Annotated in this window: 96 protein-coding genes, 1 tRNA gene and 5 pseudogenes (1 of these 102 running past the window's edge); 55 read left to right on the top strand and 47 right to left on the bottom strand. The window is 64.5% G+C overall.

The features are described from left to right. Positions 1-4: 4 nt before the first annotated feature. Positions 5-571: a methyltransferase family protein gene (locus tag AC5Y21_RS13895; RefSeq protein WP_499913038.1), complete on the bottom strand. Its 567-nt coding sequence runs from the start codon at positions 569-571 to the stop codon at positions 5-7. A gap of 117 nt (positions 572-688) precedes the next feature. Here AC5Y21_RS13895 and AC5Y21_RS13900 point away from each other — a divergent pair, with 117 nt between their 5' ends. Continuing rightward, complete coding sequence (locus tag AC5Y21_RS13900; protein ID WP_499913039.1) at positions 689-2,626, top strand: acyl-CoA dehydrogenase family protein; 1,938 nt, start codon at positions 689-691, stop codon at positions 2,624-2,626. 70 nt (positions 2,627-2,696) lie between these two features. On the opposite strand, the gene AC5Y21_RS13905 is transcribed toward AC5Y21_RS13900, so the two are convergent. Next, positions 2,697-3,173 (bottom strand): LppP/LprE family lipoprotein, encoded by a 477-nt coding sequence (locus AC5Y21_RS13905; RefSeq protein WP_499913136.1) that lies wholly within the window; start codon positions 3,171-3,173, stop codon positions 2,697-2,699. Positions 3,174-3,509: 336 nt separating this feature from the next. On the opposite strand from AC5Y21_RS13905, the gene AC5Y21_RS13910 reads away from it, so the two are divergent. Both AC5Y21_RS13910 and AC5Y21_RS13915 read left to right on the top strand, forming a co-directional pair. Further along, positions 3,510-7,673, top strand: coding sequence for a bifunctional nitrate reductase/sulfite reductase flavoprotein subunit alpha (locus tag AC5Y21_RS13910; RefSeq protein WP_499913137.1), 4,164 nt, complete (start codon positions 3,510-3,512; stop codon positions 7,671-7,673). A 136-nt stretch (positions 7,674-7,809) separates the two neighbouring features. Beyond that, positions 7,810-8,136, top strand: coding sequence for a hypothetical protein (locus AC5Y21_RS13915; protein ID WP_499913040.1), 327 nt, complete (start codon positions 7,810-7,812; stop codon positions 8,134-8,136). On the opposite strand, the gene AC5Y21_RS13920 is transcribed toward AC5Y21_RS13915, so the two are convergent. The 3 genes and pseudogenes from AC5Y21_RS13920 to AC5Y21_RS13930 all read right to left on the bottom strand — a co-directional run. Then, positions 8,129-9,100, bottom strand: coding sequence for a sulfite oxidase (locus AC5Y21_RS13920; protein WP_499913138.1), 972 nt, complete (start codon positions 9,098-9,100; stop codon positions 8,129-8,131). The two genes, AC5Y21_RS13915 and AC5Y21_RS13920, sit on opposite strands and share 8 nt — an antisense overlap. Before the next feature lie 177 nt (positions 9,101-9,277). Beyond that, a pseudogene (locus tag AC5Y21_RS13925) lies at positions 9,278-10,639 on the bottom strand (rhodanese-like domain-containing protein); the annotation flags it as partial. 24 nt (positions 10,640-10,663) lie between these two features. After that, positions 10,664-10,741: pseudogene (locus AC5Y21_RS13930) on the bottom strand (CAP domain-containing protein); the annotation flags it as partial. Between the two features lie 1,542 nt (positions 10,742-12,283). Between AC5Y21_RS13930 and cysK the strand changes: the two are divergent. The 7 genes from cysK (at position 12,284) to AC5Y21_RS13965 (ending at position 18,137) form a co-directional block, all read left to right on the top strand. Further along, the gene (gene cysK / locus AC5Y21_RS13935; RefSeq protein WP_499913041.1) at positions 12,284-13,216 is read left to right on the top strand and encodes a cysteine synthase A; all 933 of its coding nucleotides are present in this window, start codon (positions 12,284-12,286) and stop codon (positions 13,214-13,216) included. A gap of 2 nt (positions 13,217-13,218) precedes the next feature. After that, positions 13,219-13,899: a serine O-acetyltransferase gene (cysE, locus tag AC5Y21_RS13940; RefSeq protein WP_499913042.1), complete on the top strand. Its 681-nt coding sequence runs from the start codon at positions 13,219-13,221 to the stop codon at positions 13,897-13,899. Positions 13,900-13,909: 10 nt separating this feature from the next. Beyond that, a complete protein-coding gene (locus tag AC5Y21_RS13945; RefSeq protein WP_499913043.1) occupies positions 13,910-14,329 on the top strand; it encodes a thioredoxin family protein in 420 nt (139 codons plus the stop codon). Positions 14,330-14,348: 19 nt separating this feature from the next. Beyond that, positions 14,349-14,822, top strand: a complete 474-nt coding sequence (locus tag AC5Y21_RS13950; RefSeq protein WP_499913044.1) for a DUF4395 domain-containing protein — start codon at positions 14,349-14,351, stop codon at positions 14,820-14,822. A gap of 287 nt (positions 14,823-15,109) precedes the next feature. Further along, positions 15,110-16,756 carry an NAD-dependent malic enzyme gene (locus AC5Y21_RS13955; RefSeq protein ID WP_499913045.1) on the top strand — a complete coding sequence of 549 codons (1,647 nt, stop codon included), beginning with the start codon at positions 15,110-15,112 and terminating at the stop codon, positions 16,754-16,756. Positions 16,757-17,094: 338 nt separating this feature from the next. Then, on the top strand, positions 17,095-17,595 hold the full coding sequence (locus tag AC5Y21_RS13960; protein WP_499913046.1) for a UCP032817 domain-containing protein: 501 nt from the start codon (positions 17,095-17,097) through the stop codon (positions 17,593-17,595). 32 nt (positions 17,596-17,627) lie between these two features. Beyond that, a complete protein-coding gene (locus tag AC5Y21_RS13965; RefSeq protein ID WP_499913139.1) occupies positions 17,628-18,137 on the top strand; it encodes an SgcJ/EcaC family oxidoreductase in 510 nt (169 codons plus the stop codon). Here the strand turns inward: AC5Y21_RS13965 and AC5Y21_RS13970 are convergent. Beyond that, a tRNA-Asn gene (locus AC5Y21_RS13970) sits at positions 18,099-18,171 on the bottom strand. The two genes, AC5Y21_RS13965 and AC5Y21_RS13970, sit on opposite strands and share 39 nt — an antisense overlap. A 159-nt stretch (positions 18,172-18,330) precedes the next feature. On the opposite strand from AC5Y21_RS13970, the gene AC5Y21_RS13975 reads away from it, so the two are divergent. After that, positions 18,331-18,579: a hypothetical protein gene (locus AC5Y21_RS13975; RefSeq protein ID WP_499913140.1), complete on the top strand. Its 249-nt coding sequence runs from the start codon at positions 18,331-18,333 to the stop codon at positions 18,577-18,579. A gap of 11 nt (positions 18,580-18,590) precedes the next feature. On the opposite strand, the gene dnaG is transcribed toward AC5Y21_RS13975, so the two are convergent. The 3 genes from dnaG to AC5Y21_RS13990 all read right to left on the bottom strand — a co-directional run bounded on the left by dnaG (position 18,591) and on the right by AC5Y21_RS13990 (position 22,486). Then, entirely contained in the window at positions 18,591-20,516 is a 1,926-nt protein-coding gene (gene dnaG / locus AC5Y21_RS13980) for a DNA primase (protein ID WP_499913047.1), read from the bottom strand. A 73-nt stretch (positions 20,517-20,589) separates the two neighbouring features. After that, positions 20,590-21,180, bottom strand: a complete 591-nt coding sequence (locus AC5Y21_RS13985) for a superoxide dismutase family protein (RefSeq protein WP_499913048.1) — start codon at positions 21,178-21,180, stop codon at positions 20,590-20,592. A 40-nt stretch (positions 21,181-21,220) separates the two neighbouring features. Continuing rightward, positions 21,221-22,486 (bottom strand): deoxyguanosinetriphosphate triphosphohydrolase, encoded by a 1,266-nt coding sequence (locus AC5Y21_RS13990; protein ID WP_499913049.1) that lies wholly within the window; start codon positions 22,484-22,486, stop codon positions 21,221-21,223. A 79-nt stretch (positions 22,487-22,565) separates the two neighbouring features. Here AC5Y21_RS13990 and AC5Y21_RS13995 point away from each other — a divergent pair, with 79 nt between their 5' ends. The 3 genes from AC5Y21_RS13995 (at position 22,566) to AC5Y21_RS14005 (ending at position 26,998) form a co-directional block, all read left to right on the top strand. Further along, positions 22,566-24,554, top strand: a complete 1,989-nt coding sequence (locus tag AC5Y21_RS13995; RefSeq protein WP_499913141.1) for a TPM domain-containing protein — start codon at positions 22,566-22,568, stop codon at positions 24,552-24,554. 208 nt (positions 24,555-24,762) lie between these two features. Further along, positions 24,763-25,878 (top strand): phosphotransferase, encoded by a 1,116-nt coding sequence (locus AC5Y21_RS14000; RefSeq protein ID WP_499913050.1) that lies wholly within the window; start codon positions 24,763-24,765, stop codon positions 25,876-25,878. 91 nt (positions 25,879-25,969) lie between these two features. Further along, a complete protein-coding gene (locus AC5Y21_RS14005) occupies positions 25,970-26,998 on the top strand; it encodes a DMT family transporter (protein ID WP_499913051.1) in 1,029 nt (342 codons plus the stop codon). 42 nt (positions 26,999-27,040) lie between these two features. Here AC5Y21_RS14005 and AC5Y21_RS14010 read toward each other — a convergent pair whose 3' ends face one another. Then, on the bottom strand, positions 27,041-28,468 hold the full coding sequence (locus tag AC5Y21_RS14010) for a glycine--tRNA ligase (protein ID WP_499913142.1): 1,428 nt from the start codon (positions 28,466-28,468) through the stop codon (positions 27,041-27,043). Between the two features lie 144 nt (positions 28,469-28,612). Between AC5Y21_RS14010 and AC5Y21_RS14015 the strand changes: the two genes are divergently transcribed. Together AC5Y21_RS14015 and AC5Y21_RS14020 are read left to right on the top strand one after the other, a co-directional pair. Further along, the gene (locus AC5Y21_RS14015) at positions 28,613-29,014 is read left to right on the top strand and encodes an ArsR/SmtB family transcription factor (protein WP_499913052.1); all 402 of its coding nucleotides are present in this window, start codon (positions 28,613-28,615) and stop codon (positions 29,012-29,014) included. A 52-nt stretch (positions 29,015-29,066) separates the two neighbouring features. Next, positions 29,067-29,465: a Fur family transcriptional regulator gene (locus tag AC5Y21_RS14020; protein WP_499913053.1), complete on the top strand. Its 399-nt coding sequence runs from the start codon at positions 29,067-29,069 to the stop codon at positions 29,463-29,465. A gap of 17 nt (positions 29,466-29,482) precedes the next feature. Here AC5Y21_RS14020 and AC5Y21_RS14025 read toward each other — a convergent pair whose 3' ends face one another. Further along, on the bottom strand, positions 29,483-29,863 hold the full coding sequence (locus AC5Y21_RS14025; protein WP_499913054.1) for a type II toxin-antitoxin system VapC family toxin: 381 nt from the start codon (positions 29,861-29,863) through the stop codon (positions 29,483-29,485). Then, entirely contained in the window at positions 29,860-30,108 is a 249-nt protein-coding gene (locus AC5Y21_RS14030; RefSeq protein WP_499913055.1) for a type II toxin-antitoxin system Phd/YefM family antitoxin, read from the bottom strand. Before AC5Y21_RS14030 ends, AC5Y21_RS14025 begins: the two co-directional genes overlap by 4 nt. A gap of 259 nt (positions 30,109-30,367) precedes the next feature. Between AC5Y21_RS14030 and AC5Y21_RS14035 the strand changes: the two genes are divergently transcribed. Beyond that, positions 30,368-31,348: an alpha/beta fold hydrolase gene (locus AC5Y21_RS14035; RefSeq protein WP_499913056.1), complete on the top strand. Its 981-nt coding sequence runs from the start codon at positions 30,368-30,370 to the stop codon at positions 31,346-31,348. Here the strand turns inward: AC5Y21_RS14035 and AC5Y21_RS14040 are convergent. Genes AC5Y21_RS14040 through recO form a run of 3 tightly spaced genes read right to left on the bottom strand, consistent with a single transcriptional unit; the run spans position 31,345 to position 33,465 of the window. Further along, a complete protein-coding gene (locus AC5Y21_RS14040) occupies positions 31,345-31,773 on the bottom strand; it encodes a hypothetical protein (protein WP_499913057.1) in 429 nt (142 codons plus the stop codon). The two genes, AC5Y21_RS14035 and AC5Y21_RS14040, sit on opposite strands and share 4 nt — an antisense overlap. Next, entirely contained in the window at positions 31,773-32,663 is an 891-nt protein-coding gene (locus tag AC5Y21_RS14045) for a decaprenyl diphosphate synthase (protein WP_499913058.1), read from the bottom strand. The genes AC5Y21_RS14040 and AC5Y21_RS14045 overlap by 1 nt, the downstream gene beginning before the upstream one ends. Then, positions 32,656-33,465, bottom strand: coding sequence for a DNA repair protein RecO (gene recO / locus AC5Y21_RS14050; protein WP_499913059.1), 810 nt, complete (start codon positions 33,463-33,465; stop codon positions 32,656-32,658). The genes AC5Y21_RS14045 and recO overlap by 8 nt, the downstream gene beginning before the upstream one ends. Before the next feature lie 61 nt (positions 33,466-33,526). Here recO and AC5Y21_RS14055 point away from each other — a divergent pair, with 61 nt between their 5' ends. Further along, positions 33,527-35,029, top strand: a complete 1,503-nt coding sequence (locus AC5Y21_RS14055) for an amidase (RefSeq protein ID WP_499913060.1) — start codon at positions 33,527-33,529, stop codon at positions 35,027-35,029. 10 nt (positions 35,030-35,039) lie between these two features. Here the strand turns inward: AC5Y21_RS14055 and era are convergent, their stop codons facing one another. Genes era through AC5Y21_RS14070 form a run of 3 tightly spaced genes read right to left on the bottom strand, consistent with a single transcriptional unit; the run spans position 35,040 to position 37,573 of the window. Next, on the bottom strand, positions 35,040-35,951 hold the full coding sequence (gene era, locus AC5Y21_RS14060; protein WP_499913061.1) for a GTPase Era: 912 nt from the start codon (positions 35,949-35,951) through the stop codon (positions 35,040-35,042). Positions 35,952-35,967: 16 nt separating this feature from the next. After that, positions 35,968-36,288, bottom strand: a complete 321-nt coding sequence (locus AC5Y21_RS14065; protein ID WP_499913062.1) for a cytidine deaminase-like protein — start codon at positions 36,286-36,288, stop codon at positions 35,968-35,970. After that, positions 36,281-37,573 (bottom strand): hemolysin family protein, encoded by a 1,293-nt coding sequence (locus tag AC5Y21_RS14070; RefSeq protein WP_499913063.1) that lies wholly within the window; start codon positions 37,571-37,573, stop codon positions 36,281-36,283. The genes AC5Y21_RS14065 and AC5Y21_RS14070 overlap by 8 nt, the downstream gene beginning before the upstream one ends. Positions 37,574-37,950: 377 nt before the next feature. On the opposite strand from AC5Y21_RS14070, the gene AC5Y21_RS14075 reads away from it, so the two are divergent. Together AC5Y21_RS14075 and AC5Y21_RS14080 are read left to right on the top strand one after the other, a co-directional pair. After that, positions 37,951-38,343, top strand: coding sequence for a hemophore-related protein (locus AC5Y21_RS14075; protein WP_499913064.1), 393 nt, complete (start codon positions 37,951-37,953; stop codon positions 38,341-38,343). Between the two features lie 132 nt (positions 38,344-38,475). Then, a complete protein-coding gene (locus AC5Y21_RS14080; RefSeq protein ID WP_499913065.1) occupies positions 38,476-38,772 on the top strand; it encodes a hypothetical protein in 297 nt (98 codons plus the stop codon). Positions 38,773-38,797: 25 nt separating this feature from the next. Here the strand turns inward: AC5Y21_RS14080 and ybeY are convergent, their stop codons facing one another. The 7 genes and pseudogenes from ybeY to hrcA form a co-directional block, all read right to left on the bottom strand. Continuing rightward, the gene (ybeY, locus tag AC5Y21_RS14085) at positions 38,798-39,331 is read right to left on the bottom strand and encodes an rRNA maturation RNase YbeY (RefSeq protein ID WP_499913066.1); all 534 of its coding nucleotides are present in this window, start codon (positions 39,329-39,331) and stop codon (positions 38,798-38,800) included. A 19-nt stretch (positions 39,332-39,350) separates the two neighbouring features. Next, positions 39,351-39,689 (bottom strand): annotated as a pseudogene (locus AC5Y21_RS14090) (PhoH family protein); the annotation flags it as partial. A gap of 1,077 nt (positions 39,690-40,766) precedes the next feature. Next, a pseudogene (locus AC5Y21_RS14095) lies at positions 40,767-41,483 on the bottom strand (PhoH family protein); the annotation flags it as partial. 106 nt (positions 41,484-41,589) lie between these two features. Continuing rightward, entirely contained in the window at positions 41,590-42,114 is a 525-nt protein-coding gene (locus AC5Y21_RS14100) for a hypothetical protein (protein WP_499913067.1), read from the bottom strand. Positions 42,115-42,201: 87 nt separating this feature from the next. Continuing rightward, complete coding sequence (locus AC5Y21_RS14105; RefSeq protein ID WP_499913068.1) at positions 42,202-42,960, bottom strand: 16S rRNA (uracil(1498)-N(3))-methyltransferase; 759 nt, start codon at positions 42,958-42,960, stop codon at positions 42,202-42,204. A 23-nt stretch (positions 42,961-42,983) separates the two neighbouring features. Then, positions 42,984-44,132, bottom strand: coding sequence for a molecular chaperone DnaJ (gene dnaJ / locus AC5Y21_RS14110; protein ID WP_499913069.1), 1,149 nt, complete (start codon positions 44,130-44,132; stop codon positions 42,984-42,986). 84 nt (positions 44,133-44,216) lie between these two features. After that, positions 44,217-45,248: a heat-inducible transcriptional repressor HrcA gene (gene hrcA / locus AC5Y21_RS14115; protein ID WP_499913070.1), complete on the bottom strand. Its 1,032-nt coding sequence runs from the start codon at positions 45,246-45,248 to the stop codon at positions 44,217-44,219. A gap of 216 nt (positions 45,249-45,464) precedes the next feature. Here hrcA and AC5Y21_RS14120 point away from each other — a divergent pair, with 216 nt between their 5' ends. From AC5Y21_RS14120 to AC5Y21_RS14130, 3 genes are all read left to right on the top strand, one after another. Further along, positions 45,465-45,779, top strand: a complete 315-nt coding sequence (locus tag AC5Y21_RS14120) for a type II toxin-antitoxin system VapB family antitoxin (protein WP_499913071.1) — start codon at positions 45,465-45,467, stop codon at positions 45,777-45,779. Between the two features lie 79 nt (positions 45,780-45,858). Further along, positions 45,859-46,473, top strand: coding sequence for a carboxymuconolactone decarboxylase family protein (locus AC5Y21_RS14125; protein WP_499913143.1), 615 nt, complete (start codon positions 45,859-45,861; stop codon positions 46,471-46,473). Continuing rightward, the gene (locus tag AC5Y21_RS14130) at positions 46,470-47,387 is read left to right on the top strand and encodes a sigma-70 family RNA polymerase sigma factor (RefSeq protein ID WP_499913072.1); all 918 of its coding nucleotides are present in this window, start codon (positions 46,470-46,472) and stop codon (positions 47,385-47,387) included. The genes AC5Y21_RS14125 and AC5Y21_RS14130 overlap by 4 nt, the downstream gene beginning before the upstream one ends. Here the strand turns inward: AC5Y21_RS14130 and AC5Y21_RS14135 are convergent. Beyond that, positions 47,384-47,887, bottom strand: a complete 504-nt coding sequence (locus tag AC5Y21_RS14135; protein WP_499913073.1) for an MTB12 family secreted protein — start codon at positions 47,885-47,887, stop codon at positions 47,384-47,386. The genes AC5Y21_RS14130 and AC5Y21_RS14135 overlap by 4 nt on opposite strands. A 245-nt stretch (positions 47,888-48,132) precedes the next feature. On the opposite strand from AC5Y21_RS14135, the gene AC5Y21_RS14140 reads away from it, so the two are divergent. Then, positions 48,133-49,512 carry a SagB family peptide dehydrogenase gene (locus tag AC5Y21_RS14140; protein WP_499913074.1) on the top strand — a complete coding sequence of 460 codons (1,380 nt, stop codon included), beginning with the start codon at positions 48,133-48,135 and terminating at the stop codon, positions 49,510-49,512. Here AC5Y21_RS14140 and AC5Y21_RS14145 read toward each other — a convergent pair whose 3' ends face one another. From AC5Y21_RS14145 to AC5Y21_RS14155, 3 genes are read right to left on the bottom strand one after another with little or no spacing between them, the layout of a single operon-like run. Next, complete coding sequence (locus AC5Y21_RS14145; RefSeq protein ID WP_499913075.1) at positions 49,513-53,058, bottom strand: non-ribosomal peptide synthetase; 3,546 nt, start codon at positions 53,056-53,058, stop codon at positions 49,513-49,515. Between the two features lie 11 nt (positions 53,059-53,069). Beyond that, on the bottom strand, positions 53,070-57,614 hold the full coding sequence (locus AC5Y21_RS14150) for an amino acid adenylation domain-containing protein (RefSeq protein ID WP_499913076.1): 4,545 nt from the start codon (positions 57,612-57,614) through the stop codon (positions 53,070-53,072). 19 nt (positions 57,615-57,633) lie between these two features. Beyond that, the gene (locus AC5Y21_RS14155) at positions 57,634-62,760 is read right to left on the bottom strand and encodes an amino acid adenylation domain-containing protein (RefSeq protein WP_499913077.1); all 5,127 of its coding nucleotides are present in this window, start codon (positions 62,758-62,760) and stop codon (positions 57,634-57,636) included. 266 nt (positions 62,761-63,026) lie between these two features. Between AC5Y21_RS14155 and AC5Y21_RS14160 the strand changes: the two genes are divergently transcribed. From AC5Y21_RS14160 to nbtC, 4 genes are all read left to right on the top strand, one after another. Then, positions 63,027-63,632, top strand: a complete 606-nt coding sequence (locus tag AC5Y21_RS14160; RefSeq protein ID WP_499913078.1) for a GNAT family N-acetyltransferase — start codon at positions 63,027-63,029, stop codon at positions 63,630-63,632. Between the two features lie 88 nt (positions 63,633-63,720). Beyond that, positions 63,721-64,479, top strand: coding sequence for a thioesterase II family protein (locus AC5Y21_RS14165; protein ID WP_499913079.1), 759 nt, complete (start codon positions 63,721-63,723; stop codon positions 64,477-64,479). A gap of 14 nt (positions 64,480-64,493) precedes the next feature. Beyond that, positions 64,494-65,816 carry a beta-ketoacyl [acyl carrier protein] synthase domain-containing protein gene (locus tag AC5Y21_RS14170; protein ID WP_499913144.1) on the top strand — a complete coding sequence of 441 codons (1,323 nt, stop codon included), beginning with the start codon at positions 64,494-64,496 and terminating at the stop codon, positions 65,814-65,816. A gap of 73 nt (positions 65,817-65,889) precedes the next feature. Continuing rightward, a complete protein-coding gene (nbtC, locus tag AC5Y21_RS14175) occupies positions 65,890-68,895 on the top strand; it encodes a nocobactin polyketide synthase NbtC (RefSeq protein WP_499913145.1) in 3,006 nt (1,001 codons plus the stop codon). Between the two features lie 80 nt (positions 68,896-68,975). Here the strand turns inward: nbtC and mbtG are convergent, their stop codons facing one another. Next, a complete protein-coding gene (gene mbtG, locus AC5Y21_RS14180; protein ID WP_499913080.1) occupies positions 68,976-70,265 on the bottom strand; it encodes an NADPH-dependent L-lysine N(6)-monooxygenase MbtG in 1,290 nt (429 codons plus the stop codon). 240 nt (positions 70,266-70,505) lie between these two features. On the opposite strand from mbtG, the gene AC5Y21_RS14185 reads away from it, so the two are divergent. Further along, a complete protein-coding gene (locus AC5Y21_RS14185) occupies positions 70,506-72,116 on the top strand; it encodes a (2,3-dihydroxybenzoyl)adenylate synthase (RefSeq protein ID WP_499913081.1) in 1,611 nt (536 codons plus the stop codon). Positions 72,117-72,136: 20 nt separating this feature from the next. On the opposite strand, the gene AC5Y21_RS14190 is transcribed toward AC5Y21_RS14185, so the two are convergent. Next, a complete protein-coding gene (locus AC5Y21_RS14190) occupies positions 72,137-72,925 on the bottom strand; it encodes an SDR family NAD(P)-dependent oxidoreductase (protein ID WP_499913082.1) in 789 nt (262 codons plus the stop codon). A 184-nt stretch (positions 72,926-73,109) separates the two neighbouring features. On the opposite strand from AC5Y21_RS14190, the gene AC5Y21_RS14195 reads away from it, so the two are divergent. The 12 genes from AC5Y21_RS14195 to AC5Y21_RS14250 all read left to right on the top strand — a co-directional run bounded on the left by AC5Y21_RS14195 (position 73,110) and on the right by AC5Y21_RS14250 (position 84,410). Further along, positions 73,110-73,715, top strand: a complete 606-nt coding sequence (locus tag AC5Y21_RS14195) for a TetR/AcrR family transcriptional regulator (RefSeq protein WP_499913083.1) — start codon at positions 73,110-73,112, stop codon at positions 73,713-73,715. 175 nt (positions 73,716-73,890) lie between these two features. Further along, positions 73,891-74,589 carry a hypothetical protein gene (locus AC5Y21_RS14200; RefSeq protein ID WP_499913146.1) on the top strand — a complete coding sequence of 233 codons (699 nt, stop codon included), beginning with the start codon at positions 73,891-73,893 and terminating at the stop codon, positions 74,587-74,589. Between the two features lie 216 nt (positions 74,590-74,805). Then, complete coding sequence (locus tag AC5Y21_RS14205; protein ID WP_499913084.1) at positions 74,806-75,408, top strand: TetR family transcriptional regulator; 603 nt, start codon at positions 74,806-74,808, stop codon at positions 75,406-75,408. A 193-nt stretch (positions 75,409-75,601) separates the two neighbouring features. After that, on the top strand, positions 75,602-77,134 hold the full coding sequence (locus AC5Y21_RS14210) for a nitric oxide reductase activation protein NorD (protein WP_499913085.1): 1,533 nt from the start codon (positions 75,602-75,604) through the stop codon (positions 77,132-77,134). Between the two features lie 36 nt (positions 77,135-77,170). Continuing rightward, positions 77,171-77,974 (top strand): CbbQ/NirQ/NorQ/GpvN family protein, encoded by an 804-nt coding sequence (locus AC5Y21_RS14215; RefSeq protein WP_499913147.1) that lies wholly within the window; start codon positions 77,171-77,173, stop codon positions 77,972-77,974. 14 nt (positions 77,975-77,988) lie between these two features. Beyond that, the gene (locus tag AC5Y21_RS14220) at positions 77,989-78,117 is read left to right on the top strand and encodes a hypothetical protein (protein WP_499913086.1); all 129 of its coding nucleotides are present in this window, start codon (positions 77,989-77,991) and stop codon (positions 78,115-78,117) included. Between the two features lie 2 nt (positions 78,118-78,119). Next, complete coding sequence (locus AC5Y21_RS14225) at positions 78,120-78,836, top strand: hypothetical protein (protein WP_499913087.1); 717 nt, start codon at positions 78,120-78,122, stop codon at positions 78,834-78,836. Between the two features lie 21 nt (positions 78,837-78,857). Further along, on the top strand, positions 78,858-79,286 hold the full coding sequence (locus tag AC5Y21_RS14230; protein ID WP_499913088.1) for a hypothetical protein: 429 nt from the start codon (positions 78,858-78,860) through the stop codon (positions 79,284-79,286). 48 nt (positions 79,287-79,334) lie between these two features. Continuing rightward, positions 79,335-80,411, top strand: a complete 1,077-nt coding sequence (locus AC5Y21_RS14235) for an NAD(P)H-dependent amine dehydrogenase family protein (RefSeq protein WP_499913089.1) — start codon at positions 79,335-79,337, stop codon at positions 80,409-80,411. Positions 80,412-80,573: 162 nt separating this feature from the next. Continuing rightward, complete coding sequence (locus AC5Y21_RS14240; RefSeq protein ID WP_499913148.1) at positions 80,574-80,945, top strand: hypothetical protein; 372 nt, start codon at positions 80,574-80,576, stop codon at positions 80,943-80,945. 202 nt (positions 80,946-81,147) lie between these two features. Then, positions 81,148-81,591, top strand: a complete 444-nt coding sequence (locus AC5Y21_RS14245) for an MmpS family transport accessory protein (RefSeq protein ID WP_499913090.1) — start codon at positions 81,148-81,150, stop codon at positions 81,589-81,591. After that, a complete protein-coding gene (locus tag AC5Y21_RS14250; RefSeq protein ID WP_499913091.1) occupies positions 81,588-84,410 on the top strand; it encodes an MMPL/RND family transporter in 2,823 nt (940 codons plus the stop codon). Before AC5Y21_RS14245 ends, AC5Y21_RS14250 begins: the two co-directional genes overlap by 4 nt. A gap of 15 nt (positions 84,411-84,425) precedes the next feature. Here the strand turns inward: AC5Y21_RS14250 and AC5Y21_RS14255 are convergent, their stop codons facing one another. The 5 genes from AC5Y21_RS14255 to AC5Y21_RS14275 all read right to left on the bottom strand — a co-directional run bounded on the left by AC5Y21_RS14255 (position 84,426) and on the right by AC5Y21_RS14275 (position 89,476). Next, positions 84,426-85,862, bottom strand: a complete 1,437-nt coding sequence (locus AC5Y21_RS14255) for an FAD-dependent oxidoreductase (RefSeq protein ID WP_499913092.1) — start codon at positions 85,860-85,862, stop codon at positions 84,426-84,428. A 122-nt stretch (positions 85,863-85,984) separates the two neighbouring features. Further along, positions 85,985-86,908, bottom strand: a complete 924-nt coding sequence (locus AC5Y21_RS14260) for an alpha/beta hydrolase (RefSeq protein ID WP_499913093.1) — start codon at positions 86,906-86,908, stop codon at positions 85,985-85,987. Between the two features lie 87 nt (positions 86,909-86,995). After that, positions 86,996-87,484, bottom strand: coding sequence for an SRPBCC family protein (locus AC5Y21_RS14265; RefSeq protein ID WP_499913094.1), 489 nt, complete (start codon positions 87,482-87,484; stop codon positions 86,996-86,998). Between the two features lie 248 nt (positions 87,485-87,732). Next, complete coding sequence (locus AC5Y21_RS14270) at positions 87,733-88,674, bottom strand: acetoacetate decarboxylase family protein (RefSeq protein ID WP_499913095.1); 942 nt, start codon at positions 88,672-88,674, stop codon at positions 87,733-87,735. Positions 88,675-88,768: 94 nt separating this feature from the next. After that, the gene (locus tag AC5Y21_RS14275; RefSeq protein ID WP_499913096.1) at positions 88,769-89,476 is read right to left on the bottom strand and encodes a type 1 glutamine amidotransferase domain-containing protein; all 708 of its coding nucleotides are present in this window, start codon (positions 89,474-89,476) and stop codon (positions 88,769-88,771) included. A gap of 273 nt (positions 89,477-89,749) precedes the next feature. Between AC5Y21_RS14275 and AC5Y21_RS14280 the strand changes: the two genes are divergently transcribed. Further along, on the top strand, positions 89,750-90,424 hold the full coding sequence (locus AC5Y21_RS14280) for a TetR/AcrR family transcriptional regulator (RefSeq protein WP_499913097.1): 675 nt from the start codon (positions 89,750-89,752) through the stop codon (positions 90,422-90,424). On the opposite strand, the gene AC5Y21_RS14285 is transcribed toward AC5Y21_RS14280, so the two are convergent. Continuing rightward, the gene (locus AC5Y21_RS14285) at positions 90,421-91,413 is read right to left on the bottom strand and encodes an NAD(P)H-quinone oxidoreductase (RefSeq protein WP_499913149.1); all 993 of its coding nucleotides are present in this window, start codon (positions 91,411-91,413) and stop codon (positions 90,421-90,423) included. The genes AC5Y21_RS14280 and AC5Y21_RS14285 overlap by 4 nt on opposite strands. A 262-nt stretch (positions 91,414-91,675) precedes the next feature. Then, positions 91,676-92,641 (bottom strand): NmrA family NAD(P)-binding protein, encoded by a 966-nt coding sequence (locus tag AC5Y21_RS14290; protein ID WP_499913098.1) that lies wholly within the window; start codon positions 92,639-92,641, stop codon positions 91,676-91,678. 35 nt (positions 92,642-92,676) lie between these two features. On the opposite strand from AC5Y21_RS14290, the gene AC5Y21_RS14295 reads away from it, so the two are divergent. The 5 genes from AC5Y21_RS14295 to AC5Y21_RS14315 are packed head-to-tail and all read left to right on the top strand — an operon-like array spanning position 92,677 to position 97,954. Further along, positions 92,677-93,687, top strand: a complete 1,011-nt coding sequence (locus tag AC5Y21_RS14295; protein WP_499913099.1) for an alpha/beta hydrolase — start codon at positions 92,677-92,679, stop codon at positions 93,685-93,687. Beyond that, the gene (locus AC5Y21_RS14300) at positions 93,687-94,547 is read left to right on the top strand and encodes an SDR family NAD(P)-dependent oxidoreductase (RefSeq protein ID WP_499913100.1); all 861 of its coding nucleotides are present in this window, start codon (positions 93,687-93,689) and stop codon (positions 94,545-94,547) included. The genes AC5Y21_RS14295 and AC5Y21_RS14300 overlap by 1 nt, the downstream gene beginning before the upstream one ends. A gap of 28 nt (positions 94,548-94,575) precedes the next feature. Next, positions 94,576-95,496 carry a ferritin-like domain-containing protein gene (locus AC5Y21_RS14305; RefSeq protein WP_499913101.1) on the top strand — a complete coding sequence of 307 codons (921 nt, stop codon included), beginning with the start codon at positions 94,576-94,578 and terminating at the stop codon, positions 95,494-95,496. Continuing rightward, the gene (locus AC5Y21_RS14310) at positions 95,493-96,995 is read left to right on the top strand and encodes a flavin-containing monooxygenase (RefSeq protein ID WP_499913102.1); all 1,503 of its coding nucleotides are present in this window, start codon (positions 95,493-95,495) and stop codon (positions 96,993-96,995) included. The genes AC5Y21_RS14305 and AC5Y21_RS14310 overlap by 4 nt, the downstream gene beginning before the upstream one ends. 14 nt (positions 96,996-97,009) lie before the next feature. Continuing rightward, entirely contained in the window at positions 97,010-97,954 is a 945-nt protein-coding gene (locus AC5Y21_RS14315; RefSeq protein WP_499913103.1) for a MerR family transcriptional regulator, read from the top strand. Here AC5Y21_RS14315 and AC5Y21_RS14320 read toward each other — a convergent pair. Next, on the bottom strand, positions 97,938-99,290 hold the full coding sequence (locus tag AC5Y21_RS14320) for a salicylate synthase (protein ID WP_499913104.1): 1,353 nt from the start codon (positions 99,288-99,290) through the stop codon (positions 97,938-97,940). The genes AC5Y21_RS14315 and AC5Y21_RS14320 overlap by 17 nt on opposite strands. A gap of 485 nt (positions 99,291-99,775) precedes the next feature. On the opposite strand from AC5Y21_RS14320, the gene AC5Y21_RS14325 reads away from it, so the two are divergent. Further along, entirely contained in the window at positions 99,776-99,988 is a 213-nt protein-coding gene (locus AC5Y21_RS14325) for a hypothetical protein (protein WP_499913105.1), read from the top strand. Positions 99,989-100,190: 202 nt separating this feature from the next. Then, positions 100,191-101,414, top strand: a complete 1,224-nt coding sequence (locus AC5Y21_RS14330; RefSeq protein WP_499913106.1) for a sodium-dependent bicarbonate transport family permease — start codon at positions 100,191-100,193, stop codon at positions 101,412-101,414. A 12-nt stretch (positions 101,415-101,426) separates the two neighbouring features. Here the strand turns inward: AC5Y21_RS14330 and hemW are convergent, their stop codons facing one another. Then, on the bottom strand, positions 101,427-102,599 hold the full coding sequence (gene hemW / locus AC5Y21_RS14335; RefSeq protein WP_499913107.1) for a radical SAM family heme chaperone HemW: 1,173 nt from the start codon (positions 102,597-102,599) through the stop codon (positions 101,427-101,429). A gap of 147 nt (positions 102,600-102,746) precedes the next feature. Here hemW and AC5Y21_RS14340 point away from each other — a divergent pair, with 147 nt between their 5' ends. The 4 genes from AC5Y21_RS14340 (at position 102,747) to AC5Y21_RS14355 (ending at position 106,102) form a co-directional block, all read left to right on the top strand. Then, positions 102,747-102,848: an Ms4527A family Cys-rich leader peptide gene (locus tag AC5Y21_RS14340; RefSeq protein ID WP_499913108.1), complete on the top strand. Its 102-nt coding sequence runs from the start codon at positions 102,747-102,749 to the stop codon at positions 102,846-102,848. A 115-nt stretch (positions 102,849-102,963) separates the two neighbouring features. Continuing rightward, a complete protein-coding gene (locus AC5Y21_RS14345) occupies positions 102,964-104,643 on the top strand; it encodes a nitrite/sulfite reductase (protein WP_499913109.1) in 1,680 nt (559 codons plus the stop codon). Beyond that, complete coding sequence (locus tag AC5Y21_RS14350; protein ID WP_499913110.1) at positions 104,640-105,383, top strand: phosphoadenylyl-sulfate reductase; 744 nt, start codon at positions 104,640-104,642, stop codon at positions 105,381-105,383. The genes AC5Y21_RS14345 and AC5Y21_RS14350 overlap by 4 nt, the downstream gene beginning before the upstream one ends. Further along, positions 105,362-106,102 (top strand): sirohydrochlorin chelatase, encoded by a 741-nt coding sequence (locus AC5Y21_RS14355; protein ID WP_499913111.1) that lies wholly within the window; start codon positions 105,362-105,364, stop codon positions 106,100-106,102. Before AC5Y21_RS14350 ends, AC5Y21_RS14355 begins: the two co-directional genes overlap by 22 nt. Positions 106,103-106,464: 362 nt before the next feature. On the opposite strand, the gene AC5Y21_RS14360 is transcribed toward AC5Y21_RS14355, so the two are convergent. The 5 genes from AC5Y21_RS14360 to AC5Y21_RS14380 all read right to left on the bottom strand — a co-directional run bounded on the left by AC5Y21_RS14360 (position 106,465) and on the right by AC5Y21_RS14380 (position 110,867). Beyond that, positions 106,465-107,559: a sulfate/molybdate ABC transporter ATP-binding protein gene (locus AC5Y21_RS14360; RefSeq protein ID WP_499913112.1), complete on the bottom strand. Its 1,095-nt coding sequence runs from the start codon at positions 107,557-107,559 to the stop codon at positions 106,465-106,467. A gap of 15 nt (positions 107,560-107,574) precedes the next feature. Next, the gene (gene cysW, locus AC5Y21_RS14365; protein ID WP_499913113.1) at positions 107,575-108,393 is read right to left on the bottom strand and encodes a sulfate ABC transporter permease subunit CysW; all 819 of its coding nucleotides are present in this window, start codon (positions 108,391-108,393) and stop codon (positions 107,575-107,577) included. Next, on the bottom strand, positions 108,390-109,274 hold the full coding sequence (gene cysT, locus AC5Y21_RS14370) for a sulfate ABC transporter permease subunit CysT (protein WP_499913114.1): 885 nt from the start codon (positions 109,272-109,274) through the stop codon (positions 108,390-108,392). Before cysT ends, cysW begins: the two co-directional genes overlap by 4 nt. After that, a complete protein-coding gene (locus AC5Y21_RS14375; protein ID WP_499913115.1) occupies positions 109,271-110,320 on the bottom strand; it encodes a sulfate ABC transporter substrate-binding protein in 1,050 nt (349 codons plus the stop codon). The genes cysT and AC5Y21_RS14375 overlap by 4 nt, the downstream gene beginning before the upstream one ends. 343 nt (positions 110,321-110,663) lie before the next feature. After that, the gene (locus AC5Y21_RS14380) at positions 110,664-110,867 is read right to left on the bottom strand and encodes a hypothetical protein (protein ID WP_499913116.1); all 204 of its coding nucleotides are present in this window, start codon (positions 110,865-110,867) and stop codon (positions 110,664-110,666) included. Between the two features lie 106 nt (positions 110,868-110,973). On the opposite strand from AC5Y21_RS14380, the gene AC5Y21_RS14385 reads away from it, so the two are divergent. Then, positions 110,974-112,218 carry an FAD-dependent oxidoreductase gene (locus tag AC5Y21_RS14385; protein ID WP_499913117.1) on the top strand — a complete coding sequence of 415 codons (1,245 nt, stop codon included), beginning with the start codon at positions 110,974-110,976 and terminating at the stop codon, positions 112,216-112,218. A 174-nt stretch (positions 112,219-112,392) separates the two neighbouring features. Next, positions 112,393-114,303 (top strand): annotated as a pseudogene (locus AC5Y21_RS14390) (glycoside hydrolase family 15 protein); the annotation flags it as partial. A 19-nt stretch (positions 114,304-114,322) separates the two neighbouring features. On the opposite strand, the gene AC5Y21_RS14395 reads toward AC5Y21_RS14390, so the two are convergent. Together AC5Y21_RS14395 and AC5Y21_RS14400 are read right to left on the bottom strand one after the other, a co-directional pair. Next, a complete protein-coding gene (locus AC5Y21_RS14395; RefSeq protein WP_499913118.1) occupies positions 114,323-115,105 on the bottom strand; it encodes a sensor domain-containing protein in 783 nt (260 codons plus the stop codon). A gap of 28 nt (positions 115,106-115,133) precedes the next feature. After that, positions 115,134-115,343 carry the final stretch of a sensor domain-containing protein gene (locus AC5Y21_RS14400; protein WP_499913119.1) on the bottom strand. It continues 558 nt past the right edge of the window, so 210 of the gene's 768 nt are visible here — the last part of the coding sequence; its start codon lies beyond the right edge, outside the window; it ends in the stop codon at positions 115,134-115,136.

Below are 115,343 nucleotides of genomic sequence, written 5' to 3' on the forward strand. Positions count from 1 at the left end.
ACCTCTAGACATACCGCCGGACGCGGCTGCAGTACTCGGCGTACTCCTGGCCGTACCGCTGACGCATGAACTCTTCCTCCCGCAACACCTGGCGATGAAACAGCAGAGTGCCGGCGATCAGGTAGCAGAGGGGAACCCAGTTGGGAAACACCAAGAGCTGGCCGACCAGGAACAGAAAGAAGCCGACATAGATCGGATTGCGGCTCACCGCGAAGATGCCCGTGGTGACCAGCCGACCGGGTTTGTCGGCGTCGATGCCGACCCGAAAGCTGTTGCCGAATGACACCAGACTCAGCACCAGGATCAGCACGCCGCCCGCGCACAGCCCCACTCCCAGCCAGGCGACGGCGGTGGATCGAAAGAACCGCTGGCTGCTGACCAGGGGCCAGCCGAAAGCGGCGGCGAACACCGTATAGAAGTAGAACAACGCCACCGGCGGTATCAAAAAGTCCGTTTTGTCGAGCTCACCGAAATGCATTGCCCGAGTGCCGCTGCGGCGCATCAGCATCACCCGGCCCAACACGGTGCACAACAGGAGCACGATCATGACAGCGGCCAGGTATTGCGGCATGCCATTTAGTTTGCGCGAGCAGACGCAAAAGCTCCCCCCAGCACGGCGTGTCGGGGGCTTTTGCGTCTGCTCGCCGGGCCTATTTGCGCGGCGCGCGCGGCACGTTACGGTCTGGATATGGCGCCGAACACGACAAGCACTGCCGAACATCTGCGCAACGCGCTGGACGGGCGTTGGCGCGACGTGAAGAACCAGACCCGTGCCAAGTTCGAACATGAACAATTCCGCCCGCACTACACCCCGAACACCGTGATCGCTCGCTCCAAAGTGTTCGAGCAGATGAAGATCATCGCCGCCGCGGGCATCTCCGACGAAGGATTCCGCAAGGAGCATGGCGGCACCGGGGATGTAGGCGCCGCGATCACGATGATCCAGATGCTGGCGATGTCGGACCTGTCGCTGATGGTCAAGGCCGGCGTGCAATGGGGTCTGTTCGGCGGTGCCGTCGAGAACCTGGGCACCGACCGCCACCACGACTACGTGAAAGACATCATCACGCTCGAGTTGCGCGGTTGTTTTGCGATGACCGAGACCGGACATGGCAGCGACGTTCAGTCGCTGGAGACGACGGCCACCTACGACGCCGAAACCGAAGAGTTCGTCGTCCACTCCGAGACCCCGTCAGCCCGCAAGGACTACATCGGCGGAGCCGCCGAGACCGCCACCATCGCAGCGGTTTTCGCGCAACTGATCACCGAGGAGAACGGCGAGCCGGTCAACCACGGCGTGCACTGCGTCCTGGTGCCGATCCGCGACGACGACGGTAACGACCTACCCGGCGTGACGACATCGGACTGCCACTACAAGGGCGGCCTACCCGGCGTCGACAACGGTCGCATCATGTTCGACCACGTCCGGGTCCCCCGCGTCAACCTGCTCAACAAGTACGGAGACGTCGCACCGGACGGGACCTACACATCGCCTATCGACAACGCCAACCGCCGGTTCTTCACCATGATCGGCACGCTGATCCGCGGCCGCGTCACCGTGGGCGGCAGCGCAGGCGCCGCCACGCAGGTCGCACTCGACATTGCCACCCGATATGCGTTGCAGCGCAAGCAATTCAGCTCACCCGACGACGACAGCGAAGTGCTGATCATGGACTACCTGGTACATCAGCGGCGGCTGTTTCCGTTGATAGCGCGGTCCTATGCACTGCAATTCGCGCAGAACGAACTGGTGTCCAAGACCCACGACCTGCAGACGTCGGACGTGGTGGATGCCGAGGAGCAGCGTGAGCTGGAAGCTCGCGCTGCCGGATTGAAGGCGGCCAACACCTGGCATGCCAGCCGGGCCATTCAAGAAGCCAGAGAGGCATGCGGCGGCGCGGGCTACATGGCCGAGAACCGGCTGATCGCACTGCGGGCCGACACCGACGTGTTCACTACGTTCGAAGGCGACAACCACGTGCTGACCCAATTGGTCGCCAAGGAGCTGTTGACCGCCTACGCCGACGACATCAAAAGCATGAGTCCGGTGGAATGGGTACGTTTCGCGGCTAACACGGTCGGCGACCGGGTGATGAAACGCACCGCGGCCGAAGCGATCATGCAGCGCATCGTGGACGCCCGGCAGGACAGCGAAGAAGAAGGCAGCCTGTTCAACCGCGGCACCCAGGTCACCATGTTCGAGGAGCGCGAGGATTATCTGCTGTCGTCGGTCGCGCGTCGGCTACAGGGCAAATCCAAGGAGATGTCGGCGTTCGACGCGTTCAACACGGTGCAGGATCATGTGCTGCACGCGGCGCAGGCCCACATTGACCGGGTGGTGTTGGAAGCGTTCGTCGCAGGAATCGAGTCGTGCGAAGACACTGAGGCCCGCGAGCTGCTGGAGCTTGTGTGCGACCTGTATGCGCTGTCGGTGATCGAGGAGGACAAGGCCTGGTACGTCGAGCACACCTACCTGTCCACTGAGCGAGCCAAGGCGGTCACCCGGGGCATCAACGATCGGTGCCGCAAACTACGCCCGCATGCCGAGACGCTCGTCGACGGCTTCGGCATCCCTGAGCCGCTGCGCTACGCCGAAATGCTGCACCCGGAGAACCTGCCCGGCTGACTGCGGCGAGCAGACGCAAAAGCCCCCGACACGCCGTGCGTGCGGGGGCTTTTGCGTCTGCTCGCGCCCGCTACTGATTCGGGATCGGGCCGAGGGCTTTCAGCTTGCCGTCGGGTCCGATCTGGAACTTCACCGTTCCCGCGCCACTGGGACAACAGGCCTGATCGCTACCCTTCTGCCACTGGTATCGGACGGTGATCGTGTCATCGGTCGGCGGCAGCACGGTGATGTAGGGCTTGGGGTTCGGAGTGGGTGAACCCAGCGCGGTGTTGTGGTCGAAGAACAACAGCTGCTGGGGCGTCGACTCGCTGGCAATCGTCGGGATGATCTGCACCCAATACAACCGGCATTTCTTGGTATGCCCCCGCCCGATTTCCACCCACATCGAACCGGCAACCTCGATCGGGACCGACGCGATGGCCTGCTTCACCGTGTCGGCGCTCGGCCCGTCGGATGCCTTGCATTTGTCGGGTGGCGCCGCAGCCGGTGGATGCGGTTTCGCGCTGCAACCCGAGAAACCCGACGCCAGCAGCGTCAGCAAAACCATGACCAGCAGGCGACGCACGCACCGAGCTTAACGAAGACTGTGGATGTGCCCCTTGTTTCGTCGGAACCCTGTTTCTGGCGCGCGCGACGGGCAGCATCGCAGGTAGCCTGATTCAGGATCGGTTGGTCGGTGTTGACCTGCGAAAACCCTGGTCGACAGCGGTTTTCCCGACATTGTTCACCAGCTCACCGGATCCGTTGCGAGGAAGCCGTAAAACCGCGGAAACGTCGGATACCCGGTGTCGAAACATCCTTGGCGCACGATCTGCGCAAACGTTCGTTGCGCGCATCCGGGGGGAGGGAGGCAGTAGGCGTGGCTGGGGACACCGTGAACACCATGTGCGCCTACTGCGGTGTGGGCTGCGGCATGGTGTTGCAACTCACAACCGACCCGGAAAGCGGCCGGCGTCACGTGGCGAAGTCGGCCGGAAACAAAAGCCACCCCGCGAATTTCGGGCGGTTATGTACCAAAGGCGCAACCACGGCCGACCTGCTTGCGGCGCCCGGCCGGGCGGAGTCGGCATACGTTCGGGCCGACCGCGGCCAGCCCCTGGAACCAATCGACACCGCCGCCGCTATCACCCGGTCCGCCAAGCGGTTACGCGCGATCGTCGATAAGCACGGCCCGGACGCCGTGGCGTTGTACGTGTCGGGGCAGATGTCGCTGGAGGCCCAGTATCTGGCGAACAAGCTGGCCAAAGGGTTCATCGGCACCAATCAGATCGAGTCGAACTCACGACTGTGCATGGCCGGTGCCAGTTCGGGCTACAAGCTATCCCTCGGCGCCGACGGCCCGCCGGGCTCGTATCAGGACTTCGACCACGCCGATGTTTTCTTCGTCATCGGCGCGAACATGGCCGACTGCCACCCAATCTTGTTCCTGCGCATGATGGATCGGGTCAAAGCCGGCGCGAAACTGATCGTCGTCGACCCGCGCCGCACCGCGACCGCCGCCAAGGCCGACTTGTTCCTGCAGATCGCCCCGGGGTCTGATCTCGCACTGCTGAACGGATTGCTGCACCTGATCGTCGAAAACGGCCATACCGAAGACGAATTCATCTCCGAATTCACCAAAGGGTGGGAGGTGATGCCGAGTTTTCTGCAGCAGTTCACCCCCGACAAGGTCAGCGAAATCACCGGTATTCCAGCCGAAGACATTCGCACGGCCGCGCGCTGGATCGGCGAAGCCGGAAACTGGATGAGTTGCTGGACAATGGGACTCAACCAGAGCACGCACGGCACCTGGAACACCAACGCGATCTGCAACCTGCATCTGGCCACCGGCGCGATCTGCAAACCCGGCAGCGGTCCGTTCTCGCTCACCGGACAACCCAATGCGATGGGCGGACGCGAAATGGGCTACATGGGCCCGGGCCTGCCGGGTCAGCGGACGGTGATCTCCACCGACGACCGAGAATTCGTGGAAGACCGGTGGGGCATTCCGCGCGGGTCACTGCGCACCGACGTCAGCGACGGTGTGATCGAAATGTTCTCCCGCATGGCCGACGGCAAGATCAAAGCGTGCTGGATCATCTGCACCAATCCCGTTGCCACGGTGGCTAATCGGAAGACGGTGCTGGCCGGACTGGAAAGCGCCGAGCTGGTGATCACTCAGGACACGTTCCTGGAGACCGAGACCAACGAATACGCCGACGTGCTGCTGCCCGCCACCTTGTGGACAGAGTCCGAGGGCGTGATGGTCAATTCCGAACGCAACCTGACCCTGTTCCAAAAGGCCGTCGAACCAGTAGGGCAGGCGCTGCCGGACTGGCAGATCATCGCCAGGATCGCTTGCGCGATGGGGTATTCGGACTCCTTCAGCTATACCTCAGCGGAGCAGGTGTTCGATGAGATCAAGCAGTTCTGGAACCCCGCCACCGGCTACGATCTGCGCGGAGCCAGCTACGACAGGTTGCGCAAGACTCCGCTGCAGTGGCCATGCCCGCCGGACAGCGACAACGACCGCAACCCGATCCGCTACCTGAACAACGGTGTCAGCCAGTCTCGATTGGTGCGCGAAGACGGCACTGTACCCAGGTTGGCCTTCCCCACCCCACACGGTCGAGCGGTGTTCTTCGCCCGGCCACACCTGCTGCCCGAAGAGATGCCCGACGCCGAATTCCCGTTCCTGCTCAATACCGGGCGCTTGCCGCACCAATGGCACACGATGACCAAGACCGGCAAAGTCGCCAAACTCAACCAACTCAACCCCGGGCCGTTCGTCGAAATCCATCCCGACGACGCCACCCGGCTGCAGATCGCCGACACCGATCCGGTCGAAATCGCCTCCCGCCGTGGGCGGGCCGTGTTGCCTGCCGTCGTCACCGACCGGGTACTGCCCGGCAGTTGCTTTGCCCCGTTCCACTGGAATGACGCCTTCGGCGAATACTTGTCGATCAACGCCGTCACGAACGACGCCGTCGATCCGGTGTCGCGCCAACCGGAGTACAAGGCGTGCGCTGTCACCCTGACCAAGGTCGCTGTCGCTCCGACGTCTGATCCAGCGATGCCCGACATGCCGGCTGTCGACGATGCGCCCGGATTCAGCATGGCCCAGGTCGATGCCCTCGCCGAAATCCTCGGTATGACAAACGAACCGGCGCCGCAGTTCGGTCCCCTTGGACGCTCTTACCTCGCGGGACTCATCGACGGACTGCGTTCGGAAGCCGGTCGCCGCACGGACGGCGTGCCCACCCTGCCGCTGAGCGCCCCGTTCGATTCCGCCACCCGACTTTGGGTGGATGGTCTGCTCGCCGGAATCTTCGCGCGCGCCGAGACGCCGCCGGCATCGCAGTCAGAAACCGTAGCCAGTGGCCCGGAACCCGCTCCGGCACAAGCGGCTACATCTGAGCGGGCCACGACCGTCCTGCTGTGGGCCTCCCAGACCGGGAACGCCGAAGAGCTCGCCACCGATATCGCCGCACAACTGGGCGCGGCTGGACTGCCGGTCACGCTGCACGCCATGGACGACTTCCCGGCGACCGAACTACCCGCGGCGCGACAGCTGCTGCTGATCACCAGCACCACCGGTGACGGCGAACCGCCGGACAACGGTGCAGCCCTGTGGCGCACGCTAACCGGCAGCGGCGCACCGAAATTCACCGATACACGTTATGCGGTTCTGGCGTTGGGCGACTCCAACTACGGCGACTTCTGCGGTCACGGGCGAAAACTCGACGAACGCCTGTCCGAGCTGGGCGCCACCCGGCTGGTCCCCCGGGTCGACTGCGAACCCGACTATGAAGACGCGGCCGCAGGGTGGCTGCGCGATGTCATCCAAACGCTGACTCGCAAACCCACCGGGGTCGGCCGGGGGACCGTCGCACCGACGCGCGCCCCCGCCGCGTCGCCCCCTATTCAGGCCGCCCGTGCCGGAGCACCCACCTACAACAAAAAACGCCCGCTGGTCACCGGCATGACCCGCAACACCATGCTCAGCGGACCGAGCTCCGCAAAAGACGTGCGGCAGATAGTATTTGACCTTCCCGGTGAGGCCGCAACCTATGAGGCCGGCGACGCGCTCGGGGTGTGGCCGCGCAACAGCGACTGCCTCGTCGACGAATGGCTGGCGGTCACCGGCCTGGACGCGCAGACCCCGGTCGAGGTCGGCGAGCATGGGCTGATGTCGTTGCGCTCCGCGCTCACCGAGCGAATCGAGATCGCCCACATCAGCCGAGACCTGGTGCGGTTCGTGCAGCAACGCACCGGCAACCCTAAGCTCGCGGAGATGCTGAAGCCAGAAAACAAAGCCGCCCTGAGCAATTGGGCGTGGGGGCGCCAGTCTATCGACCTGCTGAGGCAGCTGCCGGTCTCCGCGTCGGCACACGAGTGGCTGAGGGTCCTCAAACGCCTTCAACCGCGGTTGTACTCGATCTCGTCGAGCCCCAAAGAGTGCCCGGGAGAAGTTCACCTGACCGTCTCGCCGGTACGCTACAACTTCCAGGGCGTCCCGCGCCGTGGCGTGTGTTCGACCTACCTTGCCGCTCGTTCCCCCGGCGATCGAGTTGCCGTATATCTGCAGCCATCGAGCAACTTCCGGCCCCCGAGGGAGTCAAACACGCCGATGATCATGATCGGCCCGGGAACCGGGATCGCCCCGTTCCGCGGTTTCCTGCAGGAGCGCCGCGCGCTCGGTCACACCGGACCCAACTGGCTGTTCTTCGGCGAACAGCACGCCGCCACCGACTACTACTACCGCGACGAGATCGAAAAGATGCGCGCCGACGGCTTTCTCACCGAGCTAGACCTGGCATTCTCGCGCGACCAGCGCGAGAAGGTCTACGTGCAGCACCTGATGCGCAAGCGCGGGGCCGAACTGTGGCGATGGTTGCAGGACGGGGCACATCTTTACGTCTGCGGTACCGCCGACCCGATGGCCAAAGACGTCGACCGCGCGATCTGTGAGATCGCGGCCGAACACGGGAATCTCGACCCTGTTGCGGCCGAGGACTACGTGCGGTCGCTGAGTGCCGACAAGCGCTACCACAGAGACGTCTACTGAGACATCTGCCGCAGCCTTCAACTGGCGCGGATGCGGAAACCGTAATGCGGCGGAAACGTCGGGCACCCACGGGTGAAACATCGGCGTCGCACGATTCCCTCAAGGTCGGTTGCGCACTCGAGGGAGGGACGTACTCGTGGCTCGAGAGTGTGAGGGTCCCGTTCGGGACGCCGTGAACACGGTGTGCCCGTTGCAGTGTTGGCTGCGGCGCGGCGTGGCCGGCGACAATCCATCCAGTGACCAGCCGTCGGCGCGTGACCACCACGTCGACTGGGCGGGGTTCCCCGTCAATCTCGACCTGGCGTTCTCCCCACAGCAACGCGACAAGGTTTACATGCAGCACCTGCTGCGCAATCGTGGTTCGCAGCTGCGCCGAGGGTCAAAGGACCTCGCACAGTTGTGTGTCTGCGATATCACCGCCAACCACGGGCACCTCGACTCGGACGCGCCGTCGCTCACCTGACCTCGACCGAGACTGCCTGGATCGCGTTGGCGCCGTAGCCGAGACGATTCCATTCCGGCCGCTCGGGCTGGATTTGCCCGACACGGTCGGTCGCGCGCGCTCGCACAGTCGTGCGACATCCGGTTGCATCGCGCCGGCAATGTGTGAACAGTTCCCACCACTGCCAGCTGTGCCGACGGCGTTCGCCGACGAGTCGCGCGGGCTGCCACGCGCCCTCACCCACGCAGACTTCGACCCGTTCGATCGGCGCCGTCCCCGACCAGGCAACGCCGCGCACCATAAATCCGGCGGCCGGCACCGAGGCGCCGTCGGCAGGCTCGGCGATCAACGCGCGAACGCGCTGCAACCGCACCGGCTCCCGGACAATGCCGTCATCACGTTGCCATTCGTAGCTGTATCGCTGTGTCTGGAAGAAACCCTCGAATGGACGGTCGATCACCTCGATCTCCGTCAGCCACTTGACTGAGGCCACCGAATACCAGCTGGGAACGACCAACCGGATGGGACGACCGTGCTGCAGCGGCAACGGTTCGCCGTTCATCGCGTAGGCGACGAGTGCACCACAGAAATGCGCGTCGTCCACCGACAGGGCCCGCTCGAACCGCACCGGTCCGGTTCCGCCGTCGACCAGCCCGGCGTCAGCACCCCGGAACACGACATCATGGGCGGCCGGCGTCAAACCTGCGCGGTCCAGGATCTCCGCCAGCGGTACACCTGTCCATTCGGCAGTGCTGGCTGCCCCGAATTGCCACTGCTCACCCGCGACCGGCGGGTCGAAACGAGACCGGCCATTGCCCGCGCATTCCAGTGTGGCGACGAGCGACTCTGACGGCATATCGCGCAGATCGCGCAGGCTGAAACGCGACGGCCGCTCCACCATCCCGGTGACCGTCAACTCATACCGCTGCGGATCCAGCACCGGTGTCGTGAAATGGTTGCGGATGTAAAAGTGGTCTGTGGGCATCACGGAACCTCCGATCAGGCTGGCGAGCGAAGTCTCACAGTTCAGCGGCTCTTCTCGGTGCACAACCAGAGCGGGGCTGAGGTCGACCGTCGCCCTGGCCGCAACGCCCGCCTGCGGTGCGTCTTCCGCATCCGGATCGGTGTCGGCAGCTTGGCTGCCACACGACGACGCGAGGCCGGCATCCTGCCAGGCGGCGAATCCTCCGATCAGGTCCGACACATCGTCAAAGCCCGACGCCCGAAGTACGCTTGCGGCCACCATGGACCGATAGCCGGCGGCGCAGTAGACGACCAACGGCGACCCGCGGTCGAGACTTCCGATCGAATCCGTAACGGTCGCGAGTGGGATTTCGATCGCGCCGGGAATGATGCCCGTCGCCGTTTCCTGTGGGCCGCGCACGTCCACGAGTCGCAGTCGGGGCTCAAGCTCTCGCAATTCCGCGAGCTGCTCGACCGTCAGTCGTACACTGGTCTCGACGAGATCTGGCCGCAGCGCCAAAACCTCTGCGAGATCCCGTAATTGACCGACTACCCGGTCGAATCCCACGCGGGACAAGCGGATCTTGGACTCACGCGCCAGCGCAGCATCACCGACCAGCACGATGTCGCGGTCCGGCGACAAGACGTTGCCGGCCCATTCGGCGAAGCGGCCTTTCAGGCCGACGTTGACCGCACCGCGCAGGTGACCGGTCGCGTACTCCGTTGGTTCGCGGCTGTCCAGCAGGACTGCTCCCGTCTGGGCAAGCTTGCACACGTCGTCGATATCCAGTAGCGGCAACGGTTTTGCGTCCAGCAGTGGGCGTAATTCGCGATTGCGGTGTGCGGCGAACTCGAAGTAGTGCGGCCGTACCGGCTGGCCCGCGGTGATCGAGGCAACAAATTCGTCCACGTCGAGCGTCTGCAGCGCATAGTTGGTCTGCCGCTGCTCGCCGATCGTCGAACTGGTTTCACTCGAAAGCTGTTTGCCGCAGCTCGATCCGGCGCCATGGGCAGGAAACACGCGGGTGGTTTCGGGCAGCTTCAGGAGCTTGTGGTGCAACGACCCGTACAGCCGCTGGGCCAGCGCGTCCGCCGACACACCCGATGCCACGAACAGATCTGGGCGCCCTACGTCACCGACGAACAGGGTGTCGCCGGTGAGCACACCGTAGGGAATTGCGTCGTCGGGGTGCTCGTACGCCACGATGCAGATCGACTCGGGAGTGTGACCGGGTGTCGCGAGAACCTCGAGTGTCACTTCTCCCAGCGAGATCCGCTGGCCGTCCCGCAACAGCTCGATCGGGAACTCGACGTCCGCACCTTCCCCGAACGAGATCAGCGCCCCGGTGGCCGCGGCCAGCTCCAAGTGACCGCTCAAGAAATCGGCGTGGATGTGTGTTTCGATGACCCGCTCGATGCGGAGCCCACGCTCAGCCGCTTCACCGAGGTATTCGTCGATATCCCGGCGTGGGTCAACCACGACCGCACGGCCAGTGCCTTCATCTCCGATGAGATACGACGCTTGCGAAAGACAGGCGAGGTAGTGCTGTGTGAAAATCATTTGTCTTTCTCCTCATATCCCGTGTCACCGGCTATGCGGGGCCGGCTGCCCGTAGACGGCCACCACGACCGTTCGGTCCAGGCTGTTCTACGACCACACGCCGGATGCGCGGAACTATCAGGACCTGAACGGGGTTGACGCCGATCTCGACGAGCAAGATGTTGAGGACGAACACGATGAGCACGAAGTGCGGAATCGACAGCGTGATGGTCGGGAAAATCGACACCCGGGCCACGAACCGAAATTTGCTCGAGGCGCTCGTAACACTCCGAAGGCCGGCGCACCATCACCACCAATGGTTCGACGCTGAGCACACAGAACTGGCCCGAGGCGTTCATCGGCTTTATAACGGCCGCGCCGCTCATAAGTTTCGCTCGGCCCACCGGCTGCTCATGCGACTCATCCGGTCCCCAATTTCATGGACATATTCAGCGCACCTTTTATTTGTTGGCGTGCCTATCAATCTGCATCGCTACGCCGTTGCGCCCAATAGAATACGCAGTTTACGGCCATAACTGAGGCTGCCTGTAGATTTGGAATCAGCGAGAACAAATCTAGCCAGACGACATCGACCGTCCAGCTCACACGGCTGACTTCGGTGACGATGCCATCGAGCATGCTATCCGGCAGGGAAAATCAGCTTCTGCGCAAGAGTCTTGTCCTGGGTGTAGAGAATTAGATCGCCTGAATTTCACACAGGTTGCGTTTTCCGGCAATTCGAGACTCAGCGGCTTGCATTCAAGACTCACCCGGATCTAATTGTTCTGCCCGCTTTGCCAACTCCGCGACGATTCTCGGACAAGACCATGCCCCGAATCCGCCAACGGTGAAAGAGAGAGCAGCAGTCATGCTTGATGACGCGCGGACGCAGCGGGCCCCGGATCGGACGCGCCGCTGTGGCGAGGTTGGCTGCAGCAGGTAGCTGACGCCTGTCGGGCGACCCTGCGACGGGCGTAATGCCATCGACTATGAGCGCCACATCCGGCTGCTGGTGGCTGTCGGGGTGTTTCGTAAGTACACGCCTTCCTGGTGGAATTCCCTTGCCCGACACCAACACTGAATCACCCTCGATTTCGACTACGTTCTGTGGACCATCCTGATCGGGTTGCTCGTCACCAATACTGTTGGCCTGCATTGCATGTTTAGGCCCCGCGTACTGACCTGACAAGACCGACATCCCGCACCCTCCGGGGTCCGCTCCTCGTAGCGATCGTCGGACTCGTCCTCGTCGCGCGAGTCATGGTCAGGCACGACGAACGGCAGCACGTCGGCAAATTTCGGGCGCGTTCTGCGGCTGTCCTATAGTGGTGTTATGCAACAGCCGACACAGCCGCGCTTCCGCCTTTCGCGCCGCCCCGTGGTGCACTGTTGTTGTTGTCACTGTTGTTGATTTCCTGACGCCATCTGACGCTGCAGAAATCCTCGCGCCCTACCGACGAACCGGCCACAGCCGGCAAACCGCCGACACGCGCCAGCCAATCCTTCAGGAAGATCGACCACCATGACGGGTTTGTCCACGCCCAGCCTTGCCGATGGTCCCGGTACCCGGGCACCCCGGCTAGTGGATACTGAAGCAACCGCCGAAGCCGAACTCATAGGACCATTTCAAGTGCCGATCCCTTCGACGCCGCCTGAGGATCCCAAATGACCATTGCCGACAACATCACCCAACTGATCGGTGGAACCCCGTTGGTCCGGTTGCGCCGAGTCACCGAGGGCGCCGTGGCCGACGTGGTCGCCAAGCTGGAATCCTTCAATCCGGCTGGCAGCGTTAAGGACCGCATCGGGGTAGCCATGATCGATGCGGCCGAGCGTGCGGGCCTTATCAAGCCGGACACCATCATCCTGGAGCCGACGAGCGGCAACACCGGCATCGCGCTGGCGATGGTTGCCGCCGCGCGCGGCTACAAGTGCGTGCTGACTATGCCGGACACGATGAGCATCGAGCGGCGGATGCTGCTGCGCGCATACGGCGCCGAACTTGTTCTGACGCCCGGCGCGGAAGGCATGGCGGGCGCGATCGCCAAAGCCGAGGAATTGGCTAAGACCGACGAACGGTATTTCATCCCACAGCAATTCGAGAATCCGGCCAATCCAGCGGTACACGCCGTGACCACCGCAGAGGAGGTGTGGCACGACACCGACGGCAAGGTCGACATCTTCGTGTCCGGAGTCGGAACCGGCGGCACCCTCACCGGAGTCGCTCAGATCATCAAGGAGCGCAGGCCGTCTGCGCAGTTCGTCGCCGTAGAACCCACCGGGTCGCCAGTGTTGTCCGGCGGCCAGAAGGGACCGCACCCGATCCAAGGCATCGGCGCCGGATTCGTCCCGCCGGTGTTGGACATGGGGTTGGTCGACGAGGTTCTTACCGTCGAGAACGACGACGCGCTCGATTTGGCCCGGCGGCTGGCCAGGGAAGAGGGACTGCTGGTCGGCATCTCGTCGGGTGCTGCCGTTTCGGCCGCTCTCGAATTGGCCCGCCGGCCGGACAACGCCGGCAAGCTCATCGTGGTCGTGCTCCCCGACTTCGGCGAGCGGTATCTGAGCACCGTGTTGTTCGCCGACCTGAGCGATTGACCATGCTGGCAGCGATACGGCGCGACATACGGGTGGCCAGGGAGCGCGATCCGGCGAAACCAACCACGCTGGAAGTCATCCTCAGCTACCCCGGAGTGCACGCGGTGTGGGGCCACCGGATCAGCCACTGGCTGTGGAGTCGTGGCCGCCGGCTGGCTGCGCGCGTGATCGCGGCGTTCACCCGCATCCTGACCGGCGTCGACATCCATCCGGGTGCGCTGCTGGGCGGCGGCCTGTTCATCGATCACGCGACGGGCGTGGTGATCGGAGAAACCGCGGAGGTGGGCGACGACGTGACGCTCTTCCACGGCGTCACCCTCGGCGGCACGGGTTCGGAGACCGGTAAGCGCCACCCCACCGTCGGCGACCGCGTGATCATCGGCGCCGGAGCAAAGGTGCTGGGCCCGGTCAAGATCGGCGACGATAGCCGCATCGGCGCCAACTCCGTCGTCGTCAAGGAGGTTCCGGCAAGCGCGGTGGTGGTTGGGGTCCCCGGCCAGGTCATCAGCCGCCCCGGCAAAGCCGAAGACGACTCGGTGCTGCCCGATCTGGTGGGTGTCAGCCTGCAATCCCTGCTCACCCGGGTGGCCAGGCTGGAAGGCAACGGCGCCGGCCAGCAAACGGACGGCGTCATCCGGCCACCCGAAGGCGGAGTGTGGCATGGCGAAGACTTCTCGATCTGAAGCGGCCTAAGTGAGTCTCATTCCTATCGCCGTGACCGGCATCGTCGCAGCGCTGGGGGGCGCCACCGTGATAGGTGTGGCGGTCACCCGGCGGTCCGGCGTATTGCGGGAAACCGACGCTCAGCTGCAGCAGGCCACGCCGGAACTCGGCTTGTCCGATGCAGTGCCGACCGTCGTGCACTTCAGCGCGGAGTGGTGCGGTCCGTGCGCCTCGGTGCGTCGCGTGGTCGACCAGGTGTGCGCGGATTTGCCCTCGGTGGCGCACATGGAGATCGATATAGACGCGAATCCAGTTGCCGCTAAACAATTTTCGGTGCTCTCACTACCGACCACGTTCATCTTCGACGCCGGCGGACGGCAACGATATCGCAGCGCAGGCGTGCCAAAGGCGGCTGACCTGCGCACGGCACTAGAGCCTCTCTTGGCTTGACCGGCAACTAGGAGCGACAGTGAGCAACACTCCGTCTACGAAGTCGACCGACACCAGCCAAGTGGATGTGCGGGGTCCGCGATTCGCCGCCTGGGTCAGCACCATCGTGTTGGTGCTCACGCTGGTCGTCTCGGCGTTCAGCGCCCCGGCCGCCGCGATGATTTTGGGCGCCCAGACCATCGTCTTCGCGATCAGCGCGTGGCGCGGCCCGGGCAACAGCCCGTACGGAGTGCTATTCCGAAAGCTCGTCGCACCGCGGCTCGGACCGGTCACCGAGCGCGAGCCGGTGGCGCCGCTGAAGTTCGCCCAGTTGGTCGGGTTCATATTCGCGGTCATCGGGGTCGTCGGCTTCGCCGCCGCCATTCCGCTGCTCGGCGTGGTCGCGACCGCGTTCGCGCTGTTCGCCGCTTTCCTCAACGCCGCCTTCGGCATCTGCCTCGGCTGCCAGCTATACCCACTCGTCGCACGACTGCGCCGCGCGCCCGCGGCATAAGCGTTCAAGGCGAGTTTCGGCACTGTGGGGGAACTCGTCACCTGCCACTTCGCACAGAAGTTCCGAGAAACGAATGCGGCCGTGGGCACTTTGACATAAGCCAATACGAGTCATCAAAGCGATATCGCGGGTGATACCACGTTGCAAAATCGCTGGCCAAGCATCGTAGGGGCTGACGTGGCTGATGTGACTGGCGTGCTTCCACCGGTTACACACTGAACGGGGCCTTCGTTACCTCGATCGGCGTTACCGTGACCTAACGCGCCAAGTCACAAACGGAGGTTGCGATGAGCGACGCCTGTGTGCCCCGGATCCCGCTTCCGTTGTCCGCGCCGAGCCTCAACCGTGGCGTCGGCTTCACGCATGAGCAACGGCGGCGGCTGGGACTGACCGGCCGGCTGCCGTCGGCAGTGCTCACGCTCGAACAGCAGGCCGACCGTGTCTGGCGCCAGTTGCAAGGCATGGCAACCGATCTGGGCCGCAACCTGCTTCTGGAGCAACTGCACTACCGCCACGAAGTCCTGTACTTCAAGGTGCTGGCCGAGCATCTGCCCGAGCTGATGCCGGTGGTGTACACGCCCACCGTCGGCGAGGCCATTCAACGCTTTTCGGACGAATACCGGGGGCAGCGCGGACTGTTTCTGAGCATCGACGAACCCGACGAGATCGCCGAAGCGTTTGAAACGTTCGGGCTCGGACCCGACGACGTCGACCTGATTGTGTGCACCGACGCCGAGGCGATCCTGGGTATCGGTGACTGGGGTGTGGGCGGCATCCAGATCGCCGTGGGCAAGCTGGCGCTCTACACCGCCGGCGGTGGTATCGATCCGCGCCGCTGCCTCGCGGTCTCGCTTGACGTCGGCACCGACAATGAACAGCTGCTGCAAGACCCGTTCTATCTGGGTAATCGGCATGCCCGTCGCCACGGCCCCGAATACGACGAGTTCATCAAGCGCTACATCGACACCGCTCACCGGCTGTTTCCCCGCGCGATGCTGCATTTCGAGGACTTCGGGCCGGCGAACGCACGGATGATCCTGGAAACCTACGGCGAGGATTGCTGCGTGTTCAACGACGACGTGCAGGGAACTGGCGCAGTCGTCGTGGCGGCCATGTACGGCGGATCGGACGTCACCGGTGTCCCGATGCGCGACCAGATAGCGGTCGTCTTCGGAGCCGGAACCGCCGGGATGGGCGTCGCCGACCAGATCCGCGACGCGATGGTCGCCGACGGCGCCACCGCCGAGCAGGCCACCGCACAGATCTGGCCGATCGACAAGCAGGGCCTGCTGTTCGACGACATGGACGACCTGCGCGACTTCCAGGCGCCCTACGCGAAGAACCGCGACCAGTTGGGGGTGGCAGCCGGAGACCGGGTCGCACTGGTCGACGCGATCAAGCTGGCGTCACCCACCATCCTGTTCGGCTGCTCAACGATGTCGGGCGCCTTCACCCAGGAGGTGGTCGAGGCGATGACGGCGTGCTGCGAACGCCCGATGATCTTCCCGCTCTCCAACCCGACCTCCCGCATGGAAGCCATGCCGGCCGACCTACTGGACTGGTCGAATGGCAAGGCGCTGGTCGCCACCGGCAGTCCGGTCGCGCCCGTCGAATACGACGGCATCACCTACACCATCGGCCAGGCCAACAACATGCTGGTGTTTCCCGGAATCGGGCTGGGCGTCATCGTATCCGGAGCCAGACTGCTAACCCAGGGCATGCTGCATGCGGCAGCGAAATCGATTGCACAACAAGCCGATCCGACCATCATCGGTGCCGCGCTATTGCCGGACGTGCAGAACCTGTGCGCCATCTCGGCGGCGGTCGCCGAGGCCGTCTACCATGCCGCTGTCGCCGAGGGGGTGGCGACCAGCACCCACGACGACGTCGCCCAAGCCGTCCTCGACACGATCTGGATCCCGGCCTACGACTAACTCCCGCCGCCGCAGCCACCTCCGCCGCAACCGCTTCCGCCGCCGCAGCCACTGTGCCCGCCGCCGCAGCCACTGTGGTGACCACCACCACAACCGCTATGTCCACCGTGGCCGCTATGTCCACCGTGGCCGTAGCTACCGAAATCACCGCCGCCTTCCCATCCCCCGGCGCCGGTCATCCAGATGCCATCGCGCCCTGAGCCCCGTCTGGCGCGCGCGGCACGCCTCATCGTCACGACCATTAAGGCAAGAACACCGAGAACCACCACGGTGGTCAAGATCCCAAGCAGGAGAGGGCCAAGGTTACGCGCGCTTCTCGCGCCGCATACAGTTATCGCGTGCGGCGCCGAGCCGAGGACCGATACAGCCGAGCCGGTATTGCGGCGGCTGAACTCGAGCTTCCTGCTGCGGTGTTCAAGACCTGTCCGTGGCAGCCCCGGGCGCTCGTCGAGACCGGATTGCGACAGTGGCTTCGCTGCTGCGCACCCGCGCTGCGGGACAAGCAGGTGATCGGGATGCCGTCCCGCGCGGTCGATGAGGCCTGGCACGGCCTGATCCTTTGCACGACGCGGTATTCGGCGTTCTGCGACAAGGCATACGGCGAGTTTTTGCATCACTATCCGGAGGGCAGCGCCACTGCAGATACCCCGGGCGCCGGTGATTCAGCCGACGAACAGCTGCGCAGGACGGTCATCGCGTGGTCATTGGTCGCGCAGCCGGGCGAGCGGTGCGTGCTGTGGGATCTGGACAAACGCGTTGGGGTGGACGGCCCCTGGGGCATCGATCCGGCCCGCGTCGCGGAGATTGAAGCCGCTGTTGCGGATCTCGCCACGCGATAACCGTTCTGCGGCAATGGGATAGGAGTGACGTGGTGAGCAGTGACCGGCGCGCCGATGAGGATGCTATCCGCGACCTGCTTGATCGACAGACAAGGGCCTGGGCCGCAGGGGATCCTGAGGCCTACGCCGGCGTGTTCACGCCCGACGCGGACTACGTCACGTTCCTGGGCAGTCACCACAAAGGTCGCGAAGCAATCGCGGCCTCGTATGTATGGCTGTTCAAGAGACTCAAGGGGTCGCGCTTGGATACCGAGATCACCCAACTTCGGTTTCTGACGCCCGACGTGGCGCTGATCAACGCAAAAGGCGCGGTGATGAAGGGGGCGCGCCGGCGGAATCGAGGCAGTACCAGGGTGAACACCACCATCGCTGTACGGATTGATGGCCGGTGGCTCCTTGCCGCCTCGCAGAACACCACGCATCGTCGGCTGGTCGAAAAGCTCATGGGCAAGTTCGATGCGCGAATGGTGCCATCACAGGGCGTGCCTCACCAGGAGCTACAGCTCCCCCGCCTGGACTCGAACCAGGAACCCTTCGGTTAACAGCCGAACGCTCTGCCAATTGAGCTACAGGGGACTGCTCAGTCCACGCGGCGCTGGCGCGGATCGCGGGACGACTCTAGCGTACTGGGATAGCTTGACCAACTGGCAAGCCCAACTACCGGCACGGCAGGCGCGCACCCAGCTGTGTGAGGCAGGATGGAGCCATTCGCACCATAATCCGGGAGGGGCCGCTTTGATCGGGTATGTCTTCGTGCTCGGGGTGGGTTACGTGCTGGGTACCAAGGCCGGGCGGCGCCGATACGAGCAGATCGTCGGCACCTATCGGGCCGTTACCGGCAGTCCCGCGGCTCGGTCGGTGATCGAAGGGGGCCGCCGCAAGATTGCGAATCGGATCTCACCCGATGCGGGGTTTGTGACCCTGGCCGAGATCGACAACGCAACCACCGTCGTCGACCGGGTCGACGAGCGGCAGGCCAACTAGCGGCTAGCGCGTCACGCGGTGAGATCGTCTCCGCTGGCCTGCTCAAGCAGGCTGCGCCGGTAGGCCTCCATCGCGACCAGGTCGCCGAACAGCGCGTGATACTCGTCGCCCTGCTCGATCGGTGACATGCGTTGCAGCTTCGACTTGACGTCGGCAATCTGGCGGCCCATCCAAACCTCCTGCAGACGGGCCAGCACGCCGGCAATGTAGCGCGGTAGCTTCTCGTCGTCGACCTGGATCGCTTCCACCCCCAGTTCGCTGGTCAGGCCCGCGGTCAACGGCGACGTAGTGTGCCGGCGTACCGCATCGATCCACTCCGCACCGGTGATACCCGCCGAGGTGCCGCCCGCCGCTTCGATCGCCGCGCGCACGGCCGCGTAACCGGGGTGGGTGAAGCTCTCCACCGTCAGCGTGTCGAATACCGGGCCGGCCAGCGCCGGGTACTGCAACGCCGATTTGAGCGCCTCGCGCTGTGGCCACAGTGTCGGCTCACGCGGGTCCGGACGGGCGGCTGTGGATTCTGGGGATGCGGGCACGTCGCGCGGTTCCTGGGCGGCCCGACGCGGGGCTTTGGATCCGGAGCCGGCGCGGCCGGGGCGGGTGGATTTCTTGGCCTCGTCGCGCACCCGGCCGATGACCTGTGCGACGTCGGCCCAGCCGACCCAGCCGGCGAGCTGCCGGGCGTACTCGTCGCGCAAAGTGGGGTCTTTGATTTGGCCCACCATGGGTACACAGCGGCGCAGCGCGGCGACCCTGCCTTCGGCGCTGTCGAGGTCCATCTCGGCAAGGGCGGTGCGAATTGCGAACTCGAACAACGGGGTTCGTCGGGCAACCAGGTCGCGCAGTGCGCCGTCGCCCGACTTCAGCCGTAGATCGCAGGGGTCCATACCGTCGGGGGCCACCGCGACGAAGGACTGACCCGCCAAGTTCTGCTCGCCCTCGAGCGCCTTGAGTGCGGCGGCGCGACCCGCCTCGTCACCGTCGAAAACGTAGATCAACTCACCCCGAAAGAAGCTGTCGTCCATCATCAGCCGGCGCAACATCGACAGGTGCTCGTCGCCGAACGCGGTGCCGCACGACGCAACGGCCGTGGTGACACCGGCCAGATGCATCGCCATTACGTCCGTATAGCCCTCGACGACCACCGCCTGGTGCCCTTTGGCGATATCACGTTTGGCCAAATCGATGCCAAACATCACCGAGGACTTCTTGTACAGCAGCGTCTCGGGCGTATTGACGTACTTGGCCTCCATCGGGTCGTCGTCGAACAACCGCCGGGCGCCGAACCCGATCACTTCGCCGGCCGCGGTGCGGATGGGCCACAGCAGCCGGCGGTGAAAACGGTCCATCGGACCGCGGCGGCCCTGACGAGACAGGCCCGCGGCTTCCAGCTCTTTGAACTCAAAGCCCTTGCGCTGCAGATGCTTTGTCAATGACTCCCAGCCAGAGGGCGCGAACCCGCAGCCGAAGCGGCGCGCGGCTTCGGCATCGAAGTTCCGCTCCTTCAGGTACTGACGGGCCGGCGCTGCCTCCTCGGATTCCAGCGCCGCCGCATAAAACTCCGCCGCGGCAGCATTGGCCGCGATCAGCCGGCTGCGGCTGCCGCGGTCGCGCTGCACGCTGGTGGCCGGGCCGGTGTAGCTGATCGTGTGGCCGACGCGGTCGGCGAGCAGTTCAACCGCCTCGACGAAGCTGACGTGTTCGATCTTCTGGACGAAGGCATATACGTCGCCGCCCTCACCGCAGCCGAAGCAATGGAAGTGACCATGGTTGGGGCGGACGTGAAACGACGGAGACTTCTCGTTGTGGAATGGGCACAGGCCTTTGAGGGAGTCGGCCCCGGCTCTCCGAAGCTGCACATAGTCGGCGACGACGTCCTCAATGCGAATCCGCTCGCGGATGGCGGCGATGTCGCGATCGGAGATCCGGCCAGCCATCGGCTCAGTCTAAAGCGCCGGGCCGGCTAGTTGAGACGGTGGCGACCCCGCTTCGCACGACGTGACCGCCGCGCTACCCGGTACCGATGACACCGCATGCGATCCGGTCCATCGCCATGTGGTCGACGCCGTGGATCATCAACGCGGTCCCCTTCCCAGCCAGTAGCTCCTCCCGGGTGAAGGCATCGGTGGTGGTCTGCAGGGAACCGGAGCCGTCCGCGTTCACCTCGAGCGGTGGCAGGTCGCCGCTTTCCGGCTTACCGGTATGCCCGGGCGCCTGGTAATGGCCGCCGGCGGACAAGAAGTTGCCCGACGGCCCGCCGTTCGGGGCAACGGAGTTGGGCTCACATTTTCCGATTTCGTGGATGTGCACGCCGTGGCTACCGGGTGCCAGGATGCCCGGGCAGACCGTTTCCACGTGGACCGTGGCATGGCCCCCGCTGAAATCGAACGTCGCGTTGGCGACCAATGTGCCCTCCGGATTTTTCAGGTGTGCTGTCAGCGTGCCGGCGGTAGGCGCCGCACTGGTTGTGGAGGGGGAACTGCTCTGGACTGCGGGGATGCTGCTGGTCTGGCTGCCCGAATGTTGAGCAGAACTGCAGGCACTCATCGCCACGACAGGCAACGACAGCAGAATGGTGGCGACCGCGGTGTTCCTGATCATGCTTGGCAGCCTAACCGCTGCGATTTCGCCGAGCGATTCGCTAGAGGTCAGCGCGGCGGGCGTCGATACGCTCCAGCCTGCCTTCGGTATACGAGGCGATCTGGTCGACGATCACCCGCCGCCGGGCGTCGTCGTCGGGCGCGACGGTGAACGCCGCGGCATAGATCGGGTCGAGTGTTCGGGGCGCCCCAGCGTACAGCCAGTGGGCTACCCGGTGGATCCGATCACGCTGACGCGCCTGAGTGTCCAGATGCCGCGGGTCAGACATAATGAATTGCAGCGCAAGGGTTTTCAGAACGGCAACCTCGGCGCGCACCAGGTCGGGCACTTGCAGGTCGGCCTGGTAGCGCACCAACGGACCTGGCCCGGCCGCCGCACGCGTGCTCGCAATCGCGGCCGACACGAACCGGCCCACCAGCTCACTGGTCAACCGCTTGAGCGCGACGGCCGCCGCCAGCGTGGCGTCGTACTTGCCGACAGCGGCCACCACGGGCAGCTTCGACAGCCGCCGGGCGGCGGCCATCAACTCGTCAGAACCCACCCGGGAGTACTGACGCTCGCCCAGCTTGGCCAATACCGCCGCCTCGTCGTCGTCGGCGAGCACGCGCAAGTCGATGCGTTCGGAGACGACGCCGTCCTCGACATCGTGCACCGAATAGGCGACATCGTCGGCCCAATCCATCACCTGTGCTTCCAGGCAAGCCCGATCCGCCGGCGCCTCCTGACGCATCCACGCCGCCGCATCGCGGTCGTCGTCGTAGAACCCGAACTTGTCATGCCCCTGACCACGCAGCCACGGGTATTTGGTGACCGCGTCCAGGGCTGCCCGAGTCAGGTTCAGCCCTGCGCTATCCCCTTGCCCGTCAAACACTTTCGGTTCAAGGCTGGTGAGAATCCGGAAGTTCTGCGCATTGCCTTCGAAGCCGCCGCACTCGGCGGCAACCTCATTGAGCGCCGCCTCGCCGTTGTGCCCATACGGAGGGTGGCCGATGTCGTGCGCCAGGCCGGCCAGTTCGACGAGGTCGAGGTCGCAACCCAGCGCGACCGCCATGCCCCGCCCGATCTGGGCCACCTCCAGCGAATGGGTCAGCCGGGTACGCGGAGTGTCACCTTCCCGGGGACCGACCACCTGGGTTTTGTCGGCCAGCCGACGCAGCGCGGCGCTGTGCAGGACGCGGGCCCGGTCGCGGGCGAAGTCGGTGCGGTGCTGGCCTTCCGTCCCCGGCAGACCCGCAGTCTTCGGCGCTTCGGTTACCCGCCGCTGACGGTCGAAGTCGTCGTAGGGGTCGTCCCGATTCGTGGTCACCGACGTACAGTCTGCCAGGGCGGTCGTCGAACGCGCCGACAAAGAGTTGGCGCGCATCGGTGCAGAGCTACATTGGCGTATGCGCATTGCTCGCCTGCTCGGCGTGGTCCTGGCGATGCTGGCTGTGAGTCTTACCGGGACCGTGCTGCTCACACCGCCCGCCGGCGCGCAACCACCGTTCCGGCTTCCGGGCTACATCACCGACAACGCCGGCGTGCTGTCCGAATCGGGCCGCGCCGAGGTGAAATCCGCCGTCGACAAGCTCTATGCCGAGCGCCACGTCAGGCTATGGGTGGTCTACGTCGACAACTTCTCCGAGCTGCCCGCGGAGGCCTGGGCCAAGCGCACGTACAGCGCCAGCGACTTGCACGGATACGACGCACTGCTGGCCGTGGCCACCACCAGCAGGGCGTATGCATTTCTGGTGTCGACCGAGGTGCACAGCGTCAACGCCGGTCAGGTCGAAGCCCTGCGGCACACGCAAATCGAACCCGCCCTGCGCGACGGCAATTGGAGCGGCGCGGCAGTTGCCGCCGCCAACGGGCTCAACCAGGCACCGAGTTCCTCAGGCCGGGTGTTGCTGCTGATCGTGTTGGGCGTGATCGTCGTCGTGGTAGTGGTCTTGCTGATCGTTATGCGCTATCGGAACCGGCGCCGCCGCGCCGCTGCGCTGGCAGCCGCCCGGCGAGTCGACCCCACCGACGCGACCGCGCTGGCCGCCGTCCCCCTCGAGGCGTTGGACGACCTGTCCCGGTTGATGGTGGTGGACGTCGACAATGCGGTACGCACCAGCTCTAATGAGCTCACGCTGGCGATCGAGGAGTTCGGCCAAGAGCGCACCGAACCCTTCACCAACGCGGTCAACAACGCCAAAGCCGCTCTGTCGCAAGCGTTCACCGTGCGCCAACAACTCGACGACGCCATTCCTGAGACGTCGGCGCAGCGACGCGAGTTGCTCACCCGGGTGATCGTGTCCGCGGCAACGGCTGATCGCGAACTGGAGTCGCAGACCGAATCCTTCGAGCAGCTACGGGATTTGGTGATCAACGCCCCGTCGCGGCTCGACGGGCTGACTCAGCAGTATGTCGAACTGACCTCCCGCATCACCCCGACGGAACAGCGGCTGGCCGATCTGCACAACGAATTCGACACCGCCGCTTTGACTTCGGTCTCGGGCAATATCTCGACCGGCAAGGAGCGTCTGGCGTTCGCCGACAAGAACATCGGTGCGGCCCGCGCTCTGACCGCGCACGTGGAGAGCGGGCGACAGAGCGATTTGGTCGATGCGGTTCGTGCTGCCGAGTCGGCGCTCGGGCAAGCGCGTTCGCTGTTCGATGCGGTGGACAGTGCGGCCAGCGACATCCGGCACGCCGTCGCTTCGCTGCCGTCGGTCATGAGCGATATCCAGACGGCTATCACGCACGCCAACGAGCATCTGCAGCAGAGCCCGAAATCCAAGTCGGCGCATACCGGAGAACTGGTCGCGGCCCGCGATGTCGCAACCAGAGCCGTCGACACCGCTCGTGGCACCGGTTCCGCCGATCCGTTGGGCACCTTTGTGCGGTTGACCAAGGCCGATGCGGAACTCAACCGGGTGCTGACCACCCTGGCCGAAGAGCAGGCGGCCGCCGACCGTCTCAACCGTTCGCTCGAACAGGCGTTGTTCACCGCGGAATCGCGGGCGCGTGGAGTGTCGGAGTACATCGACACCCGTCGCGGCAGCATCGGGTCCGAGGCGCGCACCCGGCTGTCGGAGGCGAAACGGCACCTCCAAGCCGCGCATGACCTGAGAACGACTAATGCGACCGAGGCGATTGCCCACGCTAACGCGGCGTCGACGCTGGCCGCTCACGTGCAGGCGCTGGCCAATGCGGACGTGGAATCGGCTGAGCGCGCCTATAGCCGCCGCAGCGGAGACGACACCGGCGCGCTGATCGGCGGGATCATCATCAGTGACCTGCTGAGCGGAGGCATGCGGGGCGGCTTTGGCTGGAGCCCCACATCATTCGGTGGCTCGTCACGCAACTCATCCGGAGGCGGTTTCATGGGCGGTGGCGGCCGATTTTAAGCATCGCGCGCAGTCGCGAAAGCTGCCGAAACCTAGGTATTTCGGACTCTGCCCGGTTGCGCCGGCCGCGGGGGTCCGTGCGTCGTTCCAAGAATCCTTCAAGACGGCTATGGGATCCTCCTCGACGGCTTGTTGCAGCCGGGGGGTGCGGGCCAGCAGAGGAGAAATAGTGAATCTGATCAGGTCAGGTCGGGCGATCGCAGAATCCGTGCTCGCGTTGTCGCCGTGGGTGCCGGCGCCGAAGCCCGAGTGGGCGGCGGGCGTCGACGCGACGTGGATAACGGCCGTATTCGGTCAGCGCGTGCCGGACGCCGTCGCGCTTCGCGTCGAGACCATGGAGGGCACGTCAGGGCTGACTGACCGGCGACGTCTGGCCGTCGAGTGGAACGCGGCCGGCCAGGATGCCGGGCTGCCCGCGAGCGTGTTCGTCAAGTCGACGCCGTTGTCAGCGAAGAACCGTGCGATGGTGGCCGCCCTCGATATGGCGATGAACGAAGTCCGGTTCTACGACGCGATCCGCCCAGGACTCGGGGACGACGTCGCGCCGCAGGTGTACGCGTGCCACGCGGGCCATGGTGCCCGTTATCTGCTCCTGTTGGAGGACCTCGTCGGCGCCGGGGCAACCTTTCTCGAGAGCCCTGCCGCGCTCGACCTGCCCTACGCGGAGGGCATCGTGCGCGCTTTGGGCCACCTGCACGCAGCGTTCTGGGACAGCCCGCGTCTGGACAATGACCTCAGCTGGATCGCGTCGGAGAGGCAGCGGCCTGGATTTGCCGTCATGCTCTGGCAGTTTCGCCGCATGCGCAAGAAACTACTCGCTTCCGAGGAGTACGAACTGCCGCCGTCGGTGCGACGCATGGCCGAATTCGTCAACCGCAACGATCATGCGCTGCACGCGAAGTGGAAGATTGGTCCGCAGACCGTGCTGCACGGCGACGGGCATGCGGGCAACACCTACGGCCTTCCGGACGGGCGAAGCGGGCTCCTCGACTGGCAGCTGATCCAGCGTGGACCCGGAATCCGCGAAATCAGCTACTTCTTCACGCATTCGCTGCCGATCGAGCTGCGCAGGCAGCATCAGGAAGACCTGATCAGGCTTTACCTGTCGACCCTGCGGGAATACGGCTTGACCGACCCTCCGACGTTTGACGAGGCGTGGCAGGCCTACCGATTCTTCGTTTTCGACGCGTGGGACTTTATCGGCCTGTGCGCCGTGTGGCCCGGGCTCCAGCCCCCCGATTACGTCGAGGAAGGGTTTCGCCGCGCGAATGCAACGGTCTCCGATCTGGAGGTAGACAAAGCGGTGATGGCCGCGCTGTCATGATCCCGGGCCTAACTGTGAACTTGGACTGGCGGAGTCCGCAAGACTGGATGTTGGACAAGGCCTTTGAGCCGGTGCGGCAAGGAGGGCAACCATGTTGAAGACGGAGATCATCCCCGCAATCTTGGCCCTGCTCGGCGCGCTGTCGGCCGCGATCGGAAATGTGATCCGTCAGCGGTCCGCTCATACGGTCACCGAGGGTGAAGTTGGGCACCTGACGCTGTTCAGCATGCTGGTGCGCAACCGCAACTGGTGGCTGGGCGGTCTCGGGGACGTCGCCAGCAACATATTCATTGCTATAGCGCTGGACCACGGTTCGGTCATGCTGGTCACCTGCCTGCAGGTGACATTGTTGCTGTTCGCATTGCCCATCTATGCACGGGTGAGCGGCCATCCCATCACCCGCTCGGAGTGGGTGTGGGCGGTCGTGCTGGCCGCGGCGTTGGCGCTGCTCATCAAGGTCGGGGATCCGACCGTCGGCGTGCCCCGGGGCGCGGTGAGTGACTGGCTCATCGCGGCCGTGGTGTTGGGTCCGACACTGGTGCTGTGCGTGCTGGGGGCCCGCCTTTTGAAAGGCCGTCCGGCGTCGGCGGTGCTGCTGGCGGCAGTGAACGGAGCGTCGATGGCGGTGTTCGTCGTGCTGACCAAGGGCATTGTACAAGTGATTCATCACGGCGGCCACCACTTGCTCCATACCTGGGAGTTCTACGTCTGGATCCTCGCCGGGGTGTCCGGGACGATCTTTCAGCAGTCAGCGTTCCGCGCCGGCTCGCTGACCGCCTCCCTGCCGACGATGATCGTCCTAAGACCCATCGTGGCCGTGATACTGGGTGTCGCTGTGCTCAAGGAGACGCTGCGACTGGAAAGTGGCCCGGAATGGGCTTTGCTGGCAGCGATAACGGCGCTGGTGATCGTCTCCACGGTGATGCTGGCGCGAGGTGAGGCCGCCGTCATAGAGGAGGACGAAGAACACAACGTGCATAACGTGACAGCCGGCGACGAACCGAGCAAGGCGCCATCGGAACGAATGGGCGACGGACGCTTAACCGGCAGCCATGCTCCCCCCGGTGGTCACCCGCCCACTCTTCCAGGAGGAGCCTCAGGCCCACGGAACGGTCAGTAGGACCGGATGCGGGAGCTTTTGCGTCCGCTCGCAGGTGCGGTACTAGCTGCCCTTGAGGCGCACCGCCAGGTAGTCGGCGACGTCGCTCATCGGGATGCGCTCCTGCGTCATCGCGTCACGCTCGCGCACCGTGGCCGCATGATCCTCGAGTGATTCGAAATCCACCGTCACGCAGTACGGCGTACCGATCTCGTCCTGGCGCCGATAGCGCCGCCCGATCGCGCCGGCGTCGTCGAAATCGATGTTCCAGCATTTCCGCAATTCAGCGGCCAGGTCGCGGGCCTTGGGGCTCAAGTCGGCATGCCGCGACAGTGGCAACACGGCGGCCTTGACCGGTGCCAGTCGCGGGTCCAGCCGAAGCACCGACCGCTTGTCCATCCCGCCTTTGGCGTTCGGCGCTTCGTCCTCGGTGTAGGCGTCGATCAAGAACGCCATGAACGACCGGGTCAGACCGGCTGCGGGTTCGATGACGTACGGCGTGTAACGAGTGTCAGCGACCTGGTCGTAAAATGACAGGTCGACGCCGGAATGCTCGCTGTGCGTTGACAAATCGAAATCGGTCCGATTGGCGACGCCTTCCAGCTCGCCCCACGGGTTGCCCACGAAGCCGAATTTGTACTCGATGTCGACGGTGCGGTCGGAGTAGTGCGACAACTTGTCCTTCGGGTGTTCGAACAGCCGCAGGTTCTCCGGATCGATCCCGAGATCGACATACCACTGCAGTCGGTTGTCGATCCAATACTGATGCCATTCTTTGGCCGTCGCCGGGTCGACGAAGAACTCCATTTCCATTTGCTCGAACTCGCGCGTGCGGAAAATGAAGTTGCCCGGCGTGATCTCGTTGCGGAAGCTTTTGCCGATCTGCCCGATACCGAACGGCGGCTTCTTGCGAGCGGTCGTGACCACGTTGGCGAAGTTGACGAAGATGCCCTGGGCGGTCTCGGGTCGCAGATAATGCAGCCCCTCCTCGGTTTCGATGGGCCCGAGATAGGTCTTGAGCATCATGTTGAACTCGCGCGGTTCGGTCCACTGGCCGGGTTCGCCGGTGTCCGGGTCGCGAATATCGGCCAGCCCGTTGGGCGGCGGCTGCCCGTGTTTGGCTTCATAGGCCTCGATGAGGTGGTCGGCCCGATAGCGCTTGTGCGTGATCAACGACTCGACCAGCGGGTCGTGAAACACCTCGACATGGCCGGAGGCCACCCAGACCTGCCGCGGCAGGATGATCGACGAATCGATTCCCACCACGTCGTCGCGGCCGGTGACCACCGAGCGCCACCACTGCCGTTTGATGTTCTCCTTGAGCTCCACGCCCAGCGGACCGTAGTCCCACGCCGACTTTGTGCCGCCGTAGATTTCACCCGAAGGAAAGACGAAGCCGCGCCGTTTGGCCAGGTTGACTACGGTGTCGATGACGGACGCCACGGGGTAGTCACTCCTTTCTGGTCCCTTCTGGGATTTGGGCAGGCACATGCCGCAGCGAACCGCGCCGCGCAAAGCATGAGTCATGGTAGCGATAGGCGGTGTCGTCTTTGACATGCGTGGTCATGCATGTGACAGTGGAAGTCAGCCGCAGACTCGTATCAATCTGGCACTTCTCGAGGTGATGACTCCGATATGGTGACGTCCTCCTCAACGCCGACCGCTGAAGACGCCTCGAGTGAGGCCTCCGATCTGGTGGGCGCCCACGAGCACACGGACGGCGGATTCACCGAGTACCCCGCGCCGCCGCCGAGGGAGATTCTCGACGCCGCCGGCGAGTTGCTGCGCGCGCTGGCCGCACCCGTGCGGATCGCCATCGTGCTGCAATTGCGCGAATCCCAACGCTGCGTGCACGAGCTGGTCGACGCGCTTGGCGTGCCACAGCCGCTGGTCAGCCAGCATCTGAAGATCCTCAAGGCGGCGGGCGTGGTCGCCGGCGAGCGCTCCGGCCGCGAAGTGCTCTATCGGCTGGCCGACCATCACCTTGCGCACATCGTCGTCGACGCGGTCGCCCATGCCGGCGAGGACGCCCCATGACCCGCGCCGTGCAGCGGCGAGGGGGACGCAGCGATGAGGAGGAGCGGCGTCAATGACCCGCACTAGCGAGGGCGCCCGCTCCACCCGTCAGCGAGCAGCGGTTTCGACACTGCTGGAGACCCTCGACGACTTCCGCTCGGCCCAGGAAATACACGACGAGTTGCGTCGTCGCGGTGAGAACATCGGGCTGACCACCGTCTATCGGACGCTGCAATCGATGGCGGCGGCCGGAATGGTCGATACGCTGCGCACCGATACGGGCGAATCCGTCTATCGCAGGTGCTCGGAACACCATCACCACCATCTGGTGTGTCGCAACTGCGGTTCCACCATCGAGGTGGGTGACCACGAGGTCGAGACATGGGCCGCCGAAGTGGCCACCAAACACGGATTCTCTGACGTCAGCCACACCATCGAGATCTTCGGTACCTGCTCGGAATGCGTATCCTGACGCGCTGACGGCCTAGCTCAGACTGTTACGACGTCGACCAAGCCCTCGAGGCCGCCGAAGTCGACGGAGTTGCGGGTATAGAGCAGGGCTGAGTCGGCGTGCGCGGTGGCCGCTATCAACAGGTCCGTCGAGCGTGCTTGCGGCTGGCGTCCGGCGTCGACTACCGCTGCCGCCAGCTGGCCATAGCTAACCGCCACAACGTCATCCAACGGCAACGCGTCGAACTTGCGCTGGACAATCAGCAGACGTCGCAGCCGCTCGGAGCGCACCTTCTGCTGTTTGGCCGCGAGGGCTCCAAAGTGGAGTTCCGCCAAGGTGATTGCGCTGATGGCCAGTTCACCTTCAAGCGGCTCGAGGTCCGTCGCGATGACCACGCTGGTGTCGAGGATCGCCCTCATTCCGTTGCCCAGGGGTGGCGTACATCGTCAGCGATTGCCTCGCGGTCGGCCTCCCAGGCAAGGTCTGCCGGCCCGGCGAACAGTTCGGCCACATCGTCCCATCGCCTCCAGGTCCGAGGGGCCGCCGGAACGAGGCGGGCTCCCGGGCGGCCGGCCACGGTGATGGTGATCTCCTCGCCCTCTTCGGCGCGTCGCACGAGTTCGGAAGCATTCTGCCGGAGTTCGCGTAATCCAACCCTCTGCATCGTTCCCCGGTTGTAGCACAAGTGCTACTTGTGCTACCACGACGAGGATGGATGACCCGACTCGGCGTTGCACCCTTCTGCACAGGGCCGACCGACTCTTGCGGAGACCGATTAGATCGCCGCGGCAGTTTCCGACACCTTCTGTGTCAAGAATCCTTCAAGAACTCGCCAAGCCCATGCTGCGACTCTTCCGATGACGCTCCTGGAAAAGCGTTCCAGAAGCTTTAACGAGAGCCCACTTGAGCGAAGTGAGAACACGATGCGGAACCATCCATCGCCGCACCTGCGGCCGGTCCGCGACGTGGAACCTCCGTCGCTGCAATTCCGCACGATCCACGGTTACCGCCGCGCCTTTCGGGTGGCCGGGTCCGGGCCGGCTCTGCTGCTGATCCACGGCGTCGGCGCCAACTCCGCGTCATGGGAGCCAGTGCACGCCAAACTTGCGCAACGCTTTACCGTCATCGCGCCGGATCTGCTGGGCCACGGCGAATCTGACAAACCGCGCGCCGACTATTCCTTGCCGGCCTTCGCAAACGGCATGCGCGACCTGCTCGGCGCGCTTGGTATCGACCGCGTCACCGTCGTCGGACATTCATTTGGTGGCGGAGTTGCGATGCAATTCGCCTATCAGTACCCGCATCTGGTCGAGCGCACCGTGCTGGTAAGTGCCGGCGGCGTCGCCAAGGACGTCAGCGTCGCACTGCGGTTGGCGGCACTGCCTGTGGCCAGCGACGCGCTGCTGCGCCTGCCCGGCGCTTTGCCCGCGATGCGACTCTTTGGCCGCTTTGTCGGAAATGTACTGCGTTCCACCAGGTTCGGGCGCGATGCGGCGAACATCGTGGGGGTGCTGGAGAATTTGCAGGAACCCCGCGCGTTGTCGGCGTTCGCGCGCACCCTGCGGTCGGTGGTCGATGCACGCGGCCAGTTCGTCACCATGCTGGATCGAAGCTATCTGGTGCAATCTATTCCGGTGCAAGTGATTTGGGGCGCAGAGGACTCCGTGATTCCGGTCGACCACGCCCACATCGCGCACGCGGCAATGCCTGGCTCGCGCCTGGAGATCTTCGAGAAGTCCGGGCACATGCCGTTCAGTGACCACCCGGATCGGTTCGTCGCGGTCATCGAACGATTCATCGACTCGACCCGACCGGCCGACTACGATCACGACCTGCTGCGCTCGCTGCTGCAGACCGGCGGGCAGGACACCGCTCATCCGGCCGCTGAAGCGGCGGTGTCTTAGCCAGTCAGCGTCCGACGCACCTGAGCGCCGGTGTCCAGCACCAGCAGGATCATGGTACGCAGCGCTTCGTCGGTCAAGCCGGCGCCGGGAAAGTTGTATCGCAGCATCACGTCGGCGATCTTGGCCGCACTCTTGCCGGAGTTGCGCTGCACGGCCTTCTCGTTGATCTTCTCTACCAGCGTCACCGTGCCGAGGTTGGATTCGCGCGCCTGGTGGGCCACTTGTTCGCTGAGCTTCTTGGTCAGCGGCAAGTCCCACGCCAATATCTGGGTCAATGACACCAAGTCGAGGTCCTCGGCAATGTTGACCACCCGCAGCGACGCGAATGTACCGTCATGTCGCACCGTCAACGCGCCGTCGGATTCCTCCTCGACGGGCAGAACGTCGCGAAGGACCGAGGCCAGACGCTCCTGCAGGGACGGCATTAGGCGCTCCCGAACCGTCGGTTGCGAGACGCGTACTCCTCGCAGGCCGCCCACAGATCGCGGCGGTCATAGTCGGGCCACAACTTGTCCTGGAATATGTATTCAGCGTATGCCGCCTGCCACAACATGAAATTGCTCGACCGCTGCTCCCCCGAGGTTCGCAGCAAAAGATCCACATCCGGGATGTCGGGCCACTGCAGATGACGGGCGATCGTCGACTCCGTGATCCGGTCCGGGTTGAACTTGCCTGCCTCTACCAAACGAGCGATATCCCGCGCGGCTTCCGCGATTTCGGTGCGGCCACCGTAGTTCACGCAGTAGTTGACCGTGATGACATCGTTGTTTCGCGTCATCTCCTGCGCGATCGCCAATTCATTGATGACACTGCGCCACAGCCGTGGCCGCGCCCCCACCCACCGGATCCGGACCCCAATCGTGTTGAGGTTCTTGCGGCGCAGCCGCACGACGTCGCGGTTGAAGCCCATCAGAAAACGGACCTCCTCGGGCGAACGCTTCCAGTTTTCGGTGGAGAAGGCGTACAGGCTGAGCCACTTGATCCCGAGTTCGATTGCGCCGCAAACAATGTCGATCACTACCGCCTCGCCTGCCTGGTGACCCTCGGTGCGGGCCATGCCACGCTGGGTGGCCCAGCGGCCGTTGCCGTCCATCACGATGGCCACATGAGCCGGTAGCCGCTCGCGCGGAATTCGCGGCGCGGCGGCTTTCGACGGATGTTGCGGCGGTCGGCTTGGACCGCCGTCGGGAGAGGGCGGCAGTGCAGGGAACACGACTGGCCAGGTCGACTTGTCGGGAAAGGTCGGGTAGTTGTCGGGAGCCGGAGGCAGCTGCGGAAAGTCGCTGGAAGTCAGCTTGCGTCCGGTCCTAGCCACAGGCCATATCCTGTCTGACGTCCAGCTCGTTCCGGGCTGCGCGCCGGTCGGCGATGGTGCGATCCGCCTGATACGTCCGCTCCACCAGTGGCAATGTTTTGAGCTGCCGTTCCAGATGCCATTGCAGGTGCGCGGCCACCAACCCGCTGACCTGGCTGCGGTGGGATTGCGGTGTCTGTCGGGCGGCCTCCCAATCACCGTCGTACAGCGCTGACATCAGCTCCAGCACGCCCGGCGGCGGTGTCGTCGAACCTGCTGGACGGCAGTGCGCGCAGACGCTGCCGCCGGCGGCGATGTGAAACGCCCGATGTGGGCCGGGTGTGGCACAGCGGGCGCATTCGGTCAGCGCCGGCGCCCATCCGGCGATGCCCATCGCACGCAGTAGGTAGGCGTCCAACAACAGCTCGCGGGGCCGGCTTCCGTCAGCCACCGCCCGCAATGCGCTCACCGTGAGCCGGTGTAGAGCCGGGGCAGGCGCCCGCTCCTCGCCGGCGAGGCGTTCGGCGGTTTCCAGCATCGCGCAGCCGCAGGTGTACCGGGCATAGTCGCTGACGATGTCGGTGGCGAACGCGTCGATGGAGACGACCTGGGTGACAATGTCGAGGTTGCGGCCGGGATGCAGTTGCGCGTCGATATGCGCAAACGGCTCCAGCCGTGCACCGAATTTGCTGCGGGTGCGACGAACGCCTTTGGCCACCGCCCGCACCAGCCCGTGATCGCGGGTCAACAAGGTGACGATCCGGTCGGCTTCGCCAAGCTTGTGCTGACGCAGCACAACAGCCCGGTCTCGATACAGCCGCATCACAATATTTTTGCACCCCACCGCGACATTGCGGGTATCCGCGCCGATAGTCTCGTACCCCGTGATTGGCGCTTCTGGCTCCGTTTCTGGGTCCGCTTCCGGATCCGGTTACCAGCGGCTGCCCACCCTGACTGACCTGCTCTACCAGCTGGCCACTCGCGCCGTCACCTCCCAACAGCTGGTGCAGCGTTCCCTGCATGCCATCAGGATGAGCCAGCCCACATTGAACGCTTTTCGCGTGGTTCTGACCGAGTCCGCGCTGGCCGACGCGCTGGAGGCGGACCGGCGCCGGGCCGCCGGTGTGACGGCGCCGCTGCTGGGCATCCCGATCGCGGTCAAGGACGACGTGGACGTTGCTGGAGTCCCCACCGCCTTCGGCACCGAAGGCTATGTCGAGCCCGCCACCCAGGACGCCGAGGTGGTTCGTCGCCTGCGCGCCGCCGGTGCGGTGATCGTCGGCAAGACCAACACCTGTGAACTGGGCCAATGGCCGTTCACCAGCGGTCCCGCCTTCGGACACACCCGCAACCCGTGGTCGCGTCGCCATACGCCGGGCGGATCGTCGGGCGGCAGCGCCGCCGCGGTGGCCGCGGGCCTGGTCACGGCAGCTATCGGCTCCGATGGTGCAGGCAGCGTCCGCATCCCTGCCGCGTGGACGCACCTGGTTGGTATCAAGCCGCAGCGTGGCCGGATCTCGACCTGGCCGTTGCCGGAAGCATTCAACGGGATCACCGTCAACGGTGTGCTGGCCCGCACGGTGGCAGATGCGGCGCTGGTGCTCGACGCGGCTTCCGGCAACGTGGAAGGCGATCGGCACAAGCCGCCCCCGCTGACCGCGTCCGACTACGTAGGCATCGCGCCCGGTCCCTTGACTATCGCGCTGTCAACCCGGTTCCCTTACACCGCTTTTCGGGCCAAGCTGCATCCGGAGATTCTGGCGGCAACCGAACAGATGGGCAAACAGCTCGAGTTGCTCGGCCACAATGTGGTGTCGGGCAACCCGGACTATGGCCTGCGCTTGTCGTGGGACTTTCTCACCCGGTCCACCGCGGGGTTGGTGGAGTGGGAAGAGCGACTGGGCGACGAAGTCATATGGGACCGCCGCACCCTGTCGAATCTGCGTACCGGTCGACTACTGGGGCAGGCGATCCTGCGGAGCGCGCGCCGGCACGAATCCGCCGAACAGCGCCGGGTGGGCTCGATCTTCGACATCGTCGACGTGGTGCTGGCACCGACGACCGCACAGCCGCCGCCGTTGGCGCGCTCCTTCGACCGGCTGAGTGGCTTTGGCACCGATCGCGCCATGATCGCCGCGTGCCCGCTGACGTGGCCGTGGAACGTACTGGGCTGGCCATCGATCAGTGTGCCGGCGGGGTTCACCTCCGACGGCCTGCCGATCGGCGTGCAGCTGATGGGTCCCGCCAACAGCGAGGGCCTGCTGATCTCGCTGGCCGCCGAGCTGGAGGCGGTTTGCGGCTGGGCGACCAAACAGCCAAAAGTGTGGTGGGAGAACAATACCGGCACATCGCGGGTGAATGGCGCGCCGCTACCGAGGGATGTCTAAAGCGGTAGGGCTAAAACCCTAGCCTGCCAAGCTGTTTGGGGTCTTGCTGCCAATTCTTTGCGACTTTGACACGCAAGTCGAGATAGATCTTGGTCCCGAGCAGCTTCTCGATCTGACCACGGGCGGCGGTCCCCACTTCACGCAGCCGGGCCCCACCCTTGCCGATGACGATTCCCTTCTGGCTGGGCCGTTCCACGTACAGCACGGCGTGCACGTCGGTCAGATCGTCACGCCCCTCCCGCGGACTGACCTCGTCGATCACCACCGCCAGCGAATGCGGCAGCTCGTCCCGCACTCCCTCCAGCGCGGCCTCACGGATGAACTCGGCCATCAGGACCTCCTCGGGTTCGTCGGTCAGCTCACCGTCGGGGTAGTACGCCGGCCCGGGGGGCAGGGCCGCCGCCAGCACGTCGACCAGCACGTCGACCTGTTCACCGGTTGCCGCCGACACCGGGACGATCTCGCCGGAGTTGGCGGTGTTTTCCAGGAGTTCGCCAACCGCAACCAGCTGCGCGGCCAACTTCTGCCTGGGTACTTTGTCGATCTTGGTGACGACGACGACCAGGGTCGTCTTCGGGGCGACGGACCGGATCTGGTCGAGGATCCAGCGGTCGCCGGGACCGATCGCTTCGTCGGCCGGGATGCACAGCCCAATGACGTCAACTTCGGAGTAGGTATCGCGGACCAAGTCGTTGAGCCGCTTGCCCAGCAGCGTGCGAGGCCGGTGCAGGCCGGGGGTATCGACCAGAATGATCTGAAATTCCCCGCTTTTGTGCAGGATCCCGCGAATGGTGTGCCGCGTTGTCTGCGGTCTCGTCGAGGTGATGGCGACTTTCGCGCCGACCAGCGCGTTGGTCAGCGTCGACTTGCCGGTGTTCGGCCTGCCGACCAAACATACGAAGCCCGAACGGAATTCACTCACGTCGAGCAGTCACCATTCATAGCGGGTTTCCGGCGCGGTCGGTGATGATCATCGACGCCGTCGGCGATAGCTCGCGTACCGCGGCAATGCCGGGGTCGTCCGCGGACCCGGCGACCAGCACCACGGTTTCAAGCTGCCGCGCGCCGCTGGATGCGGCGGCGGCCACCGCTACCTGCAGGGCCGTCAGCTGCAGCGTCGACAAATTCACCGGCGCTGCCGCATACGTGCGGCCATCGGCATCACGGACGGCGGCGCCGCTGCCCGCTTCGGCGCGCGCCATTGCCGTCCGCGCCAGGACCACCAGCTTGGCGTCCTCGGCATCCAGCGGCTCAACCATCGTGTTCGTCCCCCTCCGAATCGGCCCGGCTCAGCAGAACGGTGCCGATACGCACCCGCCCCCGATGATCGGGGCCGCCTTCGGCGTGCAGCCGCAGGCCGTGGAACACAACTTCGGCGCCGGGCAGCGGGACGCGGCCCAATTCCAGAGCAAGCAGACCGCCCACCGTATCGACGTCGAGATCCTCATCGAATTCCACGCCGTACAACTCGCCGACGTCTTCGATGGGAAGCCGTGCCGAAACCCGGAAACGCTTGTCGCCCAAGTCCTCGACCGGCGCCGTCTCGGCCTCATCGTACTCGTCGGCGATCTCACCGACGATTTCCTCCAGCACATCTTCGATGCTCACCAGACCGGCTATTGCCCCATATTCGTCGACCAGCAGCGCCATATGGTTGCGATCGCGCTGCATTTCACGCAGCAGCGCGTCGAGTGGCTTGGAGTCCGGCACGAACACCGCTGGGCGCATCACCTGGGCCACCGTGGTGTCCCGGCCACCGTCGGCCGCCAAGAACGTATGCTGGACAAGGTCTTTCAGATAAACGACACCGACGATGTCGTCGACGTTCTCGCCGATCACCGGAATGCGGGAGTGTCCGCTGCGCACCGCCACAGTCGTGGCTTGGGCGGCCGGCTTGTCACTTTCGATCCAGACCATCTCGGTGCGTGGCACCATTACCTCGCGGGCCGGGGTGTCGCCGAGTTCGAAGACCGACTCGATCATGCGGCGTTCGTCGGCGGCGACCACGCCACGCTGCTGGGCCAGGTCGACGACTTCGCGCAACTCGATTTCGGACGCGAATGGCCCGTTTCGCAGGCCTGGGCCCGGGGTGAGCGCGTTGCCCACCACCACCAGCAGACGGCTCAGCGGCATCAATAGCCACGAAATCACCTGTAGCGGAAGGGCAGTCGCCAACGAGATGGAATACGCGTTCTGACGGCCGAGAGTCCGCGGGCCCACGCCGATGACGACGAAGTTGACTAGCACCATGGTGACGGAGGCGCCGAACAACCCCCAGTCCAGGCCGAAGTTGTCGTAGAGGAATACCACCAGCAATACCGTCGCGTTGATCTCGCAGGTGATGCGTAGCAGCACCACTAGGTTGATGTAGCGCGGCCGTTCAGCCATCACCTCGGCGAGCGCATCCGCGCCGGGCCGCCTGTCGCGCACCAACTCCTGCACACGGGCCAGCGAGACGGTGCTCACGGCGGCGTCGATCGCCGCGAAAAGCCCACTCAGACAGATCAACGCGATCGCACCGAGCAGCTGGTAGAGACCGGTCAACTTTCGAAATACCTCGGCTTGATGGTTAGCACTGTCACGCGCTTATAAGCCTACGTTGACATGAACCCGCAGGGGTACGGGCGGTCGTAAATCGAACGAATTGACCGCTCTGGGCCACTTCCACACCGCGCCGGTTCACACGTTCCATCCTCGTTGAGGCTCGACTGCTCGGCGCTCACCATCTCCAAACCCGAGAAGCGTTGCAGCACAGCAATGCTGCAACCGATGCTCGGAGTTGGCAGTCTCGCCCTTGCGCATTCACCCGAAGGCCAATTTGGCGTATCCCAGACGAGCAGTTGTCTATATCTGCTAGCTTGAGCCCGTCGACGGCCGCCATCGGTTGCGGCCGGTTTCATTGCCAAATGAAGGGGCCGGTTATGTTCCTCTCAGAATTCATTTTGCGCCGCGTGGTAATCGGTGCAATCGGCGCCGGCGCGGTCACCGGCACGCTGTTATGTGCGACCGCGGGGAACGCCACCGCCGATCCGGCCTCTCGCCCGCCCAACTGCACAGCTGCGGACGTAGCCGGTGTGGCAGCTGGTGTCGCGACGGCGCTCTCCACCTATCTGTTCACCCACCCGGACCTGAACGAGTTCTACTCCGGCCTCCAGGACCGGCCCAAAGAACAGATCCGCGATGACGTGCAGAACTACTTCGACGCCCATCCCCAAGAGCAAGCCGACCTCGAGGGCATCCGTCAGCCGCTGGCTGACATCCGAGAGCGTTGCCAGTGGACTCCATTGCTTGGGCAGGAAGGCGCCATTCCCTAGCGATTACGTCGGCCGAAATGACCGTGTTCAATTTCGTCGACACTTACCCAGCGCAATGTGCACGCTTTCACACAACAATCAACTGAAGTCCAGAACCAAAAGAAGTCCAGCCTGTGACGGAAGGAAGTCGCGATGAACCTGTGGGTGCGGTCATGGACTGCCGCGGGGGTAGCGGTATTGGCACTTACCTCGATTCCTGAGATCTATGCCGCGGTGCAGCCCTCCGGTGTGGCCAACGCCGACGTCTGCGCGAGCGTCGGTAGGCGTGTTTCAGTCAGCGGATGCACCAACGTTGCCGATACGGTCAACGCCTATGTTCCGCCGCCGGCCGCCTATGCGCCTCTGCCGCAGGACTTTCCGCCGCCACCGCCACCGGTGAGTGTCTGCGTTGGAGCCGGACGACGCGTCCACGTGAGCGGATGCACCTAATCGCGCCTCAGCTGTCGCCGCTTTCTCAGCTGTCGAAATACCTTGACTTGTCTAGCAACCGGCGATCCCGCTCTTCTTGACGGTCATGGCGGTAAGCCTCGACCTGGTCGGCGACCCACTCTTCGAGTAGCCGGTCCTGCAGGGCGAACATCTCCTTTTCCTCGTCCTGCTCGCCGTGATCATAGCCGAGGAGATGGAGCACACCGTGAATTGTCAGCAGCGCCAACTCATGTCCGAGACTATGACCCGCCGCGAGCGCCTGCTCGGCGGCGAATTCCGGGCATAGCACGATATCGCCAAGCATGGCCGGCCCCGGCTCGGGGGCGTCGGGGCGGCCACCTGGTTCGAGCTCATCCATCGGGAAGCTCATCACGTCAGTCGGCCCGGGCAGGTCCATCCAGCGCATGTGCAGGTCGGCCATCGCTGCGGTATCCAGTAGCACCATCGATAATTCGGCGGCCGGGTTGACGTCCATCTTGGCGATGACGAACCGCGCGACGCTGACGAGTTCCGCCTCGGAGACGTCGAGGCCCGACTCGTTGGATACTTCGATGCTCATAAGCTGCTCACGGCACTCATCATCGGCGACTACGGCCGCCTGACGCCCGCCGGGCCGCCCGATTCATGCCCGAACCGGGTTCCTCGTACTTCGCGTACGCGTCGACGATCTCCGAAACCAATCGGTGACGGACCACATCCACGCTGGTCAGCTCGGCGATGTGGATGTCGTCGATGTCCTCGAGAATGTCGATCGCCGCCCGCAGGCCGGATCTTGCTCCACCTGGCAGGTCAACCTGGGTCACATCGCCGGTGACGACGACCTTGGATCCGAAACCCAGCCGGGTGAGGAACATCTTCATCTGCTCGGCGGTGGTGTTCTGCGCCTCGTCGAGGACGATGAACGCATCATTAAGAGTGTTGTGCGTGACCAAGAAATCCTCGGTGACGTACAGCGAGTCCGCGGCCGCGACCTGGATACACACAGCCTCCTCGGTGCCCACGGGCTCGATTCGATCGATAAAGCGCATCACCCGCCCTCTGCGCGTCGCGTCGTACTTCGCGGCCTTACGAGCCAGCCGGAACGGGACGACTCCGTCGGGCAGACGGATGTCGAGCATATGCGCGTCCGATCGGTGGTGCACCGCTCGACCACGCGCCAGTCCCGGCTTGCGATCGGCAGCCACCCTGGTGCTCTGATAAGCGACGCCACCCAACGACTGAACCAAGAACGTCATGTCGTCACGCAGCCGGTCAGAGACCGTTACGAACTGAATCCGGCATGTCCGCCCCTGTTGAGCGACCGGTCCGCCGTCGGAGTCGAGCAGACCCTGCAAAAGGGCCAACCGCACATCCGGCGAATTGAAAAGGTAGTCCTCAGGGATGAACTTGGTGGACGACCGCGTACCCGCAAGCCCTAGCTTACGAAGGGTACTCGTGACCGGGTTCGCAATCGTGATGACTTCCCCCGGCCTAGTGACCCGGTTAAGTATGTAGTCCACCGCGGACTTCTGCCGCAATTCGATCCCTGGAATGAGACGTCCCAGGGCTCCAGCCAGCTCGGGATCGTTCGTCGCGAAACTCGGCGTCGTCGTGCACGTCAAACAACCGTCCCCCAACAGCAACCCAAGGGCATACGGGTCGAGCGGCACTGGGCGCGATTCGAAACGTACTGGCGCACTAAGTATTGGCAGTTCGTAACGGTGATAGTGGGCGGCGCGGAGGTTCCCGATCATCTCCTTCGTCTGCAACACCCGAGGCGGCCTGTTATGCCTCCGATCAGCACGCGTATAGACGGACCAGAGGTGATCACCAGACGCAAGTGTCGATGAACCGTCCTGCGCTGATACCCGATAGATCTGCTGGAAGCCCTGCGGATAAACACCCAAGACTTGCGTCGGACATCCGTCGGCGCCGATCACAAAATCACCGACCTGAAGCTCGCCGATCGGTCGAAACCCGTTGGGAGTCAGAACTTTTGTCGATAATGGTTGCGCCCTTCCGCGCATGTACCCCAGCGGCGCCACCTCAATGACACCGGCGGACATCAGCTTTGGGATCAACTCGGGGTCCATCATGTCGTACAGGGCGTCGTAGAGCGGCCGCAGATACGGGTCGATCTTCTCGCTCAGTGTGCCCGGCAGAAAGCCAAGGCGCTCACCGGCTTCCACCGCCGGCCGAGTCAGGATGATGCGGGTCACTTGCTTGGTTTGCAGCGCGTTGACCGCCTTGGCCATAGCCAGATACGTCTTTCCGGTGCCCGCCGGGCCCACTCCGAACACGATGGTGTTGGCATCGATCGCGTCGACATAACGCTTCTGGTTGAGCGTCTTGGGCCGGATCGTCTTACCGCGGCGCGACAGGATGTCCAGTGTCAGGACTTCGGCCGGCGACTCGTTGCCGGTTCCGACCAGCATGGCGACACTGTGCCGGACTACCTCCGGTGTCAGCGGCTGACCGGCGGCCACGATGGCGACCAGCTCGGTGATCGCCCGCTCGGCAAGTGCGACATCGGCCGGTTCTCCAGAGAGGGTGACGGTGTTGCCCCGCACATGCAGATCGGCGCTCAGCGTGCGTTCGAGGGCGCGCAGATTCTCGTCTGACGAACCCAGCAAGCCCACGACGAGATCGGGTGGAACATCGATGCTGCTGCGAACTTGAGCGTCGGCCTGCCGGGCTCCAGCTGCGTCAGCACTGGTCTCGCGGGGCGTCACGTGGTTTCCGATGCCTGCTTTCCGGAGTTTCTTGCGGGGACTCTTGAGCCGTCAGTCTACCGCCGGTCGGGGACGGCGTCCCACCGATTCGACGCTCGCGAGCATCTCAGCGCCCTAGCAGCGTATTGGCCGGCAGGTCCTTGTCCAGCACCTTGTGGGCCTGGGCAACACCGGTGACGGGCAACCGCGTCTCATCCAGCAATCCCACCTGCGCCAGCAGCGAGGCCTGGTCCCAGTAGATGCGTTCGTAGGCGACCTTGTCTCCGTCAAAACCCATCACCACGACCACCGGCAGCATGACCGCGCGACCGGAGGGTGCCACGCCGGGAAGGAAGGTCGGCATCGGGACGTCGTGCGTGAAGGACATGATCATCTCGTCGACGACGCGGTCGGTGCCGATGGTGCGACAGACGGGGATGATCGCAGTGTCAGCGGGCCAGTGCCCGACGAAGTAGTTGGCGTAAAAGTCGGCCACTTCGGCGGCGCCGACCCCGCCCATCATGGTGGGTACGTGATTGACGAACGGGTCGGTGGTCATCGTCGCCATGGTGGCGGCGACATCTCTGCCGACGAACTCGTGGGCGACATGCTCGTCGAAGATCGCACTCAGGTCATGGACGCTCCGGCTCATCAGGCACGCTCCCTTCTTGCCGTCGATTGTGAACCTGACGACGCGTCACCAGCGTGTCGCGTCGTCAGATTCACACTCGGCGCCTGCCTAATCCCATCGCCGCGTAAGCACACCCAGCGCGCCCAACGCCACCGCGGCCGCGGACGACGTGCGCAGCACGGTCGGACCAAGCCGGACCGCGACGGCGCCCGCGCCTTTCAGCGCGGCGATCTCGTCCGGTGCGATGCCACCCTCCGGGCCGACCACAAGCATCAGTGAACTTGCTTGCGCCACAGATACATTCGCAAAGGCATCGGTGAGCCGATCGGTCGCCGATTCGTGCAGGGCGAGCACGGCGGCACCGGCGGCCACCTCGTTATGGATTCGCTCGATCAGCGCCGCGGTGGATAGCACGCCGTCGACGGGCGGTATGTGAGCCCGGCGGGATTGCCGGGCCGCCGCGCGGGCGACGGCGCGCCACCGGCGCAGACCCTTGACGACCCGGGCACCGTCCCAGTTAGCCACACAGCGGGCCGCGTGCCAGGCCACGAACGCGTCGGCGCCGGCCTCGGTGGCCAATTCGATCGCCAACTCCGAACGCTCGGACTTGGGCAGCGCCTGCACCACCGTCACCGGCGGATGCCCGGGCGCCACACTCCAGCGCTCCAGCACCCGGGCGGCCAACCCATCGCGTCCGGCCCGCTCCACTTCGCAGCGCGCCAGGCCGCCCGCGCCGTCGCCGAGCACCAGCTGCTCACCCGGACGGATTCGGCGCACGGCGGCTGCGTGGAACCCTTCGTCGCCGGCTACGACCGCCAGGGCGCCGGTTTCGGGCAGTGCATCGACGTAGAACAGCGTCGCCACCATGAGCGCGCCTCCGAAAGCCAGAACTAGCGGCCGGTGAAGGTCTCGCGCAGCCGGCTGAACAGTCCGCCGCTGCCGTTGTGTGTAGAACGGACCTCGGCCACATCGCGGCTGCGGCGACCCTTCAGCTGGCGCAGCAATTCGGCGTCATGGTGGTCCAGCCGGGTGGGAACCACCACCTCGACGTGCACGTGCAAATCGCCCCGTGTGCTGGAACGCAGCAATGGCATGCCGTGACCACGCTGCGTGATAACCGAACCCGGTTGCGTACCAGGCGGAATGGTGATCTCACTCGGTCCGTCCAGGATGGCGTCCACGGTGATCGTGACGCCCAGCGCAGCGTCGACCATCGGTACCGACACCGTGCAGTGCAGGTCGTCGCCGTCGCGCACAAAGATGTCATGGGCTTGCTCGTGGACCTCGACGTACAGGTCGCCCGCCGGTCCGCCGCCGGGTCCGACCTCCCCCTGTGCGGCGAGCCGGACCCGCATCCCGTCACCGACACCGGCGGGGATCTTGACGCTGATCTCCCGGCGGGCCCGCACCCGGCCGTCACCGACGCACTGGTGGCACGGATCGGGAATCACCACTCCGACACCGCGACAGGTGGGGCATGGCCGTGACGTCATCACCTGACCCAGCAGCGACCGTTGCACGGTCTGCACCTCACCGCGCCCACCGCAGGTGTCGCAGGGTATTGGCGCGGAGTCGCCGTTGGTGCCCTTGCCCTGACACCGGTCGCACAACACCGCGGTGTCCACGGTGACCTGCTTGGTGACACCGGTCGCGCACTCCTCGAGATCGAGCCGCATCCGCAGCAGCGAGTCCGAACCCGGCCGGACGCGGCCGATGGGACCCCGTGATGCCGAACTCCCGCCGAAGCCGCCACCGAAGAACGCCTCGAAGACATCGCCGAGGCCGCCGAAGCCGCCGAACCCTCCGGCCGACGCGCCGGCGCTTGCCAACGGGTCACCGCCCAGATCGACAACCCGGCGTTTCTCCGGGTCGCTCAGCACCTCGTAGGCGGCGCTGATTTCCTTGAATTTCGCCTGCGCGGCCTCGTCGGGGTTGATATCGGGATGCAGTTCGCGCGCCAGCTTGCGATAGGCGCGCTTGATCTCGGCGTCGCTGGCGTTTCTGCTCACGCCGAGCAGCCCGTAGTAGTCGCGTGCCACGCCTGTTTCTCCTATGCCGGGGGTCCTGTGCCGCGCTTTACGCGGCCGTCCACAAATCTGTAGATGGTGCCAAAGGGTGCGCAGTCATCGGGCACCCAGAACTTCGCCAATATAGAGAGCAACCGCAGCCACGCTGGCAATAGTTCCCGGATAGTCCATCCGAGTGGGCCCCAGCACGCCCATGCCGCCGTACACGATGTCCGAGCTACCGTAGGCGGTGGTCACCATCGACGTGCCCGCCATCTGCTCAGCCGCCGTCTCATGACCGATGCGGACCGTGACCTTGCCGGCCTCCTGCTGGGCCGCCAGCAGCCGCAGCACCACGACCTGTTCCTCGAGCGCTTCCAGGATGGACCGCAAGGAGCCACCGAAGTCGGCGGCGTTGCGGGTCAAATTGGCGGCGCCGCCCATCAGCAAGCGTTCTTCGGTGTGCTCCACCAGCGACTCCAGCAAAACCGTCGCCGCGCGGCCGACGGCGTCGCCCAGCGCGCCGGCCCCGTGCAGCTGCCCCGCGAGGTCGGCAACGGCGACGGATGCGGCCGCGAGCTTCTTGCCGTCCAGGGCCTGGCCGAGCATTTCACGCAGCTGCGATAGCTGGTGATCGTCGATGACATCGCCGAGCTCGACGATGCGCTGGTCCACCCGCCCCGAATCGGTGATGACCACCATCAGCAGCCGGGCAGGCGTCAGCGCGATCACTTCCAGGTGACGAACGGTCGACGTCGACAACGTCGGGTACTGAACGACAGCCACCTGGCGGGTCAACTGGGCCAGCAGCCGTACCGCACGGCGCAGCACGTCGTCGAGGTCGACGCCGGATTCCAGGAAGCCCTGGATCGCGCGCCGTTCGGCCGACGACAGCGGCTTGACGTCTTCCAGCCGGTCGACGAATTCGCGGTAGCCCTTCTCGGTGGGGACCCGTCCCGAGCTGGTGTGCGGCTGGGCGATATACCCCTCGGCCTCCAGCACGGCCATGTCGTTGCGGATGGTGGCGCTGGACACGCCCAGGTTGTGCCGTTCCACCAGCGATTTAGACCCGATCGGTTCCTTGGTGGCGACGAAGTCGGCGACGATGGCGCGCAGCACTTCAAAGCGACGCTCGTCGGCGCTTCCCATCGGCTCCTCCCCTCCTCGGCACGGCTTAGATCGGATCCATTTTACGGTCCCGAAAGGCTTCGACCTCACCAGTGGGAGGGCGAGCAGACGCAAAAGCTCCCTTTTCGTCGGCGTGTTGGGGACTTTTGTGTCTGCTCGCCGGGACCGCGGGTGACCGGCTAGCCTGTCCACCATGGTTTCGCCGGGTCGCGGCAACGCGTCGGAAACGATCCACGAATGATCTTCAAGGGCGTGCGGGAGGGCAAGCCGTACCCCGAGCATGGGTTGTCCTACCGAGACTGGGCGCAGATACCGCCACAGCAGATCCGGCTCGACGAGTTGGTGACCACGACGACGGTCCTTGCCCTGGACCGTCTGCTCTCCGAGGACTCCACCTTCTACGGCGACCTGTTTCCGCACGCGGTGCGGTGGCGGGGCATCACCTATCTCGAGGACGGATTGCACCGGGCCGTACGCGCGGCGCTGCGCAATCGCACCGTGCTGCATGCCCGCGTGTTCGACATGGACCTTCCGCTCGGCGAGCAGACCTGAATCGAGGGCCGGTCACGTTTGAGCGCCGCCGGGTGTCGACTTAGTGAGAAGCACTGAACTCGACCTTGCGGAGGACGTCATGCCCCGTCTCAACGGAGTCTCGGACCGCGACGCCGGCCTGAGCGCCAAGATCGCCTTCTTCTTCACCAAGCGGAAGCTGGCGAAGATGGCCGGACTCAAGGACCTGAATGACCTGAATAACGACGAGATGCTCGAACCGCTGCGCATGTACGCACACATTCCCAGGCTGCTCAACGCCTACGGCCGGCTGGAACAGGCCGAGTCGAAGCTGGATGTGCTCAGTCCCCGCCACCGCGCACTGGCCGAGCTGAAATCGGCGACGACGGTGCGCTGCGAATACTGCATCGACCTCGGTTCGCAGATCGCCCGCTCTTGGGGTATCACCGACGACGAGCTCATCGCGATGGCCGAATACCGCAACGCTTCGTGTTTCTCCGAGGTCGACAAGCTGATCCTGGAGTACGCGACGGCGGTCAGCCGCACGCCGGTCGAGGTGAGCGACCAGCTTTTCGAGGCGCTGCGCAGCCACTTCGATACCGCTGCCCTGGTGGCACTCACCCACGTGATCACGCTGGGCAATCTTCGTGGCCGCTTCAACGTGGCGCTCGGCATCGGATCGTCCGGCTTTTCCGGCGGCAGAGTGTGCGCCCTGCCCGACGCGGGCCGCGGATGACCGCCCGCGAGACCGCTGGACAGACCGCCGCAGCGGCGCTGACGGCCCGTTTCCAGGCCGCTCGACCGCAGCTGGGCGCCATCGCCTACCGGATGCTGGGCTCGATCGACGACGCCGAGGACGCCCTGCAGGAAGCGTGGCTGCGGCTGAGCTCTCGCGCCTCCGAGGACGAGGCGGTCGACGAGATTGAGAACCTGGACGCGTGGCTGACCACCGTGGTCGCGCGGGTCTGCCTGAACACGTTGCGGCAGCGCCGCACCCGCACCCGCGAGCAGCTGGTCGCACATCTGCCGGATCCGATTGTCGAAGCCGAAGGCGAATTCGACCCCGAACACCGCGCGATGCTGGCGGACGCGGTGGGCATGGCGCTATTCGTGGTGTTGGACACCTTGTCGCCGACCCAACGGCTGGCGTTCGTACTGCACGACGTTTTCGCGGTCCCGTTTGACCAGATCGCACCCATCGTCGACCGATCGCCGGAGGCCACCCGCAAGCTGGCCAGTCGCGCCCGGCGGCGCATCGAGCAGACGGATCCGATCCCCGACGGCGATATCGCCAGCCAGCGCGAGGTTGTCGACGCCTTTTTCGCGGCTGGGCGCGCGGGCGACTTCGACCGGCTGGTGTCGGTGCTGGACCCCGACGTGGTGTTGCGGGGTGACTTCGGGGCGCATGCCGACGGCTTCCGCGCCGACGGTGCATCCGCGGTGGCCAAGCTGGCCCGCAGTTACGCCGGACCCGACCGCGAGGTGCACGCCGCGACGATCAACGGCACCGCCGGTGCGGTCATCGTTGTCGCCGGCCGGGCGACCGCGATCACGGGATTCGTGGTGCGCGACGGCCGGATCACGGCGATCGACGTGCTGGCCGACCCGGAGCGCATCGCGCGGATCGACTTGGGTGCGCTAGCCGGTTAGCTGGTCGATGCCTGTATCAGTGCGATCGCCGAGTCGTGCTGCATGATCCAGTTGCCACCTTGATCGATGAACAGCAGGTGCTTGCTGACCGGCCCGACGAACTTTGGACCCGAGATCGCAACGTCGGCCTGGGCCGTGTTGGGACCGGCCGGCGCGATGTTCGTCACGGCGAACGTCTCAGGAAACTTCCCGTCCCGGTACGCCTTTCTCAGGTCGTGATCGGCCGTGTGGCCCTCACCCGAACTGATGCCGTTTTCGACCAGATTCTGCTTCGTCGTGTAGGACACACCGGGATCGGTGACCTGGGTGCAAAGGTTGGACAGCTGATCGGGGGTCGGCAGGTTCTGCGCGGGGTCAAGCGGTAGTGGCGCGCCGAAGGCCGCCAGCTGCACCGGAGCCGAAGCAGCCGGAACGAACGCTATGGGTGTCACGCCGACAGCTGCGGCTCCAATAGCGCCCACCGCCGCCGCGCTGGTCGCGATCGATTTAATGGTCTTCACGGGCTAGTGCCCCCTTCGGTTAGCACGGAACGTCTGTGGTTGATGTGTCCCACGTCGCGATTGTGCACTTTGTCACCAGGGTTTCGATAGTGCCGCCGGGTTACGGTAGAAAAACGTAGGCATAGGATTCACGGCGTGTCTGTGGAATAGCTGTGCAAGAGGTCCGGATTTGCTGGGTATATGGCGAACCTGCGTCGAGGGCCTGGCAACAGTGAACGCGAATCGATGACGGAGGGGGTCGCGGGTTGCCCGCCATCAGATACCCCGATCAAACGAGGTATGCGTTTCGTCCCGGCGTCACCTGTGTCACCACCCCCGCCGGAGCCGTACTTCTGAATCCTCCGCGCAACGAGAAGTTGACCCGATTGAGGCCGGGTCAGCTGCGCGCGCTCAAGACCCTGAACCTGGGGCCGGCGACGGTTTCCGAGCTGGCGGGGAGCTCGCTGCCGGCGACGGACGATGTCGGCGGTTTCATCGATCAACTCGCCGCGGCCGGCTGGCTGACGGTCACCGTACGCGATGACGACAAGGACCGGTACACCATTCTGCCGTTCGGGCGGCCCCCGCCACGGCCGGTCCGGGCGCCGGACTCCGCTGTGTTATCGAAATTTGCTGTGCTGCACCGTGATTCAGAGGGCTTTCTGCTTGAGCATCCGCTGGCGTGGTGCGACGTTCGCATCCATGACCCACGCCTGCTCGTGCTGCTCGACCGGCCCGAAACCAACGACTCCGAACTGTCCGCCGCCGTCGCTTCGCAGTTCATCGAGGACCTGCGATGGAGCGGCATTTTCGTTATGGCCGGCGACGAAGACCGCGGCTTCGACGCGCTCAGCTGGAGCGCACCAGATCTGTGGTTTCACCGGCGAAGCACGCTCGGTGAACGCACCGTCACCTGGGAGCATTTCGGTCCGACCAAGTGGGCCAAAGGCCGATTTCCGCAGCCACCCGCGCGCCGGCCGGACTATCCCGGTGAGCCCATCACCCTGCCCGCCCCGGATCTGACGGCCAAACGCACGCAAGATCCGACGCTGACCACCGTTCTCGAAGATCGGGTCTCCACAAGGACATTCGACGACACGAACCCGATCACCATCGAACAGCTCGCCGAGTTGCTGTACCGCACCTCGCGGACCCGCAGAACACAGCCGGTCGGGGCGGACGAGGAACTCCTGTCCCGCCCATACCCCTCCGGCGGCGGCATCTATGAGCTCGAGCTCTATCCAGTGGTGCGCAACGTCGCCGGCCTCGAACCCGGCATGTACCACTACGACTCGTTCGATCACGTGCTGCGGCCGGTAGCGGCAGCGGATTCACGCGCTGTATCGCAGCTGATCAAGCCGGCTGCGGCGACGCTCACCGGCGGTGCGGAACCGCAGGTGCTCGTCGTCATGGCCGCGCGGTGTGGCCGCATCATGTGGACGTACGAACAGATCGGCTACGCCGCCATTCTCAAGGATGTCGGTGTGCTGATGCAGACCATCTACTTGGCCGCCACCGCGATGGGACTTGGTGCCTGCGCTCAGGGATTCGGCGACACCGCGGCGTTTGTCGCGGCCACCGGAGTCGACGAGCGGCAAGAGTGCAGCGTCGGCAGCATGATCATCGGCTCCCCCGCCGCCGGCTGATTATCCTTCGGCGAGAACCTCTTCGTCGGTCAGCGCGGCAACGTCAAGGTAGTGGCGTGCAATGACGGCGAGTCGTTCTGGTGTGCCGCGCTGGGTTTCCCGGTCTTGGAGACGCTCGGCAAATCCGGCCACGGTCCGGGTCGCAAACAAGTCCGCGACCAGCGCATGGTCGATTTGCAGCCAGTCGCGTACCCGCGCGACGACAGTGGTAGCCAACACCGAATCGCCGCCCATTGCGAAGAAATCCTCGTGCACGCCAAGCGAAGCCTGGCCGGTTCGGCCCAGCACCTCGGCGACGATTTCCGCCAGCGCTGCCTCCACGTCGTTGCGTGGGGCACCGTCAAGCTCCTGCATGCCTTCGGCGTCCGGTTCCAGCAGCGCCGCCACGGCGCGGCGGTCCAGTTTGCCGTTCGAGGTCAACGGAATCTGCTGGAAGAAGACGGTTCGCGTGGGAACCATGTAGCTGGGCAACAGATCTGCGACCGCCGCCGTGACATCGCCGACCTCTTGTGGATCGCCGGCGATGGCGGCCACCAGCTTTGGTGCACTTTCGCCGACGACGGCCGAGACGGCATGGCGCACCCCGGGCACCGTGCGAAGCGCACTCTCCACTTCGCCCAGTTCGACGCGGTAGCCACGAATCTGGACCTGATCGTCTGTGCGGCCGAGGAATTCGATGGTGCCGTCAGGCCAATATCTGGCCATATCACCCGTTTTGTACCAGCGAATACCATCATGCTCGACGAAGCGCTGCGCGGTCCGTTCCGGGTCATTGCGATAGCCCGCAGCGACATTCGCGCCACCGACCCAGAATTCACCCGGCACCCAGTCGAGGCAGTCGCGGCCCGACGGAGAAACCACGCGGCACCGAACGTTGCGTAACGGAATGCCGAACGGCACTGTCGCCCAGTGCGCCGGCGGTTCGCCGACCACTTCGCAGATCGTGTTGTGGATGGCCGTCTCCGTCGCACCGCCCAGACCGGAGAAGCGGCAGCCCGGCACCTGCCTGGCCAGCCTGCGGGCCAAGTCGGCTCCTACCCAGTCGCCACCCAGAGTGACGGCCCGCAACGAATCGCCCAGCCGATCGCCGCCGAGCTCCAAGATCATGTCCAGCATGCTCGGCACGCAGTTGAGGATCGAAACCCGATGGCGGCGCAGTAATTCCACCCAGGTGGTGGGATTGGCCTTCTGCTCGGCATCCACAGTCACCACAGAGCCACCGGCGGAGAACATGCCGAAGATGTCGTACACCGAGGCGTCGAACTCGAGGGCGGACAGGGCGAGCACTCGATCGGTGCTGCCGACCTCGAACCACTGGTTCACCGCATCGATCGTGTTCATCGCCGCGCTGTGCGGCACGTCTACTCCCTTGGGCAGTCCGGTCGAGCCGGACGTAAAGATCACGTAGGCGATCTCATCGGTGTCGGGGAAGACCGGCTGCTGCAGCGGCTCGGGATATTCGCGGGCCAGCTCGATGGACACGCACGAAATATCCGGTCCCATGTCTGATGGTGGCGACCCGCTGCGCCCGGCTGCGCCGTCGAGCGTCAGCGCCGCAACGATGTCGGCGGTCTGAAGAATCTTTGCGCGCCGCCCATCGGGCTGATCGAAGCCGATCGGCACATACGTCGCGCCGGCGGCAAGTACCCCGAGTACCGCAAGGACTTGATCCCGACCCTTGGGTAGCTGAACGGCAACCGCATCACCGGGGCGTACACCGTTGGCGCGCAACGTTCCTGCGACTGCCAGCGAGCGCTGCGCGAGATCCCGGTAGCTCCAGACCTCGGCATCGCCGGTGTCCGATATCACCGCCGGCGCGTCCGGGTAGGCCGCGGCATACTCGAAAAACCCCTGGTGTAGGCAGCGTCCGCTGACCGGGCCGTCGGTGGCGTTGATCGCCGCGCGTACCGTCGCCTGGCTACTCGGCAACCGCACCACCGCCTCGGCGTCCCAGCCCGCATCGCCCTGGGCGAGCCGATCCACCGCCTCGGTGTATCTGGCGAACATGGCATCGATCACGCCCGGCGGGAATGCCGACTCGCGGACGTCCCAGTTGACGAGCAGGCCACCGCGAAGCTCCGTGACCTGGGCATCCAGCAACACCTGCGGCCCTTGCGAGATGATCCACCCCGGCTCACCAAAGGTGTCGATCACGTTTTCGGCGAACAGCTCGCCGAGATCCAGCGCACTGGTGAAGACCACCGGCGCCAGCACCGGCTCATTGCGGTACCTTCCCAGATCGCGAAGCACCTCGAGTCCGGAATATGCTGCGTGGGAGCCGCTTTCATACATGGTGTGCTGGATCGCACGGGCCCGGTCGATGACCGAGACGTTTTCGGTGACGTCGACCTCGAGCATTATCGACGAGGTGAAGTCTCCGATCACCCGTTCGATGTCGGGGTGCGCCGACTCGCGGTGAAACAACGGAACATTGATCAGGAACCTGCTCTGGGCCGACCAGCCGCCGATGGTGTCGGCGAACAGCGCCGCCAGGGCCGTGGCGGGCGTGACCCCGCGCTGGTGTGCCCCGGCAACCAGACTCAGCTTTGCTTCCGGCGTAAGCCAGTGGTGGTAGCGGACCGTGCGATGTGGCGCTGTGCGATCGCCCACCGGAACCGTCGGAAGCTCTGGTGCGCCGGGCATCTCGGGCAGTCGCTGCTGCCACCAGTCCCGGTCCCGCTCGCGTGCTGCGTTGTCTTCGGCGCGCTCGGTTCGGTAACGCCGGTAGCTGTAACCGGGCGTGGGCACCGTCGCGCCGCGATACAGCTCCGCCAGATCCGAGACCAGCACCCGGTAGCTCATGGCATCGCCGGCCAACATGTCAATGTCGAGGTGCAACCGGCTGCGACCTTCGTCGCACAGCGTCAGCGTGATGTCGATGACCTGTCCGTCTTCGATCGCCAGGCGCTGGTGTGTTTTACGGTCGCGCAGCTCCGCCAGCTCGGATTCGACGCTGCCGGAGTTCTGCCCGCGCAGATCGACGACGGCGAACACCGATCTACCTGGCTGCGGCATTGTTTGTTGCGTCCCGTTGGGGAGAAAACGGGTGCGCAGCATCGGATGCGCCGCGACCAGCTTTGACACCGCTCGCTCCATTCGGCCGGGATCCATCGCACCGCAATCGAATTCGACATACAGGTGGGCTGCGACACCGCCCAGCTCCTGTTCATCGGAGCGACCTATCCAGTACGCGTGCTGCATGGCGGCCAATGGGAACGGGGCGTCTTCGGCCACCGGCTCGCGATCCGGCTGCTCCGCTCCGGTCGGGTCTGACGCGTTCGCCGTCGCATCCACCTTGCCGGCGTCCAGCAAGCCATGCCAGGAGTGAACCGTCGGACTCGCAGCGAGTTCGGCGAACGTGACCGTGGCCCCGCATTTGCGCCAACCTCCTGCCAGCGCCATCATGCGGATCGAGTTCAGACCCATCTGGATGAGGTCGTCGTGGTCGGCTACGTCAGTGGCAGCACAACCGAGTTCAGCCGCGACCGTCGCCCTGATCTCATCCCTGCTGATCAGTCGTTCGCCATCGCGCTGCAGCCGGTCCATGCAGATCCTTTCTAGGCCAATGCAGCTGCGAGTGCTGCGATCCCGCGCTGCCAGTAATGCGTCAGACGCTCGATGTCGGAGCTTGAGAACAGTGCATCGCTCCACAGCCAATTGGTCGTCAGTTCCAAGCCATCCGGGGTGGCACGTACCAGCGCGCCGATGTAGAGGGCAACCCGGAGTGGCAGTTCGGGCTCGGTAGCGACTGGCAGTGCGTCGAGTTGGGGTCCAGCAATCGGTGCCCATGGTTGATCTTCGGCACCGCTGAGATCCAGCCGCCCCATGTAGTTGAACATGATCTGCGGCTCGGGCGCGTCCCGCAATTCGGTAACACCTTCGATATACCGAAGCAGACCGTAGTCCAGGCCGTCGTTCGGCATCGCGGCGAGATACGCTGTCAGCGAATCGAGCAGCTTCCGGACCGCGCCCGGATCCGCTTCGGCTCGCTCCACATCGACTGCCGCCGCACCCATCCCGAGTCGCACCGGATATGCCGCGGTAAACCAGCCGACCGTGTTGGTCGTGTCGGTGTCGAGGACCGCATCGGCACGTCCATGGCCCTCCAGAGCTAGCAGCGAGCCCGATGCCGGATCTTGCCCGCGAGTACCACGCCAACTCGCAATCGTCATTACTATTGCGGCCAAGAGGAATTCGCGCACGCCCTCGTCTCTGGTGAGCGTCGTCAATACCTGCTCGGTGACCTCCACCGGTGTGACGATCGGGGTGGCTCTGACACTGGCCCACGTGTCACGAGTCGGATCAGGAAGCCGTTCACCCAACGCCGGATCCGGGTCACGAACTTGCGCTATCCAGTAGTCGCGTTGGGCCTGCACTTCTTGTGCGCCGGCCCGCTGCCACATCAGCTCTGACCACCGCCGGTAGGAGCTGAACTCCGGCAACGGCTTGGGCGCCGTGCCCGATTTGAGCGAACGCCACGCCTCCGCGACATCCCCCAGCATGATGTGCCAAGACACCACATCCACTGCCAAGTGATGCGCCGCGATCAGCAGCACGTCGCCGCGCTGAGGACCGGAGAGCCAGGCGGCTCGCACCATCGCGCCTACCTGTGGATCAATCTCATCGATCACCCGGCGCGCAACGTGACTTATAGCTAATGACAGTTCAGCGTCAGTCGAATCCGGTAACTCGACGCGGGTAATCAAATCAGCGGCACGGACCGCACCGGGCTCGCGGGTGACCAGGCGCGGTCCAGCTGAAGTCTCAGTCAGGATCGATCGCAGCGTGTCATGTCCGTCGAGCAACAGCTGCAACACCAATTCTATTGTCGGCCGGTCGATCTCGACGGGCAGTTGTAGCAGCATGACTTGGCTGAGGCGGCGATAGTTGCCGTATTCATAGAGCCACGAAACAATCGGCAGCGGTGGAATTTCACCGTATTCGACGCATTCTGCAGCCGCATCGGAGCCCATACCAGCGTCGATAGCGGCCGCAAGCTGACGGATCGTCGGGGCAGTCAACACCATGCGTGGGTTCACCGGGATGCCTCGCCGGCGTGACTTGTGCACCAATGAGATCGCCAGAATGCTATCCAACCCGAGCGAGAAGAAGTCGTCGTCGATGTGCGGCGCCACGCCGTTGAACTGCTCGGCGAAAACTTCGCACAACAGTCGCTCGGTCTCGGTGGATGCCGACGCCGCACCATCCCCGGTGACCTGCGCGAGCGCCTGGTCGGCCAGCAGGTCCAGCGCATGCCCGTCCAGCTTGCCGTTGGCGTTTACCGGCAGCCGGGGCAATGCCACGATCCGGGCCGGAACCATGTACAACGGCAAACGTTCGGTGAGCTCGGTGCGCAGCCCGGCGATGTCACCATCCATATCCTGTTGCCAGACAACAAATCCCACCAGAGTAGTCCCGCTACCGCGACGCAGCGTTGAGACCGCCGCGTCGTGCACCTCGGGCCATTCGCGCATGACCGTCTCGATCTCGCCGATCTCGACGCGGTAGCCGCGAATTTTGACCTGCGTATCGCTGCGTCCCAGGTACGCGTACCCGCCATGGGGCAGGCGACGCACCAGATCACCGGTGCGGTACATGCGCTGGCCCGGGCGCAGCGGGTCGGCCACGAAGCGGGCCGCGGTCATCGCAGACCTGCCGGCATAGCCGCGGGCCAGCTGTTCGCCGGACAGATAGAGCTCACCCACCACCCCGTGTGGCACCATCCGTAGCGCGGTATCCAGGACGTAACCAAAAGTTCCCGCGTTCGGTGTGCCGATCGTCGGTGCCTGATACTCCTTGACCGGTGCCACCACCGCCTCGACTGTCATCTCGGTGGGCCCGTAGCAGTTGTAGACCTCGGTTTCGGGTAGAGCTCGCAACCGGTCCCACAGTGGGGTACCGATCGCCTCGCCGCCAAGCGCCAGCACCGGCAGAGCTTGATCCAGAAGTCCAGCGGCGCCGAGTTGCACCAACATCGATGGGGTGGTGTCGATCATGTCAATCCCCTGCGAGACAATGCCTTTCACCAGCAGATCCGCGTCGCGCATCTCCTCGGCGTCGAACAAGTGCAAGGCATGACCGTCGAGCAGGCCCACCATGGGCTGCCACGAGGCGTCGAAGCTCAGCGGCCAGGCGTGCGCGATACGCAACGGCCTTCCTAGCCGCGCCGACGCCGCGGAGTAGACGCGCTCGCGATGGTCAGCGAAATAGCTCAGCAGCGCGGCGTTGGTGCCGATGACGCCCTTGGGCTCACCGGTCGAGCCGGAGGTGAAGATGACATACGCACTCTGCTCGGGATGACGTGAAATCGTCGGTGCGATGCCAGAACTTCGCGAAATACGCTCGGCCACAGCGGAGTCGTCGAGGTCCAATATGGGAGTGTCTGCATCGACAAGCTCGGCGCAGCCGGCGTCGGTAATGGCCAGCGCCGGATCGGCTTGGCGGAACATAGATTCGATGCGGGCTCTCGGGAGCGTGACATCGACCGGCAGATAGGCACCACCGGCGGCCAGCACGGCAAGAATGGCGACAATCGATCGTGTCGAACGTGGCAGCACCAGTGCCACGATTGTTTCCGGACCTATCCCCCGCTCGGCCAACACGCCCGCCAAGCATGTTGCCTCAGCGTGCAATTCGGCATAGCTGTAATGCTCACCGCCACCGGCGCTGAGTGCGTCGGCGTCCGGCATGGCGTGAACCTGCCGCTCGAACATTTCCCACACCGTGGCGCTCTTCAGCGTGGGCGCCGCGCACGTCGCGATATCGCGGAACTCGGCACGCTCGGCCAAAGTGAGAATATCCAACGCGTCGGGCGGGTCGTCCCCGATATCCGGTAGCTGGCGCAGCACGGCAAGCAATCGCTCGCCTATCGCTGCTGGCGGAAGATGCGGCAGTGCGTCGCGAATCGCCTCGACGAGCACCACCAGCGCGTCGTCTCGCAGGTGTGAGACCACGGTCAGCGGATAGTGCGTCAGGCTTTCCATCTCCACCGGACAGAAGCGCGCGCCGTCGGGTGTGCTGACCGGACGAATTGCGTCCTCGATCGGTGCGTTCTCGAAGACAAACATGGAATCGAACAGCGTGCCGCGGCCGTGTTCGCGCTGGATCTCCGACAGGCTCAGATAGCCGATGTCGCGCATCGCCGACGATTCACGCTGCAGCCGGGCGCACTGGTCGACCACCGGCAGGGTGTTGCTCAACCGGTACACGACCGGCACGGCGTTGATGAACAGCCCGACCATGCTCTCCACGCCAGGCAGGTTCTCCGGACGGCCGGAGACGATGGTGCCGAATACCACATCGCGGCGGTCGGTAAGCCGGCTGAGGACGACGGCCCAGGCGAAGAGCACTGCGGTATTGAGCGTGAGGCCATTGCGACTTGCCCACTGTCGCAGCCGAGTCGTAGCGGCCGCGGGCAACAGCAGTTCCGTCTTTTCCGGTACTACGTTACCGGCTGCGAGGGTACCGTCGGCCACCATGAGCGGTCCCGACGCGCCTCGCAGATACTCGTCCCACCGGGCGATCGCGGCCTGCCGATCCTGCCCGGCCAACCAGACGATGTACTCGCGGTAGGGACGTGGCTCCGAGAGCCCATCGATCGATCCGCCCGCCCGGTACACGGCGAGCATCTCGGTGAAGAACACCGCAAGGGCCCAGCCGTCCAACAGAATGTGGTGCGCGGTGAAAATCAGCCGCCGCCGAGTCTCGCCGGGCACCGTGAGCAGCACCACCCGTAATGCGGGGCCGCGGTTCAAGTCGAACGGACGACGACGCTCCGAGCGTGCGATGGCCTCGAATTCGGTTGGCGTCGCAATCCGTTCGGACCACGGCAACTCGGTATGGGTGGGCACAATCTGCACCGGCTTCGGCACATTGCGATCCCAGAACGCGGCGCGCAGGTTCGGGTGCCGGACCAGCATCGCTTGAGCGCTGCGGCGAAGCAGCCCGACGTCAACCGGGCCGTCGACGTCGATAACGAATTGCATGTTGTACAGGTCGATGCCGTCGTCGGCCAGGCGGTATAACGCGAACAGCCCTTCCTGCAACGGACTCAGCGCAAGAACGTCCTCGATCTCTGCCGGCGGCAGCCTCACTTCAGTCATCGGCGCCTCAGCGATGCGTTCACGACTGCTCGTGCCACGATGCGGTCAGGTCGGCCAGCGCTTCGGCGCTCAGACCGGACGCACTCATCGGCGTGTATTCCTGTGCCGGCGCCGAATCCGGCTCGGCTGCAGCCTGATCCGCGGCGGCATCGACAGCGACGGCCAGCTCGGTGATGGTCGCGTGCTCGAACACCATCGGCGGGGTCAGGGCCAGTCCCTGCGCGTTGGCCTGGGCAGACCATTTGATCGAAATGATGCTGTCGCCACCAAGCGCGAAGAAATTGTCCTCTGGATCCACATCGTTGATTTCCAGCAACTCCTCCAGCAACTCGATCAGGATCCGCTGGGTTTCCAGAGTTTTCGGGCTGCTCGGGGAATCGCCGAGGGTCCCTCGCGGCTGCCCCGCTCTCGGGGTGGGCGGAGCAAGCAGCTTCTCCATGTCCGCCGCGGTCAACAAACTCAGTGTGGACACCCTGGCGTCCGGTGTCGTCACGAACGCATCGAGCGCGCTGTCGAGGGCGCGTGCGATGAGCGTAACCGTCTCAGCTTCGTAGAGATCGGCATTCGCGACCACCCGCACGTCGAGCTCTCCGTCCGGCGTCACCGTCATGCCCAGGTCCAGATCCAGCAACGAGACCTCGAAGTCCATCCGTAGCGGGACCACCGTGGTATCCCCTGCCGCGGTGAGATCGCGTGGTATCAGCGCCCAATCCTCGCCGCGGAAGTGAAGCATGTTCTGAAAGAGCGGGTTTCGTGATCGCGAGCGCGGCGGATTCAGCGTCTCAACCACGCGTTCGATGGGTAGTTCCTGGTGTGCGAACGCGTCGAGCACCGCATCGCGGCTACGCGCGATCATGCTGCGCAGACTCGGATCGCCGGATACGTCGTTACGCAGTACCACTACGTTGGCGAACAGACCGATCAGTTTCTGGGTGGTCGATTCAATCCGGGACGCGACGGGGCTGCCGATGGGGATGTCCGTACCGCCGCCGAGCTTGTGCAGCAGCACCGCGAGGACCGCCTGATAAACCATGAACTCGGTGACGCCGCTTTGCTCAGCGAGTTGGGTAAGGGCCCCGCGGCGAGCCGCGGACACGGTGAAAGTCACCACCGTCCCTTGCTTCCCGAGCACCGCGGGCCGGGTGTGGTCCGGAACCACCGAGATCTCGTCGGGCAAGCCAGCCAACGCGTCACGCCAGTAGCCCAACTCCGCCCGTCCCCATTCGGTGTCAAGCGCATTTCGTTGCCACAGTGCGTAATCCGCAAACCCGACGGGCAGGGTAGGCCAGACGGGCGCCGTCCGTCCCATGCGGGCGCGGTAGGCGGTGATGAGGTCTTCGAGGAAGATGCTGTGCGAGGCGTGGTCGCTGACGATGTGGTGAACCAGTATCACCAGCACATGGGTGTCCGGGCCGAGCTCTAGCAGGTTGGCTTTGATCAGCGGCCCGTACTCAGGAATGAACACATGCCTGCGCAGCTCGGTCACCCGCTCGTCGAAGTGGCCCGCAGCGACCTTGGTGACGGGTAGCTCCACCCGCAGTTCCGGATGCACGAACTGGTACGGAACACCTTCGTACTCAGCGAAATTCGTGCGCAACGCCTCGTGACGGTCCACCACGTCGTTGAGCGCCTCGGTCAGCGCGTCGGTATCCAATGGCCCCGCGAAGCGCAGCGCAAACGGCAGGTTGAAACCGTCGCGCGCGCCTTCCATCCGGTACTGGAACCACATCGCGAGCTGGGAGTAGGACAACGGGAGCCGTTCCGGGCGAGCGGCACCGGTGAGTTCTGGGCGACCCGACGGCGATCCGGACGCGAGGTCGGCGAAAGCCTCTTCCTCGTCACCAAATTCGTCCAGCTCATCCATCTCGTCGAGGTCGATGTCGAATTCGACACGGAACTGCTCGACCAGCCGAGCCGCCAATCCGGCGGGAGTCGGCGTGTCGAACACAGCGCGGACGGTCAGCTCCACACCGAACTCCGCGCGGATCTGGGCGACCAGCCGCGCCGCCAGGAGTGAATGTCCGCCCAGCCCGAAGAACGAGTCCTCCACACCGATTCGCTCCCACCCGAACATGCGGGCGAAGATTGAGCACATGCGGCGCTCGGTGGGCGTCGCCGGCTCGCGGTAACGACGAACCGCAACCGGAGTTGGCGCGGGCAGCGCCCGCTTGTCCAGTTTCCCGCTGACGGTCAGCGGGATCTCGGGGATCACCGCAAACGCGGTGGGCACCATGTATTCGGGCAGCACCGACGCGGCGTGTGCGCGTATTTCATCGAGATCCAGCTCACCGAACGAACCTGAAAGGCTTGACTCTGCACTGGAAACCGGCACCAGGTACGCGGCGAGCATGGGCCCGGCTTCGGTGTCTTCGGTGACGACGAGACAATGCCGCACGGCCGGATGCGTCGCGACAACGGACTCGACTTCGCCGAGCTCGATGCGGTAGCCGCGGACCTTGACCTGTTCGTCGGCCCGTCCCACGAATTCCAGGTCCCCAGAGATGTTGCGGCGAACCAGATCTCCCGTCCGATACAGACGCATGCCAGGGTTGAACGGGTCGGCGACAAATCGCTGCGCGGTCAATCCGGGACGCCCAAGATACCCGCGCGCCAACTGCACGCCCCCCAGATAGAGCTCACCGATCACCTCCGCCGGCACCGGTTGCAACTCCTCGTCGAGGACGTAGGTGTAAACGTTGCGGTTCGGCACGCCGATGGGAACCACGCGCGCCCCATGTGATCCCTCAACGTCCATGTGTGTAGAGCAGACGACGGCCTCGGTCGGGCCGTAGTGATTACGCAACTGCGCGTCGAAGTAGCCGGTGAATTTGTCGGCTACCTCGCCCGCCAGCGCTTCGCCTCCCACCGGCACGTGACGCAACTGCCGCCACACTTCAACGTCAAGGGCCTCCGGCAGCAGCAAGACGGTGCTCAGCATGGAGGGCACCATGTGCAGCACGGTGGCGCGGTGGCGGCGGATCAGCTCAGCGACATAAGCGATGTCGCCGAAGGCCGCGCCCTCGGGGGGACTGGGCACGATGAGCGTTGCGCCGAGCGTCAACGGGATGAGGATGTCCGAGAGCGAGGCGTCGAAGCTCACCGACGACGACTGCAGCAACCGGTCTTCGGCGGTGATGCTCCACTCGGCGACGAAGCCCTCCACGTGTTCGGCGATCGCGCGGTGCGAGACGGCCACGCCTTTGGGCGTGCCGGTGGAGCCGGAGGTGTAGATGACGTAGGCCAGGTTCTCGGGACGCAAAGGACGAACACGGTCGTCGTCTGTGACCGAGGCATCCGACAGCTGCGCGGCGGCGGCGCATGCGGTACTGAATTCGTGCGGCCCGATCACCGTCTGTGGGCGCGCGTCCGTGACAAGGTATTCGATGCGGTCGTCCGGATAGGCCGGATCAATCGGCAGGTACGCCGCACCGGCTTTCAGCACAGCAAGCATCGCGACGATGAACTCGATCGACGTGGTCATGCGCACACCGATGATGTCCTCGGTGCCGAAACCCTCCCCGATAAGCCAGCGCGCCAAGCGATTGGTGCGACTATGCAATTCGGCATAGGTCAGTTCGGTCTCGTCGGAAACCAGTGCGGTCGCGTCCGGCGTCTGAGCCGCCGCGGCTTCGAGCACCGCGACCATCGTGGTGGCAGGCATGGCGACAAGTTCGCCATGCGACTGCGCCAGAACGGTTTCCCGCTCGCCGTTGCCAAGCATGTCCAGACTGGTGAGACGATGTTCGGGCGCAGCCAGCGCGTTGTCCAACAGCTGCGCGTAGTGCGCCAGCATCTGTTCGACCAGCGCTGAACCCAAAACATCGGTCTGGTACTCGAACTCGACGAGTACGCCCTCAGGGTCGAGCACAACCGAAAGCGTGAGCGGTAGATGCGCGGTTACCGCGCCCAGTTCGAGTTGACGCACAGTGACGCCGTCCAGTGCGAACCCACCGGCGCTCTTGCGCATGGAAAAGCCCAGCCGGACAAGCTGATCCATGCCGTCGTGGCCCATCCGCTCCGGGTTGGCTTCGCGTACCACCCGATCGATGCCGACGGACTGATGCGCGAAGCCGTTGAGGCAGGTTTCGCGTACCGTGCCGACCAACGAGGTGAACGTGTCGTGTGATCGCGCAGCAATCCGCAACAGCAGCGTGTTACCGAAATACCCGATGGCGCCGTCGGCAGCCGCCCTGCGATCGGTCACCGGCACTGAGATCAGGAAATCTGATGATCCGGTATACCGGCGCACCAGCACCGCGTAGACCGCCAGCAGCACCATGAACGGCGAGACGGAGTGCTCGCGGGCAAAGTCCTCGACCCGGCCGAACAACTGGGCGGGCAGCGCCTGAGTGCGACGTTCCGCCTGCCTCGACGGGTGCGCGGCGGCCACGCCGGGAAGCTGCAGCGGTTCGGGTAACGGACGCAGTGTGTCAGCCCAGTAGCCGACATCGCCGATGCTGGGTTCGGCAGGGGTGTTGTGGGAATCGAGCACCTCGACGGCGACATACTGCGGTGCGTCAACGTCCAGGCCGCTCGGTGCCTGGCCGTTGTAAGCCGCGCTCAGGTCATGGGCGAGAACAGCCCACGAGTCGTCGTCCCAACTGATGTGATGCACGACGAGCAGCAGCACTAATTCGCCTGCACCGGCGCGGATCAGTGTTATCCGCAGCGGTAGCTCGTCGACGAGATCGAATGGCCGGCCAAACTCGTTCCGTGCCAAGGTATCGATCTGCTGATCCCGGTCCTGATCAGTGACATTGTCTGGCAGGTCGGTGAGATCATGTACCTGCCAGGTGATCCCGACTTCGTCGGAAACTACTTGGTACGGCTCGCCTTCGGTGTCCACCCCGTAGCTGGTACGCAAAATGGCATGACGCGCAGCGACATTCTGGAAAGCTGCCTGCAGACGGGCCTCGTCCAAAGCACCGGTCAGTCGATAGGCGACACAGATGTTCAACGTGGAGTCGGTAGGGTCCATCGTCTGCAGGAACCACATCCGGCGCTGGCCGGCCGACAGGGCGTAGCGCTCACCGGCACACACGCGGGGCTGGTCAACGGATCCCCCGGCCGCCAGACCGCTTTCGGCGATGCGTCTACGCAGCAACTCGCGACGACGTTCCTGCAAGGTCTTGGCATCATCTGCCATCACACGTCTCACTCCTGATATTCGCTTCGCCGGGGTTGTGCTGGTTGTTCAGATCGCCGCGAAACCCTTCAACTCGTCACTGCCGACCAGGGCCGGGCTGGTGTTTCGGTCCGCTGTCCTCCCGACCGATTACAAGTTCAGCAGATTATGTTAGCCTTCGCTAAGTTGCATAGCTTTTGCGGCCGTCGTGACGACGAGATGGGGGAGGCAGCACCCGTCGCGCATCATCCTCGCGACGCAACCCAGCCGGTGCGGGAGGTACGGGAGTGAGCACGCCGGCCTCGCGGCGCCGCGGCGTCGCACTGGACCATGAGGTGTTCGCAGGGAACTTTTCGCTGCGTCGAGTCGACCCGGACCGAGACTTGGAACTCGTGCACTCCTGGATGAACGACCCCGAGGTGGCCCGCTTCTGGAAGATGCCGTGGCCTCAGGCTGAAATAGCATCCTACCTGCGCCGACAAGACTGCAGTCTGCACTCGACGCCGTACCTGGGCGTGCTGGACGGCGTCCCGGGCAGCTACTGGGAGCTCTACCACGCCGACCTTGACCCGCTCGCCCAGTACTACGCCGCCCGCGAACACGACGTGGGTTTGCATATGCTGCTGGGCCCGGCGGAATACCGCGGCCGGAGACTGGCCGCTGACCTGGTCGGCGCTGTCTCGACCCGGCTGCTGAACCGAGACCCACGCACCCGGGTAGTCGCCGAGCCCGATGTGGAAAACACGCGGGCAATCCGAACTCTTGAGGCCATCGGGTTCGTGCGCGCCGCGGATCTCGACCTGCCGAACAAACGGGCCGCCCTCATGGTCCTTGACCGCGAGCGGACCCATTGGCCCGGCATCGACGGGGCGATCACTGCGACTCGGCGGTGAAGCTCCGCTGAACCTCGTGGTCAACGTGGTCGAAGTGGTCAAAGGGCCGCTCACCGCTTACTAACCCAGAGACGAAAGGTAGCAGCGCATGCCGCGCACACTGGGGTGGATTAGGCAGTTCCACGCACCGGATTCACCCGATGGCCTCCCGCTGCTTGTTTTTCCGCATGCCGGGGCAGGCGCATCGGCTTATCGCGAATTCTCGAAGCTGCTCAGCAGGAAGTTTCAGGTGATCGTTTTCCAGTACCCGGGTCGCCAGGACCGGGCGGCGGAAGCGTCGTTGCCGTCGCTTCCTGAGATTGCCGCGGGAGCATTCAGCGAGTTCTCCGCGTCGGATCACAACCGTGGTCTGCCGATCGTCACCTTCGGTCACAGCATGGGGGCATTGGTCGCGTTCGAGTTCGTCCGGCTCGCTGAAAACAGCGGCGTCGATGTGCGGCAGCTCAATGTCTCCGCGGCGGTCGCGCCGAGCAACGCCGCCGGCAAACCACCACATCCCAAAGGCGACGAAGAAATCCTCAACCATCTCGCAGCGCTCGAGGGTACCGACACGGATGTGATGGCGAACCGTGCGCTCATGAGATTGGCTCTTCCGGTGATCAAGGCGGATTACGAGGCCTTCGATGCGTACTCGTGCGCTGAAGACGTCAAGGTCGCGGCTCCGATCCACGCGATGGGCGGTGATCAGGACCCGTACATCACGCTGGGCGATCTGTACGGATGGGGTAAGCATTCCGACACCGTCAAAGTCACGATGTTCGACGGCGGACACTTCTACCTGAAGTCCCATATTGACGCCGTCGCGGAGCTGTTGGCGTCGAGCGCGCACTGCGAGCAGACCGCTTGAGCGACTTGAGCGACTTGAGCGACAAGGGATCTGCCGTGCCAGCAACCGACCCGATCGTCATTAGCGGAATGGCGGTCGAGGCGCCAGGCGGAATCGACAGCCCCGGCGCCCTGTGGTCGGCACTGGCCGAATCCAGCGAGCTGCTCGGCCCGTTCCCACGGGATCGGGGCTGGACCGTCGACGATCTTCTGTCGGCGTCCCGGGTGGCAGATGGTTGGCGGCAGGTCTGCGATTCCGGCGGATTCTTGGACGGCGCAGCGGCATTCGATCCTTCCTTTTTCGGCCTCACGGATCACGAGGCGGTGGTGATGCACCCCCAGCAGCGGGTCGCCATGCGAGTGGCGTGGCAGGCGCTGGAAAATACCGGGATCAATCCAGGCACGCTGGAGGGTTCGGAGGGCGGCTGTTTCATCGGAATGTCGATGACCGAATACGGTCTACGCACGTCCGTGGCTGACGACTACACCGGTTTCCGGACCGTCGGAATGGGACAGTTGGGGGGCGCCGGCAGGATCTCGCACTGCCTTGGCCTGGTCGGGCCGTCGATGACCGTGGATTCGGCGTGCGCGTCGTCGTTGACGGCAGTGCAGTTGGCGGCCAACGCGATTCACATGGACGAATGCGATTGGGCCCTTGCCGGCGCCGCATGCGTTCTGGGAGAGCCGACGGCGTTCTACGAGTTCTCGCGGCTCAATGCCATATCAGCGGACGGGCATTGCCGCGCCTATTCCGACGACGCCACCGGCACCGTCTGGGGTGAAGGCGCGGGAATGGTTGTCGTTGAACGTGAATCGCGAGCGCGAGAGCTGAGTCACCGCATTTACGGCCGCATTTTGGCCATCCGCACCAACCACAACGGCAAGGGCAAGCCGATCCTGGTGCCCCGGACGCGGGCGCAGGAGCAGCTGGTGCGCAAGACGATCAACGCGTCGGGAATAGACCCGGCCGACATCGGCATGATCGAAGGGCACGGGACCGCAACTCCCGCGGGTGACCCGCAGGAATTGACCGCGCTACTCAACACCTACGGCGCGGCGGGGTCCGAGGCGCTGCTGGGTTCGATCAAGTCGAACGTCGGCCACGCCCAAGCCGCGTCCGGGATGCTCGGGCTGATCAAGTTGCTTCTTGCCGGACAGCACGGCCATATTCCGCCAACCCTCTTCTCCGACAACCCGACCAAGACGGTCGACTGGGATACGACGAGCCTGCGCCTCGCCACCAAGCTGCACCCCTGGGAGCCGAAAGACGGCATCCGTTACGGCGCCGCCTCGTCGTTCGGCGCGGGGGGCTCCAATGCACACGCAATCATCGCCATGCACGCGAGTTCCGGGGAGTGAGGAAGTGAAGCCTCTTACCTACCGGCTCCCGGACGGCACCGTTCCCGTTCTGGTGTCAGCAGATACCCCCGAGCTGCTGCACGGCGAGGCGGCGGCCCTACTTTCTTATGCCACAAGCCATCCCGAGGTGGCGCCCCAGGCGATCGCCGACATGCTGTTCCGGACCCGCATTGCCCGTCGGCACCGGGCCCTGGCCATGGTGGCCGACCGTGCCGAAATGCTCGGCGCCTTGCGCGCGATCCTCGATGGCCGCGAGCATTCCACGCTGATTCGCACGAACACGGCCGCCATGGCGCGCCGGTTCGCCTATGTGTTTCCCGGGCAAGGCGCCCAGCGGCCGGGAATGGGCCGCCTCTTCTACGATTCGATCCCCGCTTTCAGGGCCGAAGTAGATCGTTGCGCCGAAGCCTTCGCGAGTCGGCTCGGCGAATCGCCGCTAAATTACCTTCTCGACGAACATCTTACGGCTGAAGACACCGCTTGTACCGTCCAGCCTGCGCTGTTCACGCAGATGGCCGGGCTGGCGGCCATGTGGCGGTCATTCGGGATCGCGCCGAACGCAGCCATCGGGCACAGCCAGGGAGAGATCGCCGCTGCCTATGTGTCCGGCAGGATCACCCTGGCCGATGCGGTCAGCATCGTCGCGATACGCGCGCGTGCCGCCGACGAATTCGAATCCGGTGACTACGCAATGGCGGTCATCGCCGCCGACCGCGACGCGTGCGAGGACCTGCTGGCGCGTTGCTCGGGCTGGGCACAGGTGTCGGTGATCAATTCGCCCAGCATGGTGGGAATCTCCGGCGACCGGGAAACCGTGCAAGACATCGTCGACACGCTGACCGAGCGCGGCACGTTCGCGCGGATCATTCGCGTGCAATATCCCGCACACACCAGCTTGATCAACGCACTCGCCGAAAAGGTACGCGCGGCCACGCTGCTCGAACTGCAGAATCCGAAGTTCCTCGACACCGGCATCGACTGTCTGGGCGCCACCCTCGGTGGTCCCATCACGCAGGACCTGACACTCGAAGAATATTGGTTCCTGAACCTGCGCAACATAGTTCGCTTCGACAAGGCGATCGCCGACGCCCTACCGCTCGGCATCGACACCTTCGTCGAACTGGCCGAGCATCCCACGCTGCAGCTGGCAATTCAGGAGAATCTCGCCGCGCTGCACGACGAAGACGGCCCCGATCCCATCGTGGTGGGCACCTCCAACCGCACAGCCACCGATTTGAGCGAGTTCACCCGCAATCTCGTGCAGGTGGCCGCGCACGAGCTGAGCTACCCGTGGGAGTGTCTGGGCGTCGAGCCCGACGGTCCTGTCCCGTTGCCGTTAACCGATTTTCCCAACACCCGGATGAACGAGACCCGGCTGTGGCAGGTGTACCGCCCCCTACTGTCCCAGACGGCCAGCGCCATTGCGGAGCCCGCCATGGAACCCGTCGCCGAACCCCCACCGGCGCGACTCTTCGTCGAGGAATGGGTGCGACCATCGCAACGCTCGCTGGTACCGCCGCGTGTCATCGGCATCATCGATGACACCGGAGTCTGCGCGGAACTGGTCACCGCGCTGCGCCGCGCCGCCGAAGACATCGGCGCTACGGCTCGCCGGATCGACATCGAAAGCGTCCCAGCCGATCTCAATACTTTGGTCATACTCGTTCCGCAATCGCCCAAAATAGATGATTATGCCGCCCCGGCCGCGGTCACGACGTTCTTTTCCGACCGCACTTGGTGGCCCGGACTGAACGACGCGATTACCGACTGCTGGCTGGTGACCGTTGGCGGCGAGACGGTGATTTCCGCCGATGCGCCGCCGGATCCGGTGCACGCGGCGGCGAGTGCGGGCTTCCGCAGCATCGGCGCGGACCATCCGGGCACCGCATTCAAACACCTCGATCTGCCGGCCGAAGCTTCAACAATGGCGACGTCCGAATTGGCGAACGGGATCCTCGCCGCGCTACACACAGGGGAAGAACCGGAGCTGGCGCTGCGCGATGGCGGTCTCTATGCGAAGCGGATCATCGAGCGCGATGCAGTCCCCGAGCCCGACGACACCCCACCCGAACATGTGCTCATCATCGGCGGCACCGGAAATCTCGGGCTGGAGTTCTGCGATCACTTCGCGCGGCGCGGCGCGCGCCGAATCACGTTGGTAAGCCGGTCGGGCGAGACCGCCGCCGGCGTCGCGGACCGGGCGCGCGAGATCCGCGCGGCCACAGCCACCGATATCCGCATCGCCCGATGTGACGTGGGCGACCCGGCGGCGGTGGCACGATTGGCCGCCGAATACCACGAGGCCCCAGCGGATCTGATAATCCATGCGGCCGTGGACTATTCGGCCGTCGACCTGAACGAGATCACCGCCGAGACGGTCGACCGGGCGTTGCGTGCCAAAGTCGTCGGCATCGCGCGGGTGCTCGAGACGTACCCCCGCACCGAAGATTGTCGCGTCTTGCTCTGCTCCTCGGCGAGGGCGACTATCGGCGGCCGTGGCCAAGTCGTCTATGCCGCGGCTAATCGCATGCTCGACGCCATGGCACACCGCCTCCGCGCTGAGGGCCTGGACTGCGTTTCCGTGCAGTGGGGCCAGTGGACAGTCCACTTCGATCTCGATGCGACCAGCATGGCGCAGCTCTCCGCGATCGGTGTCATTCCAATGAAGCCCGCCGATGCTCTCGCGGTGGGCACCAGGCCGTTTCACGAGAACGCCATCGTCTTGGCGTACGACTTCGATCTCGCCCGCCCGATGCTGGAGGCTTACGGCTACGGACCCCTTATATCCCAGCTGTCCCAGCCCGGATCGCGACCACTTTCAGCGCCCGTCGAGATCGAATCCCCAGCCTCTAAATCGGATATCTCACGCCGGCTGCTGGGACTGCTTGCCACCGCCATCGGTGCAGACCGCGCCGAAAACATAGACACCACGGTTCCCATGGTCGCGATCGGCCTGGATTCGCTGCAGGCCCTCGAACTGCGGCGGCGCGTCAAGATCGAGTTCAATCACGATCTGGACGTGTCGGATCTGTTGGGCGGGGCGACGATTGCGGATGTCCTGACCAAGCTCGGCGGGTAAGCTCGGCCAATTGTGGGCGAGCAGACGCAAAATCGCCTAAAACGTAACGGTTTTAGGCGATTTTGCGTCTGCTCGCCCACTCAAACAGATTGGTATTCACCGCTTCTCCCCATCGAGGATGGGTCGGCAACCCCGATATGGGCAGCCAGAACCCGATCCGAGAGCAACCCCAGGCAGCTGAGATTCGGAAACCCTGGGCCCTCGTTGAGGCCAGAGAGGTTGGGCAGGATCAGTTTCGGCGTGATGCCGCCAACGGCCAAGTCGTGGCCGATGGACTCCTCCAGCCGTTCACCCGTCAGCGGCCCACCCAAACCCAGCTCCAGCACATCCAGCGCCGCCGGACTCAACAGCGGCACGAACCACAGTGCGTCAGCGCCGGATCCGTCGATGACGAGATCGAAGCGATGCAGGGTTTCCAGAGATTCGTCCGAGCGGTCGGCGCGCAGTGTGATCCAGATTGTGCTGTCCCGATCGGCGACGCGAACGACGCGCCCGCGCAGGTGCTTGATCCTCTCGTCGGCCAGCAGTGACTCCTGGACCCGCGCCGAGAAAACCCCTCGGTCGGTACGGGCAATGCAGTCGCGTCGCTCGGCTAGCGACAGCCTGCGCCAGCCCTCGGGATCGGAGAACAGCGAGTTCTCGAAGAAACCCTCGCCGCGGGTGAACAGCGTTGCTTGCGGCGAGATAGCCGTGATCGATGAAACCCGGTGATGGAACAGCTCATTGAGCATCGACGCCGCGGTCTCCCCGCCGCCGATGACCGCGACATTGTCGGCGACAATTCGGTCGTGACGCGCGGCGCGCTCCCAGAACTGCGCGATCGACAACACTCGTGGGTCGCCGGATCGGATACACCGCTCGGCTTGACCCGGCCCGGTAATCATCACCGTATCGGCGGACACGTTCGACTCGCCCGTTTGCAGTTCCCATTGCGATCCGTCGACCGAAATCTGAACGACCTCGCCGCGAACCACTTTCAGGTCCGCCACCTCGGCAGCCCAGCGCAGGTACCGAGCCCACGTGTCGTGAGTGGGCGACGGCCTACCGCGGTCGATCCAGCCGACGAACTGGTCCGTCGCAACCAGATACGACTGCCAGCTGAACCGCATCATCTGCTCGTCGACTTCGGCATTGCGGCCGGGCACGAGTGACGATCGGTACGGGAACCCCACGTCCTTTTCGGGGCTGGTACCCAATCGCTGCCGACCGTCGGTCCAGCCTCCTCCGGCCCGCCAATTGGCCGCCACGCCGGTGCGCTCGATCGCGACAACATCGGCGACCTCGACACCCATTTCGCGCAGCACCGCAGCTTTCGCGGCGACTGCCACCGCCTTGGCGCCGGCCCCGACGATCGCGAGTGTGCCGCTCATGCCACACCAACCAACGGCATACGGCTATGCGGAGCGGGGCGGCATGCCCATTTCGCCGGCACGCCGACGAATGATCCGCCACCCACAACCCCACCTCCGTCGGCTAGCTTAGCTCAGGCTGCCCTAACTTCGTGTACGCTACCCTATAGCCCGGAGGCAGGACACGCCTGCCCCGAGGGAGCCGCCGAGTTGCCTTTGACCTCTCCCCAACCACTCGAAACCGCAGCACAATGCGTGTCGATGGACGGGTTCGTTCCCTTCTCCCCCGAACGCGCCGCCGCGTACCGGGCAGCTGGATACTGGACCGGCCGATCCGTCGACTCCGTCCTGCGACGCGCTGCCACGGAATGGCCCGATCGCGTCGCCGTAATCGATGACCTCGGCAGCTACACGTACGCGGAGCTGGACAAACTCGTCGACCGAGCGGCCGGGGGGTTCGCGGCCCTGGGGATCGCGCCCGCCGACCGGGTGCTCCTGCAACTGCCCAACTCGTGCCGATTCGCCGTCGCGCTGTTCGGTCTACTGCGCGCCGGGGCCATCCCGGTGATGTGCCTGGCCGGGCATCGTCTGGCCGAGCTGAGTCACTTCGCGCAGGTCAGCGAGGCGGTGGGGCTCGTCATCGCGGAAACGGCAGCCCAGACTGCGGGCGGTTTCGACTACCGGTCGATGGCCGAGCAGCTGGTCGCGACTCATCCGCAGCTGCGACACGTCATCGTCGACGGAGACCCCGGCCCATTCGTGTCCTGGTCGGAGCTGCCCGACGGCGAAGCGCCGCAGATCGCGGCTGACACCGCCCTTCCGGCACTGCTGCTCGTGTCGGGTGGCACCACCGGCGCTCCCAAGCTGATCCCCCGCACGCACGACGACTATGTCTACAACGCCACCGCGAGCGCAGAGTTGTGCCGACTGACGAGTGACGACGTGTATCTGGTGACGCTGCCGGCGGCGCACAACTTCCCGCTGGCGTGCCCAGGCATGCTCGGCGCGATGACCGTCGGCGCCACCATCGTTTTCAGCACTGATCCCAGCCCGGAGGCCGCATTCGCCACGATCGCGCGGCACGGCGTCACGGTCACCGCGCTGGTGCCGGCGCTGGCCAAACTGTGGGCGCAAGCCTGTGATTGGGAACCGGTGACCCCAAAGTCGCTGCGGCTCGTGCAAGTAGGCGGCTCCAAGCTGGAGCCCGAGGATGCTCGCCGGGTACGCACCGCGTTGACCCCCGGCGTGCAACAGGTATTCGGGATGGCCGAAGGACTGCTGAACTACACCCGGCTCGACGATCCGCCGGAATTGGTCGAGCACACTCAGGGCCGGCCACTGTGCGCGGCCGACGAACTGCGCATCGTGGACGCGGCGGGCGAGCCGGTCGCCCCGGGGCAGGAAGGCGAACTGCTGGTACGTGGGCCATACACCTTCAACGGCTACTTCCGTGCCGGGCAGGACAATGCACGCTACTTCGATCCCGATGGGTTCTACCGCAGCGGCGACCTGGTACGGCTACGCGACGACGGCTACCTGGTGGTCACCGGCCGGGTCAAGGACATCATCTGCCGGTCCGGTGAAACCATCTCCGCGCAAGACCTCGAAGAACAGCTGCTGAGCCATTCGGCGATCTGGTCGGCGGCCGCGGTTCCGCTGCCCGACCCGTATGTCGGAGAAAAGATCTGCGCCGCGGTTGTTTTCGCCGGACCGCCGCTGACACTCGCGGCGTTGAACGCCTACTTGGACGAGCGCGGTGTGGCGGCACACGCCCGGCCCGACATGCTGGTCGCCATGCGCGCGTTGCCCACGACGGCTGTCGGCAAGATCGACAAGCGGGCGATCGCCCGCCAGCTCGCGGCCGGAGCGTAACGGCGCCGCGCGCCATCCGATCAGAGATCTGGTATCGGGATGGGAGAGTTATTCGCGTCGATGCCGCCGTCCACCCGGAAGACCGAATTCGTTGCGTAGCAATCCTTCGTGCACAGATAGACCGTGAGCCGCCCCAGGTCGGCGACGTCGCCGAACCGATGCAGCGGCGTCAACTCCATCATCTTTTCCGCAGAGCCCGGCATGAGATCCAGGCTGCCTTGCAGCCCGTCGGTCATAAACGATCCCAGCGAGATCGCGTTGACCCGAATCTTCGGCGAAAGCTCGTGTGCCATGGCTCTGGTCAGGGCCTCGAGGGCGCCCTTCGCGGTGCAGTAGGCGGCCAGCGCCCGGATGCCGAATCGGCCCGACCCTGACGAAATGTTGACAATTGACCCGGCGCCGGCCTTTAGCATGTGCGGTACACAGAGCTGGCTCATGATGAATGCTGATGTGACACACCAATCGAACGTGTGCCGGAAGTCTTCGTCGGTGATGTTCAGAAACGGCGCATAGGTGGATCCGCCGACGTTGTTGACCAAGAAGTCGATTCTGCCGAATGCTTCGATGGTCTCCCGCACGACCCGTTCGCCGTCGTCGCGAACCATCGCGTCGGCTTGTAGGGCCAGGCCGTTGCCACCGGCGTCTTCGATCTGCTGGAAAGTTTTGGCGATTTCATCGGTGGTGCGGGCCGTCCCGACAACCGTCGCTCCCGCCTCCGCGAGGACTTTGGCGATCCCCGCCCCCACACCGCGGCCGGCGCCGGTGACGATGGCCACCCGGCCCGAGAGGTTGAATTGCTCGAGTGCCATACGAACTCCTCATATCGGATGCGAGGGTGCGTCAGGCAGGTTAGCTCCGCTAGCTGACTCAAGTCAATCGGCTACTTAGCGTCGCCGTGCGGGGCGGCACTTTAGTCAGTGCGCCGTCTTAACGCGATACTCTCTGCTAAAGCGTGTTTGGCGTTAGATGACTCAGAGCTACGAAGGACAAGGCATGGCTGTGGCGGATCGGATGTCGGCGCGTGAGGCGAAGCGGCTGCAAACCCGAGAGCGACTGATGGGTGCGGCGATCGCCGAGTTCAAACGAGCCGGAATGGCCGATGCCGACGTCGGTGCCATCGTGACCGCGGCCGGGGTTGCGCATGGCACGTTCTTCTTCCACTTCCCCACCAAGGAACACGTGCTGCTGGAGCTGGAGCGGCGCGAAGAAGAGCGCATCGTCAAGCAGTTCAACCAGTTTCTCAAGGTGCCACAGGATCTTTCAGCGGTACTGGCAGAAGGCGCCCGCCTGATCATGAGCCTCGAGCGCCGTCTCGGCGACGAGCTGTTCCACGATTTCCTGGCGTTGCATTTTTCACAGACCCGTCCGGCCAACGAGGAGGGCAGAGACCACCCATTGATCGTCCTGGTCGCTGAGCAGATCGAAATCGCACGAGACAGCGCGCATATTGATCCCCATGTCACTCCGATGAACAGTGCGATCTTCTTTTTGTTGGGACTTTATGCGCTGTTGATTTCCACGCGCGATTGGCCGACACGCGGCGCGCTCGTCGACGACTATCTGACGAGGACCATGCGTAGCCTCGAGCCCCCTATCTGACTCTGACGCCTCCGCCCCTACGCCGGGGCGATCTCTTGTTGACTTCGGTCAGTTTTGATACGTTGTTCGTCACGGGTCGGGACTTCGCGTGTTAAAGCGCGTCCCGTGGAGAAGCGAGGACATCGTGCATCTGCCGACTACCAAGCGACGCACCAAGCCAGGTTCTGCCGCGGCAATCGCATCGCCAGTCAGCGGCGCACGCAACGGGCTCGGGCTCGACGAGCACCTGGAGGAATCGCGGCTGGCGCAGCGCCGCGCCGACAAGTGGCTGATCAGTGGCAGCATTCTCATCGGTACGGCAGCACTGGGAATCTTTGGGCTTCCGCTCTTCCTGCGCGGGGTGCAACTCCAACGGCGCGCACAACGTGGCGGAATGTCGGTGCGCCCCATGCTGGTTACTCTGCTCGGTTATCTGGTCATCATTGACGCCGCTATCAACACCGTGGGATGGGCGCTGGACACCGTGGCAAACCACACCCTGTTGGCCCGCGTGCTCTTGAACGGTTGGGGCAACATGTTCGATGCCGGATATTTTTGGCACTACAACGAACTGTGGGTCGGTGGCGCCGCGGGACCGGGTGAGAAGGCTTGGGAATTCGGTCTGATCGCCACCGTCTTCACCATGCGCATCGCCGCGGCAATCGGGTTCCTGCAGATGAAACGCTGGGGGCACCAGTGGATGATCATCACCTGCTGGATGGGCGTGGTGATTTGGTGCGGCTACGTGTTCAACATGACCATGTTCGCCGATGTCCGCTACGCCGGCGTCGTACTTCCGGTGGTCGGCTGGTGGCTCTACGACATCTTTTACATCAGCCCGTTTCTCGCGATCCCGTATCTGCATACGGTGAACCGCGAACTCTTCACCGACTGAAAAAGCGCTTTAGATCGCTGCCGGCGTCTCCTCACTCGCATCGCGACCCTCTATCCGTTGACCTATATCAATGACCTGAATCGGCGTGGGCAACCGTTCAACCGAAGTAAGCCGCTGCAAAACCGGTGCTTTTGCTGGTCAATAGCCGTTACTTCAAACGTTCGTCCCAGCCGAGTTGGTTGACTTTGATCAGTAAAACGACTACAAAGACGAGCTATGGCATCGCATGCCACCCTCTCGACGCGCAAGGTGCGCCGGCTGCAGACGCGGGAACGCATCCTCGGCGCGGCGATCGCGGAGTTCAAACTCGCCGGAATGGCAGAGGCCGAGGTCAGTTCGATCGTGGCCGCCGCGGGTGTCGCGCACGGCACCTTCTACTTTCACTTCCCCACCAAGGAACATGTGCTGCTCGAGTTGGAGCACCGTGAAGAGGCTCGCATCGCTGCCGAATTCGCCCGGTTTCTCGCACGAGACCACGACCTGACTTCGGCGCTGACGGAGGTCGTCAGGCTGGTGATGGGCCTGGAAGCGGTGTTCGGCAAAAAGCTCTTCAAAGAGTTGTTGGCGCTGCACTTTTCGCCGTCGCGGCCGGAGGCCGACGATTGGACCGATCACCCGGTGATTGCGCAGCTGGTCGGTGAGATCGAACGGGCCCGCGGACACGGCACCGTGCACCCAGAGGTAGACGCGTTCTACAGTGCGACGTTTTTTCTGCTCGGCATCTACGGCGTGGTCACCACGACCGACCGCCTCGACGGCCGCGACTCGATGCTGGAGAAATTGGTGGCAACTGCCGTACACGGTCTGGAGATCCGGTGACCCCGTCAGCAACACCAGCCGTTCATTGGTCGACAAGGAGGTCAGGTCATGGATTATCTGTGGGAAATCCTTCGCTACGTGGCAGCGTGGGGCGGCACCATTCTGATCATCGCGTTCTGGTACTGGATGTTTTCCAATATCGGCACGTTCTGATCGAGCGCATGCTCGCCCACAAGTACGTCGGTGATCGGCAATGAACGATTTGTCTGACGCCCACGCGATGCTGTTCGAACGCAGCTGCGCCGTGGCCGCGGTCGCGTTGAGCGATCGGCGCCGCGACGGTGTACGGCTGGTCAGCGGGGATCGGCGTGGTTTCGGGCTGAACGCGGCATTGACACACGTGTACGTCCCGTACCCGTTCAGCACGGGCGAGTGGACGCGACGCACGGCCACATGCGGTGTCGCACTGCAGTGTTCGCCCTCCAAGGAGCGACTTACCGAGTACCGGCTAGGTGAACTGACCGTTCGAGAGCTCAGCGCCCTGACCCTGGTCGAAGCCGGCGTTGCGCTGGGCTGGGTCGGTTCGCGGTGGCCCGGCCTAGTCGGCGAGATGACCCGCGTACTGCCCGATCTGCAGGCGCGACCCGCCGACATGGACGCTCCGAGCATGCTTAACTGCGCCATCGAAATGGCCGCTACCAACCAATCGTTGGCCATCCATCCGCTGATCGGCCTGCTGCCGTTGGCCTACACGATGCCCCGAGGACTGTCCGACAGACTGCGACGCACATTCGGCAGGATGCCGTGGACCACAAACCAGAAGCGGCTCCCGCGGCCCTACTCCGTTCCCGTCGGCGGTGACGGCGGCGTACGCAATTCGAACCTGCCACCGCCAAATCGCCCACAGGACAACGATCTCGACATAGCGCCGGATCATCGCCCCGGCATCCCGTATCCCGAATGGAACGCATGGACCGAAAGCTTCCTGCGCGACCACGTCGCCGTTCTGGAGCGTGCCGGAGCCCGACGGACCCCGAAGCCCGTCGCGGTATCGGCCGACGTGCGCAGCTGGTTCGAAAAGCACACTCATCGCTCGATGAAGAGCCGACTCGAAGACGGCTCTGATATCGACGTCGACCAGTACGTCAGTCATTTCACCGACATGACGACGGGCGAGGCGACGGAGCCGCGCATCTTTCGCGAACTCCTGCCCAGCAGCCGCGACGTCACCACGGCGCTGCTGCTCGACGGCAGTTCATCGCTCGGTGTGCACGGCGGCCGGATCTTCCGGCTGGAATTGGCCTGCGCCGACGCACTGTCGCGCGCGATGAAACTCGCCCGGGAGCGTCACGGCGTCTTCGTGTTCACCGGCGACACCCGTCACCGGGTATTGGTTCAGTGCCTCAAGGACTTCCCCGAATCACGTCTGGTCGCCCCCAGCGGCCTCGGCCTGGCGACCGGCGGCTACACGCGACTCGGCGCCCCGCTGCGGCATCTGACCAGCCGGCTACTCGCTCAGCCGTCCGAGCGCCGCCTGTTGATCGTCATCGGCGACGGCCTGATCTCCGACGAGGGTTACGAGGGACGCTATGCGTGGGCCGACACAGCGCATGCCGTCGAGGAGGCCAACGATGCCGGCGTCTCCGTCTACTACGTCGGCGTAGGGCCGGTCCGCGTCGACCCCCTTCCGGAGGTGTTCGGACCGCGCCGGTCCCAACGCATCCGGCGAGTGGAGGAACTTCCCCGGGTGCTTGCCCACGTCCATCGTGAGCTCGTCGCCGCCTGAACCAGACCTTGAAAGAAAGACGTCGTGAAGGAAAAGATGACCACCGACACCTATCTCGCCCTCGGCAACGAAGTGCGGCTGTTCGAGCAGGCGTACCGCCGCCGCATCCCAGTCATGCTGACGGGTCCCACCGGGTGCGGGAAGACACGGCTGGTCGAGCATATGGGGCTGCTGCTGGGCCGGCCGGTCGTCACCATCAGTTGCCACGACGACTTGACCAGTTCTGATCTCGTCGGGCGCTTCATGGTGACCGGCGGCGACGTGGTTTGGACAGACGGCCCGCTCACCCGGGCGGTCAAGGCGGGCGCGATCTGCTACCTGGACGAAGTGGTCGAGGCCCGCCACGACTCGCTGGCGATCCTGCACTCGCTGACCGATCACCGCCGGGCGCTTTACTTGGACCGCGCCGGTGAAGTCGTCGCCGCGCCCGACACGTTCATGCTGGTCTGCTCGTACAATCCCGCCTACCGCAGCTCACTCAAGGAGCTCAAACCTTCGTTCCGGCAACGGTTCGTCACGCTCGCGATGGCCTACCTGCCCGCCGACCGAGAGGCTGAGGTGGTCGTCGCCGAGACGGGTATTTCGCTGTCGACCGCGCGGCGACTCGTCGCGTGCGCAGTCGCGATCCGCACCGCTGACGACGCGTTCCACTTCGAGCCGCCGTCGACCAGGGTCTTGGTGACCGCCGGGCAGCTGATTGCCTCGGGTGCAACAGAATTGGAAGCCGCCGACGCCTGCATCCTCGCCCCGCTCAGCGGCGATGGGGCAATCACCGAGGGGTTGCGTGAAGTCGCGGCCGCCTGTCTGGCCGATATCGAAACGTCGAGTTCACCACGTTAGAGAAAGGCTGCAGCATGGATCAGAAGGAACAGAAGCGCAAGAGGGCGCTGATCGTCCTCCAGATCGTCATCTATGGCTATCTGCTGACGATGTTTCTCATCCAGCTCTACATGTCGTTCGTACGGGGCTGGTGGAACCTGTGAGTATGACATCGCTCAGCCGACTTGGGTTGAAGGGCAAGAGATCCGACGAGCCGATCGGCCTCGAGGATCACCACGAGGAGTCGCGGCGGGCACAACGGCATGCCGACAAGTGGATGATCGTGGGCGCTGCCCTGATGGGCATGTGGGCGCCCGGGCTGATCGGCTTCCCGATTTTCATGCGCGGAGTCTGGCTGCAACGCCAGGCGCTGCGGGCCGGGCTGTCGGTCCGGCCGATGATCGTCACCCTGATCGGCTACCTGGTGCTGATCGACGGCATGCTCAACAGCCTGGGCTGGGCGCTGGACCTGGTAGCCAACCACACGCTGATCAACCGGGTGCTGATGGTGGGCTGGGGCAACATGTTCGACGCAGGCTATTTCTGGCACTACAACGAACTGTGGATCGGCGGGGCCTCCGGGCCGGGCGAGAAGGCGTACGTGGCGGGCTTGATCCTGACCGTCTTCTCGATGCGCGTCGCCGCTGCGATCGGATTCCTGCAGATGAAGCGGTGGGGCCACCAGTGGATGGTTATCACCTGCTGGATGGGCGTCGTGATCTGGTGCGCCTACGTCTTCAACATGACCATGTACGCCGACGTCCGTTACGCCGGAGTCGTGTTCCCTGTCATCGGGTGGTGGCTGTACGACATCTTCTACATCACCCCCTTCCTGGCCATTCCCTACCTACACACCGTCAACCGCGAAATCTTCTCCGACTGAACAGTTTTAAGGAGCCCCACGATGACAACAACATCGCCTGAGGAAAAAGCCAACCCGACCGAGGACCTGCCTCCGGGCACCACTCCGTACTACGCGCGCATGCACAAGTGGATCAAGCGCGCCACGCTGGTGTGTCTGGTCGCCCTCGTCATCGAAGGAGCCTTCACCCTTCCCTTCATGGCGGTCTACTACGGCTACCCGACACTGAGCCTCACCGAAATCTGCAGCGAACTGCTGAAGATCCGCTACTCCAACGACACGCTGGAGTGCAAGTACCCCTACCCGCCACTGGGACCGCCGGAGGGCGCCGAAAGCAAAGCCACCGCACGGGACAAATGGGGCATCCAACCAACCCCGCAATACCATCGGCTCGGATTTCGCGAGTTGGTGCGCATCCACGACGAACGCATCGCTCGCCAACACGTCGCGCAGCAGCACGCTCACCCGTGATCGCGAACCGCTCAACACCGCGTCGGTGACGCTCGAGAACGGACGAAAATGCGTAGAGTGATTCAGTTTTCGACCGGAAACGTCGGACGCCATTCGCTGCGCGCCCTGATCGGGCGCCCCGATCTCGAGTTGGTGGGCGTACATGCCGCCAGTCCGGACAAAATCGGCCGGGATGCCGCAGAGCTCTGCGGACTCGACACCCGCACCGGTGTCATTGCAACCGACGACATTGAAGCGCTCATCGCCCTTGGCGCCGACTGTGTTGTCTACACCGCGCAGGGCGAGACAAGGCCCAACGAGGCCGTCGAACAGTTGAGCAAGTTCCTGGCCGCGGGCGTCAACGTGGTGTCCACGTCAATGGTGTGGCTGGTCACGCCGCATCTTGCCGACGACTGGCTGCGCACACCGCTGGACCGGGCGTGCAAAGCCGGCACTACCTCCCTGTACGTCAACGGCATCGATCCCGGATACTCGGGTGACTCGGAAGTGCACGCCGCGCTGAGCCTCGTCACCCGGGCCCGCTCGATCACGGTGCAGGAGATTTTCGACTACGCCAACTACGACGACTTCGAGTTCACCGGCAAGGCAATGGGTTTTGGCCTGCCGGCCGATACCGATGAGAAGCCGATGCTGTTTCTCCCCGGCGTCATCACCTCGATGTGGGGCGGTCCCGTGCGCAACCTCGCCGACCAGCTCGGCATCGAACTCGACGAGCTGCGAGAGCGAGTCGAAACCTGGTACACACCGCAACGGATCGAATGCGCAATGGCCACAATCGAACCGGGCCAGATGGCGGCGGCTCGCTTCGCCGTCGAAGGCGTGCGCGACGGCGTTCCAGTCATCACCATGGAGCACGTCAACAGACTCACGTCGGCATCGGCGCCGGACTGGGATTACCCACCCGACAACCGAATCGGCGTTCACCGCGTCGTCGTCGAAGGTGAGCCCCGCGTCGAGCTGAATACCCACGTGTCCCACCCGCTGTTCGATCCGACCGAAGCCGGGTGCATCTCGACCGCGGCTCGAGTCGTCAACGCCATCGAGTGGGTGTGCGACGCACCGGCCGGTTTGGTGGCGGTAGAAGACATTCCACCGGCAAAGACCATCCGCGGATTGATGTGGTGACGGCAACCCGACCGAGGTCAGCGCACCAAGAAGTTTGGGGTACCGTCTGCAGGAGTCTTCGGCGACTGCGAGGATGCTCCGACTGCGGAGCGAAGGAGCGGAATATTGAACTATGATCTGGCTCGGATTCTCGCCATACTCGCCTTCGCGCTGCTATTGGTGATGGTTACGTTTGCTTTTGTCTACGTAAAACGGCTGGAGAATCGGAAACCTACTGCCCCGATAAGCGACGAAATAGGTAGCAGTAAAACGGTTCTGATAAAACTACGCAAACGAGAGCCGATGTCGAAGGACGAGTTGGATTTCGCGAGGCAAGTCATTGCCGATCGTTCTTCCCCGATGGCGTTCTGCATCCCCGGTGCTCTATTTACGCTGGGGTGCTTTTATGTGCTCGGCAGTCTTGAACACTTGCATGGAGCGAGGCCGTCCGAGCGGACATTCCTCGGCGTGTTCCCCATGTTGGCCGCTACAAACTTCACGATTCGGATGCTTCTCAGCGCAAGGTTGAAACGGCGTCTGCCGAAGGCATCCTGACGGCCCACCAGTCCGCCGTGCCATCGGCACCGGCAGGTGATAGCGTCCGCACACCTGGTGTTCGCGGTCAGACCCAGTGCTGGTAATCTCTGCACGTTCGCATATCAACCTAGTTGATATACGACACCCGGTCTCCTTGCACGAAGATTGGGGACGGAGCGAGAACACGAGGTCTAAGGCCAGATTCTTCAGAGGTGATCGAGTGAGCCCTCGTTCGGTTGGCAGAACTGTATTGGCGCGAACCTGGATGCCTCTGGTGGCCGTCGTTGCGCTCACTTGCGGTGCGGTGGGCATGTGGAAGGTGCACCAGTTTTCCGCGCCCGGGCCCGTCATCACTGTCAATGGTCCGGCAGCACCTGAGCAGTCCACCCCCAAAGAGCTCAGGTATGAGTTGTTCGGCTCGGTCGGCGACGGTGGCATGCTCGTCTACCTGGACATCGACGGGCATCCGCATCGGGTTGATCTCACCAGCTTGCCGTGGTCGCACACGGAGACGACCACGCTCACTGTGGTGTCCGGCAGCGTCTCGGCGCAGGTTCATGGTGGTCAACTCGGCTGCCGGATGCTGGTGAATGGGGTTGTCCGCGACGAACAGTCCGATAACCACGGGGATGCGCATGTCATGTGCAGGGTGAAATCAGCATGAGCGACTTGAGCGAGCATCGGGTGAAACGACCCTTCGTCCCCAGGACGGTTCGCGCCCTCGCGATACCGATCATCGCCTTCTGGGCCCTTCTCGCCGTGTCGACGAACACCTTCATGCCGCAGGTAGAGAGGGTCGCAGAAGAACTCGCGGGGCCGATGGTCCCGCACTATGCGCCGTCTCAGCGGGCGTTGCTGAGCATCGGCGCAAAGTTCCACGAGTCCAATTCGACCAATTTGACCATGCTCGTGTTGGAAGCCGACCGGCCGCTGAACGATGACGACCATACGTATTACGACAAATTGGTGCGCCGCCTGAAGGACGACCCCAAGCATGTGCAGTACGTCATGGATCTGTGGGGGAAGCCGCTCACCGCGGCTGGTGCGCAGAGCGTCGACGGCAAAGCCGCGTACGTGCTGTTGCGTCTCGCGGGCGATATCGGACAAATGCAGGCGAATGAGTCCGTTAACGCCGTTCGGCATATCGTCGAGGCGAAAAAGCCGCCGAAAGGGCTCAAGGTCTATGTCAGCGGCGCGGCTCCGCTCGCCTCGGACACCGTGGCTATTGCCAACTCGAGCTTGAACAACATCACGATCGTCACGATCTTGCTCATCGTCGCGATGTTGCTGCTGGTGTATCGCTCCATCAGCAACCTGCTGGTGCCCTTGCTGGGGGTTCTGATCGAGATGCTTGTCGCGAAGGGGGTTATCGCCACCCTCGGCCATCTCGGGTACATCGAGCTCTCCTCGTTTGCCGTGAACATCGTCGTCGCGCTGACCTTGGGAGCGGGGACGGATTACGGCATATTTTTGATGGGCCGCTATCACGAGGCGCGACAGGCCGGCGAAAGCCGGGAGGACGCCTTTTACACCGCCTACAAGGGTGTCACTCCCATCATCATCGGCTCGGGGCTCACGATCGCATTGGCGTGTGCCTGCTTGACTTTCGCGCGACTCAACTATTTCCACACGATGGGGCCGGCCGTCGGAATCGCCATGCTGTTCAACATCGCGGCGGCTATGACGCTCGGGCCGGCCATATTGACCGTGGGCAGCCTCTTCGGGCTGTTCGACCCGAGACGGTCGGTCAAGGCGCACCTTTATCGGCGGATCGGGACGAGCGTGGTGCGGTGGCCGGTCCCGATCCTTGCGGCCAGTACCGCTGCCGTCCTACTCGGGGCGATTTTCGTGCCGTCGTACCGGCAGAATTACGACGACCGTCAATACCAGCCACACGATGCCCCCGCCAATCAAGGTTTCGCGGCGGCCGATCGACACTTCCCGAAGAGCAAGCTGTTCTCGGAAATGCTCATGGTCGAGACGGATCACGATATGCGGAATTCAGCTGACTTCATCTCTCTAGACCGGGTGGCCAAGAGTCTCATTCGGCTTCCCGGTGTCGCGATGGTGCAAAGCATCACCAGACCCCTGGGTCGACCCCTGGAACACGCCACCCTCCCCTACTTGTTCACCACGCAGGGCAGCGGCAACGGTCAACAGCTCCCGTTTAACAGGCAGCAAAACGCCAATACCAGCCAGCAGGCACAGATCACGGCGCACACCGTCGCGGTCTTGCGGAAAGAGATCGGCTTCTTCCAAAACATGTCGGATGAGCTGCACAAGACGGTAGTCACCGTCGAGGATCTGGAACGCGTCACCCAGGAGATGAATTCGGAAATCTCAAATGTGGACGATTTCTTCCGGCCGATCAAGAGCTATTTCTATTGGGAGCGCCACTGTTTCGACATCCCCATCTGCTGGACGTTCAGATCGCTATTCGACGCGCTCGACAACATCGACAAGTTGGCCGCCGACATCACAAACGCCAAAACCTCACTCGAGGCCGTCGACCGGATCTTGCCGCAGATAATAACTCAGCTGAAACTCACGGCCGACGATTCGGAAGCGTTAGCCGCTCTTTTAGTCAGCACCTACGGCCAGGCGGATCTACAGTCCACCCAGACCGACCAGACATTCGACGACCTGGTCAATGTGGGGCTCGACTTCGACCGCTCCCGCAGCGATGACTTCTTCTACATTCCCCACGAGGGCTTCGACAACGAGGACGTCAAGACCGGTATAGCGCTCCTGATGTCACCGGACGGCAAGGCTGCCCGGTTCATCGTCACCCACGAGGGGGACGCGATGGGCCCCGAAGGCGTGGAACACGTCGAACAGTTCCCCACGGCGATAACCACGGCGCTGAAAGAGACGTCGTTGGCCGGGGCGAGGGTTTATATCGGCGGTTCCGGATCGAACGACAAGGACATCAAGGAATACGCCGCATCGGATCTGCTCATCGTGGCGATCGCCGGCTTCGTGCTGATCTTCTTGATCATGTTGTTCCTCACGCGAAGTCTGATGGCCGCCTTGGTCATCCCCGGTACTGTGGCCTTCTCGTACGCCGGGGCGTTCGGGCTCTCCGTGCTGGTCTGGCAGCACCTCATCGGCCTGCCGCTGCACTGGCTGGTATTGCCGCTTACGTTCATCATCCTGGTGGCGGTGGGTTCGGACTACAACTTGCTGTTGATTGTCCGGGTCAAGGAGGAGATCCACGCCGGGCTGAACACAGGCCTCATCCGCGCCCTCGGCAGCACTGGCGCTGTGGTGACGTCCGCGGGTTTGGTGTTCGCCTTCACCATGCTGGCGATGCTCACCAGCGATCTCAGAACTATTGGCCAAGTGGGTTCGACCGTGTGCATCGGCTTGCTGCTCGACACCCTGATCGTGCGCTCGTTCGTCGTGCCGTGCATCCTGCGACTCTTCGGGCCGTGGTTCTGGTGGCCAACACTGGTGCGCTCCCGTCCGCTTCCGCAGCGATAAGAGGACACTCGGCGGCTAGAAGTTCAGCCCGGAGAACATCACCCGGCCGGGATCGTACTTCTGTCGTACGGCGCTCAGCCGGGACATATTCGGGCCGAAGTATCGCGCCGGCGGCTGGTTTGGCTCGATGTAGTTCACATAGCCGCCAACCGAATACGGTTTGACCGCTTGGTGTGCGGTGTTGAGCCAATTGCTCGCTGCCGTCGGGTCACCCGATGTTTCGACGTACCACTGCACCAGCGCGGACTGCTGACGCCACGGAAAGGCGGTAGCCGCCGGTGGCACACTCGCGAGGGCCCCGTCGAGCGCGTGCATGATTGCCAACATGCGGCCCGCGCCGCGGGGAAAAGTGTCCACCGCCGAGGCGATTCCCTGCGCGGCTGCGGGGGTGATCGTCGAGAAAACGTCGGATCCGCCGACATATCCGAGTGGCGACGGGTTGAGGTTCCCGACCGCGAGATACCGCACCAGGTCCATGTAGTTGAACGTGTGGTTCTCGGTACCCGTCGGTTGCATTCCGACGGCTGACGTGATGGCGGCCGCCGCGCTGTTACCCGACCCGGCGGGGCAGGTGGCCAGGATACGACAGTGCGATCCCGTGGCGTCGACGGTGGCGTCCGCCAGCGCCCAGCTGTTTCGGTCCGCGGTGCGCAGCCAATTCTGCCAACCGACGAGCACCTGAGCGAACGACTGCGGCGGGAAATTGAGGTTCACGACGTCGACGTCCTTGGTGGGGAACGTCGCGAAGGTCAATGAGGTTGTCACGCCGAAGTTGCCGCCACCGCCGCCACGCAACGCCCAGAACAGGTCGGGGTTGCTGGCGGCAGACGCGTTGACCGCCTGGCCGCTGGGCAGCACTACGGATGCGGATGTCAACTGGTCACAGAGCAGGCCCGCGTGCCGGGAGTTAGGGCCCATCCCGCCGCCCAGGGCGTGCCCCGCGGAGCCGACCGACGGGCAGGTACCTGTCGGGATGCCCCGCCCGGCAGCGGCCAAAGCTTCATGCATCGCGTACAAACTGGTAGCGGGCGTCACCGTAACGTGCCCGCTGGCGGCGTCGTAATTGACGCCGCCGGGTAACTGGCGCAGATCGATCACCATGGCGCCGTTCGCCGTGGACGCCCCCACATAGGAGTGCCCACCACTGCGCGGAGCGACCTTGAGGTTGTGGGCGGTAGCGAATGCCATTGCCTTCTGCACGTCCGCCGGCGAGGTCGGGGTCACGATCGCTGCCGGCGTGAACCCGTTGTAGTTGGTGTTGAAAACCTGTTTTCCCGTCGCGAATTGGGGACTATCCGGTAGCGACACCTTCCCGCCGAGGGCGGCGGAAAGACCGTCCCAGCCGGAGGCATTCGGCGCGGCGGTAGCCCGCACCGAGCCGAAAACCGCGCCGGCGGCTAACGCTCCTGCGGCACCACGCAGGAACGTCTGGCGGGAGATCTCACGCGCCAACGCCGGGCTCCCGCGATTGCCTCATGCCCCGCATTGTCGATCGCGAGGCGACCAAGACCGCGGTGCCATGTCGCGTGACACCGAAACGTGGCCGAACCTTTACCCAACCTGGATCGGGTCTCTCAATGCGATTGCGGGCCCGGAGCGGTGGCACGTGCCACGTGCGCGGCGATGCGAGCGTACGCCTGGCGGGTCACCTCGGTAGCCTCGCTCATGATGTTGTAGCCGTGGTCGACGCCGGGCACTTCGTAGTACTCGACCAACGCCCCGACGGCAGCGAGCTTGTCGGCATAGCTGCGGGCTTCGTTGCGAAGTCGGTCTTTCGCGGCGGTCACCACCAAAGCCGGTGCGATGCCGGCGATTTCGTCGGCGTTAGATCCCCAGGCCGGGGAAGCCAACCGGTCGCGTCGTTGCGCTGGGTCGGGAATATAGGCGGTGTCGAATACCTCGCCCATCCATGGTTTCAACACCGCCTTGGCGCCTGCCGTCGATGGCTTGTCGCGGGTGGAAGTCACCAGGTCGAGCGGCGCATAGTGCAGTACCTGCAGGGCGATTGCCGGACCGCGGTTCTCCAATGCCAGCCGGGCCGCCGCCGCGCTCAGGTTGCCTCCTGCGCTTTGTCCGCCGACGCACAAGCGGGTGCCGTCCCAGTCATCCTGCTCGGCGGTGGCGGCCCAGCACACGATGTCGTAGATCTGTTGCGGCGCTGCCGGGAAGCGATGGCGTGGTGCCAGCACGTACTCCGGATTGAGCACCACTACGTCAGCCTCCGCAGCCAAGTACCGGCACCACGGATCGTCCTGTTCTGGGTGACCGATTACGAACCCTCCGCCGTGGACGTTCACATACACCGGCGCGGACGCGGTCGCCGCCTCCGGATGGTAGACAGTCGCGGAAACCGGGCCGTACCGAGTGGGAACCGTGATCTTCGACGTGCGGCCACCGATGGCCGGGAAACTAACGGCAGCCTTGGCGGCCGGATTGACCGTCGCGGCGAACAGCCGGGCGACGTTGTCGGCGACCGCGGGTATGGAAAGTACTGACATTTGTCAGGAAACCCTACGACATCCAAGAAACAGCGCCGGATCAACTGGTCATGCGATGCCTCTTCCTGAGTGCTGAGGCTCTCACCGCTACTGGTTGTCGGCATCGGCGGCGAGCTCGCCGAGGTGGCGCAGTGAGTTCTTCAAGTGATCATCGGCGAACGGCGGAAACTGGATGTGCTCACGTAGCGTGGGCGACACCGCCGACCAGTCGTAGGACAACGTGACCTGAGTTTCGGACGGACTCACCTGTGTCAGGTCATACCGCCAAATCCACCCACCGAATTCAACGTTGCCGTTGCCGGCGATGTCTTGTCCCGGTTTCCACGCGATGGTGCGCGGCGGGTCGAACACCACCACCTGGTTCGCCATCTCGTAGGCTCGTCCGCCGTAGTTGTCGTGATACATCGCCATCCGGAACATCTGTCCCACGTCGGTCAAATGCTGACCGTCGAGCGATTGCCGGACCCAGCCCGTGCCGTCGATAGCGGCGTGGGTTGCCGGGTCGGCGAGGATGCGAAACACGGTGGCGGCCGGCGCTTCGATGGTGGCAACCTCGCTGATTGCGTCGTCGGTCATGATGTCTCCTGGTGCTGTTGGTTTACCGATGTCGTCGATACAGACTCGGGTCAGCAGGAAAACTCATCGCGGTGATGAGGTACGACATACGTACTTGTGCTCGAGGGCACGCGATGCACACAGCTGCGGCCGATTCTCAGGCCGCGGGATTCAGCCCCCGCCGTTGCCGGTATCGATGACGCGCCAACACAATCGACCGGCTGATATCGACCATTCTGGAAAACCCTGCCAGCGAACAAGGTTGATGATCAGTTGGGCGCGATCCGGGAGCGCGACGACGTGTTCGGTACCGAGATGGGCACCGGCATATGCAGGGCGAGTTGGCCTTCGGTGGTGACGTCGAGCTGAATCGTCGTTATCGGCTTGAGCGATCGCAAGTCATCAGACATTCGCCCGGTCCCGATCTGCAGATCGATGTGGCGTGGGAAGCGCGCCGTCCCAGCGGACAGCACATTGGTCTGGTTGAACGTGGAATGCCAGGCACCGTCGATCGAGGTGTAAGAGGTCAGCGAGGAAACCCGTTGTCCGGTCGGGTATCTGGTTTGCGCGGGGGTAACTGCCGACAGCGCCAGGTCGGTGCCGCCGGTGTCGTTGGCCACCCGGGCGGTGGTGCGGTCGACATCGATGTCCACGTCGATCTCGGTGACCCACTTCGGGAATCCATAACCGTCATGCCCTCGGACCTGGGCGATCTCGGTGTTCACCGGTAAAGACAGCACATAGGAATGCAGATGGTCATCGACGAGGCCGGTGACCAGATCGAACAAGCCCGGCCCGCTGTGGCGGGCCGGTCGCACCGCTACGCCAACAGCGGCTTCGGTGTAGAAGTCGATGTCGCAGACGTCATAGCGGAAGAAGATCACCGAGATCAGCCCCAACCCCGGCGCGACCTCCAGGGGTGCGAACTCCTTGGGCAGACGGGTGCGGATCGCGCCCGAGCGGGCCAGCATGGTCAGCCGTGCCGTGGAGATGCGGTAGTAGAAGTTCGGGGTGAACGTGGGGCCGATCCGCGAATCAACCTTGGTCTTGGGCAGCTTGCGGAAGAAGTCCACGCTGGACACTCGTGGATCGCGGGCAACCTCATCGAGATCGGTCTCCATCCGGTACCGGTCGTACAGACCGCCTTTCGGAACCGTGACCGCGTGCCCACCCAAGTCGACCTCGACGATGTCCTGCTGGGTCGGTGACATCACAGCAGCCCCCTCACTGATTATGTATGCACTGCTCACATCAGGCTAATCCGGTGATGTGAGCACTGTCAACACCGCGGCCGGGTGTCGGAGCTCACGCTGCGGCGGCGTCGATATCGGCCACGAGGCGCTGCGCGAGCTTTTCCGAAGATTGTGGATTCTGCCCGGTGTAGAGGTTGCCGTCGACGACCAAGTGAGGGCGCAACGGAAAACCTTTGGAGTAATCCACACCGGCTTCCTTCAACTTGTCTTCCAGCAGCCACGGCGCCTTCTTGGCGAAGCGGTTGAGCAGCTCCTCGCGGTTGGACAGCCCGGTCATCTTGCGGCCGGCGAAGGGCGATCGGCCATCGGCTTCGGCCGCCGCCAGGATCGCCGCAGGTGCGTGACACAGCAGAGCCAGTGGGCGCCCCGAGGCCAGTCGGTGGGTCAGCAACGCGCCGGAAGTCTTGTCGTAGGCAAGGTCCTCCATCGGGCCATGCCCGCCGGGATAGAAAATCAGATCGAAGTCGTCCGGATCGACGGTGTCCAGAGAAACGGGATGGTGGAGCACACTCTGGATACGGTCCAGGTTGCGTTCGACTTTGCGGCGCGTCCACGGCATCCCACCGGAGATTCCGAGGCTGAGCTGATCCAACGTCGGAGGCTTGCCACCCGGCGTCGAGACGGTGATGTCCCAACCTGCCTCGGCGAAGATGCGGTAGGGCATCGCCACCTCTTCGGCCCAAAAACCCGAGGGATGTGCCGTCCCGTCATTGAGTGTCCAACGGTCGGCTGCCGAAATCACCATCAAAACCTTTGCCATGACTCAATTCCTCCCGATGTACAGTCCGCCAGACCCGTCGTCCGACGGGGTCGGTCTCCCCGCAACATGCCGTGAGGCCGGTCGGGTCAAACACTCCTGCCCCCTGATGTATACAGCGCTCACATTAGCGATCGATGGTCGCGGCGTCAACGGGGCGGTCCTTGAAGCCAAGGTCCTAATATTGCGAACCCCGTGTTGTCCTCGCGCACAGTTAATGAGCAGTGCTAACATCATCCGGAATGTAAACAGTGTCAACACCCGGTAGGTTCAGATATGCCAATGTCGTCCACGCGCTATCACCACGGCGATCTTCCCGCTGCGCTGGTGCGTGCCGCCATCGACCTTCTCGAGGAAGGTGGGGCGGCCGACCTGTCGCTCCGCGCGGTGGCACGACGCGCCGGAGTATCACCCTCCGCTCCGTACCGCCATTTCGCCGTTCGCGACGAGCTATTGTCCGCCGTGGCCGCCGTGGGCTACCGCGAACTGGGCGAAGCATTGGCCAAGGCGTGTCCCGCGCCGAATTCGGCCGACGACCTCGCCGACATCGCGGTGGCCTACGTGCAGTTCGCACTCACGCGACCCGGGCTGTTCCGGGTGATGTTCGGTGAGCCGTGCGATCCCAACGCCCCCGACCGGGTAGCGGCAGTGGAAGCAATCCACGAATATCTCAACTCCATTGTGCAGCAAGTGCTTCCCGCTGCTGATCCGGACGCGATGCCGACAGCCATGTGGGCCCTGGTCCACGGTCTGGCTTTTCTACACCTCGACGGCAAGTTGGACGCCTCCTCCACGCGGGCCGTCTCCAAAAGGGTCCGGGCAGCGGTGCGCGCAGCGCTCCAGATTCCCGTTAATGCCACCCCAACACCTATGGCCGGCCAGCGCCGTCCCGGCCGAAGCGGTTCAAAATCCGCCGCAACGGCCCGAACAAGCCGAGTGAGCCGCGGCTAGGGTTGACCCACCGTCAGCACCACCTTGCCGACGGACTTCGCCGAATCCAGCAACGCGTGCGCCTCGCCGGCATCGGTGATCGGCACTTCAGCGGAAACCACCGGCGCGACGGCGCCATCGGCGATCAGTGGCCACAAACGTTGCCGCAGTGCGGAAATGACCTCAGCCTTGGACCCAGGGCCGTTCTGGGGACGGCGCCGCAGATTGCTCACGTGCACCGATCCCCGCTTGAACAACAGCAGCCCCAGATTGAGCTCCGCGCTGGCCCCGCCCTGCAGCGCGATGATCGTCAGGTGCCCATCCTCCGCCAGGGCTTCGACATTGCGTTGCAGGTAGCTGCCGCCCATGATGTCGAGAATGACGTTCGCACCACCGAGCTCTTCGGTCACGACCTTCGCGAAATCCTGGTCGCGGTAATTGATCAACGTCTGCGCCCCGAGCTCCCGGCAGCGGTCCAACTTGAATTGCGATCCGGCCGTGCCCGCTACGTGAGCGCCCAGAGCCCGACCCACCTGGATGGCATGCGTACCGATGCCACTGCCGCCACCGTGAATGAGGACCACCTGCCCACTGCGCAGACCCGCAGTCATCACCACATTCGACCAGACGGTGGCCGCGGCCTCGGGCAGCGCCGCCGCCGCGGTCACACTTACACCGTCGGGCACCGGCAGCACCTGAGTGGCCGCCACGTTCACCCGCTCGGCGTAACCGCCACCGGATAACAACGCGCACACCTCATCACCCGAGCGCCAATCTCCAACGTCGGAACCGACTTCGGCGATGACACCAGAGATCTCAAGACCGAGGGTGTCGCTGGCGCCGGGCGGAGGGGGATAAAACCCTTGCCGTTGCATCACATCGGCACGGTTGACTCCGGCGGCCACCACATCAATGGCAACCTCGCCGGGACCCGGGGCGGGTAGGTCGTCGACCTGTGCCCACGCCATCACGTCGGGGCCACCGAATCCGTTGAGCGTGATCGCGTACATGCCTGCTTCTTCCCTCGCTTGAATGTATACGCTGCTCACATTAGTGAATTTGTGAGCATTGTCAACATCGACGGAATTCGGGCGCATGGACACACGGAGAGGGAAACGATTGCCCCAAGCTGGTAGCAGCAAACCGCCGTACTTGAATACCTAATTGCGCAAGGCCATTTGGCGGTTGGCGTCTTCAGGATCGTCGCGCCCGTGTTGACGTACCTGAGGACAGGCCGCTCGAACCCGCATGGTGTGCAGACCCAGCGGCGGCTCAGGTCCAGGCGCGTTCGTGCCAACGCCAAGCGCTGTCATGCAGGAACTGCTCGAGGCTGCGTGGTGGGCGACCCAACAGTTGGGCCACCTGGTTGGTCAGAGGTTGGTTTTGGCCGAACCGGGTCAGCGTGTAGACCGCCGCCATGAAACCTATGCTGTCCCAGCCGACCCCGCGGCCGTGCAGTCGGGCGGCGAAATGCAGCAGACCGGGGTGGGTGTAGGTAACCTGAAATCCCATTGCTTGGGTGAGGCGTTCTGCGACCTGAGACATGTTCAACGCCACCGCACCGGTGAGGTGGTAGGTCTTGTCGCGGTGGGACGCCGGGTCAGTCAACTCCAGCGCGGCCACCTCCGCGGCGGCGCGGGCATCGATGAAACTGGTAAACCCTTTGCCGGCCGGAATGAACAACTCGCCGCGTTCGACGATGTCGGTGCCGTGGGAGGAGATCATCCGGTGCAGGTTCTGCATGAAGAAACTGCACCGCAGGATCGTCGAGGTCATCGAACTCGCGCGCAGTGCGGCTTCGACCTTGTAATGCGGAATGAAACGGGCCCGGTCGGCGCCGAACACCGACACATACACGACGTGGCGACACCCGGCCCGCTGGGCTGCCTGGACAACCGGCAGCACCGAGGTGCGTGCCGCCCGATTGCTCGGCAGCGTGAACAGCAAGAACATCGTCTCAACGCCGTCCAGCGTGCCCGCCCAGGTGGCGCGGTCGAACAAATCGAACCCGCAGACCTGAGCCTGCCCTGCCAGTCGCTCGGCGAGCTGGTCGGGATGCCGACCGGCCACTCGCCACTCCGTTTGGGGAGGATTTGCGCGCGACACTTCGACCAGCTCGTGTCCCACATTTCCCGATGGTCCGGTGATTAGCAGCACCGCCGCTGTATAGCACCACCTCAAGCAGCCGGCACCCCACTTTGCCGATAGGTTCTCGTCAGAAACGGCCAAACCTGCCATTGACTAATGTCACCATTTGCGATTGACTGCGTCGCATGGACGACGTCGTCCCGGCCCGGGGGTCACTGCGCTCCCGTGGCGCGGCAGCGGTCAGTACGTACACATTGCGGCCACTGAGCGGGCTGATCCCACCGGAGCGGGCGTGGGGGATCTGGCTGTCGCGGCAGCTCATCGCCAGGGTCATGAGCACATTCGGTCCTTCGCTGGCGGGTGCCCGCGTCGAACACGTCGACACAACGCTGCCCGACGGACGACGGGTCAAGGGCGAATGGGTGTACGGTCCGCGCACCCCAACGAGCGAAGCCTCGCGCTCGTCGACGGGCGGGGAAACTATCTACTACGTACACGGCAGCGGTTACGCCGTGTGTTCGCCGAAAACCCATCGACGGCTGACGTCATGGCTGTCGTCGCTGACCGGCCTGCCGGTCTTCAGCATCGATTACCGGCTGGCACCACGCTATCGCTTCCCCACCGCGTCCGACGACGTCCGAGCGGGCTGGGACTGGCTGGTGGAAACGCGTGGTGTGCCGCCGAAACAGATTGTTATTGCCGGTGATTCGGCGGGTGGCCATCTTGCGGTAGACATGCTGCTGCAGCCCGAGGTCGCCGCGAATCCCCCTGCCGCGCTGGCGTTGTTTTCGCCGCTCATCGACTTGACCTTCGCGCTCTCGCTCGCGCGCGAACAGATCCGGCGCGATCCGGCCATTCGGGCCGCGACGGCCGCCCGTCTGGTGGGCCTGTACCACTCCGGCATCGATCCCATCCACCGCCGCCTGACGCTCGACGTGGCCGGCGGGCCGCCGCTTCCGCCGACCCTGATCCAAGCGGGCGGCGCCGAAATGCTGCAAGAGGATGCGCGCCGGCTCGCCGCGGACATCCAGACCGCAGGCGGAAGGTGCGAACTGCAAGTGTGGCCTCATCAGGTGCACGTCTTCCAGGCATTACCCAAGATGACCCCCGAGGCCGCAAAGGCGATGGCTTACGTCGCCCGGTTCATCACCCACGCGCTGCAGGATGCGCGCACACTCTCCACCGAGGCGGGCTGATGGTGCTCGGGCCGCTGGACAAGCTGCTGAACAAGGCCAAAACCAGTCGCGGCGCCTCGGCAGTGGTGACTGGCGCCGGCAGCGGGATCGGCGCTGCGTTCGCCATCGAACTGGGCCGCCGCGATGGCGCGGTGGTTTGCAGTGACATCGACGAAGCCGCAGCACAAAACACAGCCGACGCGATCGTCGAACAGGGTGCGAAAGCGGTGGCGATCCGCTGCGACGTATCCCGATTCGACGACGTGTGCGACCTGGCCGAGCAGTCGCAGGCCTGGTTCGGCGCACCGCCCACCCTGGTGATCAACAACGCCGGCGTCGGTGCCGGTGGCGCCGCCATCGGCGATGTGCCGTTGGACGATTGGTTGTGGACCCTGGGCATCAACCTGTGGGGACCCATTCACGGGTGCCACGTATTCACCCCGATTCTGCGTGAAGCCGGCACGTCTCATGCCCCGCGCGGCATCATCAACGTCGCCTCGGCGGCGGCGTTCGGCGCAGCTCCGGGAATGGCCGCCTACAACGTCAGCAAAGCCGGCGTGCTATCGCTGTCGGAGACCCTGGCGGCCGAATTATCCGGCACCGCAGTCAGAGTCACGGTGCTGTGCCCGACCTTCGTGAAAACCAATATCGTCGGATCGGGCCGGATCACCGAGGAGTCCAGCGAACTGGCTACGAGATTGATGCGCTGGACCGGGTTCTCGGCAGCCAAAGTGGCGCGGATATGCCTGGACGCACATGACCGCGGTGAACTCTATTGCATGCCGCAACTCGACGCCAAGGTCGGCTGGAACGTCAAACGTCTTGCTCCACAGTCATTCACGCGCGTAGTTGGCCTGGTATCCCGGGTGAACAGGCACTGATCACCCGTCGAAACGGAAGGAGCTGCAGGTGGCCATCGAGATGGAAGCCATGCTCGCCAAGATCAAGGATCGCCAGTGGGCGCTCGCCGATATCGATTGGGAGGCACCCGGCGCCGATACCATCCGGCCCGAGTTCCGTCCGAAGCTCAAGGCGTTCATGGCCGACCTCTGCTGGATCGAGAATATCGGCGCTCGCGGCTTCGCGGCGCTGGCCAAGAAGGCACCCAATCCGACCATCGCCGAGATCTACCGGTACTTCCACGCCGAGGAACAACGCCACGCCAATGCGGAGCTGGCGTTGATGAAGCGCTGGGGAATGCTGAAGGACGGCGAGATCCCGGAACCCAACGTCAACATCCGGTTGGCCATCGAGTGGTTGGACACCTTCGCCGACGACATGCCGCTGTCCGTCCTGGGCACCGTGATCCCGATGCTGGAGGTGGCACTGGATGGTGCGCTGCTGAAGTTCCTGCTGGAATCCGTGGAGGATCCGGTCTGCCACCAGGTATTCGAAAAGATCAATAACGACGAATCGCGGCATATCGCAGTTGATTTCGAGGTGCTGGAGATGATCGGCCACGCTACCGCGCGTCGGCTGGCGATCGAATTCGTCGGCCGCTTCGCCTCGCCGGCCCTGATTCTGGGAGTGGTGATGTACGTGCCGCTGCTCAACCGCGTGCGCAACGAAATGGCCGGCATGGGCATGGAACCCGAACGACTGTTCAACGCGGTCAACCGTTTCAAGCAACTCGGCGAGCGCGGCGAACGCACCCGCCGGGTCCCCACCTACAAGTTGCTCAAGCGACACGGTATGTGGGTGGTCAACCCGCGGCACCCCTACCAACTGCTGGCCAATTCCATGGTCTGGCTGTCGGACTTCTATCCCAAACCGCTGCTGCGGCCGATGCCCAGCTGGTCGCGGGAACTGACTCACAAGCCGGCGGCGTGACGATGGCACGCGAACGCGTCTACGCCACACTGATCGTCGGTGCCGGTTTCAGCGGGCTCGGGGCGGCGATTCGATTGGCCGAAACCGGGATCGACGATGCCGTCATCCTGGAACGCTCGGACCGGGTAGGCGGGACCTGGCGCGACACCCGGTATCCGGGCGCCAGCTGCGACGTACCGTCGCTGCTGTACTCGTATTCGTTCGTCAAAAACCCGACGTGGTCGCGAACGTACTCCCCCGCCCCAGAGATCTACCGGCACATCGAGGAAATGGCGACCAGATTCGACATTCGTCGTCACATCCGGTTCGGTCACGAGGTCACCGGGCTGACCTTCGACGAGGGCGCCGGTGTGTGGACCGCAACGACGAAGACCCGCAAACGCTTTCGTGCTCGCACCGTCGTGCTGGCGTCTGGACCGTTGTCGGACGCCAACTTCCCGGACATTCGCGGATTGGACAGTTACGAGGGGCACAAGATTCACAGCGCCCGTTGGGATTCGGACTACGACTTCACTGGCAAGCGCGTCGCCGTCATCGGTACCGGCGCCAGCGCGATCCAGATCATTCCCGAACTCGTCAAGCGGGCCGGCTTCGTCAAGGTCTTTCAGCGCACGCCCGGCTGGGTGCTGCCCCGCCTGGACGTCGCCACGCCACCCGCGGTGCAGGCGCTGTTCGCCAAAGTCCCCGCTACCCAACAACTTGCCCGGCAAATACTGTTCTGGGGACACGAAGTCACCGCTGCCGCGATGGTATGGAACACCCCGCTCACTTCGCTGGTCGCCCGGCTTGGCCAAGCGCACATCCGCGCGCAGGTCAAAGACCCGTGGCTGCGCCGTCAATTGACGCCGGACTTCGCGCCGGGCTGCAAGCGCATGCTGGTCTCCAGCGACTACTACCCCGCGCTGCAGCGCGCCAACTGCAAACTCATCGACTGGCCGATCGCGACGCTGAGTCCCGCCGGCATCCGCACCAGCGACGGCATCGAACACCACCTCGACTGCATCGTGTTCGCCACCGGTTACGACGTCCACCTGACCGGGCCTCCGTTCCCCGTGACCGGACTCGGCGGCCGGTCGCTGGCCACCGAATGGGCCGACGGCGCACAGGCTTACAAGAGCATCAACGCGCACGGGTACCCGAACCTGTTCTTCATGACCGGACCGAACTCCGGTCCCGGCCACAACTCGCTGCTGGTCTACATAGAAGGTCAACTCGACTACGTGGCGCGCGGAATCAGCACAATCCTGGACAACAATCTGCGCTATCTCGATGTGCGCGCAGAGACCCAACGACGCCACAACGAGCGCATCCAGCGACGGCTCACCAAGACGACCTGGATGTCGGGATGCCGAAGTTGGTATTTGACCAAAGACGGATTCAACGCCTCCATGTATCCCGGAACCGCGACCCAGTATCTTCGGCAGATGCGCGATTTCCGCTATTCGGACTACGACGCGGTCGCCAACGACGCCTCCGTCTTGGTCACCTCGTCCGCTTGACGCCGCATAATCCCATGGCCCCCGACCGACCAGCACGACCCGAGCCCGGCACGATCGGCAGCGTGTTGCACAACGTGCGACGCGCGCCCAACCGGCTGCGGCGCCAATCGCGCGAGTTCCGCGAGTTCGTCGAGACCGCGGTGGCACAGCTATTCGACGCGGCGGCCAGCCATCCGCAAGACATCGCGGCGTCCGGCGAGTATCGGATCGACGACCTGGCCCGGCTGGCCGGCACCACCACCCGTAACATCCGGGTCTACCGCGATCGCGGATTGCTGCCTCCCCCATTGCGTGTCGGCCGCATCGCATTATTCAACGACACTCATCTGACCCGGCTGCGCCTGATCACCTCGATGCTGGACCGCGGATACAACATCGCGCATGTCCGGGAAATGCTCAGCGCGTGGGAGGAGGGAAGAAACCTCGGCGACGTCCTGGGCCTGGAGACGGCCATCGTAGGCACCTGGACCACCGAGAAGCCGCAGACGATGCCGCTCTTCGAAGCCAAGCGACTCGTCAACGACGCGCGCGCGTTCGAGCGGCTGCTGGCGCTGCAGGTGATCCGGGTCGAAGGTGAACAAGCCACCATCACCAGGCCCAAACTCATTGAGGCGTTCAACGAGATCCGCGGCTACGGCATCAGCACGGACAAGCTGATCGATCTGCACGAGCAGATCCTGCCCAAGATCGACGAGATCAGCGACATGCTGGTGCGCGCCGGCGCCGAACATGTCCAGGACCGCATCAAGCCGGGTGAGCCGTTGCCCGCAGACGCCGAGATCGCCGAGTTGATCACCATGCTGGTCCGGTTCCGCACCCAAGCCGTGGCGACCGTCACCGCCACCCTTGCGTCATCGATCGAATCGACCATCGAGTCGTTGGTCAGCCGGGTACTTGCCGACTACCTGGTGCAATCCTCGGAACCGGCGCTGCGAACTGCGGCTAGCGACGCGCAATGAGATACGGCGCGAGGGTGGACAACTTCTCGCAGGTCTCCTCGAATTCCCGCTCCGTTTGCGATGCTTCGATGATGCCGGCCCCCGCTCGCAGCCAGGTTTTCCCGTCGCATTCGTAGGCAGCCCGCAGCGTCAGCGCCGCGTCCAGGCCACCGTCGGCCGAAACGGTAAGGATCGCACCGGAATACATACCGCGCGGGCCTTCGTCGAGGCGCAAGATCGCTTCGACACCTGCCGCTTTCGGGATGCCCGAGGCGGTGACCGCTGGAAAGAGCGCCTCCAGCGCATCCATTCGGTCGCTCGACGGGTCCAGCTTCGCACTGATCGTGGAGCCGAGGTGCTGCACACTCCCCCGCTCGCGCACCGTCATGAAATCGGTGACGGCCGCGGTGCCCGGCTCAGCGATCTCGCTGATGTCCTGAAGCGAGCTACGCACCGAAATAGCATGCTCGACAATCTCTTTGGAGTTCGACTCCAGCTCGTCACGAGCCTGACGGTCGCGCACCCGGCCACGACCGAGCGGACGAGTCCCCGCCAACGGCTGGGTGATCACCTCGCCGTCGTGGTGAATGGAGGCAACAAGCTCCGGGCTGTATCCCAGGGCGCGAATACCACCCAGCCGCAACAAGAATGACCGCACCGGCGTGTTGTGGTGACGGCCCAGCCGGTATGTCGACGGGAAGTCGAGCGCGAAAGGCACTTCGATACAACGGGATAGGATCACCTTGTGGTAGTCGCCGCGTCCAATCTCACGGACTGCGGCCGCCACGCGATCGCGATAGCCGGACGAGTCGGCCGTCACGTCAACCGCGCGCGCGCTCGACAGATTGCGCACACCGTCGCCGATAAGCCGGCGAACGGTCTCACAGACGTCATCGTCAGCCCCGACAAGGTGAACCGCCTCCCGGGTCACCACGATTCGGGTGCGCGGCCAAAAGACGCGTGCCAGCGGGGTTTTTGGCGCCAGCCGCTCCTGCAACCCGTAGCGGTAGACGCCGAATTCAAAGGCGACCCAGCCAAAGACCTGATCGGTCTCCAGCAGCAACCGGTCCACGGCTTCGGCCAACACCTGCCCCGGCCGCCCCGACCACTGTTGGCACTGGGTTACGCCGTCGCGAACCACCCGCAATTCGTCGCTGTCCAACTCGACCATCGCCACTACACCGGTGGCCAGAACCCATTCGCCGCCGTTCTCGTAGAGCAGGTATTCCTCGCCCCCCCGCTCAGGCAGCAGCGCGGCCAGCTCGGCTGCCAGGTCGGCAGGGTCGATGTGGGCGGGCAGTGGAATCGACGGTGTCGCGGTGCCCACAGCACCCGTCTTGACGCTGACCTCGGTCACAGCTAGTAAATGTAGCCTAACCTATGAAACTTTGCGCAGCCTGTTCCGCTTGAGGGCCCCGACCTGGACAGATCCGGATAAATCTCGCGTGGAATTAAAGGGCGGACCCCGTCCGGCGGTCGGGCGCGTCCTGCTTCGTCCGGCCGCTTCCGCGCCCAGCGGCTCCCCGTTTCGGCAGGCAGCAGCGGCGGGCGGGTGGACCAATCCGGTCATCGCGGCGACTACCGGAGGACAAACGTTTCCTGACCGTTTACCTAACCGCTAGGCGACGCCCGACCGCAGTCTCCGGAGTTCTTCTAACATCACGCGTGACGCACATTCGTCGGACGAGTGTGCGGCGCGCCCGTCCGGCTGGCTCGGGGAAGGAGTGGCTCGGGGGACAGGATTAACGCACTCTTAACGGTCGCCGGTCCGGCCCGATTCCAGGCCCGCCAGCTACCACCGGATTGAAGACCTAGCAACGTACTCGATCGAGAGGACAAACCATGTTCGTAATCCGGCTCTCGAGCGGCGAAGAAATCGCGGCGGCCGACGGGGACGAGCTCAACATCAACCAAGAGACTGGCGTGCTTACGGTTTCGAGGGTCGACGGCTTCGAGGAAACGACGGTGCACTACTCGCCGTCGGCATGGCAGTCGGTGACACATCGCAGGCGTGGAGCCGGGGTCCGGCCGTCGCTGGTTTCGACGGCCAAGTAAGCGGCCTAGCGTCGGCAAACTGTTCGGTCGTCGCGCTAACAGCGCCGGGGGTTGCGCCTGGCCGCCCGAGCAAGTCCTGGGCGGTTTCTCGAGTGGCGGGTTGGAGTAAGCAGGGCTAAGTTTCGGAGATCCGTCTGGATATTCATGGTCGCCCCGCCTGTTCGGTGCTTCCTTGGCGGCCGCACCGAGGAGGGAAGGCTATATGCTGCAAGAGTTTTGGCACAACCTTACCCACAATTTGTTCAAGCCACTCTTGCTCTTCTTCTACTTCGGCTTTCTGATCCCCATCCTCAAGGTTCGGTTCGAATTCCCCTATGTGATCTATCAGGGGCTGACCATGTACCTGCTTTTGGCCATCGGCTGGCACGGAGGTGAAGAGCTCGCCAGGGTCAAGCCTGCGGACATCGACAACATCGCCGGCTTCGTGATCCTCGGCTTCGTCTTGAACTTCCTGATCGGGGGTTTGGCCTACGTGCTACTGAGCCGCTTAAGTAGCATGCGGCGCATCGATAAGGCGACGGTCGCAGGGTATTACGGGTCAGACTCGGCGGGGACCTTTGCCACCTGTGTCGCCGTGCTGACCAGCGTCGGCATCGCATTCAACGCCTACATGCCAGTCATGTTGGCGGTCATGGAGATTCCCGGTTGCCTCGTGGCCTTGTACCTGGTTGCGCGGCTACGCCATCGAGGTCTGGACGAGACGGGGTTCATGCCGGACGAGCCCGGTTATATGCGGCCGGTCAAGGCAGGGGTCGGACCGGGGGCAGCCACCCGACCTGCCGAGGGCGAGAGCCTCGACAGCCAGAACGAGAGTGCGCTGGAGCTGGACCTTTCGCTGGAAGAGGTGGAGCTTTCGGAGTGGCAGCAAGTCGAGACCGGCAAGAAACCACGTGTCTTCTCCCGTGAGCTGTTTGAGGAAGTCTTCCTCAACCCCGGGCTTGTCCTCCTCCTCGGCGGCATCATCATCGGCCTGGTCAGTGGCCTGCAGGGCGAGAAGGTCATTCACGACGACGACAACTTCTTCGTGTTGGCATTCCAGGGCGTGCTTTGTCTCTTCCTGCTCGAGATGGGCATGACGGCTGCGCGGAAGTTGAAGGACTTGCGTTCGGCGGGCTGGGGTTTCATCGCCTTCGGTCTGCTGGCGCCCAATCTCTTTGCGACGATTGGCATTATCGTCGCCCATAGCTACGCCTACGTCACCAACACGGGATTCAAGCCCGGAACCTACGTGTTGTTCGCCGTGCTGTGCGGCGCGGCGTCCTACATCGCCGTGCCCGCGGTCCAGCGCCTAGCCATCCCGGAGGCCAGCCCCACCCTGCCGCTGGCCGCATCGCTGGGTTTGACGTTTTCCTACAACGTTACGATCGGAATCCCGCTGTATATCGAAATCTCTCGCCTGGTCGGGCATTGGTTCCCGATCAGCTGAAACCAGGCGCGGTTACCCCAGCAGGGTGCGCACCACGGCGTCGGCCAGTAGCCGACCACGGGGCGTGAGGACGAGTCGGTCGTCCTCGGTCACCAGCAACCCGTCAGCGCACAGAGCCGCCGCGCGTTCGCGTTCGTCCGCCCCCAGCGGCGCCACTGGCAGCCCGCGGCGCAGCCGGGTTTTCAACATCACCTCCTCGGTGTGCAGCGCTTCCGCCCCGAGCTGCTCGAAGCCGGCGACGGGCAGCATCGCGTCGGCCAGTAGCTCCGCATAGCCGTTGGGGTGCTTGACGTTCCACCACCGCGTCGCGCCGATGAAACCATGCGCGCCCGGCCCCGCCCCCCACCACTGCCCGCCGTCCCAGTAGCCGAGGTTGTGGCGGCACTGTCCGCCCGGCCGGGACCAGTTGGAGACTTCGTACCAGCTGAATCCGGCGGCGGACAGCCGGTCCTCGACCAATTCGTAGCGATGCGCAAGGACGTCGTCGTCGGGAGCGGCCAGCTCGCCGCTGCGGACCCGGCGGGCCAGGGCGGTGCCCTGCTCGACGAGCAGGGAATACGCCGACACGTGGTCGGCCCCTGCCTCGACAGCCGCGTCGACAGAGCGGATCAGGTCGTCGTCGGACTCCCCTGGGGTGCCATAGATCAAGTCGAGGTTGACATGTTCGAAGCCCGCGGCCATCGCCTCGCGGGCCGCCGCGACCGCCCGGCCGGGCGAGTGCACCCGGTCGAGGGTGGCCAGCACGCGCGGGGCCACCGACTGCATGCCGAGCGACACCCGCGTGTAGCCGGCCGCACGGATGGCCGCGAAGAACTCCGGCCCGGTCGACTCGGGGTTGGCCTCCGTGGTGACCTCGGCGCTCGGGGCCAAGTCGAAGTGATCCCGCACCATGTCGAGCAGCCTGCTCAGACGCTCACCACCCAGCAGCGATGGCGTCCCCCCGCCGACGAACACGGTGTCCACGGCCGGCACGTCCAGCCGCGCGGCGGCCAGCCCGAGCTCGGTTCGGAGTGCCTCCAGCCAGGCGTCCGGGTTGACCCCGCCCAGCTCAGCCGGGGTGTAGGTGTTGAAGTCGCAGTAGCCGCAACGGGTGATGCAGAACGGCACGTGCACGTACACGCCAAACGGAGCCCCAGGGGTCGGCTGCGCGCCGGGCAGATCAACCGGTGCCGCGCGAAGGGTCATGCCAAATCATCCTATGACGGGAAGTCGCCATAGTTCCCAGCAGATTCCCGGCTTTGTTTACCTAACCACCCAGAGTTAGCCGGTAATTTTAATCACTATGAGCAGAAATTTGACCTGGTTGCAACGTTGGCCGTCATCCATGGCAGAATGGCATCCGTGACCGCCGCAAATCCCAACTTGCGTATCGCCTTGGTGGCGCGGCGGCATATCGATCTCAAGCGCGTTTGTAGCTGTTGCTGTCTCCCTTGATGTCGTAGATCAGCCCACCTGTACGACCAGCTGGCCGCCGGATCTGCGCCGCCGACATCAGAACCGGTGAGGTGCGCCGTCACGCCTGCGAATGTTCGCGAAGGAGAACACCCGTATGACCACAGCTCGTCCCGCTGGGGCACGAAGTAAAACCCGTGATGAGGGCCAGTGGGCGCTGGGAAGTCGCGATCCACTCAACGCCAACGAGGAGATGAAGCAGGCTGGCGCGCCGCTCGAGGTGCGGGACCGCATCCTGAACACCTACGCCAAAAACGGATTCGACAGCATCGAGAAATCCGATCTGCGCGGCCGCTTTCGCTGGTGGGGCCTGTACACCCAGCGCCAGGAGGGCTACGACGGCTCGTTTACCGGCGACGAGAACGCCGACCTGCTCGAAGCCAAGTACTTCATGATGCGGGTGCGCTGCGACGGCGGCGCGCTGTCCACCGCGGCGCTGCGCACGGTGGGCCAGATCTCGACCGAGTTCGGACGCGACACCGCCGACATCTCCGATCGGCAGAACCTGCAGATGCACTGGATCGAGGTGGAAAACGTCCCTGAAATCTGGCGGCGGCTGGCCGAGGTCGGCCTGCAGACCGCCGAGGCGTGCGGCGACTGCCCGCGCGTGGTCCTGGGCTCGCCGCTGGCCGGTGAGTCGCTCGACGAGGTGCTCGACCCAACCTGGGCCCTCGAGGAGATCGTCCGCCGCTACATCGGACAGCCCGATTTCGCCGACCTGCCGCGCAAGTACAAGACCGCAATCTCCGGTCTGCAGGACGTGGCGCACGAGATCAACGACATCGCGTTCATCGGCGTCAACCATCCCGAACATGGGCCCGGCCTGGACCTGTGGGTCGGCGGCGGGCTGTCGACCAACCCGATGCTGGCCCAACGGGTCGGCGCTTGGGTGCCGCTGGACGAGGTGCCTGAGGTGTGGGCGGCGGTGACCTCGGTGTTCCGCGACTACGGCTACCGGCGGCTGCGGTCCAAGGCGCGACTGAAGTTCCTGGTCAAGGACTGGGGTATAGAAAAATTCCGTGAAGTTCTGGAAACCGAGTACCTCAAGCGTCCGCTGATCGACGGCCCGGCCCCCAAACCGCTCAAGCATCCGATCGATCACGTCGGGGTGCAGCGGCTGAAGAACGGGCTCAACGCCATCGGGGTGGCCCCGATCGCCGGACGAGTCTCCGGCACTATTCTCTCGGCGGTGGCCGACCTGGCCGAGCGAGCCGGGTCGGACCGGATCCGGTTCACGCCCTATCAGAAGCTTGTCATCCTGGACATACCCGACGACAAGCTGGACGAGACAGTCGCCGGCCTGGAAAGTCTTGGGCTGCAGTCGCGGCCGTCGCAGTGGCGCCGGAATCTCATGGCATGCACAGGGATCGAGTTCTGCAAGTTGTCGTTCGCCGAAACTCGGGGCCGGGCACAGGTTTTGGCGCCTGAGCTGGAGCGCCGGCTGGAGGACATCAACGCGACGCTCGACGTGCCGATCACCATCAACATCAATGGCTGCCCGAACTCGTGTGCCCGAATTCAAGTGGCCGACATCGGGCTCAAAGGCCAGATGGTCGACGACGGTGATGGCGCCTCGGTCGAGGGCTTCCAGGTGCATCTGGGCGGCAGCCTCGGCCTGGATAGCGGTTTCGGCAGAAAGCTGCGCCAACACAAGGTCACCAGCGACGAGTTGGGCGACTACATCGATCGCGTGGTACGCAACTTTCTCAAGCATCGCGATGAAGGTGAGCGCTTCGCGCAGTGGGCAATTCGCGCTGACGAGGACGACCTGCGATGAGCGGCGAGACGACTGGGCCCACCGAGACGCAGCTGCGCGAGCTGGCGAAGCGCGGCGCTGCGGAACTCGAGGGTGCCAACGCCACCGAACTGCTGCGCTGGACCGAGGAGAACTTCGGCGGTGTCAACGGCCCCCGCGGGTGGGCCACGTGCAACTACGTGGTGGCGTCGAACATGCAGGATGCCGTGCTGGTGGATATGGCCGCCAGGGTGCGGCCCGGCGTACCGGTGTTGTTCCTGGACACCGGTTATCACTTCGTGGAAACCATTGGCACCCGCGATGCGATCGAATCCGTCTACGACATTCGGGTGCTGAATATCGCCCCCGAGCACACCGTCGCCCAGCAGGACGAGCTGTTGGGCAAGAACTTGTTCGCCCGCGACCCGGGCGAGTGCTGCCGCCTGCGTAAGGTGGTCCCCTTGACGAGGGCGCTGCGCGGCTACTCGGCTTGGGTGACCGGCCTGCGCCGCGTCGAGGCGCCGACCCGCGCCAACGCACCGCTGATCAGCTTCGACGAGGCGTTCAAGTTGGTGAAGGTGAACCCGCTGGCCGCCTGGACCGATGAGGACATGCAGGACTACATCGACGAGAACGATGTGCTGGTCAATCCGCTTGTCTACGAAGGTTATCCGTCGATCGGCTGCGCTCCGTGCACGGCCAAGCCCGCCGAAGGCGCCGACCCGCGCAGCGGACGCTGGCAGGGTCTGGCCAAGACCGAATGTGGGTTGCACGCCTCGTGACCGCCCTGGTGTTAACCGCGCACGGAAGTGCGGATCCACGGTCGGCGGCCAACGCACACGCTGTGGCCGGCCGGCTGACACGGATGCGTCCCGGCCTCGACGTGCGGCTCGCGTTCTTGGAGCACAGTTCGCCCAGTCTGGCCGAGGTGCTTACTTCGGTTAGTGGTCCAACAGTGGTCACTCCACTGCTGTTGGCGAGTGCTTACCACGCCCGCATTGACATACCCCGCCAGATCGCGGGCTGCAGTCCGCGGTTCGAGGTCCGGCAGGCCGATGTGCTGGGTGAAGACCAGCGGTTGGTATCGGTGCTGCGTGAGCGAGTGGCGGAGTTGGGGGTTTCGCCGTTCGACGAGACGTTGGGTGTGATCGTGGTGGCGATCGGAACATCCGATCCCGCGGTAAATGCCCGCACTGCGCGGGTGGCTCCGAAACTGTTGGCAGGCACCGGTTGGGCCGGCGTGACGACCGCGTTCGCCGCGCGCCCGGAGCGTTCGCTGGCGGAGGGGTTGGGCAGGTTGCGCCGCCAGGGCGCTCGCCGGGTGGTCATAGCGCCGTGGTTCCTGGCGCCTGGACTATTGCCCGACCGGGTGCAGCGCTTCGCTGACAACACCGGCATCGCCATGGCCGCACCGCTGGGCGCACATCGGCTGGTGGCCGAGACGGTGCTGAACCGCTTCGATCAGGCCCTCGAAGCTCAAGGGGAGCGCGTCGCGGCCTGAGCGGGTTGGCCGGATAGCACGCCAGTCACATCAGCGAGTCAGTCCCTAGGGGACTTGTCCAGTTGTTTTGCAAAGCGATATCACCCGCGGTATCCCATTGCGGACCTTGTCTCGGGCTTCCGAGTGAATTCTGGGCTTTGCGAGTGAATCCTGGGCTTTGCGGGTGAATCCTGGGCGCAAATCCGCGGGCGGATTCCCGCCCCACATTCACACCGAACGCCGCCAGTTCACAATGAACAGGGAATATGCACCAGGACCCGCTTGTCTGATACATAAGTGACAGGTGTGACGACATGGCCCGGCGCACCGCGACGGAACCTATTTTCCACGCCTCTTCGACGACGCCGACGACGGATAGGTCGTCACGCGGTAGTCAAACTCGTCTCGTCCTCGTCTGCGCCGTCGTCACGGGCCACGCTGCTCTCGCCGACTATCGGCGGCACCCGGGTGGCCCGCACGTAGACGGTGTCGCCTTCCCGCAGTGCGAGTGCCTCGGCGTCTCCCCGGGTTATCTGAGCAATAAAGGGGCTTCCCGTTGGCACACTGGTCAACTCGACGCGCACCTCGAAACCCAGCATCGCCACGCGATCGACGGTGGCACGCACCACCCCGATGGAATCCGCGGTGCCGTCACCTCCCGCGATCGCCATGTCGGGCCGCCGGCCCACCCGAATGTCGTGCGGGCGCACCAGAGAACCGTTAAGCGCTGACACGGCACCCAAAAACGACATCACAAACGCGTTCGCCGGCGCGTCGTAGACCTCGGTCGGACTGCCGACCTGCTCGATGTGGCCCTTGTTCAAAACGGCAATCCGGTCCGCGACATCCAGCGCCTCAGCCTGATCGTGGGTGACCAGCACGGTGGTGACGTGCACGTCGTCATGCAGCCGGCGCAGCCAACTGCGCAGGTCCTCACGGACTTTGGCGTCCAGCGCCCCGAACGGCTCATCGAGCAACAGGACTTCCGGGTCGACCGCCAGCGCCCGGGCCAGCGCCATCCGCTGGCGCTGACCACCGGAAAGCTGATTGGGATAGCGGGCATGAAAGCCGCTCAGCCCCACCACTTCCAGCAGGTGGTCGACCTTCTGCTTGATCTCGGCCTTGGGCCGCTTGCGGATCTTCAACCCGTACGCCACGTTGTCGCGCACCGTCAAATGCTTGAACGCCGCATAGTGCTGGAACACAAACCCGATCCCACGCCGTTGCGGTGGCACCCGGGTCACATCGCGACCGTTGATCGTGATGCTGCCGCTGTCAGGCCGATCCAGTCCCGCGATCGCGCGCAACAACGTCGACTTGCCCGAACCACTTGGACCCAGCAACGCCGTCAGCGAACCCGCGGGCACCACAAAATCCACATGGTCCAGGGCGATGAAATCGCCGTAGTGCTTGTAGGCGTCACGCACGATGATGGCGTGCCCAGCCCCGGCGTCGTGGCGGGTGCCGATTTCGGTCATCTGCGAATCTCCTTGTCAGGCCTGTCTGGTCGCTCGCGCCCGGCGTGCGTCGAGAACCACTTGGACGATCAGGACGATCACCGAAACACCCATCAGCAGCGTAGACAGCGCGTACGCACCGTACTCCGCTCCCCGGTTGTAACGGTCCGACACCAGCAGCGTCAGCGTCTGCGAAGTCCCGGGAAGGTTCGACGAGACCATGATGACCGCGCCGTATTCGCCGAGGGTTCGCGCAACGGTCAGCACGATGCCGTAGGTCAGGCCCCAGCGGATCGACGGCAGGGTGATTCGCCAAAACGTCTGCCACCAGCCGGAACCCAGCGTCGCCGCGGCCTCCTCCTGGTCTGTTCCCAATTCGTGCAGGACCGGTTCGACCTCGCGCACCACGAACGGCAGAGTGACGAAGATGCTGGCCAGAACGATGCCGGGCAGGCCGAAGATGATCTTGAACCCCAGGTCTTTCTCCACGAAGCCCAGCGCACCAGCGGATCCCCACAGCACGATCAACGCGACACCCACGATGACGGGCGAGACCGCGAACGGCAGATCGATGATCGCCTGCAGTACACCCTTGCCCCGAAACCTGTTGCGCGCGAGCACCAATGCCGTCGGAATACCGAAGATCACGTTCAGCGGCACCACTATCGCCACCACAAGTAGCGACAGGTTAAGCGCAGATACGGCGGCCGGCGTGCTGACCCAGTCGTAGAACTGGTAAAACCCCGGCTTGAAGGTACGCCATAGGATCACCGCGACCGGAACGAGCAGCAGCACAAAGATATAGGCCAACGCGATCGATCGGATGAGGTAGCGGACCCGCGGCGAGACGTTCACCCGGCCACCTCCTCGCGCCGGGCGGTACGCGCGCCGATGACGCGCAGGACAAACAGCACCAGGAACGAAATCGAAAGCAGAACAATCGATATCGCAGCGGCACCGGTGCGGTCGTCGTTTTCGATCAGGGTGCGGATCCACTGCGACGACACCTCGGTCTTGCCCGGCACCGCGCCACCGATCAGCACCACCGAGCCGAACTCGCCGATCGCGCGCGAGAACGCCAGCCCCGCACCCGATAACAACGCCGGCGTCAGCGCCGGCAGCACGACGGAGGTAAAGATCTTGGGATTGTTGGCGCCCAGCGAGGCCGCCGCCTCCTCGGTCTCCCGATCGATCTCCAGCAGCACCGGCTGAACGGCGCGGACCACGAACGGCAACGTGACGAACGCCAGCGCCAAGCCCACGCCCCACGCGGTGTGTTGCAGGTGCAGACCCACCGGGCTGTTGCTCCCGTACAGGGCCAGCATCACCAGGCTGGCGACGATGGTGGGCAGCGCGAACGGCAGGTCGATGATCACGTCGACCAGCCGTTTGCCGAAGAAGTCGTCGCGCACCAGCACCCACGCAATCAACAAGCCGAAGAACGTGTTGAGCAGCGTTACCGCCGCCGAAATGGTCAGCGTCACCTCGAACGACTCGACCGCGGCATGCGAAGTGACCGCCAGCCAGAAGGCCTGCCAGCCGCCGCCCGCGGCCTGCCAAACGATGGCGGCCATCGGCAGCAGCACAATCACCGAAAGCCACACCGTCGCCACACCGACCCGAAGTGACGTGGTGCGGGGTGGACCGGAGTGGGGGGCCTCCGAGGGCCCGGCAGGAGTGCCGGCGCCGAGCTCGGGCCGGACCGCCTCGGGGTCCGGGATTACCGCGGCCGTCATCCGGTGGCCTGCATATAGATCTTCGTGATGCTGCCGCTGGATTTGTCGAACAGCTGAGGATCGACCGTGTCCCAGCCGCCCAGGTCGGCGATGGTCCACAGTTTCACCGGCACCGGAAACTGGTCCCGGAATTCGACGGCGACCGCCGGGTCGACCGGCCGGAACCCGGCCTGAGCCCACACCTTCTGCGCTGCGGCCGTGTACTGGAAGTTCTTGAACGCGATCGCGGCCTTCAGGTGCGGGCTGGTGGTCACGACCGCCAGCGGATTTTCGATCTTGAAGGTCTGCGACGGGTTGACGTGTTCGATCCGTTTACCTTGCCGCTCGGTGGCGATCGCCTCGTTCTCATAGCTGATCAACACGTCTCCGCTGCCCTGGACGAAAACGTCGGTGGCTTCGCGCCCCGATCCGGGCCGCAATTTGACGTGTTCGCGCACCAATTTGTTCACAAAGTCAATCCCCGCCTGGCTATTCCTGCCGCCTCCGCTTTTCACCGCGTACGGAGCAAGCAGATTCCATTTCGCCGAGCCCGAACTCAGCGGACTCGGCGTAATAACCTCTACACCGGGCCGAAGCAGATCATCCCAATCTTTGATGTTTTTCGGATTACCCGCGCGTACCACTAATGTCACCACCGAACCGAATGGGATGCCCCCGGTGACGTCGGTATTCCAGTCTTTGGCGACCTTGCCGGCCTTGATCAACCGGGTGACATCCGGTTCGACGGAAAAGTTCACCAGATCGGCGGGCTTACCGTCGACGACCCCTCGGGACTGGTCGCCTGATGCCCCGTACGAGGCAATCACCTGCACGCCTTTGCCCTCTTCGGAGGCGTTGAAGGCGGGTATCACCTTGCTCCACCCGGGTTCCGGGGCCGAATAGGCGACCAACGTGATGCTGGTGTCCGCGCCTGCCGGTCCGCCGCCGCCGACCACGTCGCTGGCACCGCCGCCGCACGCTGCGACGAGGCTGACGATCAGCGCGAGCACGACCGCGAAATGGCAGCGTCGGCGCGGTGCGCTCCCGATGTTGAACGTCAGCGGCATTGACGACCTTCCGGTGCGGGACTTGTGAACAGCTGTCCGTTGCTTTCCGTTGCTGCGAAAAGGCGCGTGGAACTTTGGAAGAGAATTCGCGAAGTCCATGCCGTACCGCGCACGGGTTATTCGGTCAGCGACAACAGTGCAGATCAGACATAGCGCGAACCCTCTCGGCCCCACTTCGGTAGCCGAGCGCGTAAGCATGGCAGCGCACAGCGCCGGGTGCTACGTGCATGGCGGGAAGCCTAACAGAATGCGCTGGTGGCTTAGTGCGTTAGCAACCACGCGATGATTACCAGCACGACCAGCGTGACGAGAACCAACGTCACGTGTGACCGAGGCATCCCGGTTACCCAAGCGCCTCGTCGGCGTGGCGGGCCCGGCGCATCAATTGGATGCCCTTGCCGAGTAGGCGGTCGAGCATTACCGCCACGACGTAGGCGAGCAGCAGCACCACGGGCATCACCAAGAGGGCCTGCAGCACGAAGGCGAGGCCGGAAAGCCACAGCTCGATGCCGTCCCACCAACTCAGGAACCCGTTCACCGGCCTCACCCTAATCCTGCTGGTCGCCCCGGCACCAGCAAGCTGCGCCGACGACGATGCAGAGCGTAGCGATGAGGAGGAGCGGCGCCATTGAGCAATGTGCCAAGATCGGCGAATGCCGTCCGCCGACCACACGACCTGCCTGATCGTCGGCGGCGGACCGGCGGGCATGATGCTTGGCCTGCTGCTGGCCCGCGCCGGAGTAAAAGTCACGGTGATGGAAAAGCACGCGGATTTTCTGCGCGATTTCCGCGGAGACACCGTGCACGCCAGTACCCTGCGCCTGCTCGACGAACTCGGTTTGGGAGCGCAATTCGCCCAGACTCCACGTCGCCTGATCGACACCGTCCGGATGCGGCTGCAGGGCGAACCCGTCGAGCTCGACCTGACCCGACTTCCGGGCGCGCATCAGCACATCGCCCTGGTGCCGCAGTGGGACTTCCTGGAGCTGCTGGCCGCTGCCGCCGACGCCGAGCCCAGTTTCCGGTTGATGCGCAGCACCGAGGTGACCGGCGTGATTCGCGACGGCAACCGGATCGTCGGCGTCACCTACCGTGACAACGCGGGCAAGGGCCCCGAGCAGGCCACCGTCAACGAGATGCGCGCCGAGCTGACGGTGGCGTGCGACGGCCGCGCGTCGACCGTGCGTTCGGCGGTCGGACTGAGGCCGCGAGCATTCGGCGCTCCGATGGACGTGTGGTGGTTCCGGATACCTCGCCGCCCGGACGACCCGAGCGGACTGGCCGGCACGTTCAACGCCGGGCACGGGGTCGTCACGATCGACCGGGGCGATTACTACCAGATCGCCTACATCATTCCCAAGGGCACCGACTCCGAGCTGAGGTCGCAGGGCATCGGGGCCTTGCGCAGCGTGCTGGTGAGCATGGTGCCCTGGCTGGCCGACCGCGTCGATGCTTTGAAGTCGTTCGACGACGTGAAACTGCTTGACGTACAACTCAACCGGCTTCGTCGTTGGTACTGCGACGGGTTGCTCTGCATCGGCGACGCAGCCCATGCGATGTCCCCGGTCGGCGGAGTCGGCATCAACCTGGCGGTCGCCGACGCCGTCGCCGCCGCGCGAATACTGGCCGGCCCGCTGCGGGCGGAGCGGGTATCGACCCGGCAGTTGGCCCGGGTGCAGGTGCGCCGCTGGGTACCGACGGCGATCCTGCAGGGGGCGCAACGGCTGATCCACGCGAAGGTGGTCGCGGTCGCGGTGGACGACCATGACGCCGACCGGGAACCGCCACAAGCCGTGCGGACGGTGGCTAAATCGCTGGCGCTGCGGCGATTCATCGGCTACATGGTGGCGATCGGCCCGCTGTCCGAGCACGCGCCCAGGTACGCCAGGCGCAAATAATGGACGACGGGCACATCGACAGATGATGATGTCGGGATGGTCCTGCACGCCCAACCCGCCGACCAGCCTGCCGACCCTGCCCCGTCAGTCGACGAGGTCGATGCCGCTGAGGCGCTCGATGCGGCGCCAGGGCCGGCCGTCGACTTCAGCTTGCCCACGCCCTACACGTCGAGTTCGGCGCTGCGCAACCCGTTTCCGCCGATCGCCGACTACGCCTTCCTATCGGACTGGGAGACCACCTGCCTGATATCGCCGGCCGGTTCGGTGGAGTGGCTGTGCGTGCCCCGTCCGGATTCGCCGAGTGTGTTCGGCGCGATCCTGGACCGCAGCGCCGGTCATTTCCGGTTGGGCCCCTACGGGGTCTCGGTGCCGTCGGCGCGACGCTACCTCCCCGGCAGCCTGATCATGGAGACCACTTGGCAGACCCACACCGGGTGGCTGATCGTGCGCGACGCGCTGGTGATGGGCAAGTGGCACGACATCGACCGACGATCCCGGACACACCGCCGCACCCCGATGGACTGGGATGCCGAACACATCCTGCTGCGCACGGTGCGCTGCGTCAGCGGCACCGTCGAGTTGATGATGAGCTGCGAACCGGCGTTCGACTACCACCGCATCGGCGCCACCTGGGAATACTCGGCCAACGCCTACGGTGAGGCTGTCGCGCGCGCCGGCAAGCAACCCGACGCTCACCCGACGCTGCGGCTGACCACCAACCTGCGAATCGGCCTGGAAGGGCGGGAAGCACGCGCACGCACCCGGATGAAGGAGGGCGACGACATCTTCGTCGCGCTGAGCTGGACCAAGCATCCGGCACCGCAGACCTACGAAGAGGCCGCCGACAAGATGTGGCAGACCACCGAGTGCTGGCGGCAGTGGATCAACATCGGCAACTTCCCCGATCACCCGTGGCGGGCCTACCTGCAGCGCAGCGCGCTCACCCTGAAGGGGCTGACGTACTCTCCCACCGGCGCGCTGCTGGCCGCCAGCACTACCTCGCTTCCCGAAACGCCGCGCGGCGTACGCAACTGGGACTACCGCTATGCGTGGATCCGCGATTCGACCTTCGCGCTGTGGGGGCTCTATACGCTGGGTCTGGACCGTGAGGCCGACGACTTCTTCGCGTTCATCGCCGACGTGTCCGGCGCCAACAGCAACGAACGCCATCCGCTGCAGGTGATGTACGGCGTCGGTGGGGAACGCAGCCTGATCGAAGAGGAACTCAATCACCTGTCCGGCTACGACCACGCCCGCCCGGTGCGGATCGGCAACGGCGCCTATAACCAGGACCAGCACGACATCTGGGGCTCGGTGCTGGATTCCTTCTACCTGCACGCCAAGTCCCGCGAACAAGTCCCGGAGACGCTGTGGCCGGTGCTGAAGAAGCAGGTCGAAGAGGCGATCAAGCATTGGCGTGAGCCCGACCGCGGAATCTGGGAGGTGCGCGGGGAGCCGCGGCACTTCACCTCGTCGAAGGTGATGTGCTGGGTTGCGCTGGACCGCGGAGCGAAGCTGGCCGAGCGCCAGGGCGAAGTCAGCTACGCCCAGCAGTGGCGGAAGATCGCCGAGGAGATCAAGAACGACATCCTCGAACACGGGGTCGACTCGCGTGGGGTGTTCACGCAGCGCTACGGCGACGACGCGCTGGACGCCTCGCTGCTGCTGGTAGTGCTGACGCGATTCCTGCCGCCCGACGACCCCCGGGTGCGCAACACCGTGCTGGCCATCGCCGACGAACTCACCCAGGAAGGCTTGGTGCTGCGGTACCGGGTCGAGGAGACCGACGACGGGCTGACGGGCGAGGAAGGCACGTTCACCATCTGCTCGTTCTGGCTGGTGTCGGCGCTGGTCGAGATCGGTGAGGTCGCCCGCGCCAAGCGGCTGTGCGAGCGGCTGCTGGCCTATGCCAGCCCGCTGCATCTCTACGCCGAGGAGATCGAGCCGCGAACCGGACGTCAGCTGGGCAACTTCCCGCAGGCGTTCACCCACCTGGCGTTGATCAACGCGGTCGTCCACGTGATCCGGGCGGAAGAGGAAGCCGACAGCTCGGGAACGTTCCAGCCGGCCAACGCGCCTGTATAGCCGCATCCCGAGCTCAGGCTCAGGTCAACGCGCTGATTTTGTCCATCATGATGTGCGCGATGTCGATAGAGCTGGTGTGGACATCGGCCGACCCTGGGTCCGACGGGCTCACTGAACTGTAAAAGGCGACCTCGACCTCGACAAGGCAATTCACCCTGACCCCGATCGCCCGCGCTTCCGGACGGGCCTTGTCGTAGCCGGACGTGCTCGACTTGACCGAAACCGTTGCTGCAAGAACAGAATTGGCAATGCGTACGTCGCCGATCGTGTCGATCAAGCTGAGCCCCTCGCCCGGCAGATCCATGGTCACACCGTCGCACTGTTGCCACTGCGCAGTGAACTTCGCGAACAAAGCGTTCGCGTCCGCGGCCGTGGGCAACGTGACAATCCCTTCCGTCACGCTGATCACCTTCGCGCTTCCGCCCTCGTGCCACCAGATTTCGCCCGCGACATCCTTGACATCCGCCGACTGGTAAGAGCCCTTTTCCTGCACCTGAATTACACCCAGGCAGTCTGTACGCGACGGCTTTCCGTACGCGCTACGCAAGTCGCCGCGGTTTCCGATCCATGGCCGCAGGTAAGGATCGGTTTTGAACTGCTGGTCCAGCAGTTTCGACAGCGCGGCGTCATCGAGGAGCACCTGCATCATCTGCCCGCTGAGCGGTCGCGGCTTCAAGTTCGGTGCCGGTCGCACCGTGCCCCGCACCACGTGCGTGCAACCCGAGGCCAGCATGACGATCAGCAGGCCGGCGACGACGGATCGGACTCTGTTCAATTCGCGCTGGCAACGATTCGCGGTCATGGCTACTTTTCGTCCTTCGGCTCCGGCGTCAGCTCACCGCACTGATTTTGTCCATGATGGCGTGCGTGACGTCGGTTGCGGCGCTCCTGGCGTCGCCCGCTTGTTGCCGCGGCGCGCCTCGCCCACCCAGGAAGCCGACCTTCACCTCGATGACGCAGTTAACTCGGACGCCGAGGGCATGGGCCCCGGTCATGGTCAAGCGCACCGCTGGCGAGTCGGCAAGGAACGACGTGTCCGA

The organism is Mycobacterium sp. NGS41, assembly GCF_059812725.1.

Coding starts and splice junctions, on each gene's coding strand:
- AC5Y21_RS13895 (WP_499913038.1), bottom strand. CDS start 571: ATGCCGCAATACCTGGCCGCTGTCATGATCGTGCTCCTGTTGTGCACC.
- AC5Y21_RS13900 (WP_499913039.1), top strand. CDS start 689: ATGGCGCCGAACACGACAAGCACTGCCGAACATCTGCGCAACGCGCTG.
- AC5Y21_RS13905 (WP_499913136.1), bottom strand. CDS start 3,173: ATGGTTTTGCTGACGCTGCTGGCGTCGGGTTTCTCGGGTTGCAGCGCG.
- AC5Y21_RS13910 (WP_499913137.1), top strand. CDS start 3,510: ATGTGCGCCTACTGCGGTGTGGGCTGCGGCATGGTGTTGCAACTCACA.
- AC5Y21_RS13920 (WP_499913138.1), bottom strand. CDS start 9,100: ATGCCCACAGACCACTTTTACATCCGCAACCATTTCACGACACCGGTG.
- cysK (WP_499913041.1), top strand. CDS start 12,284: ATGACCATTGCCGACAACATCACCCAACTGATCGGTGGAACCCCGTTG.
- cysE (WP_499913042.1), top strand. CDS start 13,219: ATGCTGGCAGCGATACGGCGCGACATACGGGTGGCCAGGGAGCGCGAT.
- AC5Y21_RS13955 (WP_499913045.1), top strand. CDS start 15,110: ATGAGCGACGCCTGTGTGCCCCGGATCCCGCTTCCGTTGTCCGCGCCG.
- dnaG (WP_499913047.1), bottom strand. CDS start 20,516: ATGGCTGGCCGGATCTCCGATCGCGACATCGCCGCCATCCGCGAGCGG.
- AC5Y21_RS13985 (WP_499913048.1), bottom strand. CDS start 21,180: ATGATCAGGAACACCGCGGTCGCCACCATTCTGCTGTCGTTGCCTGTC.
- AC5Y21_RS13995 (WP_499913141.1), top strand. CDS start 22,566: ATGCGCATTGCTCGCCTGCTCGGCGTGGTCCTGGCGATGCTGGCTGTG.
- AC5Y21_RS14005 (WP_499913051.1), top strand. CDS start 25,970: ATGTTGAAGACGGAGATCATCCCCGCAATCTTGGCCCTGCTCGGCGCG.
- AC5Y21_RS14010 (WP_499913142.1), bottom strand. CDS start 28,468: ATGTGCCTGCCCAAATCCCAGAAGGGACCAGAAAGGAGTGACTACCCC.
- AC5Y21_RS14015 (WP_499913052.1), top strand. CDS start 28,613: ATGGTGACGTCCTCCTCAACGCCGACCGCTGAAGACGCCTCGAGTGAG.
- AC5Y21_RS14020 (WP_499913053.1), top strand. CDS start 29,067: ATGACCCGCACTAGCGAGGGCGCCCGCTCCACCCGTCAGCGAGCAGCG.
- AC5Y21_RS14025 (WP_499913054.1), bottom strand. CDS start 29,863: ATGAGGGCGATCCTCGACACCAGCGTGGTCATCGCGACGGACCTCGAG.
- AC5Y21_RS14030 (WP_499913055.1), bottom strand. CDS start 30,108: ATGCAGAGGGTTGGATTACGCGAACTCCGGCAGAATGCTTCCGAACTC.
- AC5Y21_RS14035 (WP_499913056.1), top strand. CDS start 30,368: ATGCGGAACCATCCATCGCCGCACCTGCGGCCGGTCCGCGACGTGGAA.
- AC5Y21_RS14040 (WP_499913057.1), bottom strand. CDS start 31,773: ATGCCGTCCCTGCAGGAGCGTCTGGCCTCGGTCCTTCGCGACGTTCTG.
- recO (WP_499913059.1), bottom strand. CDS start 33,465: ATGCGGCTGTATCGAGACCGGGCTGTTGTGCTGCGTCAGCACAAGCTT.
- AC5Y21_RS14065 (WP_499913062.1), bottom strand. CDS start 36,288: ATGGTTGAGCCGCTGGATGCCGAGGACGCCAAGCTGGTGGTCCTGGCG.
- AC5Y21_RS14075 (WP_499913064.1), top strand. CDS start 37,951: ATGTTCCTCTCAGAATTCATTTTGCGCCGCGTGGTAATCGGTGCAATC.
- AC5Y21_RS14080 (WP_499913065.1), top strand. CDS start 38,476: ATGAACCTGTGGGTGCGGTCATGGACTGCCGCGGGGGTAGCGGTATTG.
- ybeY (WP_499913066.1), bottom strand. CDS start 39,331: ATGAGCATCGAAGTATCCAACGAGTCGGGCCTCGACGTCTCCGAGGCG.
- AC5Y21_RS14100 (WP_499913067.1), bottom strand. CDS start 42,114: ATGAGCCGGAGCGTCCATGACCTGAGTGCGATCTTCGACGAGCATGTC.
- AC5Y21_RS14105 (WP_499913068.1), bottom strand. CDS start 42,960: ATGGTGGCGACGCTGTTCTACGTCGATGCACTGCCCGAAACCGGCGCC.
- hrcA (WP_499913070.1), bottom strand. CDS start 45,248: ATGGGAAGCGCCGACGAGCGTCGCTTTGAAGTGCTGCGCGCCATCGTC.
- AC5Y21_RS14120 (WP_499913071.1), top strand. CDS start 45,465: ATGATCTTCAAGGGCGTGCGGGAGGGCAAGCCGTACCCCGAGCATGGG.
- AC5Y21_RS14125 (WP_499913143.1), top strand. CDS start 45,859: ATGCCCCGTCTCAACGGAGTCTCGGACCGCGACGCCGGCCTGAGCGCC.
- AC5Y21_RS14130 (WP_499913072.1), top strand. CDS start 46,470: ATGACCGCCCGCGAGACCGCTGGACAGACCGCCGCAGCGGCGCTGACG.
- AC5Y21_RS14145 (WP_499913075.1), bottom strand. CDS start 53,058: ATGGACCGGCTGCAGCGCGATGGCGAACGACTGATCAGCAGGGATGAG.
- AC5Y21_RS14150 (WP_499913076.1), bottom strand. CDS start 57,614: ATGACTGAAGTGAGGCTGCCGCCGGCAGAGATCGAGGACGTTCTTGCG.
- AC5Y21_RS14155 (WP_499913077.1), bottom strand. CDS start 62,760: ATGGCAGATGATGCCAAGACCTTGCAGGAACGTCGTCGCGAGTTGCTG.
- AC5Y21_RS14165 (WP_499913079.1), top strand. CDS start 63,721: ATGCCGCGCACACTGGGGTGGATTAGGCAGTTCCACGCACCGGATTCA.
- mbtG (WP_499913080.1), bottom strand. CDS start 70,265: ATGAGCGGCACACTCGCGATCGTCGGGGCCGGCGCCAAGGCGGTGGCA.
- AC5Y21_RS14185 (WP_499913081.1), top strand. CDS start 70,506: ATGGACGGGTTCGTTCCCTTCTCCCCCGAACGCGCCGCCGCGTACCGG.
- AC5Y21_RS14190 (WP_499913082.1), bottom strand. CDS start 72,925: ATGGCACTCGAGCAATTCAACCTCTCGGGCCGGGTGGCCATCGTCACC.
- AC5Y21_RS14195 (WP_499913083.1), top strand. CDS start 73,110: ATGGCTGTGGCGGATCGGATGTCGGCGCGTGAGGCGAAGCGGCTGCAA.
- AC5Y21_RS14205 (WP_499913084.1), top strand. CDS start 74,806: ATGGCATCGCATGCCACCCTCTCGACGCGCAAGGTGCGCCGGCTGCAG.
- AC5Y21_RS14210 (WP_499913085.1), top strand. CDS start 75,602: ATGAACGATTTGTCTGACGCCCACGCGATGCTGTTCGAACGCAGCTGC.
- AC5Y21_RS14215 (WP_499913147.1), top strand. CDS start 77,171: ATGACCACCGACACCTATCTCGCCCTCGGCAACGAAGTGCGGCTGTTC.
- AC5Y21_RS14220 (WP_499913086.1), top strand. CDS start 77,989: ATGGATCAGAAGGAACAGAAGCGCAAGAGGGCGCTGATCGTCCTCCAG.
- AC5Y21_RS14225 (WP_499913087.1), top strand. CDS start 78,120: ATGACATCGCTCAGCCGACTTGGGTTGAAGGGCAAGAGATCCGACGAG.
- AC5Y21_RS14230 (WP_499913088.1), top strand. CDS start 78,858: ATGACAACAACATCGCCTGAGGAAAAAGCCAACCCGACCGAGGACCTG.
- AC5Y21_RS14235 (WP_499913089.1), top strand. CDS start 79,335: ATGCGTAGAGTGATTCAGTTTTCGACCGGAAACGTCGGACGCCATTCG.
- AC5Y21_RS14240 (WP_499913148.1), top strand. CDS start 80,574: ATGGTTACGTTTGCTTTTGTCTACGTAAAACGGCTGGAGAATCGGAAA.
- AC5Y21_RS14250 (WP_499913091.1), top strand. CDS start 81,588: ATGAGCGACTTGAGCGAGCATCGGGTGAAACGACCCTTCGTCCCCAGG.
- AC5Y21_RS14260 (WP_499913093.1), bottom strand. CDS start 86,908: ATGTCAGTACTTTCCATACCCGCGGTCGCCGACAACGTCGCCCGGCTG.
- AC5Y21_RS14265 (WP_499913094.1), bottom strand. CDS start 87,484: ATGACCGACGACGCAATCAGCGAGGTTGCCACCATCGAAGCGCCGGCC.
- AC5Y21_RS14270 (WP_499913095.1), bottom strand. CDS start 88,674: ATGTCACCGACCCAGCAGGACATCGTCGAGGTCGACTTGGGTGGGCAC.
- AC5Y21_RS14275 (WP_499913096.1), bottom strand. CDS start 89,476: ATGGCAAAGGTTTTGATGGTGATTTCGGCAGCCGACCGTTGGACACTC.
- AC5Y21_RS14280 (WP_499913097.1), top strand. CDS start 89,750: ATGCCAATGTCGTCCACGCGCTATCACCACGGCGATCTTCCCGCTGCG.
- AC5Y21_RS14285 (WP_499913149.1), bottom strand. CDS start 91,413: ATGTACGCGATCACGCTCAACGGATTCGGTGGCCCCGACGTGATGGCG.
- AC5Y21_RS14290 (WP_499913098.1), bottom strand. CDS start 92,641: ATGGCAGGTTTGGCCGTTTCTGACGAGAACCTATCGGCAAAGTGGGGT.
- AC5Y21_RS14295 (WP_499913099.1), top strand. CDS start 92,677: ATGGACGACGTCGTCCCGGCCCGGGGGTCACTGCGCTCCCGTGGCGCG.
- AC5Y21_RS14300 (WP_499913100.1), top strand. CDS start 93,687: ATGGTGCTCGGGCCGCTGGACAAGCTGCTGAACAAGGCCAAAACCAGT.
- AC5Y21_RS14315 (WP_499913103.1), top strand. CDS start 97,010: ATGGCCCCCGACCGACCAGCACGACCCGAGCCCGGCACGATCGGCAGC.
- AC5Y21_RS14325 (WP_499913105.1), top strand. CDS start 99,776: ATGTTCGTAATCCGGCTCTCGAGCGGCGAAGAAATCGCGGCGGCCGAC.
- AC5Y21_RS14330 (WP_499913106.1), top strand. CDS start 100,191: ATGCTGCAAGAGTTTTGGCACAACCTTACCCACAATTTGTTCAAGCCA.
- hemW (WP_499913107.1), bottom strand. CDS start 102,599: ATGACCCTTCGCGCGGCACCGGTTGATCTGCCCGGCGCGCAGCCGACC.
- AC5Y21_RS14340 (WP_499913108.1), top strand. CDS start 102,747: ATGGCATCCGTGACCGCCGCAAATCCCAACTTGCGTATCGCCTTGGTG.
- AC5Y21_RS14345 (WP_499913109.1), top strand. CDS start 102,964: ATGACCACAGCTCGTCCCGCTGGGGCACGAAGTAAAACCCGTGATGAG.
- AC5Y21_RS14350 (WP_499913110.1), top strand. CDS start 104,640: ATGAGCGGCGAGACGACTGGGCCCACCGAGACGCAGCTGCGCGAGCTG.
- AC5Y21_RS14355 (WP_499913111.1), top strand. CDS start 105,362: ATGTGGGTTGCACGCCTCGTGACCGCCCTGGTGTTAACCGCGCACGGA.
- AC5Y21_RS14360 (WP_499913112.1), bottom strand. CDS start 107,559: ATGACCGAAATCGGCACCCGCCACGACGCCGGGGCTGGGCACGCCATC.
- cysT (WP_499913114.1), bottom strand. CDS start 109,274: ATGACGGCCGCGGTAATCCCGGACCCCGAGGCGGTCCGGCCCGAGCTC.
- AC5Y21_RS14375 (WP_499913115.1), bottom strand. CDS start 110,320: ATGCCGCTGACGTTCAACATCGGGAGCGCACCGCGCCGACGCTGCCAT.
- AC5Y21_RS14385 (WP_499913117.1), top strand. CDS start 110,974: ATGCCGTCCGCCGACCACACGACCTGCCTGATCGTCGGCGGCGGACCG.
- AC5Y21_RS14395 (WP_499913118.1), bottom strand. CDS start 115,105: ATGACCGCGAATCGTTGCCAGCGCGAATTGAACAGAGTCCGATCCGTC.